Source organism: Pseudomonas sp. FP1154 (assembly GCF_030687245.1).
GTDB lineage: Bacteria > Pseudomonadota > Gammaproteobacteria > Pseudomonadales > Pseudomonadaceae > Aquipseudomonas > Aquipseudomonas rhizophila.
Genome location: NZ_CP117465.1, coordinates 5,590,687 through 5,703,833, shown reverse-complemented (window position 1 = coordinate 5,703,833; position 113,147 = coordinate 5,590,687). Strand labels below are relative to the sequence as shown.

Below are 113,147 nucleotides of genomic sequence, written 5' to 3'. Positions count from 1 at the left end.
CCTGGACCATGATGTTCTGCTTCAGGCCCATGAACGCTTCGATCACCGACTCGGCGGCCGTCGCGGTTTCACACAGCACTACGCCGATACCCTGGGTGCCTTCCAGCACCTTGATGACCAGTGGCGCGCCGTTGACCATGGCAATCAGGTCGGGAATGTCGTCGGGAGAGTGGGCAAAACCGGTCACCGGCAAGCCGATCCCACGGCGCGACAACAATTGCAGCGAGCGCAACTTGTCCCGGGAGCGGGCGATGGCCACGGACTCATTGAGGGGAAATACTCCCATCATTTCGAACTGGCGCAACACGGCGCAACCATAGAACGTTACCGACGCACCGATGCGCGGGATCACCGCATCGAACCCTTCCAGCGGCTTGCCACGGTAGTGGATCTGCGGCTTGTGGCTGGCAATGTTCATGTAGGCGCGCAGGGTATCGATCACCACCATTTCATGGCCACGTTCGGTCCCGGCTTCAACCAGGCGACGAGTGGAATACAGACGCGGATTACGCGACAGCACAGCGATCTTCATGCAACACCTGTGGCAGAGGTAGTGGACACCGGGAACACCGGCTTGTCTTGAACGTATTTGATGCCCGGATTGACCACCAACTGGCCGTCGATCAAGGCTTTGGAACCCAATAACAGGCGATATCGCATGGACTTGCGGCAGGCAAGCGTGAACTCGACTCGCCAGATCCGATCCCCCAGTGCCAGCGTCGTGCTGATCACGTAGCGAACCTGGGCGTGGCCGTTGGAGCTTTTTATCGTTTTGCGCGCCACCAATGGGGCTTCGCAGCGACGATGGCGCAACTGCACCACCGTTCCCAGATGCGCGGTGAAGCGCACCCATTTTTCACCGTCGCGCTCGAACGGCTCGATGTCGGTGGCGTGCAGGCTGGAGGTGCTGGCGCCGGTGTCGATTTTTGCCCGCAGGCCCGCGACACCCAGATCCGGGAGCGCCACCCACTCGCGTAGACCGACAACGGTCAGATGGTCAAAAGTCTTCAATAAAAAAACCTGCGATCAGTACATCGGATCGTGGAGCCCGCGAATCGCGGTATTCACGCAGAATAATCACAAAATGGCGACAGTTATCTACACACCTGTTTCCGCTCGTAACCGATACCGGCCCGCATCGTGCCGCAAGTCAGTTCGGCCGACATTCTATCTGTCGGACCGAATTCGTGCGCTCGACAAAAACGGTAGTACAGTTCTGACTATTGGCTGAAAGAGGAATTGCAGTGGCACAAAAAAAGGAAGAAGACGACAAGGTCCGTCTCGATAAATGGTTGTGGGCAGCGCGATTCTATAAAACCCGCGCCCTGGCCAAGACCGCCATCGAAAGCGGCAAGGTCCATCACCGGGGCGAACGTTGCAAGCCGGGCAAGGAGCCTCGCATCGGCGACGAATATGTCATTCGCACCGGGTTCGACGAAAAAACCGTGGTTGTCCAAGCCCTGTCGATCGTGCGCCGCGGCGCGCCGGAAGCGCAGGCGCTGTATCGCGAGACCGAAGCCAGTATCGCCCGGCGCGAAACCGCAGCCGCCCAGCGCAAGGCCGGCGCCTTGGGGGTCAGCACCGATGGCAAGCCCAGCAAGAAGCAGCGTCGGGATCTGTTCAAGTTTCATGGCAGCAATAGCGAATAAAAGATCGGCAATTTAAGGCCGCAGTGCCTGTGGCTCGGATGCGCAGTCAGCCCCATCCCGTCCGACAAACCCTGGCCTTGCTTGGAACCCACCCGGAATGTCCATAAAATGCCCTTCATCCTTTGTCATCACCTCAGATACCAGACCCTATGACTGATTTGCCGGATACCGACTACACCCAACGCTTCATCTTCGATGACAGCGACACTCGTGGCGAACTGGTGGCGTTGGAGCGTAGCTACGCCGAAGTTCTTGCCAAGCATCCCTATCCGGAACCGGTCGCCCAACTGCTCGGTGAACTGATGGCGGCTGCGGCGCTGCTGGTCGGCACCTTGAAATTCGATGGCTTGCTGATTCTCCAGGCCCGTTCCGAAGGCCCGGTGCCATTGTTGATGATCGAATGCTCCAGCGAACGCGAGATCCGTGGCCTGGCCCGTTATCACGCCGAGCAGATCGCCCCCGACGCGACCCTGGCCGACATGATGCCCGATGGCGTGCTGGCGCTGACGGTCGATCCAACCCACGGCAAGCGCTACCAGGGTATTGTCGATCTCGATGGCACGTCTCTGGCTGAATGCTTCACCAACTACTTCGTCATGTCGCAACAGACCAACACTCGCTTCTGGCTCTATGCCGACGGGCGGCGTGCCCGTGGTTTGCTGCTGCAGCAGTTGCCCGCCGATCGCCTTCGCGACCAGCAAGAACGTGACGCCAGCTGGCAGCACATCACCGCTCTGGCCAGCACCCTGAGCGCCGATGAGCTACTGAGCCTGGACAACGAAACCGTGTTGCATCGTCTCTACCATCAAGAGCAGGTCCGCCTGTTCGACGTTCAGCCGTTGCGCTTCCAATGCAGCTGCTCTCGTGAACGTTCCGGCAATGCGCTGGTCAGTCTGGGTCTGGAAGATGCGCAGCAATTGGTGATCGAGCATGGTGGCGCCATCGAGATCGATTGCCAGTTTTGCAACGAGCGCTACCTGTTCGACGCTGCGGACATCGCCCAATTGTTCGCCGGTGCGGGTGTCGACACACCGTCAGATACTCGTCACTAAAACGGTTCAGCGCAGGTAAATCTCCTGGCAAACGCCGGATTTACGCCGTACTGACGGGAGGGCCCTACTTTTTTTGGGCTTTTCTGGCATAATCCGGCCCACTTTTTTCGGGTAGTAGTGCGCGACTTCCTACTACAAAACGTTTGGAGCACTCGGCCACAGGCCGACGGGGAATCTCATGACGCAAGCCAATAACGCCGTGTACACCGATCTGAGTGTCGATGATCTGGTCAAAGAAGCCCTCAGTCGCGGTGAAGGCGAGCTTGCCGATACTGGCGCGCTGGTTGTTCGCACCGGTCATCGTACCGGTCGTTCACCGGTTGACCGTTTCATCGTTGAAGAGCCGACCACCCAGGACGCCATTGCCTGGGGCCCGATCAACCGCAAGTTCCCGGCCGACAAGTTCGACGCCCTGTGGGACCGCGTAGCAGCCTATCTGGGCGAGCGTGAGCGTTTTGTCTCCCATGTTCATGTAGGTTCCGACCCTGCGCACTACCTGCCGGTCAAGATGACCACCGAGACTGCCTGGCACAACCTGTTCGGTCGCTGCCTGTTCATCAACCCCGAGCAGTACAACGCCGGTGGCAAGGATGAATGGCAGATCCTCAACGCGCCGAACTTCGTCTGCGAGCCTGAGCGCGACGGCACCAATTCCGACGGCACCGTGATCATCAACTTCGCGGCCAGGAAAGTACTGATCGCCGGCATGCGTTACGCCGGTGAAATGAAGAAAGCGCTGTTCTCCGTCCAGAACTTCCTGCTGCCAGCGGTTGACGTACTGCCTATGCACTGCGCCGCCAACATGGGCGAAGAGGGCGATGTCACCCTGTTCTTCGGTCTGTCGGGCACGGGCAAAACCACGCTGTCCGCCGATGAAAGCCGTTACCTGATCGGTGATGACGAGCACGGCTGGGGTGTTGGCGTGGTCTTCAACATTGAAGGCGGTTGCTATGCCAAGTGCATCGACCTGTCCGAGAAGAACGAGCCGGTTATCTGGAAAGCCATCCAGCACGGCGCCGTACTGGAAAACGTCGTTCTGGACCCGGTCACCAAGAAAGCCGATTACGCCGACGACAGCCTGACCCAGAACAGCCGCGCCGCGTACCCGCGTGAACTGATCGAAAAACGCGCACCGAAAAACCTCGGTGGCGAGCCAAACGCAGTGATCTTCCTGACTTGCGACCTGACCGGCGTACTGCCGCCGGTGTCGATCCTCAGTGAAGAACAAGCGGCCTACCACTTCCTGTCCGGTTACACCGCACTGGTGGGCTCGACTGAAATGGGTTCGGGCAGCGGCATCAAATCGACGTTCTCCACCTGCTTCGGCGCTCCATTCTTCCCACGTCCTGCCGGTGAATACGCTGAGCTACTGATCAAGCGTATCCGCGGCTTCGGCTCCAAGGTCTACCTGGTCAACACCGGCTGGACCGGCGGTGGCTACGGCGTCGGCAAGCGCTTCAACATCCCGACCACCCGTGCGGTGATCGCGGCAATTCAGAGCGGCGCGCTGATCGGTGCTGAAACCGAGCACCTGGACATCATCAACCTGGACGTGCCGCTGGCCGTTCCGGGCGTTGAGACTGGCCTGTTGAACCCACGCAACACCTGGACCGACAAGGCTGCGTACGACGAAGCCGCCAAGGCATTGGCCGGCTTGTTCATCGAGAACTTCAAGAAGTTTGAAGTGAGCGACGCGATCAAGGCCGCTGGGCCGCAGCTGTAAGGCTTGGTTCGCGAATGAAAAAAACCGCCCTTTTCAGGGCGGTTTTTTTATGGACGGCTTTTGAGGGGGCGGATGCAATGCTGTGCTGCTCCCGGCTCGAAAGCAGCCATTATTCCACCTGGAATCACGGTAAACAGCCAGAATAATGCCACTTAATGCGTGCCGTTCGGCTACACCCCTTCCACTTCCTGCGTCTCCCAGCGCTGAGCCTTGATTGCCTTGTAGAGCATCCCAATGGTCAGTGGCACCTTGCTGCCACGGCCCTTGGCCCTGCGCTTTTGAAACACATCAAATCCTTCCGGCTGAAAGTAGCGGTACGCGTCGTAGTCAATGAGGTCGAGGGCGAACCGCTCCTCCAATGCTTCCATCAGATGCCGAGCGTCCGCGCCGTCACAGCCCAAGTCGAGATTGATGGCGGTGTCCAGACGGATTGTCTTGCGCTCCGGCAGGCCGATTTCTTCATGGAGCAGTTCCATGAGCTGGCGCATGGCGTGGTCGTCAGGAAAATCTGGGGCGAGGTACATGAAAAAATGTCCGGGCTGAGGGTGGCGTCTGTATAGGTGGAAAGTTTAGGGCGAAATCTTTGCCCGTTGGAAAAAGAAGAAATATCCCACGACCGTCTCGGAACTGTCCGGGAGGCTTCGACAGCCGCGAGCGGTAGCGGCTCTTGGTTCAGTCAGCCAGCGGTCCTGGGGCGCGTCGTGAGGCCGCCTCAAGGTCCATCAACCCTCTGCCGTAGGCTTCGCTGTTGGCGTAGATGCCAGTGCGGTTGGCTGTCGCCAGCAGATGTTCGCGCACTTGCTGTGCGTTGAGCTGCGGGTAGAGGCTTTGCAGCGCAGCCAGTGCGCCACTGACCAACGCGGCGGCCGGGGATGTGCCGGCGGTTTGCACGTAACGGCCATCCTTGCCCACGGTAAGCAGGCCTGCCTGTGGACCTGCGTCGCCGCCGGGTACGGCGATGCACCAGGCGGCTGCGACGCCGCAATAGTTGGATTTTCCATTGATGGTGCTGCCATCGTTTTTCAACGCCACGACCGCGATCCAGCCTTTCTCCAGTTCCGGCAATGCTGCCGGTAACCCAGGTTCGGCCAAGGGCTCGCGCTTGAGCTCATTGCCGGTCGGGAAGACAAATACGGCGCCGTCTTCCACCAGTTTTCGGGCAGCGGTCAGGGAGTCGGGCATCACCTGGTTGTAACGTGCTTCAGTGATTTCGGTGGCGGGGATGGCGTTGGCCCACGAGTTATTGAACAGGCGCGCGCCCTTGTCGAAACCGCTTTGCCAGGACTGTGCGATTTCGCTGTCGAAAAAAAACGGTTCGTTGTCGTCGCCGAAACGGAAGGGGATCAACCTGGCCTCAAACGCGATGCCATGCATGCCCTGATCGTCCTTGTTGGCGGCGAGGATACCGGCCATTTGCGTGCCGTGCCCGACCCGGTCAAGGGTACCGGGACGGTTTTCGACATGGTCGAATCCGGGGTCACCCAGCCTGCCCTCGAACTCCGTCAGCCTGCTGTTCAGTCCAGAGTCGATCAGCGCCACGGTCACGTTCCGGCCGGTGCCACCCCGGGCATACAGAGCTGAGGCTCTGACGATGGCCAGACCTTGCTGGGCGCGGTATTCCGGTGTTTCGAACACGGTGGTTCGCATGTCGGGTTGTGCTGGAATGGTCAAGCAACCGGCCAGCAGTGAGGCCGACGTTAGCGCCAGGGTGCGTAGCGCGGAAAATGGATGTGACATGGTTCAGTCCTTGAGCGGAGTCTTGAGCGCCAGGCTTCCAGGCCTGTAACGCATGAGTGGATGGCGCACCTTACCTTGCAAGCGAAACGGGAACGAGGCATCAAAGTGCCTGGATTTGTATCGCCTCGTGGCAAAGCACAAAGGCGCTGAGGCTGTATCATCCGGTATCGTTTTTCCCCCAAACCTTTTCTCGACTCCCTGCGCCGTCCGGCTAGGCTTTTGGCATCGCAGCAGTCAAGGAGTGACCGCCTATGCACAGCACCCTGGAACAGGTTTTCGGTTATCCGCAGTTTCGCCCCGGTCAGGAAGCTGCCGTCAGCGCAGTACTTGCCGGTCGGTCGGCAGCGGCCATTTTTCCTACCGGCTCGGGCAAGTCCCTGTGCTATCAATTGCCGGCCCTGCTATTACCGCATCTGACCCTGGTGGTCTCGCCGCTGCTGGCACTGATGCAGGACCAACTGGCGTTCCTGCATCGCCATGGCATTGCGGCGGCGAGTATCGATTCAGTCCAGCGTCGTGACGAAGCCAGCGAGGTCATGGCACGGGCCCGTTCGGGCGAGTTGAAGATTCTGATGATTTCGGTGGAGCGGCTGAAGAACGAGCGCTTTCGCAATTTCCTGCAGCAGGTACCGATCTCGTTGCTGGTGGTAGATGAGGCCCACTGCATCTCCGAATGGGGGCATAACTTTCGTCCCGACTACCTCAAGCTCCCTGACTACCAGCGTCAGTTCGACATTCCCCAGGTGTTGCTGTTGACGGCCACCGCAACGCCCAAAGTCATCGCGGACATGCAGGCGAAGTTCGCCATCGCCCCCGACGATGTGGTCACCACCGGCTTCTATCGACCTAACCTCAACCTGCTGGTGGAACCGGTGCGCGGCGCGGATAAGCGGCGGCGACTGGTGCAATGGCTGGGCGAGCGAGCCGGACAGCCGAGCATCGTCTATGTCACCTTGCAGCGAACCGCCGAGCAGATTGCCGAGCACCTGAGCCAGCATGGGATTGAGGCCCAGGCTTATCACGCCGGCTTACCTCATGAACAACGCGAAGCCATCCAGCGCCGGTTCATGGGCGGGCAGTGCAATTGCATCGTTGCGACCATCGCCTTCGGTATGGGTATCGACAAGAGTGATATCCGCAACGTGGCGCATTTCGACCTGCCTAAATCCATCGAGAACTACAGCCAGGAGATCGGCCGGGCGGGGCGTGACGGGTTGCCGTCCGATTGTCTGGTCCTGGCCAACCGTGACAGCCTCAACGTGCTGGAAAACTTTGTTTATGGTGATACGCCGGAGCTGGCGGGTATTCGGTGCGTGCTTGATGAGTTGAAGGCCGCAGCGGCCGATGGCCAATGGGAGTTTTTGCTGGGGCCGCTGGCGGACAAGAGCAACATCCGGCAACTGCCGCTCAAGACGCTGCTGGTGCAATTGGAACTGCGCCGGCTGATCGCGCCGCGTTATGCCTATTTCGCGGAGTATCGCTTCAAGTTTCTGATCGAGCCGCAGGCATTGCTCGAGCACTTCGAAGGGGAGCGTCAGGCGTTTGTCTCGGCCATCATCCAGACCTCCAGCCGTGCTCGTACCTGGGCCACGGTGGATTTCGACGGGATGTACCAGCTGTATCACGCCGAGCGTAACCGCGTGGTCAAGGCGCTGGATTACTTTCAGGAAAAGGGCTGGATCGAGCTGGAAAGCAAACAGATGACCGAGGTGTATAACGTGCTTGAAGCAGGGTTCGACGTTCAGGCACTGAGTGCAGAGTTGCACGACTATTTCACCCGGCACGAGCGTGGGGAGATCGCGCGGATCCACGCGATGCTCGAACTGTTCGCCACCGATCATTGCCTCGGTTATCGGTTGGCCCAGTATTTCGGCGATGAAAGTGCACCGCAGCGCTGTGGTCATTGTTCGGTGTGCCATGGACACGTTGCCCGTCTGCCGGAGCCACCACCATCACCAGTACTGGTGGACAGAGACTTCAACGCACTGTGTGGCGACTTTATCAACAGGCACGAGCAGCATACCGGCAGTGCACCCTCTGCGGAGCGGGTGACCCGGTTCCTCTGCGGCATCAGCGTGCCGTTGTTCACCAAACTGAAGGCACGGACGATTCCAGGATATGCGCAGCTGGAGGATTACCCGTACGCCGAAGTTCGCCACTGGGTTCAAGCGGCTTTGTAATCCGCATCCATCCGATGAATGCCCGCCATCACACGAATAAATTTCAAAAATATTCTGCGGCTGACTAAGGTGAGGGCTGTCTTTGGATCGCCAACAAGAGAGCAAACATGAGCCAGACACCCTTCGATATTCAGCGCGCCGCCGTAGTCGGTGCAGGCACTATGGGGCGGGGCATCGTGATGTGCCTGGCCAACGCCGGCGTGACGGTGCAGTGGGTCGACAACAACCCGCAGATGCTGGAACAGGCGTTGGCTGCCGTGGCCGATACTTATGCCCACAACGTGCGCCAGGGCCGTATCGACCAGGGTGAGGCCGATGCCCGAATCGCCAGGGTGACGCGGGCAGATGACTACGCGGCGATCCGCAATGTGGATCTGGTCATCGAGGCGGTTTACGAGAACCTTGAGCTCAAGCAGAAGATCTTCCGCGAGCTGGACGGCTTGCTCAAGCCGCAAGCCATTCTGGCGAGCAACACCTCGGCGCTGGACATCGATGCGATTGCCGCCGTCACCCGCCGCCCCACCCAGGTGTTGGGTCTGCACTTCTTCAGTCCGGCGCACATCATGAAGTTGCTGGAAATCGTTCGTGGGGCGCAAACCTCCAAAGCGGTGCTGGACGCAGCCCTGGTATTGGGCAAGCGCATGGGCAAGGTCAGCGTGGTGTCGGGCAATTGCCACGGGTTCATCGGCAATCGGATGCTTCACCCCTATGTGCTGGAGGCGCGCAAGATGCTGCTGGAAGGGGCGTTTCCCCATCAGGTTGACGCGGCATTGCAGGGTTTCGGCTTCGCCATGGGGCCGTTTCGCATGTACGACGTCGTCGGCATCGACCTGGAGTGGCGCGCTCGGGAACTGGCGGGCAAAGGTCAGGATGCACCCGAGGTGCAAGTGGACAACCGTTTGTGCGAACTGGGTCGGTTCGGCCAGAAAAGCGGCAACGGGTACTATCACTACGAAGCCGGCAGTCGCCAGGCCGAGCATGATGTAGAGGTCGATGCGCTGGTGCAGCGAGTCAGTGAAACGTTGGGTTTTCAGCGTCGCGAGATCGGCCCCGAGGAAGTCCTCGAGCGTTGCTTGCTGGCGCTGGTCAATGAGGGCGCGAAAATCCTGCAGGAAGGTATTGCCGAGTCGGCTCATGACATCGACCTGGTGTATCTCAACGGCTACGGCTTCCCCGCGGACAAGGGCGGCCCGATGGCCTGGGCCGACCATCAGGGACTTGAAGACATCCATGCACGGCTGCTGGAACTCGAAACGAAGCAGGGGGCCCACTGGAAGCCCGCGCGTCTGATCGGGGAGCTGGCGGCCCAGGGCAAGGGATTCGCACAACACCAGGCCTCAAAATCCTGAACAACGCATGAACCATTGAGCAACCGTAAAGGACACCTGATGCCCCAACGTAGCGAATACCCGCACCTGCAACCGATCACCACACGCTGGCACGATAACGACGTGTACGGTCACGTCAACAACGTGACTTATTACAGTTTTTTCGACACGGCGGTGAACACTTATCTGATCGAGGTCGGCGGCCTCGATATCCACGATGGGGAGGTGGTGGGGTTCGTGGTGAGTTCGGCTTGCGACTACTTTGCCTCGATCGCCTTTCCCGACCGGATTGAAATCGGTCTGCGGGTGGGGAAGCTGGGCAGCAGTTCAGTGCAGTATGAGCTGGCGGTGTTCAAGGCGGGGGAGGAGGAGGCCTGCGCGGCGGGGCGCTTTGTGCATGTTTTTGTGGAGCGGTCTTCGAATCGGCCAGTGGCGATTCCGGATCGGTTGCGCGCCGCTTTGGAACGGCTGGTGATTTAAACGAAAAATCGCAGTCTCCTGTCAGACGCTTGAGAAGCGCTGACGAAGACTGCGATTTTCTATCGACTACTGGTTAGAGCCAGTGATCAATCGTCGTGATAGCGATGTTTGTGCTTGTGCTTGCGATGCCCGTAGGCATGGCCACGACCTGGATGGCCGTCACGGTAGTAGCGGCGATCACCACGGCGACCGTCATAACGACGATCGTCGTCATCGTCCTTGCCCATATAGTTGCCCAGTGCACCGCCAGCGCCGCCGCCTGCTGCTGCACCGATCAGGCTGCCGGTGGTGCCGCCTACGCTACGGCCGACCACGTTACCGCCGGCTGCGCCCAGCGCACCGCCAATCGCTGCTTCGCCGCGGCTGCGTTTGTCCGCACCGACCGCACTGCCACCCGCGCCACCCAAGGCTGCGCCGATGGTGGACCCGGTGTTGCCGCCCAAGGACTGGCCGACCACAGAACCCAGAACCCCGCCCAATGCGCCGCCCACGCCTGCTTCGGTGGTGCCACCGGCAGAGGCTGCGCCACTGATCAGGCCAAGGGACAACAAGAGAATCGAGGAGAACTTCATAGAGGAGCCTCAAAGGGATGACGGCGCGATCCTGAGGCTGGCTTCGCTTGGTTACAATCGAAATCCGACGAGTAACACGACTTGTGCACAATTCGATAAGTTATTGTTTTTTGGGCGGAACTTAATAGATTTTCGCCGGTCTTTAGCTACTTCGGATAGGCCGTTTTCTATGGAAAACGGCCTTTTTTGTGGGCGATTGAAAAGTAGGATTGTGGGAGCCAAGCCTTGCTCCCACACAACCTAATCGCCTGGCACGTTGTGTCAGGCCGACTTGGCCAGAATCAGCCCATTCTCGCTCGCCGCTTCCAGACGGATCGCCACGAATTTCGAAGTCGGGGTATGGCTGCCGTCGCCGGTGCTCTCCAACGGCACCAACGGATTCACTTCAGGGTAATAGGCGGCGGCCTGTCCGGCGGGAATGTCAAATGCCAACAGGGTAAAGCCTTTGACCCGTCGCTCGCGGCCGTCATCCCAGAGCGAGACGATGTCGGCCTTCTGCCCAGGTTTGAAGCCCAGTCGAATGATGTCCGCTTCGTTGACGAACAACACGTCACGCTGGCCCTTCACGCCGCGATAGCGGTCATCGAGGCCATAGATGGTGGTGTTGTACTGATCGTGGGAGCGCATGGACTGCATGATCAGGTCAGGCAACTGCCCGGTGGCGCGAGTGCGCTCATGCACCAGGTCGGTCGGCAGCCGGTTGGGCTTGAAGTTGGCGCGGCCTGAGGCGGTGTTCCAGCGACGTGCACCGGCGCTGTTGCCCAGATAGAAGCCGCCGGGGTTCTGGAGCTTTTCGTTGAAGTCTTTGAACCCCGGGATGGTATCGGCGATCAGGTCGCGGATGCGGTTGTAGTCCGCCACCAGCCAGTTCCAGTCCACCGGATGGTGGCCCAGTGTGGCGGCGGCGATGCCGGCAATGATCCAGGGCTCGGAACGCATCTGGTTCGACAGCGGCTGCAATTGGCCATTGGATGCATGGACCATGCTGAAGGAGTCTTCCACGGTCACCGCTTGTGCGCCTTCGACTTGCAGGTCGATGTCGGTACGGCCCAGGCACGGTAGGATCAGCGCCTCTTTTCCATGAGCCAGATGGCTGCGGTTGAGCTTGGTGCTGATCTGCACAGTCAGGTCGCAGTTGCCCAAGGCCTGGAACGTCCGATCACTGTCCGGGGTGGCCTGGGCGAAGTTGCCGCCCAGAGCGATGAAGACCTTCGCCCGGCCGTCAGCCATGGCGTGGATCGCTTCGACCACGTTGTGGCCATTCTCGCGCGGCACCTTGAACTGGAAGCGACGCTCCAGCGAGTCAAGGAACGCCGCCGGCGGACGCTCGTTGATGCCCATGGTCCGGTCGCCCTGCACGTTACTGTGGCCGCGAACCGGGCACAGACCGGCGCCCGGCCGGCCGATGTTGCCGCGCAGCAGCATCAGGTTGGCGATTTCCTGGATGGTCGCCACCGAATGGCGATGTTGGGTGATGCCCATCGCCCAGCACATGATCACGTTCTTGCTGATGGCGTACATGCGCGCCGCTTGTTCGATCTCGACCAGGGTCAAGCCCGACTGCTCAACGATCTGCTCCCATGGCGTGTCATCGACCACGGCCAGGTAATCCAGTACGTCGATGCTGTGTTCGTTCAGGAACGCGTGGTCGAACACTGCAGCAGCGCCGGTGTTTTGCGCCTCACGTTCCCATTGCAGCAGGAACTTGGCCATGCCCCGCAGCACGGCCATGTCGCCACCCAGGGCCGGACGGAAATAGGCGGAGTTGGTCGGTTTGTCCCCGTTGGTAAGCATCTCGATCGGGTTTTGTGGGTGCTGGAAACGCTCCAGGCCACGCTCCTTGAGCGGGTTGATGCACACCACTTGGGCGCCGCGTTTCACTGCTTCGCGCAGCGGTTCGAGCATGCGTGGATGGTTGGTGCCCGGGTTCTGGCCCCAGACGAAAATCGCGTCGGCGTGTTCGAAATCGTCGAAAGTCACGGTGCCTTTGCCTACGCCGACACTCTGAGACAGCGCCACGCCACTGGCTTCATGGCACATGTTCGAGCAGTCGGGAAAGTTGTTGGTGCCGTAGGCGCGCACGAACAACTGATAGAGGTAGGCTGCTTCGTTGCTGGCCCGGCCCGAGGTATAGAACTCAGCCTGGTTCGGGCTGGAGAGCCCCTGCAAGTGTTTGCCGATCAGGGCAAATGCCGCTTCCCAACTGATGGGTTTGTAGCGGTCGGTTTCGGCGTCGTAGCTCAGTGGCTCGGTCAGGCGCCCCTGGTATTCCAGCCAATAGTCGCTCTGCTCCAGCAGCGACGTCACACTGTGTTTGGCGAAGAATGCGCCATCGACACGGCGCTTGGTCGCTTCCCAGTTCACCGCTTTGGCGCCGTTCTCGCAGAACTTGACCATGCCGCTTTCCGGCGAGTCGCCCCAGGCACAGCCTGGGCAGTCAAAGCCGCCGTTCTGGTTGGTCTTGAGCATCATGCGCAGGTTCTTCAGCGCATTGTCGCTGGTCAGCCAGGCCTGGGCGACGCTGATCAGCGCGCCCCAACCACCGGCCGGACCCTTGTAGGGCTTGTAGCGCGGTACGGGTTTCTGATCGGCTTGTTGATGATTGCTCACGCTTGATTCTCCATCGCAGGGCTATAGACCCGCGGCGCACTTTTCTGCGGCAGGTGGATGAGATTGAGGTTGTGCTGGCGGGCCCACTGCACGGCAAGGCCGGTGGGTGACGACAGGCTGACCAGGGTCTGGATGCCGGCGCGCAACACTTTCTGGATCAATTCGAGGCTGCAACGACTGGTGACGATCGCCACGCCTCCGTTCACCGGGATCTGTTGCCGGATCAGCGCGCCGATCAGTTTGTCGAGCGCGTTGTGCCGGCCGATATCTTCGCGTCCCAGCAGCAATTGGCCTTGGGCGTTCATGAACAGCGCCGCGTGGACCGCGCCGCAATGCTGGCCCAGGGGCTGGAACTGGCCGATGCGTTGACGCAGGCCTTCGAGCCACTGGGCCGGTGGCAGTGGCGTGCCGGGCAGTGCCTTGAGGTTCGGTAATGCCTGCTCCACCGCTTCCACCCCGCAAAGCCCGCAGCCGCTGGTGCCGGCCAGTTGTCGGCGTTGTTGCTTGAGGTTCCAGAAGGCGCGGTTGGCGATGGTTACCTGGGCGTATTGCGCAGAACCGTCGCCGCTCAGTTGCACGTCATAGATGTCCGCAGGGTATTCAATGATGCCGCTGCCTAGGCTGAAGCCGACGATGAAGTCTTCAAGGTCAGACGGCGTGACCAGCATGACAGCCTGACTGATGCCGTTATAGGCGATCGCCAGCGCCACTTCCTCGGCCAGCGCGGTGCTGTCCGATTGGGAATGGTCCAGGTTGCAGTAGCGATAGCTCTGGCTGGCGGCTGGCGCGGGTATTTTCTCCGCAGGCGCAGAACAGACCGGAGGCTTGTCGTTCATAGGCATCACTGACAGTGGGAATAGTGATAAGACTAAATGCGGCAATCTGCCACGTCTAATCGCTATTACTGATCTATCAATAGATGACGTCGATCAAGATGTCGTTGATGATTTCTGATAGAGGGCGAAGCAAGCTTCCGCCAAAGCCGAGCGTGGAGCGCCGCGGCGCATGATCAGACCCAGCGGGACCAGAGTTTGCGCGTCTTCGATGGGCTGGATGCGCAAGTCTCGGGTCAGCATACCCAGGCCACTGTTCATCGGCATCACGGCGCAACACAGTCCGCCGTGTACGGCTTGTAACAATTGATGCACCGCGTCGGTTTGCAGCAGAGGGCGGGGTGTGAGGCCCCGACTGTGGAAGTTGTGGTCGATGGACTGACGAAAATGCATGCCGCTGGTGAGCATGCCCAGGGGCAACTCGATCAGCGCTTCCCAGCTCAGCGGCTGCTCGCCGAAATAGAAGTATCGCTGGTCAAAGAGCAAGCCCATGCGCGTATGGTTGAAGGGCAGGGCGTCGAAGCGCTCGGTGTCCAGGCGCTCCAGATAGGAAATGCCCAGGTCGATGCGGTTGTTCGCCAGTTGTTCGAGGATGCGTTCGGAGCTTAAGGATGACAATTCGAAATGCAGGTTAGGGTGCTCGCTGTGCAGCCGCTGCATCATCGACAACGGATCGAAGTCCGACAATGGCACCACTCCCAGGCGCAGGGTACCCACCAGGTTGCCACGGCAGGCCGCCGCTTCGGCCTGTAGACCGTCATAGGCCGCCATGACCGTGCGTGCCCAGGCCAACACCCGCTCCCCGGGAGCGGTGAAACCTTCAAAGCGCTGGCCTCGATTGACCAGTGGCAGGCCCAGCTCTTCTTCAAGGCTGCGCAGGCGCATTGACAGGGTCGGTTGGGTGATGTGGCAGCGCGCGGCCGCCTGGCCGAAGTGGCGGGTTTCGTCGAGCGCGATGAGAAATTTCAGCTGCTTGATGTCCATCTTCGTTCCAGGGCGCGGGAAGGTTGGGATTCTAGCGCTTTGTGCGCGGCAGGGTCATTGGTCGGCTGGGAACCGGGTTCGTTTGGCTTGGTCTAGGCTTTTGCGTCTGGACACTTAAACCTATGGAGAGAACACGATGAGCCTTTTCAGTTTTTTGAAAGATGCCGGTGAGAAAATTCTTGATGCACTGACGCCCGACAAGGCACAGGCCAACAGCGAAGCGCTGACCAATCACGTAAAGGAGGCGCTGACAGGCATTGATACTTCAAAGATCCAGGTGAAAGTCGAGGGCGAAAAAGTCATTGCCTCGGGTGAAGCCGCGACCCAGGAAGAGAAAGAAAAGATTTTGTTGGCGCTGGGCAACGTGCACGGTATCAGTGAAGTCGATGACCAAATCACCGTGACGGGTCCTGTGGCCACTGAGGCCAAGTTCGTTACCGTCGTAAAAGGTGACACCCTGAGCGCCATTTCCAAGCGTGTTTATGGTGATGCGAACAAGTACAACAAGATTTTTGAAGCCAACAAACCGATGCTGTCGCATCCGGACAAGATCTATCCGGGGCAGGTGCTGCGCATTCCCGAATAAAGCTTGAGGACCGCATTGTCTTCATCGCGAGCAGGCTCGCTCCCACACTGGATCTGTGGCGAACAAGGAACCTTGTGAGAGCGAGCCTGCTCGCGATGCAAACGGCCGGCTATCAAAGCCCGGCAATCAAATCCCGATAATCCCCCAACGCCTCGAACTCCCCCGTATCCTTCGGCCCTTTGCGGCTGTCCGGTACGCTGACCGCCAGCAGGTGTGCCACGCCGAATTCCCGGGCGCTGCGCAGCACTGGCAAGGTGTCGTCGATAAACAGGCTGCGGGCCGGGTCGAAGTTCAGATCGGCTTGCAGGGCATCCCAGAACTGCGGGCTTTCCTTGGGAAAACCGTAGTCGTGAGAGCTGATCAAACGTTCGAAGTAAGGGGCCAGTTCGATGCGTTCCAGCTTCAGGGACAATGAGTCGCGATGGGCGTTGGTGATCATTACCACCCGTTTACCCGCCCGCTGGATCGCCGCCAGGAACGTGTCGGCGTCCGGGCGCAGGGCAATCAGGTGCGCGGTTTCCAGCTTCAGTTCGCGCACCGGCAGTTTCAGCTCGGTGCTCCAGAAGTCCAGGCAATACCACTGCAATTGGCCGGCGTTGCGCTCGAACAGCGGCTGCAACTCCAGCTCCGCCATGGCCCGGCTCACGCCATGCAGTTCGGCGTAGCGTTGGGGCAAGTGTTCCATCCAGAAATGGTTGTCGTAATGCAGGTCCAGCAGGGTGCCGTCCATGTCCAGCAGCACCGTATCGATCTCGTGCCAGGGCAGCAAGGCCATAAAACTTCTCCAGCGGTAATCGGATATCCGACACAAACAATCAGAATAGGCCGGGTATAGTAGCCCGCTATCGCCCAGGGAGCCGTTTATGCGCCAGAAACCCACCATACTCGATCGACGGATCGTCGCCACCAGCCGCCTGTTTTGCGTGGAAGAACTGAAACTGCGGTTTTCCAACGGCGTGGAGCGCACCTATGAGCGTTTGGCGGGCAAGGGCGCAGGTTACGGCGCGGTAATGATCGTGGCGATGCTCGACGCCGATCACGCCGTGTTGGTGGAAGAATACTGCGGCGGCACCGATGCCTACGAATTGTCCCTGCCCAAGGGTTTGATTGAGCCGGGTGAAGACGTGTTGGCGGCGGCTGAGCGGGAGCTTAAAGAAGAGGCCGGTTTTGGTGCGCGTCAATTGGAGCACCTGACTGAACTGTCCCTGTCCCCCGGCTACATGAGCCAGAAGATCCAAGTGGTGCTGGCGACCGATCTCTATGAAGAGCGGCTGGAAGGCGACGAGCCTGAGCCGATGCGCGTGGACAAGGTCAACCTGCGTGAGTTGTCGGCCTTGGCGCAAAACCCTCAATTCACGGAGGGCCGTGCCTTGGCGGCGCTGTACCTGGCCCGTGACCTGTTGACCCAGCGCGGAGCGTTCCTGTCATGAATTTCCCCCACCCTCTAATGGCCCCTGTGGTCGAGCTGGCGCTCAAGGCCGGTGAGGCGATCCTGCCGTTCTGGCGAGCCAATGTGCAGGTCAACCATAAGGCCGACGCATCGCCGGTGACCGCCGCGGACATGGCCGCTCACGATGTGATCGTGGCCGGGCTGACCGCGTTGGCGCCGGATATTGCAATCCTCTCCGAAGAGGACGCCAATATTGCGCAAAGCGTGCGCGCCGGCTGGCAACGCTGGTGGCTGGTGGACCCGCTGGACGGCACCAAGGAGTTCATTTCCGGCAGCGAAGAGTTCACCGTCAATATCGCACTGGTCGAGCAGGGGCGGGTGGTGTTTGGCGTAGTGTCGATGCCCACCAATGGTCGCTTTTACGTCGGTGGCGCGGGGTTCGGCGCCTGGCGTGGCGACAAGGGGGGCGAGCCGTTGCCGATCGAAGTGCGTAACGTGCCGGCGCCGGGGGATGCTTTTACGGTGGTCGCCAGCCGTCGCCATACCAGCCCGGAGCAAGAGCGTCTCTTGGGCGGCTTGAGCGAGAGCCTGGGTGAGTTGCAACTGACCAGCATCGGCAGTTCGTTGAAATTCTGCCTGCTGGCCGAGGGCGCGGCGGATTGCTATCCGCGACTGGCGCCGACGTCCCAGTGGGACACCGCCGCCGCCCAAGGCGTGCTGGAGGGTGCGGGCGGCGAGGTGCTGGACCTACGCGGCGAGCCGTTCTGCTATCCGCCGCGGGAGTCGCTGTTGAATGAATCCTTCCTGGCGTTGCCGGCAAAGGCGGCGTGGCGTGGGAAACTGCTGGAACTTGCCCGCTCCTGAATCGACTGCCCCTTGCTGGACCTGGGACAGTTGTTGTGGCGAGGGAGCTTGCTCCCCCTGGGCTGCGAAGCGGCCCCAATGCGTCTGCTGCGCAGCCGAGCGGGAGCAAGCTCCCTCGCCACAGGGTTTTTTTTGATGCTCGGGGGTCAGCGGTGCAACACGTACTGCCCCACAAATTGCACCGCTGGTGCTTCGCTCCCGGCATTTATCACCTGGGTCTGCAAGGTCAGTCGTGCGCGTCCGTAGCGCCGGTAGGTGGCCAGGAAGCGTTTCCAGACGTTTTCTTCGGGAGCCTGGCAAATGACTGTGGCGTCCCTCGTGACTGGCAGTGGATAGCTGATCTGCCCTTCCTGAATGACGATATGCCCGTCCTCAATGCCCTCTTCGCGCAGGGCCAGGTGCAGCCAGCCCCAGCCACCCAGCACCGCGCCGCAGTACAGGCTGCCGCCGAACATGGTGCTCTTGTGGTTGACGTTGGCCTCCAGCGGTAAAAACAGGCGCAGTTGCCGGGCCTGCCAGTCGAGCACCTTCAGGCCCATGTCCCGCGTCAACGGGATGTCGTGGTGCAGGATCGATTCCAGGTAGCGGCTGTCGCGGTTCATGCAGGGCCTCTTTTGAAAGGGAAGATGGCAATCACTCAAGCAGACTCAATCGGACTCATCGGCATGGCCCTGGCTATCGCCGAAGTTCAGCCCATGCTTGCGTAACTTGTCGTGCAAGGTCTTGCGCGGAATGCCCAGGGCTTCGGCGAGGCTGCGCACCGAGCTGTGAGGGCGGGCCAGTTCGGCGGCGATCAGGGTTTTCTCGAAGTTCTCCACCTGCTCGCTCAAGCCGCCGCTGATCACTTCGACCGGGGCACCGGGGCTACCGTCGGGCGCGCTGTTGTCCAGGGCCAGTTCCAGACCCAGGGCAAAACGCTCGGCGGCGTTCTGCAATTCTCGCACGTTGCCCGGCCAGCTATGGCGCAGCAGCAATGCCCGTTGGGCCGGTTGCAACTCGTGGGGCGGCAGGCCGTGACGGGCGCTGGCTTCGTCGGCGAAATGCTGGAACAGCATCAGGGCATCCTCACCGCGTTCACGCAGCGGGGGGATACGCAACGGCGCGACGTTCAGGCGGTAATACAGGTCGGCGCGAAAACGACCCTGATCAGCGGCCTGACGCAGGTCTTCCTTGGTGGCGGCGATGACGCGGATGTCCAGCGGGATCTGTTGATTGCCCCCCAGTCGTTCCACTACCCGCTCTTGCAGCAGCCGCAGCAGTTTGACCTGAACGTCCAGGCTCATGCTTTCGATTTCATCGAGAAACAGCGTACCGCCGTTGGCGAACTCGAACTTGCCGATGCGGCGCTTCTGCGCGCCGGTGAAAGCGCCGGGCTCATGACCGAACAGCTCGCTCTCCACCACCGACTCGGCCAGGGCTCCGGCGTTGATCGCGACGAAGGGGCCGTTGCGCCGGCCCGACAGATCGTGCAGGGCTCGGGCGACTACCTCCTTGCCGGCCCCGGTTTCTCCGAGGATCAGCACATCGGCGCGGGTCGCCGCTAACGCACCGATCTGCTCGCGCAGGCGCAGTATCGAGGGCGATTGGCCGACGAGCCGGGCGCTGAGTTCATGGCGGTCGCTCAGGGCCAGGCGCAGGCTGCGGTTGTCCATTACCAGGCGCCGCAAGGCCAGGGCCCGGCGCACGCTGTCGAGCAGGTGATCGCTGGGGAAAGGTTTCTCAAGGAAGTCATAGGCTCCGGCGCGCATGGCCTGGACTGCCAGCGGCACGTCGCCATGGCCGGTGATCAGCAACACCGGCAGCTCCGGGTCCTGGGCATGGAGTTCGCTCAGCAACTCAAGGCCGTCGATGCCCGGCATGCGAATGTCACTGACCACCACACCCGGCCAGTCGCGAGACAGTTGCCCGGCCACGCCTTTGGCCTCGGCCAGGGACAGGACCTTCAGGCCGGCCAGGTCGAGGGTCTGGCTCAAGGCCTGACGCAAGTGGGGATCGTCGTCGATCAACACCACCTCAATCCGGTTATCGATGGTCATACGCTACGGTCCTCGGACGGTTGCAGGCTCACACCGGGCGCGCCAGCGCGCAACTTCAGGGTAATCAGGGCGCCGCCTTCCTTGTGATTGGCGAACGACAGTTCACCGCCGAAGGCGCGCATCAGGGTGTCGCAAATCGCCAGCCCCAGGCCAAGGCCCTGGGTGCGGGTCTTGGTGGTGTAGAAGGGCTCGCCCGCGCGACCAAGGGCTTCCATGCAAAACCCCGGGCCGTTATCGCGGATGTACAGGTTGACGCCGGTTTCGGTGGCTTCGGCACTGAGCCAGAGTTTGCGCGGCGGGCCTTTTTCAGTCAGGGCGTCGAGAGCGTTGGCCAGCAGGTTGCCGAGCACCTGGCGCAAGCGCGTTTCCCCGGCCTCGACCCACAAAGTGGCGGCCGGCAGGTCGCGGATCAGTTCCACTTCCATGCTGCGCCGGCGCTTGGCGAGCAGTGCCAGGGCATCGTCCAGCGCCGGTTGCAGGGCGACACTTTCCGGGGCGTGACGGTCGCGGCGGGCGAAGGCGCGCAAGTGGGCAATGATCGAGGCCATGCGAGCGGTCAGCTCACTGATCAGCTTGAGGTTGCCTCGGGCGTCCTCGGTACGCTGGTGATCGAGCAATATTTCGGCGTTTTCGGCATAGCTGCGGATCGCCGCCAGCGGCTGGTTGAGTTCGTGGCTGATGCTGGCCGACATGGTGCCCAGGGCTGACAGCTTGCCGGCTTGCACCAGGTCATCCTGGGCGCGGACCAGTTCCTGCTGGGCCTGCTCGCGTTCCAGCACCTCTTGCTTGAGTCGCCGGTTCAGGCCTTCCAGGTCACTGGTGCGCTCGGCTACCCGGCCTTCCAGCTCCTGACGGGCCTTGCCTTCGAAGGCGATGCGGTCCAGGTAATGCCGCCGGCGCTGCATCATCAACCCGAGCAACAGCATCAGGACCAGCAAGGCCGCACCGCCGATGACCACCACGGTGCGCACCTGACGGTCGATCAGGGTACGCGGGGCGAGAATGCTCACGCTCCAGCGGGTCTCCTCAATGGACTGGGTCTGGATCAGCCAGGCGTTCGCATCCAGGTTCAGCGGCTTGGGGTCGCGGGTCGGGTAGGGCTGTACGGCGCTGATGGACTGGCGCTCTTCGTCACTTAAGGGGCGGGTCGCGCGAAATCGCCATTCTTGTCGCGAAGTGAGGATCACCACGCCGTTGTGGTCGGTCACCAGCAGTTGTTCGGGGGTTTTGCCCCAGAGGCTTTCGGTGTGGTCCAGATCCACCTTGACCACCAGTACGCCGATCACTTTTTCCCGGTCGCGCACGGCAGCGGCGAAGAAGTAACCGCGCTTGGCCGAGGTGGTGCCCAAGCCGAAGAAGCGTCCCAGCCGCCCGGCCATTGCTTCGATGTAATACGGCCGGAAGGCAAAATTGCGTCCGACGAAACTGTCGTGTTTATCCCAGTTCGATGCCGCGAGGGTCTTGCCGGTGGGGTCCATCAGGTACATGACTTCTGCGCCGGTCTGGGCGCTGATGTTTTTCAGCAGTCGATTGGCATTGCCCTGGATGATGCCGTCGTCCGGTGCCAGTAAAGTGGCGCGCAGGGCCGGCAGCTCACCGAGAATCTGTGGCAGCACTTCATAGCGGTGCAGGGTGCCCAACAGGTTGGCGACGTAGAGATCGAGGGTCTGGCGGTTCTGCCCAGCCAGTTCACTGCGGTAGTAACGCTCGGCCAGATGTTCCAGCGGCCACAGCAACGGCGCCAGGCACAGCGCAAGCAAGGCCAGGCTGCGCCAGCGGGGTCTGCGGGGAAGAGTGGAATTCATGAGCATCAGGCGCCTGTGGGGACAGGCGCATTATGCCTAGTGTCCGGCGGCAAGGCACTGGTGCAGCGCGCTTTGCCAGTCTGGCTGACTTACACCCCATTGCTGAAGCAGGCGTGTGCAATCCAGACGCGAGTTCAGCGGGCGTGGGGCCGGGGTCGGGTAAGCACTGGAGGGGATGGGCTCAAGCACCGCGCAGGGTTTGTGCTGCTCGATCAGGTGCTCGCCGATGGCCTGGGCAAAGCCGAACCAGGACGTTTCACCCTGCGCCGTCAGGTGGTAAGTCCCCCAGGCGCCGCACCGGCCGGCCTGCCAACGTTCAATCAAGTGGGCGGTGCTGTCGGCGATAGTCCCGGCCCAGGTCGGTGCGCCGATCTGATCGTCCACCACCCGCAGGTGCGATTTTTCCTGCAGCAGGCGTTGCATGGTCAACAGGAAGTTGCGGCCTTCGTTGGAGTACACCCAACTGGTGCGCAAAATCAGGTGCTGCCCGGCGACGTGGCGAATGGCGTCCTCGCCGGCCAGCTTGCTGCGCCCATAGACACTCAGCGGGTTGGGCGAGTCGGTCTCGGTGTAGGGCTCAGGCTTGCGGCCATCGAAGACGTAATCGGTGGAGTAGTGGATCAGCGGGACACCCAACTCGACCGCCACTTGAGCCAGGACGCCCGGCGCCGTGGCATTGATGGCGAAGGTCCGTTCCGGTTCGCTCTCGGCCTGGTCGACGGCGGTGTGGGCGGCGGCGTTGATGATCAGGTCAGGCCGCAGGGCAGTGATGGGCGAACGAAGGTGATCGGGGCGCGCCAGGTCGAGTTGGTCGCTGCCGCGCACGATCAACTCAGCCATGCCGGCCAGGCGCGACTGGAGTGCTCGGGAGACCTGGCCGTTCTGGCCGATGATCAGGATGCGCAAGGAGGTACTCATGGGAACAGGTCGGCCTCGTGCAGAGCCTTGCCGGCCTGGTCCTTGGGTGAGAGGATCGGCGCACTCTCCAGTTCCCAGTCGATGGCCAGGTCCGGGTCGTCCCAGCGAATGCAGCGCTCGGCAGAGGGCGCGTAGTAGTCGGTGGTCTTGTAGAGGAAATCAGCGCAATCGCTGAGCACGACGAAGCCATGGGCGAAGCCTGGCGGGACCCACAGTTGCCGATGGTTCTGCGCTGACAGGCGTACGCCCACCCATTGCCCGAAAGTGGCCGAACTGCGGCGAATGTCCACCGCCACGTCGAGCACTTCCCCGGCAATGACCCGCACCAGTTTTCCCTGGGCCTGTTCGATCTGATAATGCAGGCCGCGCAACACGCCCCTGGCCGAGCGCGAGTGGTTATCCTGGACGAACTGCAACGCGCAGCCGGTGGCCTCGGCGAACGCCCGAGCGTTGAAACTCTCATAGAAAAAGCCGCGATCATCACCGAAAACCTTCGGTTCGATGATCAGGACTTCAGGCAGGCGGGTGGCGATGACGTTCAACGTGTCTCTCCAGCGATCTGGAACAGGTATTGGCCGTAGCCGGTCTTGCCAAAGTACTGGGCGCGCTCAAGGATGTGCTCGCGGCTGACCCAGCCCTGTTGGTAGGCAATTTCTTCCAGGCAAGCGACTTTCAAACCTTGGCGGTGCTCGATGGTTTGCACATATTGCGAAGCCTCCAGCAGGCTGTCGTGGGTGCCGGTGTCCAGCCAGGCGAAACCACGGCCGAAACGCTCGACGTGCAGGTCGCCGCGGTGCAGGTAGGCGTTGTTGACGTCGGTGATTTCCAGTTCGCCTCGTTTGGACGGTTTGATGGTCTTGGCGATCTGGATCACGTCGTTATCGTAGAAATACAGGCCGGTTACCGCGTAGCTGGATTTGGGCGCGGTAGGTTTTTCTTCAATGGAAATGGCCCGCCCTTGAGCATCGAAATCGATCACGCCAAAACGCTCAGGGTCTTTGACCCAGTAACCGAATACCGTTGCGCCCGTCTGCCGGGTGGCGGCCGTCTGCAGTTGTTCGCCGAAATGCTGCCCGTGAAAAATGTTGTCGCCCAGGATCAGGCACACCGGATCGTTGCCGATAAATTGCTCGCCGATCAGAAACGCCTGGGCCAGGCCATCGGGCGATGGCTGCTCGGCGTAGTGAAATTGCACGCCAAATTGACTGCCGTCGCCCAACAGATTGCGGTATTGCGGCAAGTCCTGAGGGGTAGAAATCACCAGGATGTCCTTGATGCCGGCGAGCATCAGCACCGAAATCGGGTAATAGATCATCGGCTTGTCGTAAACCGGTAGTAACTGCTTGGAAACCCCAAGGGTAATCGGGTGCAGTCGGGTGCCGGAGCCGCCGGCCAGAACAATGCCTTTCATCATGCAATCGCATCCTTGTTGTCGAGCGAGCCCAGGCGCTCGCCCTGATAGCTACCGTCCTGGACACGTCTGCACCACAGCAGGTTTTCGAGGTACCACTGCACGGTTTTACGCAGGCCGGTCTCGAAGGTTTCCCGGGGCGTCCAGCCCAGTTCACGCTCGATCTTGCCGGCATCGATGGCGTAGCGCAGGTCGTGGCCGGGGCGGTCTTTGACGAAGGTGATCAGGTCGGCATAGTGCTCCACGCCGTCGGGCTTGTGGGGCGCCAGTTCTTCGAGCAGGGCGCAGATGCCGCGCACCACGTCGATGTTCTTCTGTTCATTATGGCCGCCGATGTTGTAGGTCTCGCCCACGGCACCTTCGGTCACGACCTTGAGCAGCGCCCGGGCATGGTCTTCGACGTACAGCCAGTCGCGCACTTGCTGGCCGTCGCCGTATACCGGCAACGGCTTGCCGGCCAGGGCATTGAGGATCACCAGCGGAATCAGCTTCTCGGGAAAGTGAAACGGCCCATAGTTGTTGGAGCAGTTGGTCAGCAGCACGGGCAAGCCGTAAGTGCGTTGCCAGGCGCGTACCAGATGGTCGGAAGCCGCCTTGCTCGCCGAGTACGGCGAGCTGGGGGCGTAGGCGGTGGTTTCGGTGAACAAATCATCCACGCCGTGCAGGTCGCCATACACTTCGTCGGTGGAAATGTGATGGAAACGAAACGCGCGCTTCTGCGGCTCGGCCAGGGTCTGCCAATAGGCGCGGGTGGCTTCCAGCAGGCTGTAGGTGCCCACGATATTGGTCTGGATGAAGTCCGCCGGGCCGTCGATGGAACGGTCGACGTGGGACTCGGCCGCCAGATGCATGATGGCCTCAGGCTTGAACCTTGCCAGTATCGCACTGACCGTCGGTTGATCGACGATATCGGCCTGGACGAACTCGTAGCGGCTGTCGTGCTCGATGCTGCTCAGCGATTCGAGATTGCCGGCATAGGTCAGCTTGTCGAGGTTCAGGACCTGATGTCCGGTATCCAGGATCAAGTGCCGTATAAGCGCCGAGCCGATAAAACCGGCACCGCCAGTGATGAGAATGCGCATCCGATCAAGCCTTTTTCCGTGGAACAACAAAGCATTGGAGCATAGCTTGTCGGCATGGCGAGGGCGGTGCAAGCAGGATATTTCCGGGCACGCTCACGCGCTTGGCAATTCACCTGCGGCAAAGGGGTTGCTTATCCCCCGACTCAATGGCGAGATAGACATCCGATAAAACCACCTCAGGGGTCGTTGTATGCCACTCGCTACGTTGGTTCACCGTGCCAGTTTGCCAAGCCCACAGATCAGTGCCGAACAGGCGCTGGTGCTGCTGCGCTCGAATTACGGACTCAGCGGTGACCTGCGACCCTTGGGCAGCCAGCAGGACCTCAACTATCGCGTCGACAGCGAGCGCGGACGGTTTGTGCTGAAGATTTGCCATGGTGACTATGCCGTCCAGGAACTCCAGGCCCAGCATGCCGCCCTCAAGCACCTGGCCGAGCACGGCGCGGTAAAAGTGCCGCGGGTGATCGCCGCCAATAATGGCCAGGATCTGTTGACCCTGGAGCTCGCAGGGCAAGCGGTTCATGTACGACTGCTGGAGTACATCGACGGCCAGTCGCTCACCCAGCTTAACCATTGGGGACCTGAACTGGTCACGGGGCTGGGGCGCTTGTGCGCACAAATCGACCTGGCGCTGGCCACGTTCGATCACCCTGGCCTGGAGCGCACCCTGCAATGGGACGCCCGCCACGCCAATGCACTGGTCGGCCATCTGCTGCCCGTCATCGACGATGATCAAGAACGCAACCTGATCGCCGAGGCGGCGCAACAGGCCGAACGCCGCTTGCAGCCGCTCAAGGCCAGCCTGCCGGTGCAGGCGATCCACATGGACATCACCGATGACAACGTGGTCTGGCAGCGCGATGCCCAGCGCCAATGGCAATTGCAGGGCGTCATCGACTTCGGCGACCTGATCCGCACCTGGCGCGTTACCGATCTGTCGGTGACCTGTGCAGCCTTGTTGCACCATGCCGACGGCGATCCGTTTTTCATCCTGCCGGCGATCAAGGCTTACAACGCGCTCAACCCGCTGCAATATGAGGAGCTGCTGGCGCTTTGGCCGCTGATCGTTGCCCGCGCTGCCGTGCTGGTGCTCAGCGGTGAACAGCAGGTATCCATTGACCCGGAAAATCAATACAGCCGCGACAACCTGGACCATGAGTGGGAGATTTTCCGGATTGCTCAGTCGGTCCCGTTCGAACTGATGGAAGCGGCGATCCTCACGTCCGTGGGCCACCATCTGCCACCCGTTGCCAGTGAAGGCTTTGTGCCGCTGTTGCCGACCTTGGTGGGCCGCGAGTTCGCCCTGATCGACCTGGGTGTCCTGAGCCCGCATTTCGAAGCCGGTAACTGGGAGCAGGAGGGGATCGACCAGCGTCTGCTGAGCGAAGCCGCCGCGGTCCATGGATTGGCCGCCAGCCGCTACGGGCAGTACCGATTGTCTCGGACCCGGCCGGACAGCGCCGTTGAACCGGATACTTATCCATTACACGTAGAGTTGCAGGTGCCGCGGGGCACGCCGCTGGAATCGCCGTTCGCCGGGGTGGTGCACAAAGCCGCCGACGGCATGTTGCAACTGGACAGCGTGCAACTGAGCATTCGGCTGTGGGGCGTGACATCGCCGCTGCATTCCGGGGCTGCGCTGGTCAAGGGCCAGGTCTTGGGCGAAGTCGATGGACCGTTGCGGGTGCAGTTGTGTCGTGGCGCTCAGCTCAATCCGCCGTTGTTCTGCACGCCATCCAGGGCGCCGGCCTGGCAGGCGCTCTGCCCCTCACCAGCGGTGCTGCTGGGACTGGCCTGTGATGCCGAGCCAGAGATCGACCCCCAACAGTTGCTGGCCCGTCGCGATGCGAGCTTTGCCCGTTCGCAGAAGCACTATTACGTTGATCCGCCGCGCATTGAGCGCGGCTGGCGCAATCACCTGATCGACATGCAGGGCCGCTCCTACCTGGACATGCTCAACAACGTCGCGGTACTGGGGCACGGGCATCCGCGCATGGCCGCGGTGGCCGCCCGGCAGTGGTCGCTGCTCAACACCAACTCCCGCTTTCACTATGCCGCGATTGCCGAATTTTCCGAGCGCTTGCTGGCGCTGGCGCCGCCCGGCATGGATCGGGTATTTCTGGTCAACAGTGGCACCGAGGCCAACGACCTGGCGATCCGCCTGGCCTGGGCCTACAGCGGCGGCCGGGACATGCTCAGTGTGCTGGAGGCCTATCACGGCTGGTCGGTAGCGGCCGATGCGGTCTCGACGTCCATTGCCGACAACCCTCAGGCCCTGAGCAGTCGCCCGGATTGGGTGCATCCGGTGACCGCGCCAAACACTTATCGCGGTGAATTCCGCGGCCCCAACAGCGCGCCGGACTACCTGCGCAGCGTCGAGCACAACCTGGCAAAAATCGCCGAACACAAGCGCCAGCTCGCCGGCTTCATCTGCGAACCGGTGTACGGCAATGCTGGCGGGATCGCACTGCCGCCGGGGTATCTGAAGCAGGTCTACGCGCTGGTGCGCGAGCGCGGCGGCGTCTGCATCGCTGACGAAGTGCAAGTCGGCTACGGGCGCATGGGAGAATTTTTCTGGGGCTTCGAAGAACAGGATGTAGTACCGGACATCATCACCATGGCCAAGGGCATGGGTAACGGCCAGCCGCTGGGAGCGGTCATCACCCGCCGGGAAATCGCCGAGGCGCTGGAAGCAGAAGGGTATTTTTTCTCGTCAGCCGGCGGCAGCCCGGTCAGTTGCCAGATCGGCATGGCCGTGCTGGACGTCATGGAAGAAGAAAAACTGTGGGAAAACGCCCGGGCAGTGGGTGGGCATTTCAAGGCCCGCCTGCAAGCTTTGATCGACCGATATCCGTTGGTCGGTGCGGTGCATGGCTCCGGTTTTTACCTGGGCGTGGAACTGATCCGCAACCTCGACACCCTCGAGCCGGCCACCGAAGAAACCACGGCGCTGTGCAATCGCCTGCGGGAGCTGGGTATTTTCATGCAACCGACCGGCGACTACCTGAACATCCTCAAGATCAAACCGCCGATGGTCACCACCCGCCAGAGCGTGGATTTCTTTGTCGATATGTTGGCGAAGGTGTTGGACGAGGGGCTTTGACTAACTGAGGCAAACGCTTTCCCTGTGGGAGCAGGCTCGCTCCCACAAGGTTTTGCGTGGTTGATAGTTCGATTTTTGTCGGTATTTTTTGCGACTGGCGTGTGGTTTTAAATCTGTATCGCTTCTAAAGTCGATTTTTATCGGTTATAAAGTCGGCACCACACATGCTCTGGAGCTCCCTTCATGAGTCGTATCGTCACCGTTGCCGCCACCCAGATGGCCTGTTCCTGGGATCTGGAGGCCAATATCGAGATCGCTGAACAGCAGGTTCGCGAGGCCGCCGCCAAAGGGGCGCAGATCATCTTGCTCCAGGAGTTGTTCGAGACGCCGTACTTTTGCCAGAAGCCCAACCCGGACTACCTGCAATTGGCGACTCCGGTCGAAGATAACGTCGCCATCAGGCATTTTCAGAAAGTTGCCAGGGAGCTTCAGGTCGTCTTGCCCATCAGCTTTTTTGAACGGGCCGGTCGTGCGCGTTTCAACAGTATTGCGATCATTGATGCCGACGGCTGTAACCTGGGGGTATACCGCAAGAGTCACATCCCGGACGGTCCTGGCTACCATGAGAAGTACTATTTCAACCCTGGCGATACCGGTTTCAAGGTCTGGAATACCCGCTACGCCAGGATCGGCGTGGGCATCTGCTGGGACCAGTGGTTTCCCGAGTGCGCCCGCAGCATGGCGCTGCAAGGTGCGGAAATCCTGTTTTACCCGACCGCCATTGGCAGCGAGCCGCACGACAAGAGCATTTCGTCCCGCGATCACTGGCAGCGCGTGCAACAAGGCCATGCCGGCGCGAACGTAATGCCGCTGGTGGCCAGCAACCGCATCGGCAACGAAGAGCAGGATGGCTACGACATCACGTTCTACGGCTCCTCGTTCATCGCCAATCAGTTCGGTGAAAAGGTCCAGGAATTGAACGAAACCGAAGAAGGCGTGCTGGTGCACAGCTTTGACCTGGACGAGCTGGAACACATTCGCAGTGCCTGGGGCACTTTCCGTGATCGTCGTGCGGACCTGTACGGCTCGATCAAAACCCTCGATGGCTCACTGGAGTCCTGATTTATGACAACGCTGCACAGCACTCCCCGCGCGGATGGTTTCCACATGCCTGCCGAGTGGGCACCCCAGACACAGGTCTGGATGGTCTGGCCCGAGCGCCCTGACAACTGGCGCCTGGGCGGCAAGCCCGCGCAGGCCGCTCATGTGGCGGTCGCCAAAGCCATCGCCCGCTTCGAACCGGTAACCGTGGCGGTGTCCGCGAACCAATACGAAAATGCCCGGGCGCATCTCGACGTGCCGAATATCCGCGTGGTGGAAATGTCCAGCGACGATGCCTGGGTCCGGGACACTGGCCCGACGTTTGTCATCAATGATAGTGGCGAAGTGCGCGGCGTCGACTGGGATTTCAACGCCTGGGGTGGGTTTGACGGTGGCCTGTATGCGCCGTGGAACCGGGATTCGCAAGTGGCCAGCAAGATTCTCGAGATCGAACGTAGCCCGCGTTACCGCACCGAAGGCTTCGTGCTTGAGGGCGGCTCAATCCACGTCGATGGCGAGGGCACCCTGATCACCACCGAGGAATGCCTGCTCAACCGCAATCGCAACCCGCACTTGAGTCGCGAAGACATCGAGGCGGTGCTCAGCGCGCAGTTGGCGGTGGACAAGATCATCTGGCTGCCGGACGGCCTGTTCAACGACGAAACCGACGGGCATGTGGATAACTTCTGCTGCTACGTGCGCCCTGGCGAAGTATTGCTGGCCTGGACCGATGACCCGCAGGACCCGAACTACGCCCGCTGCCATGCCGCGATGGACGTCCTGCAAAACAGCACTGACGCCAAGGGACGCCCGTTCACAGTGCACAAAATGCCAATTCCGGGGCCGTTGTATGCCACTGAAGAGGAATGCGCCGGCGTGGACGCGGTGCAGGGTTCCCAGGAGCGCAATCCGACCGTGCGGTTGGCCGGTTCCTACGTGAATTTCCTGATCGTCAACGGCGGCATCATCGCACCGAGTTTCGACGATCCACTGGATGGCCCGGCGAAGGCGCTTCTGCAAGGGCTTTTTCCAGAGCACGAAGTGGTCATGGTGCCGGGGCGCGAACTGTTACTGGGGGGCGGAAACATCCACTGCCTTACCCAACAACAGCCTGCGCCGCGCACAAAATGAGTGGTGATGTAACAGCCAGGTAATAGCGCTGGCGGCAGCTCTGCGCCGGGCTTTTTGGATCCATTTTGCTTTGGCCCGCGGCCTGATTGGGGATGCGGGCTTTTTTATGTCTGCAGATCGGCAGTGCAGGCACATTGGCATAGCTCTTGTATCTGTATCCCGGCAGTTCTGGGGAGCGGAGCTGAGTTGTTTTGTCATAAACCTTGGATAAATTGGCCGCTCATCAACCAGGAGAGGGCGCTGGAATGAATATGATAAGCGAGCGCACATACCATCCCTTGGCCGTTGTCAATGGTGAGTCGCTTAAAGCTTTGGCACAGTGGTTGAAGTCCAACGGAACGCGTCAGACCAGAGAACCCGATCCGCGTCGGATGATCATGGAACGCTACCCGGATGGCCTGTTCAGCGAGGCTGAGCTGGAAGCACTGTGGGACGTGATGCAAGGATAGAATTCGACGGATTGAGAAAAGGCGCTGGCCAGGATGGCAGCGCTTTTTTTGTGGCTGATGGTTCTGTGTTGAACACTGAGCCCATTTGAAGGTTGTTTTTAGAAGTTTTTCGCCTGATTACAGACGATTCACGAAATTGACACATCATTGAAGGCGGGACTAGGATTCGTCCACGCCTGTGGCTAACAGCCATGACTCTTAAATAATAAAAAGGCCCGCCACGATCATTCGTGGGCGGGCCTTTTCATTATTTTCAGGAGCAAGAGTCCGAAAAAGAGCGCAAAAGCGCCGTTTCGGCTGCCGTCGCAGTGCGTATCAACCCGTATAAGGAAAATAATCATGTTGAACAAGCGCATTGCTCTGATCGCACTGGGGATTTTAAACACGACATATGCCATGGCCAGCGACCAGGCTGAGTCCAAGGGGTTCGTTGAGGACAGCAGCCTGAACGTGCTGTTACGCAACGCCTATATCAATCGCGACTACAAAAACGGTAATGAAGACAAAGCCGAATGGGGGCAGGCCGCCATCGGAACGTTCTCGTCCGGCTTTACCCAAGGCACTGTCGGTGTAGGGGTGGACGCCTTCGGACTGTACGCGCTGCGTCTGGATGGCGGCAAAGGTCGCAGCGGTGCGGGCGGCATCGACTTCTTCAAGCAAGGCGACAGCGGCAACGCGGCCGATGACCTGTCCAAGTTTGGTGCGGCGGTCAAATTCCGTGTTTCCAATACCGTGTTGGCCTACGGTGACCAGATGCCGGCGTTGCCGGTGCTGAGCTACGACAACTCGCGCCTGCTGCCGGAAAGCTACACCGGCACGCTGATCACCTCCAAAGAGATCAAGGGCCTGGAGCTGAACGCTGGACGTTTCACCGCCGAGTCGCGCAAAAGCGCCGAGGGTCGTGACAGCGGTGGCCTGAAGTCGATCAACGTATTGGGCGGCAGCTATCAGTTCACCGAGCAGTTCAAGGCCTCGCTCTACGCCTCGGATGTCGAGGACGTGTTGAAGAAGCAGTACGTGAACGCCAACTACGTATTCCCGCTGGCCAAGGATCAATCCCTGACCCTGGACTTCAACGGCTATCGCACCAAGCTGGACAACAGCTATGTTCGCGAAAACAACGTTACCGGCGACGACAACAAGATCTGGAGCCTGGCCGCCACCTTCGCCACCGGCCCGCACAGTTTCACCCTCGCTCACCAGCGCAGCACTGGTGACAGCAACCTGGGCTACGCCTATGGCGGTTATCAGCGCGGGCAGAATCGTGTAGGGGACGGCGGCAATACGATCTACCTGGCCAACTCCTACTGGTCCGACTTCAATGCTGAAGACGAGCGCAGCTGGCAACTGGGTTATGGCCTGGATTTCACCACGTTCGGGGTTCCCGGTCTGACGTATAACGTGGCTTATGTGCGTGGCGATAACATCACCACCTCCACCAGCGAAGGTGGCACCGAGCGCGAGATCTTCAACCAGTTCAAGTACGTGGTCCAGAACGGTCCCGCCAAAGACCTGAGCGTGCGGTTGCGCAGTTCCTTCCTGCGTGTTTCGCAGAAATCCAGCGAGTACAACGTCAGCGGCAATGAGCTGCGGGTGTTCGTGGATTATCCGATCAGCGTCTTCTGATGCCTGATCACGTTACAAGCGTCTGATGAAAAACCCCGAGCGCAAACTCGGGGTTTTTTCTTTGGACGGCAAAAAAAACGTTGGAACAGTCTGTTTTCCCGAGAAAAAGTCGTACTAATGAAACATTGTCCACCGTTTCAAGCATGGCTTGAAATGCCTCAAATACTTTCTCATGGACGTAAATCCTGTACCTACTAGATTAGGCTGCTCAATGCAGTGGAGACCTATGAAAAATGATCGTTCTGAACAGGGAAGTAGGCGAAGCGCTGAGGCGTGACAAATACGTCAACGTCCGCGGTGGAGACTTCAATCTCTACGGTCATTTCGGCGACTTTGTCCGGCTGACCAAGAGCTGGGAAAACATGGAGCCCGACAGCTACTACGGCCAGGCCGAGTCAGGCATGCGTTTTCGCCGCTATAGCGACTTCGAATACAACCCCAGGACCCGCGACCTTACGCAGCTCGAGCATCGGGCCTACATTCAGTCCAAGGCCAACAACAGCTATGTCGGTGGACTGGAGCGGCACTTCCAGGACTTTTCCAACGAAGTGATCAACTCACCGGTGATGCGCAGTCTGATCGACACGGACTTTGAGGTGTACAAGAACGTCCTTCCTCAGGAGCTGCACGAGGAAATCTGGCAGTGCCAGATCCACCAGATCCGTATCGAGATCAAGCCGGGCAAGCAACTGGAAATCACCCCTGAAGGGATCCATTGCGATGGGTATCCGTTCAGCGGCGTGCACTTCTGGGGCCGTCATAATGTGGCCGGCGCAGAGAGTCGTCTGTACACCGCCCAGGAAGAACAACTGGCGGCGATTACCTACGAGGACATTCTCGACACCACGTTTTTCCTCGACCGCGACATGCGCCATTACGTCACCCCGGCCCGGAACGTCCACAGCCATGAAATGGCTTTCAGGCAGATCCTGGCGATTTCCTTCTCGCGGCCCGGGACCGCTTTCGACATTGTTCGCTGAACAGCTCGAACCCATGGACGATCTGGAGCAACAGGTTCTGTTGCGCCGGGCAATGGTCAGGGACGCCGAACGACTGGAGCAGTTTTTTCGCGGTTTCGACGAAGTGTCGTTCTGCGAGTGGCAGGATGCCCGATTCTTGCGCGGGGTATTGTTGCAGGACACCACCACCGCGTACCTGGCCGTCGATGTCAGCGGTGAAGTGGTGGGGGCGGTGATTGGCGGCATGCTCGGCACCCGTGGCACCATCAATCACCTGGCCGTCAGCCCGGGGCATCGAACCCGAGGCTTGGGCCAGCGTCTGGTGGAGGCGGCATCGGCCGACATGAAACGGGTCGGCGTACTGCGCATGTTCCTGTTCGTCGACGATGCTAATCTGGCCGGCAAGCGGTTTTGGGCAGCCCAAGGCTTTTGTGAGCCTCGGGGTGAAATCACTTTCGAGAGGGATCTATGAGCAAGACTTCCAGCCAGCCGCTGGTGGTCGAACCACAAGCCTCGCGTACCTTTGCTGAAGCCAGTCCGGTGGTAGCGGGTTATTTTACGGTTTCGTTTGTGTTCGGTCTGATGGCGGTCAACGCCGGGTTGCCCTTGTGGCTGCCGGTGGCGATGTGCCTGTTCGTTTATGCGGGCGCTTCGCAATTTGCGGCGCTGGCGTTGATTTCCAGTGGAGCATCGCTGACCACCATCGTGCTCACCACCTTCCTGATCAACGCGCGACACATGCTGATGTCGGTCTACATGGCCAAGGCATTGCGTGCGCTGGGGCTCAGTCGTTTCGAGCGCTGGTGCTACGCGGCGGGGCTCACTGACGAGTCGTTCGCTTTCCACAGCGTCAAGCTCGGCACCGGTGCGCCGGTCAGCGTGCGTTACCTGATCGGCTTCAACCTCTTTTGCCACACATCCTGGGTGCTGGGTGGCCTGTTGGGAGCGGTGTGTGCGCAATACGCGGCGCACCTGATCAAATACCAGCTCGACTACGCCTTGACCGCGATGATGCTCTACGTGCTGGTTTCGCTGTGCAATACCCGTAACAAACTGATCGCTGCCCTGGCGGCGGTCGTCTGCATGGGCGGGCTGAGCCTGCTGGGCAGCTCGCCGTTCAATGTCTTCATTGCCACGTTCGTTGGCTGCGGGGTGGGCGTATGCCTGACCAAACGTTCCTGATCCTGGTCGTGGCCCTGATGATGGCGGTGACCTTTCTGCCACGGGCCCTGCCGCTGCAGGTCAATACTGAAAACTGGCCACCGTTCGTCGCCCGCGCCCTGGAATACCTGCCGGTGGCGATCGTCGCTGCCATCAGCCTCACCCCGTTGTTGATCAAGGATCAGCAGATACAACTCGACCGCCCGGAATTCTATGCCGCGATTCCGACGCTGTTATGTGCGTATTTCAGCCGCAACCTGTTTCTCAGTGTGGCGGTGGGCACGGCGGCGTACATCGCGCTCGGTTCGTTCCTTTAGCGTCAGGTCCACAACATCGTGCAACGCCTGGCCGGACAACTCTGGATTATTCACCGCCAGGCGGACCTCGAGGAAATCCTCGAAGTCCGGGAAAATCGTCAAGTCGTTACGCAGCGCCGCTTCCCGGGACACCAGCCCCAGGCCATCGAGTTGGGTAATCAACGACAATGTCAGCGTTTCACTGCAGGAATACACCATCCGCTGACTCGAGCCGTACTCGCCCAGGCCGGCATCCAGGAAGCGAAGGAAGCTGTGGGAATACGGACATTCCTCGGCCGGACGCACCTGAAACTTATCGCCGAGCAAACCGAGGGAGTCGTCCTCTTCGCCGCAATGGGCGCCGACCACCTGCACCTGGACGTCCGGCATTGTGATGCTGGAGAAGCCGCTCTGCTGCGGACCGATCAGGATCGCCAGGTCAAAATCTTCGTTCTTGAGCTTGCTCAGGTTCTCCATCGACTCGGCGTAGCTGAACTCCAACTGATACTGGGGAAACACGGCGATCAGCCGATCGATCATCCGCCGGTTGAACTCCGCCGGCAGCGTGGTATTGAGCGCCACTCTCAGCGTGCGCTGCCGAGGCGTCTTCAGCGCCGCGACCTTCTCTTCCAACTGCCGCGTGGCAACCAGCACCTGATCCATGAACGGCGTCAGTTCCGAGCCTTGGCTCGTCAACGTCAGGCCCTTGTTCGACCGCCGGAACAACCGGAAGCCGAACTGCTCCTCAACTTTGTTCAACTGTGCCGCCAATGCCTGCACCGTGAGGCACGAATGTTCCGCCGCCGCCGACAAGGAGCCGGTCTGCACGATGCGCATGAGGTTGCGTAAGGTTCTGCTATCCATGAGGTAATGCCCTCTGCTTAAGTGGGCTCGCTATTGTTGTGCACCTGGCCCGGTCAGGCAGTGCATGCCGGCTATCATCATGTACCTTGCCACGGTTGTCGCGGTTTTGTGGCGAAAAGCTCCGGCAGACGATGGTTGGAGCTTATGCGGGATTTGGGTTTTTTGCCTGATCAACGGTAATCGGGGCGGTCAGCGAGTCCGTAAGTGGCTGGAGCAGAGAAAATTCCTGCACACAGCTTGCTGAATGGTTCAGGTAGAGGGTGGTAAAAATCCGTTTGCGAATAAAAAATAATAATTTATCCGTATTTGTACTACTCTCTAGGTGTCACCCCCTAGCAATGGAGCCCAAATTTTATGGCAACCTCCTCCATCACCCTCAACGCGCAGCAACAATTGGACTCCCCGGACGCGGGTCGGGTCGCGTTGAAGTTTTTCTTCAATCTCATGGCGTTGTGGGGCTGCAGTGTCGAGCAGCAGCGCACATTGCTGGGCAAGGTAGGCAACACGACTTTCTATAAGTACAAGCAATTACCGGAAAACGTCAGGCTGCCTCACGACACACTGGAGCGCATTTCCTACCTCATGGGTATTCACAAGGCGCTGAGCATCATCTTCAGCAACAGCCGGGACCGCGCTTACCAGTGGGTCAACAGCCCTAATACCGCTGCGCCCTTCAACGGCCAGTCGGCACTGGCCTACATGCTTGCCGGGCGGGTGGTGGACATTGCCGACGTGCGGCGTTACCTCGACGGAGTGCGCGGTTGATGACGCCACCACTGGCGGACCCGCAATGGAAGCGTGCCTACCGGATCGTCAACAGCAGCTTCCCGCCGATTGCGCTATTCGAAGACGTGCTCGATCCCGAGGATCTGCCCACCGCGTATGCCCTGGAAGCACTGACCAACGACCGGCTCATGGAAGAAGCCGGGGTGCTGTCCCGGGTACGCCCCGAGGACCGCATTTCCGGGCCCGGTTCCTCGCCAGTGATGGCCGCGTTTACCCATATCGGCAAAAGCAGCCGCTTCAGCGACGGCACCTTCGGTGTCTACTACGCCGCCAGCAGCCAGGAAGCGGCCATTGCCGAGACCTGCTACCACCAGGCGCGATTCCTCGGAGCGACCAACGAGCCGGATCTGGAATTGACCATGCGCACTTACGTCAACAAGGTCATCAAGCCGCTGCACGACATCCGCCAGGACTACCCGCACCTGCACGACCCGGACCCCACCGCCTACGGTCCGTCCCAGGTGTTCGCCCGGCAACTGCGCGAAACCTTGTCCTGGGGCTTGCTGTACAACAGCGTCCGCCTGCCCGGCCACGAATGCGTGGCGGCGTTTCGCCCACCGGCGGTTTCGATTCCGGTGCAGGGCAAGCATATCCGTTACGTCTGGAGCGCCCAGAAGCGGGAGATTTCGTTTGTGTTTGAGGTGAGCGAGGTGTGAGTCAGGTCTTTAGGGTGTTTTGGCTGGGCAATAATTATTGCCCAGCCAAAATTTTCAATAATTCGCGAGTATTGAAAGCACAGGCTGCTACACAGCCGAGCGGGAGCAAGCGGCCTCGCCACAAAAGTGGGTCCGGCCGACTGATCAAATCTTGAACTGCTGCACCGAAGACTGCATCGACCCCGCCGCATCGTTCAATTGATCCGCTGTTTGCGTCAGGTTGTGAATCGAGCGGGTGTTCTCGCGGGACTGCGCGGCAATCGACTCCACCCTCTGAGCCATTTCATCGCTGGCCTTCGATTGTTCGGCAATGGTCTGGGAAATTTCCTCCACCACTTCTGCCGCATGCCGGGCGCCGGTGCGGATTTCGCTGATGGACACCCCGGCCTGCTGGGCCAGTGAGACGCCTTCGTCCACGCGGCTGACGCAAGCCTGCATGTTCGCCACCGCATCCCGGGCGCTGGTCTGGATGCGCTCGATCATTGCGGTGATTTCCTGAGTGGACTGGGTGGTGCGCGCTGCCAGGTTACGCACCTCATCGGCCACCACCGCAAAGCCGCGCCCCGCCTCACCGGCGCGGGCGGCTTCGATGGCGGCGTTGAGGGCCAGCAGGTTGGTTTGCTCAGCGATGCTCTTGATCACCTGAATGATGGAATGAATGTCTTCGGACGACGCATCCAGCGCGGTGATCTTGCTGGACGACTGATTGACCACCTCGGCGATCCGGCTCATGCCCTCTACCACCCCAAGAATCACTTGCCCGCCGCTGCTGGCCAGTTGTTCGGACTGCGCTGAAATCGTCCGGGCGCTGTCGGCGTGCTGATGGATCTGGCTGATGTTCGCCATCATCTGCTCCATGCTCGCCGCCATGCTGGTGGCGCTCTGAGCCTGCTGATCGGCGCTGGACACAATCTGCCGCGCCGTATCGCCCAATACGCGCGACGTGCCATGCAACTCGTCACTCTGGCTGCGGATCGTGGCGATCATTTGCCGCAGATTGACCTGCATCTGCTCGATCACACCCTGCAACTGACCCAGCTCATCCTTGCTTTGAGCCCCCATCGAGCGCTGCAAATCCCCTTGGGAAATAGCCTGGGTATTGAGGATGATCTTGTTCAGCGGCGTAAGCACCGCCTTGAGCAGGCTCCAGGACAACAGCGCCAACGCCACGCAGGTGGCCAGCAATGTGAAAACCAGCCAGCGCTGCGACGTTTGAATGCTGTGGTCCTGTTGCTCGCGGGTGGCATGGGCCTGGCTCTCGATCAACTCACTCACCGCCTCGTTACGCTCCTCCAGCGCCGAAAACGCCCCGTCGAACTCCGTCCGCAGCGCCCGGCCATCCTGGGCACCCTCCAACGCCTTAGCGATCACCTGCTGAGCCGATGCAATATAGGTTTCCACTTGCGGCTTCAGCTCGGTAATAGCCTGAGCGATCGCTTGCGGCAACTGGGCCTCGGCATTCTCGGCGATGACCTTGCGCATCCGTTGCGCATGCTCATCGAACGCCTCCCTCACCTCCTTGGCTCCCGCGGCATCCCCCGGCGCCACCAGCAAAGCGGCCAACACATCGCCACGAATGGCGTCGTGCATCATGTCCGCCTCCATGTGCTTGCGCATGGCCGAAATACTGGTCTCGCTACGCGCCAGGGCGCTGGTCATGCTGATATAGCCCCACAACCCGATACCGCCGAGCACGAGGGCAAAGAAAAGGCTGATCAACCCCGAGCCTATGATCTTGGTCCTGATCTTCATCGCCTACTACTCCAGAGGGGGCGGGATTTCAGGGAAAGTGTAGTTGAGGGCCGGCGGAGCGCTCGGAGGTTCGCTTTGATTGCTTCGGGCGCTCACGCCCGCTTGCCGATAACGCCAACGACCTGCGGGCCCGAAGACAAGCGATGGGAGCGATTGCACAATGGATGATCAATGCCAGCAGGTGTTTCTCGACGCCGGGCATCGAAATACCCCGTATGAATAAGGAGATCCTGATGGCCACTGCACATGTTTTCATCGCCACCAGCCTGGATGGCTTCATCGCCAGGCCCGACGGTGACATCGACTGGCTTTTACAGTGCGATGATCAAACCGAGGACCATGGCTACTCAGACTTCATCGCTGACAAGGACGTGATCGTGATGGGGCGCGGAACCTATGAGAAGGTCCGGACCTTCGACACCTGGTTCTACGAGCGCCCCGTGGTGGTGCTGTCTGAAAGCCTGTTGGATGCGCCAGTGCCCGAAGCGCTGAAGGGCAAGCTCCGGTTCTCTAGCCTCGCGCCCAAGGACGTGATGGAGGAACTGACGAGACAAGGCGTACGTCGGGTCTATGTCGATGGCGGACAGGTGGTGCAGTCATTCCTGCGCGATGGTTTAATCACCGACATGGTGATTACCACTGTACCTGTGCTGATCGGCTCCGGAAGGCCATTGTTCGGGGCTCTTGGGCAGGACGTAGATCTGAAACTGGTATCCAGCCGCTGGTTTGCTTCGGGGTTGGTGCAGTCTACCTATCGCTTGGCGACATGATGCGCTTGCGTGGGTATTAGGCCCGCAGCGCCAGAGCGTTCTCGTAGGAAAACGGGGGACAGACCATGGTTGATTTAGTGTCCGCCTACTCATTGCAGCCGGTAATCGTGCTCTGTCCGTAGCCCCCGTGGCGAGGGAGCTTGCTCCCGCTGGGCTGCGAAGCTGCCCTTCTTTAATCCGCTCCTGCAAATACAATTCAATGCTGCCCCCTTGGAGCAGCATTGCCCCCGCGGCTCTTAAGCCGGATGACTCCCCGGCGCCTCCAGCACCTTCACCACGTCATCGATGACGGCTTTGCTCATATCCTGCAAATAACACGACGCCCAGGCGTACCGATCCGTGCTGTGAATCATCGCCGCGTCCTCGGCCAAGAGCTTGGCAACGTGGAGCAGGTCGGAGGCGTGGGATAAGGCTTCGCCGATGGGAATGCCGCTGTTGATGCGGAAGAGGGGGCGATCGGAGTGGTAGGAGAAGGGGGTTAGGCCTGGGGTTTTGAGGTCTCTGGGGTGGGTCATTGTGCGCCTCCGGTTGTCAGTCGGCGGCAAGTAGCGGTTGGTGAAGCGCACGTACAAAAAAGCGGCAAATCCATGGCATACATCGATGGAGCTCCCATATCAAGTGAGAGCTGCCACGTTCGTTCTCAGGCGAATGGGTGGCAGCCGTGCGCAGGCTGAGAAACCGGAGATACAGGAACCCGGCAGACCCGAAGGTCTCCCACGCACAGCCGCCATTGCACGAAATACGGACATAAAAAAGCGCCGCAAAACGTGGTAGGGCGCTGTAGCGCCTGCATCTTACTCGGGTTCTCAGGCCCGGTCGCTGAAATTGGCAGCGACAGTTGGAGGGTAGCGGTTGATTGGATAGGGGACAATCGTGGCGCCATGCTGGCGGGGCTAGGAATTGTGTGTCTGGGATTAACGCATCTGGGGCGGACGGAGCGAGCTTGCGCATGTATGGCAGAGTGCTAGCTTTACTGGCGTTGCCGTAAACGATCACGCTTAGCGCTGAGCCAACACTCTCCAAGGAAAGCTCGTAATGGACCTACATAACGAATTCGAAAACAGCAAATTCTTCCACCGCGCCCGTATTGATCGACGCGCTGCTGACGCATTGGTCGGGCTGGCTGCCGGGATTGCTGCTGATGGTGTTGTGAATACCACTGAAGCGGTGTTCCTGAAGCAATGGTTAGAAAGCAATCTGGCGCACCTGAACGATCCGGTGATCAATCTGCTGTATTCGCGTTTGGCGTGCATGCTTCGAGATGATGTTCTGGACCCGGATGAGTCTCTTGAGCTGCTTAATATCCTGCATGGTTTTTCTGGACTGGACATAGAGAGGCCAAAGGCCGGCGATGCTGTTGCCGTTGCGCCTATGGATCTTCCATTCAACACGCCGGCTCCTGAATTGGTTTGGGACGGCCGGATGTTTGTGTTTACGGGGGTCATGGCCTTTGGGCCGCGCAAAGATTGCCAGGCGTTAGTCGAGGAACGGGGTGGTTTGATTGTGGGCGGTGTGAGTAAGAAGGTGCATTACCTGGTGGTCGGTAGCGTGGGTAATGAGCAGTGGCGTCACAGTACCTACGGAACGAAGATCATGAAGGCAGTGGAGTTGCGGGAGGCGGGCGCTTCGATCGCCATTGTGGGTGAGGATCATTGGCTAAAGGTGTTGTTTGGTTGAGTTGGTTCGGTCGTGGTGCTTTAGGACGGACAGCTCCCAACCTGGCCAGCTAAGTGTCCGTGATGGCCTCATCGCGAGCAGGCTCGCTCCCACAGTATTCAGTGTGTGGATTGAAAGTGGACGTGCAGAAACAACAAAGCCCTCGCATTTCTGCGAGGGCTTCGTTTTTGTATGGTGCGGCACCAGGAGTAAAACACAATGCGCAGAACCCTTTAAAATAAAGGATCAAGCGTGTTCAGAATAAAAAGAAGGTACTCGAATAGGTCCTGGGTCCCTCCGTCGTGCGAGGGGCGCCTGCCTGGAAGCTCAGGCCGCGATGATCTGAAATTCCGTGGCCTTGGCAATCGGCCTGACGTGATTATTCTCGCGCTTCATTTCAACCAGCCCGTAACCAGACATGGTTTTTAGCGTCCGCGACAGGTTGCTTACCTTTCGCCCAGTAGCCTCGGCCAACGAGGTCAGAGATTCTGGCTGAGTTTCTTTGATGAGCTTGAGCAGCGCCCGGTTTTCGTCACTCAGCACCTCGGCCAGCGACTTCATGGACGGGAACCAAATTTTGGGCTCGGTTGCCTTGGGCTTGTACTCGCCACAGGCAATCGCCAATACACGGGCACGCATCTGCGCTTGCGACATGATGCCAATCTTTAATGTTTTCATTTCTTCACCTGCTCCAACACACGGTCAACGTCTGCGAAAAAATCCCGTAGCAACTGCTGAGCGTCTTTGAATTCATAGGGCACGCCCTTATCCGTGCTCGACCGATGCTTATGGTCGTAGGGTAGGACCTGGCCCGCATATTTGAACTTGGCGGGCTTCACCAAGTGGGCATTGTCATAACCAAGCACCCTGGTTCCACCTCGATCATGCAGGGTGAGCGAGTATTTAATCCCATGCGGGATATGCTCAGAAGGCTCAACCTGGTAGGCCTCAATCTTGGCCCAGTAGCCACCCTCCTGAGCCAAAATTTCTTGGTGCAGGCTCAGTAATGTGTCGAGCCCATAGTCCCTTTGCATGTCACAAACCTTATCATCTGTTGATAAAACGTCAAGGTAGGAAGCAGGTTCACTCAGTCCTCTCGTCGCAACCCTCTAGGCTGCCCACGCAGCCTGCCTTGCGGAATCCCTGCATTGGCAGCGCAGGTGCCCCAGGAAGGTAAAACGGGAACAGATCACGCTTAATTTGGCGTCTGCATATTCATTTCAGCTAGGAATCGTGGCCTGTCCCCGAATTTGTCCGGGATTGGGTGGCGGCCATGCACGGGTAGGAAAACCGAGAATCAAGGCACCCGGCACACCCGAAGGTGTCCCGCGCACAGCCGCCATAACGCATATCGCAGACACAAAAAAAGCGCCTGCAATAGTAAGCGAGGCGCAGCTGATACGCCTTGATTTACTTCGGGTTTCCTACGCCCAGTCGCTGAATTGGCAGCGATAGTTGGAGGGTAGCGGTCGATTGGATAGGGGACAATCGTGGCGCCATGCTGGCGGTGCTAGAAATTATGTGTCTGGGATTAACGAATCTGGGGCGGACGGGGCGAGCTTGCGCATGTATGGCAGAGTGTCGGTGGCGGTGATGGCCTCATCGCGAGCAGGCTCGCTCCCACAGAGTTCAGTATCTGGACAGAAAGTGGACGTGCAGAAACAACAAAGCCCTCGCATTTCTGCGAGGGCTTCGTTTTGTATGGTGCCGGCACCAGGAGTCGAACCCGGGACCTACTGATTACAAGTCAGTTGCTCTACCAACTGAGCTATACCGGCGTGTGGGCGACGATTATAGCGATTGGGTGCGTTCTGTAAACCCCTGAATTCTGACTATTTTTGCAGGGCCTCGGCTCAGGCGCGGCGCACGAGGTTGCGCACTTTCTGCAAGGTTCGCCAAGTACGGCTGTTTTGCAGGGCATGGAGTTGGGCTTCGGCCCGTTCGGCGCGTTGCAGGGCGGCGGTGAGTTGTTGGTCGGGTTCGTTCAGGGGGTGGCTGAATTTGTGGCCTTTGCAGAATTGGAACCCGTCGAGGTTGCACGGGGGGATGTCGAAAGCGGGTTTGAGCGCCAGGTGTTCTTCGGCGAGGTAAAAGGTGTTGAGGCCGTCGAACAGGATGGAGTGATAGCCGGCTTCGGTGACGAGGGTTTCCCAGGTCTGGTCGCGGGCCCATGGGGTTTCGATGAGGATGATCCAGGGGCGCCAGCGGGTGAAGTCCATGCCGCGCAGCACGGTTTCTTCGTGGCCTTCGACGTCGATTTTCAGAAAGTGGATGGGGCGGTCCTGGGCGTATTGCTCGCAGATCGAAGTCAGGGTGCGGGACTGGACGGTCTGCTTGCTTACCTTCATGCCCGCGTCGCGGTGCTGTTGGGCGACGCTGGCTTCGACGGTGGACAGACCCGTGTCGGCGATGGTGTAGAAGGTCAGGCTGGCGGCGTTTTCGCCGGCTACGCATTGCAGGTTGATGTCGTTTGGCCGTTCTTGGCAGAGAGCGTCGTAGTAGGCCTGCACCGGTTCGATGTTGATCCCGCGCCAGCCGTGATCGTAGAACGCCCGGGTCACGGAATCATCTGTTGGATGATTGGCGCCTACGTCCAAATAAAAGCCGTTTTCCACCGATTGGAGGGCGCGCCACAGGCGTATGTCTTCGAAGTTCTGTGCGTAGGAAATGAACGTCACGGCCAGTCCTTGTGTGTGTCGGCATTGTGTCAATCACGATACGAAAGGCTGTTGTACTGCACAGGCGCGATGGGCGCAATTGCTGGCGTGTGGGAGCACTGAGTTCGGCGGTTATGTCGTTTTGCTTGAACGCTTATGCACAACGGGCGGGGTGGGGCGACTGCCATCTTGCGATTTTGTGACAGCTTTCTCGTTTGCTCGCAAATGCCTGTTTTAATGGTTTTTTATCCATATGAACAAAAAATGACCAGCCTCGCTTCCAGCAGAAAATCGCGGATTAATTGGATCCAAGACAATTTCATCAACAGAGTTATCCACAGGCTGTTTAGTGTCAGCGACGTTCGGCCAGCAGCATCAGATTTCGTGGCGTGAGGGGCGTTTCGCAGAAGGTGCCGAGGCGGACGTGGTAGTTTTCCTGGCTGAGGAAAAGCGCCCGATCCAGCACCAGCCACAGCTCAAGAGGCCGCCGGAAAAGGCCGCGGACCAATTCCAGGTTGCGCACTTGGGCCAGACGTTGATGGCCGGCCGCTTCCAGTGCTGACCAGTCAGGCGAGCCGACTGTGGATAAGTCTTTCAGGGCTGCCAGATCGGTGCAGTACTCGATGAAGGATTTTTCCAGCCAGGCGCTGGGGAGCGAGGGGGTGGGCAGATAGTCGTCGCGGCCCCGGATCTGTCGTTGCAGCAGGTCAAAGCTCAGGCGCCGAGCCATGGAGTGGTCCCGTTGCCGCCGGATGCGGGCGCCGGCGGTGACCGTTTCGGTCAGTGGCAGGCTGAGATCATCGAGCGTTAGCTGTAGGACCGAACCCTTGGCGGCGTCGGACAGCGGTTGATAACGTTCAGCACTGATGCGGTTGTAGCAGCACGGGGCGATTGCCAGTTGAGTGCAGCCAGCGGCGCTCGCCAATTGCATCAGGCGCACATGCAGGTCGCCGCAGGCGTGCAGGGCTACTGGCGTGTGTTCAGGGTGGATCGCCAGGCCTGCCTCTGCCGCCAGCACGTCTTGCTGCAAGTGCGTGGCGGGCAGACGGTGGCGTTGGCTCAGTTGCTGGCCGCTGGCGACCAGGGCTGGGTCGTATTCCAGGCAAGTCAGTTGTTGTTCAGCCTGCAGCAAGCGTCGGCCAAGATGACCTTTGCCGGCGCACCAATCGAGCCAGTGGGTCGGTTTGGTAGCGAAGTGCAGGCGGCTGGCGAAGGCTTCGATTTGCTGCCATTTGCGCCCTGGCACGTCGACGCTGAGGCGATGGGCGGCGGTTTCGAGCTCTTTGCCCGGCAGTTCTGCGGCGACGCTCAAGGCATGGGAAGTGGCCGCCAGTTCTGGAAATGGCGCGGGTGCATGTTGAATCAGCCAGGGTTGGTGATGGTCGTTTTCTGCGTCTTCCAGCGAACGCTTGCGTAGCCATTGGGCCAGCTCAGGGTAGGACCCTTCCCATGGCAGTTGCAGATGGGTGAACGGACGCGGTTTCCACAATGCCTGGTGCGTTGTGAGAAAAGCATCCAGCGCGGTGAAACGGGCGAGTAACGCCTCGCCCGTCAACACGCCGCTGTCAGCGTCCTTGGCAGGCATCGACGCGCAACCAGCGCTCCAGCTGTTTGAAGCCCTGCACCAGCACGAACGCCATCAGCAGGTAGAACATGCCGGCCGCGAAGAAGATTTCCACCGGCAGGTAGGTCCGAGCAATGATGGTCCGGGCCATACCGGTCAGCTCCAGCAGGGTCACGGTGCTCGCCAGGGCGCTGGCCTTGAGCATCAGGATCACTTCGTTGCTGTAGGCCGGCAGACCGATGCGCGCGGCGCGAGGCAGGATGATGTAGAACAACGCCTTGGGTCGGGACATGCCCAGGGCTCGCGCGGCTTCGATTTCACCACGAGGGATGGCCTGGATCGCGCCGCGCAGGATCTCGGCGATGTAGGCGGCGGTGTGCAGGGTCATGGTGGCCGTGGCGCACCAAAACGGATCCCGCAGATAGGGCCACAGCGAACTGCTGCGCACGGCGTCGAACTGCGCCAGACCGTAGTAGACCAGGAACAGCTGAACCAATAACGGCGTGCCACGGAAAAAGAAAATGTAGGCGTAGGGTAACGCCCGCACGTACCACAGGCGTGAGGAGCGGGCGATGCCCAGCGGAATCGCCAGCAGCAGACCGGCGATCACGGCGATGGCGACCAGCTCCAGGGTCAGTGTCGCGCCTTGGGCCAGTTTCGGCAGCCACTTGATGATGACTTCCCAGTTCATTGGGTGCTCCTGGCAAAGCCGCGGGCGGCACGTCGTTCCAGAAAATGCATGCCGATCATGGCCAGCACGGTAAGGCCCAGGTACATGAACGCGGCCACCATATAGAAGGTGAACGGTTGCTTGGACACGGTCACGCCGATTTGCGCGTGCCGCATGATCTCTTCCAGGCCGATCACCGACACCAGCGCGGTGTCTTTCATCAGGATCATGAACAGGTTGCCCAGCCCGGGCAGGGCGATGCGCCACATCTGCGGCATGATCAGCCGAGTGAAGATCCGCCACTTGGACAACCCCAGCGCCACGCCAGCTTCGCGATGGCCCTTGGGAATGGCCAGGATCGCGCCGCGAAATACTTCCGTGGCGTAGGCGCCAAAGCACAGGCCCAGGGCGATGACGCCAGCGGCGAAGGCGTTGAGGGAAAGGTCCGGGTTACCGAAGTATTCGCCCAGGGCACGCATGAGATTGACGGTGCCGAAGTAGATCAGCAGCACCCAGAGCAATTCGGGGATGCCGCGAACCAGTGTCGAATAAGTGCCGCCCAGCCATTGCAGCGGCTTGTACGGGGAAGTCTTGGCCAAGGCGCCGAGCAAGCCGAGCACCAGCCCCAGGCAGAGGGCCGAGAGCGCCAGTTTGACGGTCATCAGCGCGCCAGCGGCGAGCGCCGGGCCGAATCCGTAGAGATCGATCATCATGGGTGTGTGTTCATATCGCGGCAGGCTTTGCTAAGGGCCGGCGTCGCAATGAAGCGGCGCCGGCCAGGCACGTCAGTATCAATAGATGCTGAACGGGAAGTACTTGTCGTTGATCTTTTTATAGGTGCCGTCGGCAACGATTTCCTTGAGCGCGGCGTTCAGCTTGTTGCGCAGTTCGTCGTCACCCTTGCGCACCGCGATACCGATCTTGTCGCTTTCCACCACCGGGTCGCCTTTGAATTCGAAGGCGGCGCCGTCTTTGCTCTTGAGCCATTCGTATTGCACGTATTTGTCCGCCAGGATGGCGTCAACGCGGCCCGAGAGCAGGTCCAGGTAAGCGTTTTCCTGGGTATCGTAGAGCGTGACCTTTACGTTGTAGTCATCTTCCATGTTGCGGTCTTCCAGCCAGGTGCCGGCCAGCGTGGCGCGTTGTGCGCCAATGGTCTTGCCGCTCAGGTAGGCCTTGTCGGTCTTGAAGTCTTCGGTGGCCTTCGGTGCGATGAATTGCAGCTTGTTGGAGTAGTACGGTTCGGTGAAGTCCACGGCCTGCTTGCGTTCCTCGGTAATCGACAGTGAGGAGATCAGGAAGTCGAACTTCTTGGCGTTCAGGGCCGGAATGATGCCGTCCCAGTCGGAGGTCACCACGCTGCATTCGACTTTCATCTTGGCGCACAGGGCGTCGCCAATGTCCTTGTCGAAGCCGACCACGTTGCCACTGGCATCTTTGTTATTGAACGGCGGGTAGGCCGCTTCGATGCCCATCTTCAGTGTTTCCGCGGCCATGGCGCTGGCCGAGAAGACCAGACTGGCGGCAGCGGCCAGGAGAAATTTCTTGTAGGTCTGCATATGTACTGCTCCGTTAGCGGTTGCTGGACATGAATTGTTTGCAGCGCGCCGAAAGCGGGTTTTCGAAGACCTGCTGTGGCGATCCTTGCTCCTCGACCAGGCCTTGATGAAGGAACACCACTTCGCTGGAAACCTGACGGGCGAAGCCCATTTCGTGAGTCACCAGCAGCATGGTGCGGCCTTCTTCGGCCAGGGCGCGGATCACACTAAGTACTTCCTGGACCATTTCCGGGTCAAGGGCAGAGGTGGGTTCGTCGAACAGAATCACTTTAGGCTGCATCGCCAGCGTGCGGGCGATGGCGGCGCGCTGCTGCTGACCACCGGAAAGCTCGGCAGGGTAGGCATGACGCTTGTCGGCGATGCCGACCTTGGCCAGTAGGGCTTCAGCCACTTCCACGGCCTCGGCCTTGCTCTGGCCGAGCACCCGGCGCGGGGCTTCGATGATGTTGTCGAGCACGCTCATGTGCGGCCAGAGGTTAAAGTTTTGAAACACAAAACCGATTTCGCTGCGCATGCGGTTGATCTGTTTGCCATCGGCGGCCACCAGTTCACCGTTTTTCGCGGCCTTGAGCTTGAGTTCTTCGCCGGCCACCAGGATCTGGCCCTGGTTGGGATTTTCCAGCAGGTTGATGCAGCGCAGGAATGTGGACTTGCCGGAACCGGAGGAACCCAGGATCGAGATCACATCGCCGTCGCGGGCGGTCAGCGAGACGCCTTTGAGCACCTCCAGCTTTCCGTAGCGTTTGTGCAGGTTGCGGATTTCAAGCGCTGGCGTGGCCTGGGCCATGTGCGGTCCTCATGGTGTGTGCTCCCTTGCTGTTGGCGGCCTTCCTGGCGAGGCGGCCAAGCTAGCATAGCGTCCGAATGGCAGCCAACAGCGCTACGGGTGGTAAACCGCGAATGTGCGGCAGGTTGTCGCATCGGCGCAGCAGACTGTCGCGCCATCAACAACCGAACGGCCGTTCGAACTCTGTTTACCGGTAAAAATCCCGGGGAGTCGCGTAAAAAAAGGCGCGATGGTGCCAGCTTTGGCTGGGGGTTGGAAGGGTTAATCGGATGAGTGTTGCCGTTGTGCGTTTTTATCGTCCATAGGAAGTTTTAGCTGGCTGTCCTCTTCTCCGTGAGGCTGATCGCGTTCTATTCGCTGGCGGGCTCTTCCATCAACTGACGATAACGATCCAGCGCCTCGCTGAAGTCCTTGATGAACTCCGGGGTGCTGAGCCAGCGCTGGGCCGTCTCGCGATCCATGTCGTCGGCCCACATGCGGTAGTCGACCAGCATGTCCGCGGCCAGGTTGGTGGCGGCCATGCTTTCGTTCTCGGCGTTTTTCAGGTCCAGCAGGCCGGGGCGTTCGCTGATCATCACGCTCAGGGACGCGAGCAGCGTGTCGAGCATTTCGCTACGGCTGATGGCCTCGGCTTCGCGTAGCTTGGCGAACAGCTCGAGCACGTAGACCGGTGGCTGGGCGGTGGCGTGGGCCGGGTCGCCATACATGGGGATGGATTTACGTCCGCTCATGCGGATTTGCTTGGCTTTGTCTTTGGCACGCTTGGCGCGTTTTTGCTGTTTGTTCAGTGAGGCCATTGGGCTTCGGTTTCCAGTTTGTTAGGGGGCGATGCCCGGCTCAGTTGATTTTCGGCACGGTAAAGCTGAATTCGCTGCCCTTGCCTGGCTGGCTTTCGGCGTGCAGTTTACCGCCATGGGCCTGGACAATCCCCTTGGAAATATACAAACCCAGTCCGGTGCCGTTCGGGTTGCCTTCCTTGACTGTCCAGTAGCGGTCAAACACGTGAGGCAACTGCTCCGGTTTGATTCCTTCGCCGGTATCACGAACGCTGAACACGATCTCGTCACCCACCGACATCGCGCTGATGCCCACGCTGCCTTGCTGGGGGGTGAACTTGATGGCGTTTCCGATCAGGTTCGACAGCACCTGGAACAACCGCTCGGGGTCGGCATTGATCTTGAGATTGGGTTCGGCGTGGAACGAAATATCGATGGCCTTGGCGGTTGCCAGCGGAGTCAGCAGCGAGCAGGCGTCTTCGAATATCTGGCTGACGTCCAGCGGCTGGGGATGGATGGTGTAGCGCCCGGCGTCGATGCGCGAAGTGTCCAGCAGGTCTTCGAGCAGAACGTTCATGCGGCTGGCGGCCTGTTGCATGGTGTCGATGGCTGAAGCAATTCGCTTGGAGCTATGGGAGCCGTCGGAGCTGAAGGACTTTTGCATCATGCCGCAGAGCATGGATATGACCGTCATCGGGTTGCGCAGGTCATGGGACACCACCGCCACCAGCTCATCACGCGCCTGCACCGCCTGACGCTCCTTGTGGACTTGCCGGGCCAGATCGTTTTCCAGCGCTGAGCGGCGCAGGTCGTTGGCGGCAAACAGATCGCCGTGGGTCCATTTGGTACTGATGCCGGCCATTTCGACTTTCCAGATTTCGAAAGACGTTCGCGGTCGCAGGCGCAAACCTGTCTCGCTGCTTTCCAGGTCCAGGGGTTTTTGCGGGTCGCCGCTCCACTGGATGGTTTGCTTCACCTCGGGGCGGAACCACAGCACGCCATTTTCCACAGGCTTGGGCAGGTGGATCGCCAGCACACCGCTCGCCACGTCCTGATAGGCCTGGGCTGGAGCGAAAACGCTGCTCAGGTTGTGGTGGGAGAAAACGGGCTGGTCGGTCTCCAGCATCCATTTATGCAGCTCGCGGATCTGCTCCGCTTCCGGGCACTGGCCATGGCGGTGCAGCTTGTTGTCCTCGAGGATCGCGACGCCGGTGGCGCCGGTCAGGTCCATCAGCCTTTGGGGTTCGCGGGACAAGCCGTCAAAGACATTGTCGCTGGACTCGGCCATGGCCGTGGCGAGAACCTTGAGGTCCTCAAGCTTGGCATCCCGTTGACGGGTCAGATCCAGTGCTTCCATGGCGCTGATCTGCAGCGACAGCACTTGGCCGATGGTCTGGCAGGCCATGCGCATTTCATGGGGCACGAGCAGGGGTTGACGGTTGCCGCAACTGATCAGGCCCCACAGTCGGTCGCCTTCCATCAGGGAAATGCTCATGGACGACAGCACACCCATGTTTTTCATGTATTGGCGGTGGATCGGCGAGACGCTACGCAGGGTGGAAAAGCTCAGGTCCAGGGGTGTCTGAGTGTCGGGACGCAACTGCGGGACCAGCGGTACCGGCGTGTAGTCAGCGTTGGGGATGATCCGCAGCCAGTTGGTGCGATACAGCTCCCGGGCCTGTTCAGGGATATCCGATGCCGGAAAAAACAGGCCTTTGTAGAGCTCCATCGACGGCGCGCTGGCCTCGGCGATCACCTGGCCATGGCCTTCTTCTTCGAAGCGATAGATCAGCACCCGGTCGTAACCGGTCATGGCCTGAATTTCCCGAACGCTGATTTCGTACAGAGCCTGGAGGCTTTTCGCGCTTTGCAGGCGTTGCAGCATGCGCCCCAGGTTGGCTTCGCCGCTGACACCTTCGGGACGGTAGTCGCTCAGGTGCTGTTCCAGTTCGACGATCAGGGCGCCTTGATGGCGGTGGACCAGGGCGTCAAAACGCAACTGGTTCACGACAATCCCCACGGGCGCGTTGTCCCCGTCCGCATCGGCGCGACAGGCCTTGAGGACGGCTTGGGCCTGCTGCTGCCCGAACAGTGCGTCCAGCGTCTGGCCGGGGAGACCGTGAGAATCGTGCCCCATCAATTGCAATACGTTGGCGCTGACCTGTCGGATGACGAAGTCGGGTTCGGACAGCATCAGTAGCACGCCATGAGGCTGGATGGCCCCGGGGAAGCGAATCGGTTCGTCTGCACAATTGGCCAGCAGTTCTTCGAAGGCTTCCTGGTTTTCCGGGGTCATAACAATACCTTTTGGCTGTCCAGCCAGTGTTCAAAATGAGTAAACGTCGCTTTGGCGGCACGTGTGACTTCGAGCGTTTGGGCGTCGCCAAGGTTCCTGTCGCCCAAATACTGAAGGAAGTCCTTCCAACGCCGACCGGTGAGTTCGCCATACACATTGAGAAACGCCGCGCCGCTGGAGGCATCAAGGCCGAGCTGTTCGGCGACTCTGCGCCGCAGGATCTGCCCCCCGAGGGTTGCACCTTCCAGCACATAGGAAACCCCCAGGGCGGCGGCACGGGAATCGATCTGCGGCAGATCCCGGCAGGTGGGCAGTGCCTCGATAGCGTGGTCATCCAGGCCCAGTGCCGTGAGATCCGCCCGCAGTACGGGAAGCTTGATCCGCAGGGATTGGTCCAACCCCGTCGGTGTCAGCGTCAGGACATGAAGTCGCTGTTCCAGCGGTTTATAAAAACCGTAGTAGGCGGCCATCAGGCGCCGGTACAGGTCGAGGTCCAACTGTTCGGAGAAAAACGGCAAGCGTTTTTCCAGGGCGACGTGCAGCTCAGCGGTTTCGGTCCGCAATGCCTGAATCAGAGAAGGGGGAGGCGCGGCCGGTGACATGCGGGATAGAGCTCGTTGACTGGAGCGTTGCTGGAAAAAAAGCGCATCAATCTTACACAGATTTTTCGGCCAGAGCGGCCATCAGCCGTTGGCTTTCAGTTCGCCCGTCGTCAGGCTTGGTTGTCGAGCCTCAAGGCTTGTTCCAGGTCGGTCTCCAGCAAAGCGCCGGCATTGGGCATTCCGAGGAACTCCAAAACTACGGGATCCCTGACGATGTCCCTCGGGCTGAGATTGAGCCTTTCAATATGGCTGGTCGCTTCCTGTTTCACCGCCGGGCGGTCTTGGCTGGCCAGCGGACGTTCGTAGTAGAGGGTGCCGATCTGACGTTCCAGGGCGCGGGTGGACCAGTTTTGGATGGCTACCTCGTTCATGTACCAATGGCGGGCGTTTGGGGCTTCTACCCGCAGAAGTGTGCGGTAATGGGTCCAGCTCAATTCGGAACGCACTGCGTTCCAAATTGGAAACGATTGATAAAAGTCCCGCATGTGGCGCAGGTTGCGTTCATCAAAGCCTTTCCCAAACGGGAGGACCAAAAGGATGCTCTGGACGACGTTTCGATGATGCAGGGCGAGTCTGATTAGGTGGGAGGAAAGCCGTCCGATTCTTGCAGGACGGGTTTGACGCCGCCTGATCTTGGCTGACCCTGGCTTGTAGGAGCTATCCCGGGATGGCGTCATCCACTGCCGACGTCCTCATAATGAGGACGATCATCAGATCGGATCTTGGGCTAGCGCCTTGGACGCGGCGACATAATCGGCCTGGAACTGCTCACTCTCCACCCAATCCAGCGCGGTCTGCTCATCGACGCCTTTGGTCAGGCGACGGTATTCGATCAATGCAGTAATGATGAAGTCGGTCGCTTCGTCCTCACCTTCCTGTTCCAGCACCAGCGTCAACAATGGATAGGCCAGGAACGCTTCGCACATCGCCTTCTGGCTGACCTTTTCAGCTGAGCTCATGATTTGGAACAGCTCCGTCAGGTCCACGGATTCCAGATCGATGCGCTCATCGTTCGGGTCCAGGAAATCGTTCGGCGCAGCAGCACGCTGAATGCGGTTCTTCTTGGCTTTCGCCTTGGCGCGCTGGTTTCGTTTCTGCTGTTTGTTTGCCGATGACATGGGGGGGCAGACTCCTGGCATGAAAATAAGGCGATCTATCCTACAGCTTCAGGGCAACCACTTCGAATCTCAATCCACCACAAACAATGTGGCACCCAATGAGGTTGAAGAGCTCGACGCGCCGTCACAGCTCCCGTAAATCCCAGGCAATAAAAAACCCCGATCAATTTCTTGATCGGGGTTTTCGGTATTTGGTGCCCAGAGACGGAATCGAACCGCCGACACGGGGATTTTCAATCCCCTGCTCTACCGACTGAGCTATCTGGGCAACGGGGCGCATTAAACGGGTTTTTCAGGGGGTCGTCAAGCACGTTATCAAAAAATATTTAATTATTACCGTCGCTTACGATCCGCCCCGGTTCTGGGTGGCCTATTCGGACGGCGGCACGTAGCCTTCGGCCTTGGCGTATTCTTCGCCGGAAAAGAACTTTTCCATTTCGCCTTGAAGGTATTTGCGGTCTTCGGCGTTCATCATGTTCAGGCGTTTTTCGTTGATCAGCAGGGTCTGGTGTTTTTGCCAGTCCGCCCAGGCCTTGGCCGAGACATTGTCGTAGATGTCTTGCCCTTTGACGCCCGGGAACGGCGCGCGCTCCAGGCCTTCGAGTTGTTCTTTGTACTTGCGGCACATGATGGTGCGGGTCATTGCAACTCTCCTGCGTTCAATACGGCGGCCGCGCGTTCGAGCAAGGTCTTGACCGGGGCGGCAAGGCCCAGGCGCGGCGGGGTGGCGAGGTTATACCAGAGCCAGTCGGCCTCGGCCACGTGATGGCCGGTTTCCCGGACCCGGACCAGCCAGGGTTCGATCGCCAACTGGAAGTGGCTGAAAGTGTGCACCAGGCTTGGCATCTGCTGATGATTGCCCAGCTCCAGCGAGTGTTGCAGGGCCAGGTGTTGCAGGTCGTCGAGGTCGTCGAGTTCCGGCAGGCTCCATAAACCGCCCCACAGGCCCGTGGAGGGGCGACGATAAAGCAGAATCGCGCCTTCGCGGTTGGCCAGCATCGGCATCAAGGTGCGTTTTTTGGGCACATCCTTGCGTGGCTTGGGGATCGGGTAGCGGGTCTCCAGGCCGAGCATGTGGGCTTGGCAGCCTTTTTTAAGCGGGCAAAGCAGGCAGCTGGGTTTGCTGCGGGTACAGAGCGTGGCGCCCAGGTCCATCATCGCCTGGGTGTAGGCGTTGACCCGGTCTTGAGGCGTGAAGCGCTCGGCAGTCGCCCACAGTTGCTTCGCGACCTTCGGTTCGCCCGGGTAACCTTCCTGGGCGGTGAAGCGCGCCAGCACCCGCTTGACGTTGCCATCGAGGATCGGTGCCCGCAGGCCCATGCTGATGCTGGCGATGGCGCCGGCTGTGGACAGGCCGATCCCCGGTAATTCGGTGAGTTTTTCCACGTCGCGGGGGAATTCACCGCCATATTGGTCGACTACGATCTTCGCGGTTTTCTGCAGATTACGGGCGCGGGTGTAGTAGCCCAGGCCGGTCCACAGGTGCAGCACTTCGTCTTCCGGCGCGGCGGCCAGGGCTTGCACGGTGGGCAGCGAGGCCATGAACCGGTCGAAATAATTGAGCACGGTGCTGACCTGGGTCTGCTGCAGCATGATTTCCGAGACCCACACCCGATACGCCGTGATGTCTTGCTGCCAAGGCAAGTCGTGGCGCCCGTGGCGGTCGAACCAGTCCAGTACGGCGCTGGAAAACTGCTCGGCTGTCATCGCTTGAACAACCCCTTGAGCGCGTCCTTCAGCTCGGGGCTGACCTTGTCGCCGAGCTTCTCGTCGATCTTCTCATTGAGCTTGTCACCGAGGCGGTCGCCGGCCAGTTTCGCGGCGACTTTGCCCAATCCTTCGTTGTCCAGCCGGCATGCCTTCGCGCCCAGCTCCAGCGGACCGCGGCAGCGTAACGGCCATTCGACATCGACGTAACGTTCGTTGACCTGGCAAGCCGGGTCGGGCATGTCGCTCTTGTCGCCTTCGATGATGATGCCGACGCGGTAGTCCATGCCCAGCACACGCAGGTCGATATCGCCGTTGCCGTTGACGGTCATGCCAGGGATGCGGACCTTCAGGTCCGGGTTGCTGGCCACGCCGCTGCGGAAGGTGAGATTGCCGTTGAGTTGCTCGAACGGGGTGTCCTTGCCCCGGGGCTCGCCACTGAGGGTTTTACGATTGAGGGTGGCGATGCCCCTGCACAACTGCTGCTCGAGGTTGGCATTGAGCAGGACGCCGTCGTTGATGACGAACCCGGCAGTACCGTTGAGGCTGTCGATCAGGGCCTTTTGGCTGTTGCCACTGGCGGTCACGGCGCTGTTGAGTGTCACCAGGCCTTTGACGGGCGGATTCTTGCCCTGGCTTTCGATGATTTTCTCGGCCGGTACCCGGTTGATGCGGGTTTGCAGGCTCAACTGCGGCGTTGGCTGGCGCACGTCCAGCGTGCCTTTGACTTCGAAGTTGCCGTTGTACAAATCGCCCCGCAGGTTTTCCAGGGTCAGCAGGCCGCCCTGGCCGGTGGCCTTGAGCGCGGCATTCTGGATCGGCAGTTTATCGAGGGTCAGTTGGCCGAAGGTCAGGTCGGCATCCAGGTCCAGTTTGCCCAGGCGTTCGACCGGAAACAGCCGGTCGTTGCTCCAGGCGCCCTGGGTGGGCGCGCTCGGCAACGGTGTGCTGCCGGCGCCCGCCATGGCACTGGCTTCGGTGTTGCTGACCTCCGCCTCTCGGGCCGCCTTGGAACTGTCGGCCTCGGCGGATTTTGGCGGCAGGTAGCGGTCAACGTTGAAGGTATCGGCCTTGAGCTGCGCACGCAGTGACTGCTTGGCAAAGTCTTCCACGGCGATACGACCGCTGAAGGTGCTGTCGTCGATTTTCAGATTGATACTATTGAATTCGGCGCTGGTCGGCGTGGCCGCAATACGGGTGACCAGTTCGACTTTGCTCAAGCTGCCTTCGGCCATGGCTGGCAGTTTCTGACCGACGCCGTCGACGAATTTCGCCAGGTCGAATTGGGCGATCGACATGCCGCCGCTCAGTTGCGGGGTCTTGTCCAGATCATTGACCTTCAGTTCGCCCAACGCCCGCAGTTGATTGATGGAAAGCTTGATGCCGGTCCATTCGGCGACGTTCGCCGCTTTATCCAGGAGTAGCTGCCCGTGTGCCGCGAACGTCACGGTCTTGCCTTGCAAAGGGTCGCCCGTGGCTTCGCCGGACAGCTTCAGGTCTTCGAACTTGTAGCGCTGCAAGGCGCGCTCGAAGCGCAGCTCGCCCGTGACCTCGGTGCGCACCCGCACGGCTGGCTGGTTGCTGGCCAGGAATGCGGTGAGAGTGACCGGAATGTTGGTGGAATCATGGATCGGGCCAGTGCTCAGTTGGATGCTTTCGGCGGTGAACTGCCGGCCGGCCTGCTCGTCGGTGTATTCGACCCGGGCGTTGTTCACGGTCAGGCTGTCGATGTCCAGGCGGGTTGGCTGGGCCGGTTTCTGCGCCGGGGCGCTGTCCCCAGGGGCAGGCTGTTCGGCCGGTGCCGGGGCGTTTGCCGTGGTTTTGGAGGCGGCGGGTGCCTTGCCGATGTCTTCCCAATTGCCGTGGCCGTTCTTGTCACGGTTGAGTCGCAGGTTCAGGCCTTCGACGCGCACGTCGCTCATCTGCACTTCGCGGCGCAGCAGTGGAATCACGCGCACGGAAAGGCCGAGCATCTGCAGGTCGGCGAACGGTTGTGTCGGGTTTGCCAGGGTGGCGACACTGGCTTCGTGCAATTCCAGACCCAGCCACGGGAAAAGGCTCCAGCCGATGTCGCCATTGAGGGTCAGCTCAATGTGGGCCTTGTCGCGGGCTATCTGGCGGATCTCTTCTTTATAGTCGTTGGGATCGAAGAGGTGGGTCAGGGCAAAGCCCAAGGCCACAATGACCAGCAACAGCCCGAGAAGTACCAGACCCAGGATTTTGCCGAACGCTTTCATGGGCGAGTCCTTGTAGGTTGAGTTCAAAATTTAGCCTGGGAGTATAACGCCCTGACCTAGTGGCGCGTTGGGTGATCGTTCTTTCTGACAGGCCTGTGGGCCATGGAACCGTGGCGAGGGCCGCGCTGAGCTCCCGGATCTAGGCCTGCTCCAGTGCCAGTTTCAATTTGGCCGCCAGCGCCTGGGCTTCCAGATGACCGGATGGGGCCAAGAGCTTCAGTTCGGCACCGTGTTGCGTAGCCATTTTCCGTGCTTCGCTGACCAATCGTTCCGCCACCCCACGACGACGGGTGACGTTTCGCACGCACATTTGGGACAAGTGCCAGACGTCCTGGTGCCGTTGCAGCCGTGCGGCACCGAGCAACCGGTCATTGAAGCGGGCTGCGATCAATGCGCCGTCCTCCAGGCATTTGTGTATCAATTGTGTGCCGTCAGTGAACGGCTCGAACAGCCAGGCCGGGGCATCCTGGTAGATTTTGTGCAGGTCCTGCCGGTCCCGACAGGTGGCGTCATTCAACTGCTCGACAACGATGGGCATATAAATTCCTGAAAAATAAACGATTCACGCCCTACAGAAAACGTGCAATGGCGCGATAAGACAGAAGATGTAAAAAAGGTGATAGCACTTTGGCTTTTCTGTCATAAGCAAATGGTAACCTTTACCCGTTCGCCCGTCCTTCTGCGACTCAATGTCGCACCAAAATGAAGCTTCACCAGAAAATACAGTCGCGCTTTGCGTGCAATAAGGCTGAGGGTGATGCATGGCTGGCGAGCCATACCAATAACTGGGGGATACATAATGAGCACGAGCATCACGGCGGACGGCTTTGCCGCCCAGCCTGCGTTCCTCTCCAAGGAACGCATTATCGCCAAGCCCGGATTCAACCGGTGGCTGGTTCCACCGGCCGCACTGGCCATCCACCTTTGCATCGGCATGGCCTACGGCTTTTCGGTGTTCTGGTTGCCGTTGTCCAAGGCACTGGGCGTCACCAAGCCTGTAGCCTGTGCACCGGACATGAGCTTCATCGCACAAGTCTTTTCATCCCAATGTGACTGGCCGATCTCGATGCTCGGCTGGATCTACACCCTGTTCTTCATCTTCCTGGGTTGCTCGGCAGCCATCTGGGGCGGCTGGCTGGAACACGCCGGGCCGCGTAAGGCTGGCGTTGTATCGGCCTTGTGCTGGTGCGGCGGTCTGCTGATTTCCGCGCTGGGTATCTACACTCACCAGATATGGCTGATGTGGGTCGGCTCCGGGGTAATCGGTGGTATCGGCTTGGGGCTAGGCTACATCTCCCCGGTTTCGACGCTGATCAAGTGGTTCCCGGACAAGCGTGGCATGGCCACCGGCATGGCGATCATGGGCTTCGGCGGCGGCGCGATGGTAGGTGCACCGCTGGCTGCAGCGCTGATGAGCCATTTCTCTTCGCCGACTGAAGTGGGCGTATGGCAAAGCTTCCTGGTCATGGCCGCGATCTACTTCGTGTTCATGGTCGGTGGCGCCCTGTCGTACCGCGTCCCGCCGACCGGCTGGAAGCCTGAAGGCTGGACCCCGGCACCGAAGAAAGCTGCGAACGCGATGATCACCCATCGTCACGTTCACGTGAACGTGGCCTGGAAAACCCCGCAGTTCCGTCTGGTATGGCTGGTGCTGTGCCTGAACGTATCTGCCGGTATCGGCATCATCGGCATGGCATCGCCACTGTTGCAGGAAGTGTTCGGCGGCAAGTTGCTTGGCACCGACCTGCCTTTCGGTCAACTGGACGCCGTGCAACTGGGTCAAATCGCTGCCATCGCGGCCGGTTTCACCGGTTTGTTGAGCCTGTTCAACATTGGTGGACGGTTCTTCTGGGCATCCTGCTCGGATTACCTGGGTCGCAAGAACACCTACTTCGTGTTCTTCGCCCTGGGCTTTGCCCTGTACGCGCTGATCCCGAACCTGGGCCATCTGGGCAGCGTCGCGCTGTTCGTGGCGGCGTTCTGCATCATCCTGTCGATGTACGGCGGCGGTTTTGCCACCGTGCCGGCCTACCTGGCGGACCTGTTCGGTACGCAAATGGTCGGCGCGATCCACGGTCGGCTGTTGACCGCTTGGGCCGCAGCAGGCGTGCTGGGTCCGGTACTGGTGAACTACCTGCGTGAATATCAGCTGAGCATCGGCGTTGAACGCGCTGCGGCCTATGACATCACCTTGTACATCCTCGCCGGCCTGCTGGTACTGGGCTTCCTGTGCAACCTGATGGTCCGTCCGGTCGCCGACAAGTACTTCATGACCGACGCCGAACTGGCCGCCGAACAGGCGCTGGGCCATGACAAGGGCGCTGACAGCACCACTTCGCTGGAGTGGAAAGCCGCGCCGGGCACCAAGCCTTTGGCGATCGCCGCCTGGTTGGTGGTGGGCATTCCGTTGGCGTGGGGTGTCTGGGTAACCCTGCAGAAGACGGCGGTGTTGTTCCAGTAATGCGCTAGCCCGAACCCGCTGGGGTGAGGGCGAATCTTGTGGGAGCGAGCCTGCTCGCGATGAGGGAGGGTCAGCCAGCATCATTGTCGGCTGATCCACCGCTATCGCGAGCAGGCTCGCTCCCACATTTGTTTTGGGTGATGGCCACAATTGCTTGTACGGACATGTCTATCGCCGACAACCCGTCAGGGATATCACCTCCCGTGTTTCTGTTTGCCGCTCGCGCCCCTATAATGGCTGCCTTTTTCGCCCAATGATTTTGCGGAGCTGGTGATGGCCGAACGTAAGGCGTCTGTCGAGCGCGACACTCTGGAAACCCAGATCAAAGCCTCGATCAACCTGGATGGCACCGGAAAGGCCCGGTTTGATATCGGCGTGCCTTTTCTTGAGCACATGCTGGACCAGATCGCCCGTCATGGGCTGATCGACCTGGATATCGTCAGCAAGGGCGACCTGCACATCGACGACCACCACACGGTGGAAGACGTCGGTATCACCCTGGGGCAGGCCTTCACCAAAGCCATCGGCGACAAGAAAGGCATCCGTCGCTACGGCCACGCCTACGTGCCGCTCGATGAGGCGCTGTCGCGTGTGGTCATCGACTTCTCCGGTCGTCCGGGCCTGCAAATGCATGTGCCATACACCCGTGCCACCGTTGGCGGCTTCGACGTGGACCTGTTCCAGGAATTTTTCCAGGGCTTCGTCAACCACGCCAATGTGACCCTGCACATCGACAACCTGCGCGGGCACAACACCCACCACCAGATCGAAACCGTGTTCAAGGCTTTCGGCCGCGCGCTGCGCATGGCCGTGGAGCTCGATGACCGCATGGCCGGGCAAATGCCCTCCACCAAGGGCGTCCTGTAATGCAGACGGTCGCGGTTATCGATTACGGCATGGGCAACCTGCACTCGGTGGCCAAGGCCCTCGAGCACGTGGGCGCCGGCAAGGTACTGATCACCAGCGATGCCGACGTGATTCGCGAAGCCGACCGGGTGGTCTTTCCCGGTGTTGGTGCGATTCGTGACTGCATGGCCGAGATCCGTCGCCTGGGCTTCGATTCGCTTGTGCATGAAGTCAGTCAGGATCGTCCGTTCCTTGGCATTTGCGTGGGCATGCAGGCCTTGCTCGAGAGCAGCGAGGAGAACGACGGCGTCGATTGCATCGCGATGTTTCCAGGCCAGGTGAAGTTTTTCGGCAAGGATCTGCACGAAGACGGCGAGCACCTGAAAGTCCCGCACATGGGCTGGAACGAGGTGAAGCAGACGGTGGATCACCCGCTGTGGCACAACATTCCGGACCTGGCGCGCTTCTACTTCGTGCACAGCTACTACATCGCGGCCGGTAACGCCCGGCAGGTGGTGGGCGGCGGTCACTATGGCGTCGACTTCGCCGCGGCCCTGGCCGACGGTTCGCGCTTCGCCGTGCAGTTCCACCCGGAGAAGAGCCATACCCATGGCCTGCAGTTGCTGCAGAACTTCGCGGCGTGGGACGGGCGCTGGTAATGGCCCGCAAGAAACCGCCGATCCTCACCCTCACGCCCGAGCAGGAAAGTGAGGCGAACCTCAAGATCCAACGGTTCATGGAGGATCGTTTTGAACTGGACCTGGGTTCGTTCGAAGCGGCGGAAATTCTTGAGCTGTTTACCCGCGAAATTGCTCCGCACTATTACAACAGGGCGATTTTCGATGTGCAGACACACCTTAAAGAAAGGTTCGAAAGCATCGAAAGCGACTTGTGGGCGCTCGAGAAAAACTGATTTCCGAGCCAAGCTGAACATTCGAATTTGAAGGTTTGCCAGATGCTGATTATCCCCGCTATCGATCTCAAGGACGGCGCTTGCGTACGTCTGCGTCAGGGCCGGATGGAAGACTCCACGGTGTTCTCCGATGACCCGGTGAGCATGGCCGCCAAGTGGGTGGAGGGCGGCTGCCGTCGCCTGCATCTGGTTGACCTGAACGGTGCCTTCGAAGGGCAGCCGGTGAACGGCGAAGTGGTCACGGCCATTGCCAAGCGCTACCCGAACCTGCCGATCCAGATCGGCGGCGGTATCCGCTCGCTGGAAACCATCGAACACTACGTCAAGGCTGGCGTGAGCTATGTGATCATCGGCACCAAGGCGGTGAAAGACCCGGCGTTTGTCGCTGAGGCTTGCCGCGCCTTCCCGGGCAAGGTCATCGTTGGCCTGGATGCCAAGGACGGTTTCGTCGCCACTGACGGTTGGGCTGAAGTCAGCACCGTGCAGGTGATAGACCTGGCCAAGCGTTTCGAGGCCGATGGGGTGTCTGCCATCGTCTACACCGACATCGCCAAAGACGGCATGATGCAGGGCTGCAACGTTCCGTTCACCGCCGCCCTGGCCGCCGCCACGAAGATTCCGGTGATCGCCTCCGGCGGCATCCATAACCTGGGCGACATCAAGGCGCTGCTCGACGCCAAGGCGCCTGGCATCATCGGCGCGATCACCGGTCGCGCGATCTACGAAGGCACGCTGGATGTCGCTGAGGCCCAGGCCTTCTGCGATTCCTACAAAGGCTGAGGACTGACCATGGCGCTGGCCAAACGCATCATCCCTTGCCTGGACGTGGACAACGGCCGGGTGGTCAAGGGCGTCAAGTTCGAGAACATCCGCGACGCCGGCGACCCGGTGGAAATCGCCCGTCGCTATGACGAGCAGGGCGCGGACGAGATTACCTTCCTCGACATCACGGCCAGCGTCGACGGCCGCGATACCACGCTGCATACCGTCGAGCGCATGGCCAGCCAGGTGTTCATCCCGCTGACCGTGGGCGGTGGCGTGCGCACCGTGCAGGACATCCGCAACCTGCTCAACGCCGGTGCGGACAAGGTGTCGATCAACACCGCCGCGGTGTTCAACCCGGAATTCGTCGGCGAAGCGGCCCAGCGTTTTGGTTCGCAGTGCATTGTCGTGGCCATCGATGCCAAGAAAGTGTCCGGCCCGGGCGAAACCCCGCGCTGGGAGATCTTCACCCACGGTGGGCGCAAACCCACCGGCCTGGACGCCGTGGAATGGGCGAAGAAGATGGAAGGCCTGGGGGCCGGTGAGATCTTGCTGACCAGCATGGACCAGGACGGCATGAAAAACGGTTTCGACCTGGGCGTCACCCGCGCCATCAGCGATGCCTTGGGCATTCCGGTCATCGCCTCCGGCGGCGTCGGCAACCTGCAGCACCTGGCCGATGGCATCCTTGAAGGCCATGCCAGTGCGGTACTGGCGGCGAGCATTTTCCACTTCGGCGAATACACCGTGCCGGAAGCCAAGGCTTACATGGCGCAGCGCGGAATCGTCATTCGATAAGCGGGCACAACCGAGCCCCGATGCTCACCTCAGGGGGCGACGGGGGGTGTGTTCTGCGCCCCTGTCGCAGGGCTCAGTACGTCAATCCTCGGCTCGGATGCCTGGCCTGATTTGTCGTAGGCGATTGTGCAGAATTTCAGCGGCAGTTCTGCATCTGGAAACCAGAAATCCATGTAGGTGTGGGTCAGATACTGCTCATCCCTTGAGCAATCTGTGGTGTCCAGCGGGCCAAATTTGACGGCGTAGGTCCGGTACTCGCTACCGCGTGCCAGCTCCACGCCGACTCCGCTGCTGATCGACAAATCGGGCTGCGCCGTTGGCGTGTCATCAAGGACTTCCACCACAAGGGACAGCCCATTCTTGATGAGTCCGACCTGCGCTCCTTGAGTCGCGGAATCAACGCCAAGAATGCAAAGGAAATAGAAACCGGGCTGGGCGCCGATCTCGCTGTTGATAAACGCGTCGTTAGAACTTATTGCGTCGCTGTAGTAATGGCCACTTTCGCAGTCCTTCGCAGTGCGCACGGTCTTGTGGCGATAAAAAGCGGTGCTGATGGAGAAATGGTAATCCCATGTCGGAATTTCCATCGTCCCGTCATCCCGTTTTTTGAGCCTCTTGTACCTTGCGGGCTCGTTGGCATCAGCACTCACGGTAAACGCTGGATAAAGCGGACAAGAGGAAGTTGCCTCATTGGCAATGTGGCCTTGTACAAAGCATCCGTTGAGAAAGATCGTCGGGTTCCCATAAACGTTTTTGGGAATGGCCTTATAGACATCCCCAACCCGCGTACAGGGTGCATGTTCGTCGCATGGAGCGAAACCGGCCGCCAGGTTACCGGTGCCTATTACGCCTATTATCTCGTTGGAGTGACGATCAAGAATCGGCCCCCCTGAACTGCCGCCGGCTATATCCTGACAGCGCGTCATCACGTTGTTTCGCCATACCCATGGGCCTTCCACTATTTCCCGAGCAGGCTGCAAAGTGCAGGCAGCCATGCGCAATGTGGCTTTGTCGAAACCCTGCGGGGCACTCACGATCAGCACATCAGTCCCGTCGGCAGGCTTTTGTCGGGCCAGCTCCAGGGGCTGTATACCTTCCTCAATGAGTTTCTGAAGGCTGACGTCCAATTCTATGATCGCCAGATCAACGCCTTGCATACTGCGCCATGCCACCTTTTTCAGCGCGTAGGTTTTGAATAACTCGGTGTCGGCGAAGTAATCGAACTGCATGACCCCGCTGACCGGTTTATCCGTCACGATGTTGCCGTTGCCTTTTTCGATACAGTGTCCTGAAGTGAGTACATAGGCGGGTGTTGGTTGGGGTACCGATGCATCCTGAGTGTCGAGGAGCGTCGCGGTACAAGAGCCGTCGATAAACAGGCGTCCGACGCCCCGCCAGTGGTTGTGTGATCCATCCGCGTTTTCAAGAACCTTTGAGGCCGTAAAATTTTGCATGCCTTCGCCAAAGTCCTGGCTGTGGGCGATACCCTGCAAACTCAGCGAGCAGAGCAGGCCGGTCAGCAGAAAGGAGATCGATTTCATCGAGTAGTACCTTTGGTTAGTTGAATGAAAACCGGCAGTGGCCGGTGTTCTCCAATTAATCAGGTAGGGGCTGACGGTTGGCGGTAAATAGTTACCTCAACGGTGAGAGTGCTGTTTTATATTTTGAGTCGTTGAGCCGCCTGGGCAGCAAAGGGCTGTGGACATGCTCGCAGGCCCGAGGCACTCTTGGGCACGCCATGGATTCGGGTAGCAGACATGTTCAGACGCATTCTTTTGGTTATTGCCAGTGCCTCTTTGTTGTTCGCCAACGGGGCGCAGGCTCAAGATCGCCGTGACGTCGGCCTGGTGTTGCTGACGGAAAACTTCCCGCCCTACAACATGGCCAAGAATGGCAAAAACTTCGCTCAGGACGAGAACATCAATGGCATCGCGGTGGATATTGTCCGCGAGATATTCAAACGTGCCGATATCAGCTACAGCCTGACACTGCGTTTCCCGTGGGAGCGAATTTATAAACTGGCCCTGGATAATCCCGGGTACGGCGTGTTTGTCACGGCGCGATTGCCCGAGCGTGAAAAACTCTTCAAATGGGTCGGCCCGATTGGCCCGGACGACTGGATCATGCTCGCCAAGGCTGACAGCAAGATTTCCCTGGACTCGTTGGAGCAGGCGCGTCAATACAGGATCGGGGCTTACAAGGGTGACGCGATTGCCGAGACCTTGGCCAAGCAAGGGCTGAACCCGATTGTCGTGTTGCGCGATCAGGACAACGCCAGGAAGCTGGTCAATGGTCAAATCGATCTGTGGGCCACCGGGGATCCGGCCGGGCGCTATCTGGCGCGTGAGGAAGGGGTGAGCGATCTCAAGACCGTGCTACGGTTCAACAGTGCCGAGTTGTACCTGGCGTTGAACAAAAACGTGCCCGACGACGTGGTCGCCCGCCTTCAAGCGGCCCTGGATGAACTGCGCAAGGAAGGTGCGGTGGACGCGATCATGGCGCGGTATCTCTGAAGACTGCGCCACCGCCATCGCGAGCAGGCTCGCTCCCACAGGGTGTCGGGTTGTTCGCCAGTCATGTGCCCACCGCAGATCCAGTGTGGGAGCGAGCCTGCTCGCGATAGCGGCGGCGCGGTTTAACCGCTACCGATAAACCCCATCTTTGCCATGCCCAGCCATCGCCCGATTGCTGCGCAAGCTGATCATCGACTTGATGTCGATCCATTCGATGCCCTGGGCCTTGAGCCTGGGCAGTTCGCGTTCGAGCACGGCCAGGGTCTGCGGATAGGGATGGCCAATCATCACCGCAGAACCCTGCTGGCGAGCCAGCTCTATGGCGACCTGAAGCTGATGGGCGATGGCCGCTTCGGTGCGCTCATCGTCCAGGAACACATCACGTGACACGCTGGCGAGGCCGATTTTTTGCGCCTCGGCGGCGGCGACTGTCTGGGCGCTGGTGCGGCTGTCGACAAAGAACTTGTGTCGCTGCTGCAAGTTCGCCATCAACCACGCCATGGCCCGCGGCTGGGAAGTCATGCGGCTGCCCATGTGGTTATTGATCCCGCTGGTGAAGGGCACGGCGGCGAATGCGGCGTCGAGGCGTTTTCCCAACTCTTCAAGGGGCAGTTCCGGATGCCAGGCGAACGGCCCGGTGGCCGGGTCCATGGGCATGTGCAGCATGACGACCTTGCCGGCGCGATGGGCTTCGCGGGCGAGTTCGGCAGCGTGTGGCGTGTCGGGCATGATCGCCGCAGTGACCGGGCCGGGCAGGGCCAGCACGCGGCGATCCCGAGGCAGGTTCTGCCCCAGGTCATCGATGATCAGGCTCAGGTAGGCCTTGTGCGGTGCCGGTGCCGGTGTGGCGGGCGCGGCAAAGGCCGCGCCAGCCAGGCAGCACACCAGGCCCAGGATGAAGCGCAGGCCCATCTCAGCGGCCGGAGGTGATGTTCAGTCCTTTGAGCAGGCTCAGGGCCTGAGCCAACTGATAATCATCATCCTGCGGCATGGGCTTGGCCTTGGCGCCGGAACCGGTCGGTTTGTCGGCGCCGCCGTTGCCATTGCCCAAGTGACCCTGCAAGTCAGCTTCCTTGAAGTACTCGCTGTCCTGCTCGCTGGTGATCTTGGCCTTGCGCACCTCGATGTCCGGGACGATGCCCTGGGCCTGGATGGATCGGCCGTTAGGGGTGTAGTACAGCGCAGTAGTGATCTTCAGGGCGCGGTCATTGTTGAGCGGCAAGACGGTCTGCACCGAGCCTTTGCCAAAACTGGTGGTGCCCATGACGACACCGCGTTTCTGGTCCTGCAGGGCGCCGGCGACGATTTCCGATGCCGAAGCGCTGCCACCGTTGATCAGTACCACCAGCGGCACGGCTTCGCTCAGGTCGTTGCCGGTGGCCGAAAAGCGCAGCTCGGAATTGGCGATGCGGCCCTTGGTGTAGACGATCAGGCCCTTGGTGATGAAATGGTCCACCACCTCCACGGCCGATTGCAGCACGCCGCCGGGGTTGTTACGCAGGTCCAGGACCATGCCGTTGAGCTTCTTGCCGTTGTCCTTGCGCAGCTTGGCCAGGGCCTTGGCGACTTCTTCGCCGGTCTTGACCTGGAACTGGGTGATGCGGATGTAGCCGTAGCCCGACTCCAGCAACTGGCTCTTCACGCTTTTGACCTGGATGATCGCGCGGGTCAGGGTCACGTCGAACGGCGTGCCGCCATCGCGCACCAGGGTCAGGGTAATCTTCTGGCCGATCTTGCCGCGCATCTTGTCCACGGCTTCGGTCATGCTCTGGCCGCGAGTCGGCTGGCCGTTGATCTTGACGATGAAGTCACCGGCCTGGATGCCGGCCTTGGAAGCAGGCGTGTCGTCGATGGGCGAAACCACTTTGACGAAGCCGTCTTCGCTGCCGACCTCGATGCCCAGGCCGCCGAACTCGCCGCTGGTGCTTTCCTGCAGCTCGGCGAAATCTTCCGGCCCCAGGTAGGCCGAGTGGGGGTCAAGGTTGCTGAGCATGCCCTTGATGGCGTTCTCCAGCAGCAGCTTGTCGTCCACCGGTTCCACGTAAGCGGCCTTGATCCGGTCCATGACTTCGGCAAAGGTGCGCAGTTCGTCCAGCGGCAGCGGGGCCTTGGTGGTCGCGGCCGTAGCGGCGGTCGACGAGGGGGCCGGTTCAGCGGCGAACGCCAGGGGCGCACCGATCACCAGGGCGATCGTCAGGGCCAGCGAGGTGAGGCGGGACAAATGCAGCATGTCGAACGAACTCCTGAGTTGGATGGGCGCGCTTATCCTTGCGCACGACACCATTGGGTCGGGTCACTGGGGCGACCCTGCTGACGAATAGCGAAATACAGCGCTGGCGTATCCTGCCCGCCACTGTTACCAACCGTAGAGATGGACTCGCCGGCCTTGACTACATCGCCGGCCGCCTTGAGCAGCGTCTGGTTATGGCCGTACAGGCTCAAATAGCCGTTACCATGATCCAGGATCACCAGCAGGCCGGCGCCGCGAAGCCAGTCGGCGAACACCACACGACCGCCATGCACGGCATGCACCTGGCTGCCGGCAGTGGCGCTGATCATCACGCCGTCCCATTTGGTGCGGGTATCATCGCCGCGGGTTTGGCCGAAGCGTGCAAGCAATCGACCATTGACCGGCCATGGAAGTTTGCCCCGTGCCGAAGCAAAGGCGCCGCCGAAGGTTTCACCCCCTGCCGAAACCAGGGGGCCAGGGCTTGATCGGGCAGGTTTGCTCGGTGCATCGCTGGCGTCGGCCTGGGCCTCACGCAAGCTCTTTTTTTCGGCTTCCTGCTGGGCGATCAGCGCCTTCTGGCGCGCTTCTTCCGCCTCTCGAGCCTGGCGTGCCAGGGTTTCTTCGATGGTCTTCAAGACTTTTGCCAGTTGAGCCTGGTCCTGCTCGCGAGCCTTGAGCTTGCTGTCGCGGGCCTTCACGTCCTCATTGAGCTTGGCCAGGGCGACCTGACGCTCCTTGCGAACCTTCTCGAGTTCTTCGCGCTGGGTGTCGAGGCTGCTTTTCTGCACCAGCAACTGGGCCTGCTGCAATTCAATCTCTTTTTCGACATTGGCCAGCTGGCGCAGGGTTTCGTTAAAGCTCTTGAGTTGCTCCAGGCGTGCCTGGCTCAGGTAATCGTAGTACGTGAGTGTGCGAGCGAATTTCTCGGGGTTCTGCTGGTTGAGCAACAGCTTGAGGTACTCCTGACGGCCGTTCTGGTAGGCCGCGCGGGCCTGGATGGCGATCAGCTTTTGCTGTTCAGTGCGCGCGCTCTGGAGTTTTTTTTTCTCCGTATCGAGTCGCTGCAACTCGGATTCACTTTTCTTCAGCTCTTGTTGCAGGGCGTCGACCTGCTTTTCCAGCTTGCCCATCTCGGTCTCGGTACCGCGCAGATCTTTCTGCACGCCGGACTTCTCTTCCTGCAACTTGCCCAGCAGCTTTTTCAGCTCGGCAATGTCCTGACGCGTGGCGTCCAACTGCTGTTGGGTTTGTGCGCGCTCGTCAGCGAAGGCCGGTTGGAGCAGGCAGGTCAGAGCGAGGGCTATCAGAACGCGAAGCATAGAGGCGGGCGACACCAGGGAAAGGGACGGCCTAGTATGCCCGCCCCACGCTGCAAAAAAAACGCCCATTTGGGGCTGTGTGATAACTGGCCCAAAAAACACCTTGAACCCTGTGGGAGCGAGCCTGCTCGCGATGAGGCCATAACATCCAACATAGATGTTGACTGTAATACCGCTATCGCGAGCAGGCTCGCTCCCACATTGGTAAGTGTTGGGTCAGACCAGGATCGACGTCCCGGTCATCTCCGCCGGCTTCTCCATCCCCAGCAACATCAGCATCGTCGGCGCCACGTCAGCCAGTACGCCGCCATCGCGGACCTTGAAGTCACGCTTGCCGACATAGATGAATGGCACCGGCTCGGTGGTGTGGGCGGTGTGGGCCTGGCCGGTGGACTCGTCGGACATCTGCTCGACATTCCCATGGTCGGCGGTGATCAGCGCTTCACCGCCGACTTTTTCCAGCGCCTCGACGATGCGCCCGACGCAGGTGTCCAGGCATTCCACCGCTTTGACCGCGGCGTCGAACACCCCGCTGTGGCCGACCATGTCGCCGTTGGCGTAGTTGACCACGATCACGTCGTAGCGCTGGTGCTCGATGGCATCGACGATGCGGTCGGTGACCTCCGGTGCGCTCATCTCCGGTTGCAGGTCATAGGTGGCGACTTTCGGCGACGGGATCAGGATGCGTTCTTCGCCGGGGAAGGGCTCTTCACGGCCACCGGAGAAGAAGAACGTCACGTGGGCATACTTCTCGGTTTCAGCGATGCGCAGTTGGGTCTTGCCGTTCTTCGCCAGGTAGTCGCCCAGCACGTTTTCCAGGCTGCCGGCGGCGAAGGCCGACGGCGCGGGGATGCTGGCGGCGTATTGGGTCAGCATCACGAAGCCGGCCAGTTTCGGCTGGCGGGCGCGTTCGAACTCCTTGAAATCGTCTTCGACAAACACGCGGGTCAGCTCGCGGGCACGGTCGGCGCGGAAGTTCATGAACACCACGGCGTCGCCGTCCTCGACTTTGACCGGCTCGCCGATGGTGGTGGCCTTGACGAATTCGTCGCTTTCACCCCGCTCGTAGGCGGCTTGCAGGCCTTCCTGGGCGGTGGCGGCGTTGAACTCGGCGTTGCCGTCGACGATCAGGTTGTAGGCCTGGGACACCCGGTCCCAGCGGTTATCGCGGTCCATGGCGTAGTAACGGCCGACGATGCTGGCGATACGGCCCTTGCCGAGAGCCTGGAAGGTGCTGTCGAGCAGTTCGATCGACGAAGTGGCGCTTTTTGGTGGCGTGTCGCGGCCATCGAGGAACGCGTGCAGGTAGATTTTTTCGGCACCGCGCTTGAAGGCCAGTTCAGCCATGGCGATCAGATGGTCCTGGTGGCTGTGCACGCCGCCATCGGACAGCAGGCCCATGAAGTGCACGGCTTTGCCAGCAGCCACGGCTTTATCCACAGCAGCGCAGATGGTCGGGTTTTCAAAGAACTCGCCGTCGCGGATCGCTTTGGTCACGCGGGTGAAGTCCTGATACACCACGCGGCCCGCGCCGAGGTTCATGTGGCCGACTTCGGAGTTGCCCATCTGTCCGTCGGGCAGGCCGACGTCCATGCCGCTGCCGGAGATCAGGCCGTTCGGCACGGTGGCCCACAGACGGTCCAGCACAGGCTTGCGGGCCGCGTACACGGCATTGGATTCGTGGCTGTCACTGTGACCGAAGCCGTCGAGAATCATCAGGACCAAAGGTTTAGGCGTGGTAGTCATGGAATCCACTCGTGGCTGATTAAAAGAAGGCGATGGAAAAGGGACGGGCAGTTTAAAGGTAAGTTCCGGTGCCGTCACCGCCGGGCGGGGTTTGGCCGGCCTTGTGTGCTGTGTATACTGGCCGACATTTTAACGCCCTGGAACCTCCTTCGATGGTTGCTCACCTGATTGAATTTGCCACTAACCACTACCTTCTCGTCGGTATCTTCGTCGTACTGCTGGCGTTGCTGGTTGCCCATACGATGCAGGGCGGCGGTCGCAGTCTCAGTACTGGCGAGCTGACGGCACTGGTCAACAAGGACGCCGGCGTGGTGGTAGACATCCGCCCGAGCAAGGATTTCGCCGCTGGTCACATTGTCGGCGCGGTGAACATTCCCCAGGACAAACTGATCGCTCGTATCGGTGAACTGGAAAAACACAAGGCCAAGACGCTGATCCTGGTGGATGCTCAGGGCCAGCACGCAGGCACTCATGCCCGCGAGCTGATGAAGTCCGGCTTTACCGCCGCCAAACTGTCCGGTGGCGTTGCAAGCTGGAAAGCCGACAATCTGCCCCTGGTGAAGTGATATGACCCACGTTGTTGTCTATTCCAGCGATTACTGCCCCTATTGCTCCCGAGCCAAGTTCCTGCTCAAGAACAAAGGTGTGGCTTTCGAAGAGATCAAGGTCGACGGCAAGCCGCAACTGCGCGCCGAAATGACTCAAAAGGCCGGACGTACCTCCGTGCCGCAGATCTGGATCGGCAGCACCCACGTGGGCGGTTGCGATGATCTGTTTGCCCTGGATCGCGCCGGCAAGCTCGATGCGATGCTCAAGGCCTGAATTCCCCACTAAGAACCTGAAAGTAAGAAGGATCTGCGATGACTGACCAACAGAACACAGCTGCCAGCGAAGAAGAAACCGCACCGCAATTCTCCTTGCAGCGTATTTATGTGCGTGACCTGTCCTTCGAAGCCCCGAAAAGCCCGGCGATCTTTCGCCAGCAGTGGGAGCCGAGCGTAGGCCTGGACCTGAACACTCGCCAGAAAGCCCTGGAAGATGATTTCCACGAAGTGGTGCTGACCCTGTCGGTGACCGTGAAGAACGGTGACGAAGTCGCATTCATTGCCGAAGTGCAGCAAGCCGGGATCTTCCTGATCAAGAACCTGGATGCCGCTTCGATGAGCCACACCCTGGGTGCCTTCTGCCCCAACATCCTGTTCCCGTACGCCCGCGAAACCCTGGACAGCCTGGTGACCCGCGGTTCGTTCCCGGCCCTGATGCTGGCCCCGGTGAACTTCGATGCCCTGTACGCGCAAGAACTGCAGCGCATGCAGCAAGAAGGCGCCGCGACCGTTCAGTAAGCGGTATCGCGGCTGTAGCACAAGGTATAAACCTGTGGGAGCGAGCCTGCTCGCGATAGCGTCATGTCAGTCAGTATTGAGTTGACTGGTACAGCGCTATCGCGAGCAGGCTCGCTCCCACAGAAGTTTCTGGCCAGGGTTACCGGAAACCGTTCTGCCGCCAGGCCTCGTAAACGGCCACTGCCACGGTGTTGGACAGGTTCAGGCTGCGACAGCCTTCGCGCATCGGCAGGCGCAGACGCTGGTCGGCGGGCAGGGCGTCCAGTACCTCGGCCGGCAGGCCACGGCTTTCCGGGCCGAACAGGAACGCATCGCCCGCGACGAAGCTGGCATCATGGAATGGCCGCGAACCCTTGGTGGTGAAGGCAAACAAGCGCGGATGCCCCAGGCTCTCCAGACAGCTGGCGAGGTCGGCGTGGCGCTGCAGGGTGGCATACTCGTGGTAATCGAGACCGGCACGGCGCAGGCGCTTGTCGTCCATCTCGAAGCCCAGTGGTTCGATCAGATGCAGGTGGCAGCCGCTGTTGGCGCACAGCCTGATGACGTTGCCGGTGTTCGGCGGAATTTCCGGTTGAAAAAGGATGACGTGAAACATGCACGGCTCCGCAGATAAAGATGAGCGGCATTCTACGCCGCAAACCGATCAGCGTTCGAAGCTATTACCTCGAGTGATGGGGTCTTTGGCGATCTTCGGTCTGATGGTCGGCCTGATGATCGGTCGCCTGACCACGCCCGAGCCGAGCGTGCTGCAACAGGTCGAAGTGATCGACGGGACGCTGGTGGCCTGGTTCAACAACGAGCCCAAGCTGCACGGGGAAATCATCGACGGCTCAGTGGCGCTGTTGCTCCAGGCAGAGGGCCGTCCGCAGAAGGGCCAGCTCAAACTCAATGGCAAGGACGTGAACTGGCGGGTGCGTTTGAGTGACAAAGGGTTGTTGCTGACGCTGGTGGCGGCGCGTCCATTGCGGGGGGAGTGGGCCGGCAGCGAGGTCGATGACCGCTGGCGGCTGGAGATCCGTCTCCAGGAGCAGTAAAAGAGGGAATCCCCGGCCTGCCTGTACCAAGGTCCCCAAACGGGAGGGGCTTGCGTTAAACGCGCAGCCCCGGGTGTAAAGAAGGGAAACCTTGACCTGCCTGTATCAAGGCCCCCAAAACAGTGGGCTCGATGAGCCCGATGTAAAATGGGGAATCCCCGGCCTGCCTGTACCAAGGTCCCCGAAACTGGGTAGTGATTGAGTTATTGCAGGGGGCGTGCCAGTTTTAAATGGCTTGTCACAAAAAATCTGCTGATGATGCGCAAAGCCCCGTATTTCGGGGCTTTTGCTTTTGTTTGTGCGGTTTCTTCGAGTTGGGCTGATTGGTTTTGACGGGGGGGCGCATGTGCCATTGCGGTTCTCAGTGCATCGATGCGGTGCATCAAGCCTTCAAAAACATCGCGAGCAGGCTCGCTCCCACAAGATAGTCGCGACACCGCAAACCTTTGTGGGAGCGAGCCTGCTCGCGATTGGCCTTCAAGATCAGTGAAGGGCTAAAGGCTGCTCAGCCCTCATCCCCCTCATCATCATCCCCGCCATCAACCTTCATCCCCAATTCCTTGATCTTGCGGGTCAAGGTATTGCGGCCCCAGCCCAGCAGCACCGCGGCGTCGCGACGGCGGCCGGCGGTGTGCTTGAGGGCGGTCTCGATCATGATGCGTTCGAAACTCGGTACGGCGCTGTCCAGCAGGTTCGATTGGCCGCGGGCCAGGGCCTGGTCGGCCCACTGGCGCAGGGCCTGTTCCCAGTTGGTCACCGGGGCCGAGTCCTGCGGCAGGCTGAGCAGCTCCGGTGGAAGATCGCTGATGTGCACTTCGCGACCGGACGCCATCACCGTGATCCAGCGGCAGGTGTTCTCCAGCTGGCGCACGTTGCCGGGCCACGGCAGGTTCTTGAGGTATTCCTCGGTTTCGCTCTTGAGCAGTTTGGGCTCTACCGCCAGCTCCTGGGCCGCGCGGCTGAGGAAGTGCCGGGCCAGGGTCGGGATGTCTTCGCGACGGTCCGCCAGGCGCGGGATATGAATGCGGATCACATTCAGGCGATGGAACAAGTCTTCGCGGAATTTGCCCGCGTGGACCAGGGTTTCCAGGTTCTGGTGGGTCGCGGCGATGATGCGTACATCGACCTTGACCGGTGTATGGCCGCCCACCCGATAGAACTCGCCGTCCGCCAGCACGCGCAACAGCCGGGTCTGGGTGTCAGCCGGCATGTCGCCGATTTCGTCGAGGAACAAGGTGCCGCCGTCGGCTTGTTCGAAGCGCCCGCGCCGCAGGTTGGCTGCGCCGGTGAACGCGCCTTTCTCGTGACCGAACAGCTCGGACTCCATCAGGTCCTTGGGGATCGCCGCCATGTTCAGCGCAATGAACGGTGAGGCCGCCCGTGGACTGTGGCGGTGCAGGGCATGGGCGACCAGTTCTTTACCGGTGCCCGATTCGCCGTTGATCAGCACGGTAATGTTGGAGTGGCTCAAGCGCCCAATGGCGCGAAACACTTCCTGCATTGCCGGCGCTTCACCGATGATTTCCGGGGTGCGTGCCAGCGCTGGCACCTCTTCCATACCCTGTTGCTCCTGGGCGTGCTGGTTGGCGCGCTTGACCAGTGACACGGCCTCATCGACGTCGAAGGGCTTGGGCAGGTATTCGAAGGCGCCGCCCTGGTAGGACGCCACAGCGCTGTCCAGGTCCGAATGGGCGGTCATGATGATCACCGGCAGCCGTGGGTGCTGCTCGCGAATCCGCGCCAGCAGGTCCAGACCGCTAGCGCCGGGCATGCGGATGTCGGAGATGATGACGTCCGGTTGCTGACGGGCCAGGCGGCTCATCACTCCGTCGGCGCTGTCGAAGCTCTGGGTGGTCATGCCTTCCTGTTGCAAGGCTTTTTCCAGGACCCAACGGATAGAACGGTCGTCATCGACGATCCACACGGTTTCACTACGGCTCATGTCGATGTGGCTCCTTGTTCCAGTGGCAGGAAGATCGAAAAGGTGGTGTGGCCGGGATGGCTCTCACATTCGATCAAGCCCTGATGCTGACTGATGATGTTTTGGGTAATGGACAGGCCCAGCCCGGTACCGTCAGGGCGGCCGCTGACCATGGGAAAGAAGATGGTTTCCTGCAACTCCGCGGGAATGCCCGGGCCGTTGTCGATGATTTCGATCTTGGTCACCAGGCGATGACGCACATGGCCGATGGTGAACTGGCGCATGGCGCGGGTGCGCAGGCTGATGCGGCCCAGGCGCAGCTCGTTCTGGCTGCTGATGGCCTGCATGGCGTTGCGCACGATGTTCAGCACCGCCTGGATCATCTGCTCGCGATCGATCAAAACATCGGGAATGCTCGGGTCGTAGTCGCGCACCAAGGTGATGCACCCCTGGCTCTCGGCTTCCACCAGGCTGCTGACGCGCTCCAGCACTTCGTGAACGTTGCACATTGCCAGGGACGGCAGCTTGTTGGAGCCGAGCATGCGATCCACCAGATTGCGCAAGCGGTCGGCTTCTTCAATGATGACGTTGGTGTAGTCCTTGAGACTTTCTTCGGGTAGCTCCCGGGCCAACAGTTGCGCCGCGCCGCGAATCCCGCCGAGGGGGTTCTTGATCTCATGGGCCAGGCCGCGCACCAGCATCTTGCTGGTTTCCTGCTTGGACAACTGAGCCTCTTCCTTGGTGATGCGCAGCAGGCGATCACGGGGATGCACCTCCAGCAGCAACAGCGTGGCACCGTTGTTCAGGATCGGTGTTACCGCGTAATCCACGGTCAGTGTCTGGCCAGTCAGGGCGGTGAGCATCGCTTCGCGCTTGGTGAACGGGTGCGCCTGTTCCACTGCCTGGCGCAAGGAGTTGAGCGCCTCGGCCGATTCGGTGAACAGCTCGCTGATGAACTGCCCGTGGCTGCGCTGGCCGCTGACGGCCAGCAGCATCTCTGCCGCCGGGTTCATGTACTCGAGCCGCAGTTCGGCATCGAGCAGGATGGTTGCGGTGGTGAGGTTATCGAGTAGCAAGCGGTGTAGTGCGTCGCTAATGGTCATCAGGACCTCTTTTGGAGCGTAAGCAAGCACGCGTATGACGCGCCGATACAAGGAAAATGCAAAAACCAAACCAAGGCTCCGAAAAGAAGCGTTTAGAGCCTCAAACGAACCTTTTTCGCCCGATTGCGTGGCGTTCTGCCAGCTTTTTCGGGTACTTTCGAACCAAAATGGGCTGGAATTTGAGTAGGGTGCAGACACTTGCACCAATATAGTGCGCCATCCAGGCGGGCGTTAGAAGAACGGCAGGATGCTGCTTTGCTCTTCTGCGGGCTTGTCGGTGAGGGGGCATTCGGGACGCTGGCCGTAGTCGGCGGTGGCGCAGGGTTTGATGCGGCGTTTCTGCGCCGGGAAATGCGCTGCATGTGGAAGGGCTGGTTGGCGGTACGTTCGACGATGCGGCCCTGCTCATCGAGAATCTCTACCGCCAGATGATGGCTGCCCCGATCAATGTTGCTCAGCGCGAACACTGGGCTGGGTCCAGGTTCGCCTGTGGGGTTGCCATCCAGTAGCAGTCGGTAGCGGTGGCCTTTTTGCAAACCGGGTTCGCTGGTGACCGTGACGATCAGTTCCCCCGCTGTGCTGCGTATCGTGGCATCCGGTTCAGGGATCAACAGTCGCAGCATTTCGTAACGGAACATGGGATCGGGCTTTTTTTCAGGCGCCGACGCCGAGGCTGCGCCGGAGGGCGGTGTTGCCATCCGGTTGGCGGGCGGCAGTTGGACTTTCTGGGCGTTGCCGGGACGCGGTTGATCGGTGAAGACGCGATTGCCCTGGGCATCGATGTAGGTATAGACCTGCGCTGCCCCCAGCCCCGGCAGCACGGCCAGGCACAGCACGAGCAGCCAGCGGATCATGGGCGGTGCACCCGTTGCACGGTGAAGATGACGGTTTCGCTCTGTTGCACAAGATGTTCGCCGTCGATGACCTGTACCGCCAGGCTGTGCTCGCCCCGGTCGATATTCACCAATTGCAGGCGCGGCACGTTGCTCGGCTGGCCATAGGGCTGGCCGTCCAGCAACAACCTGAACAGATGGGGGCTTTGCAGACGCGGCCGAGCCAGGACGCCAACGGTGAAGGTGCCGTTGTTGGCGCGCAGGGCCTCTTCGCTGGGGATGTCTGTCAGCTCCAGAGTTTCGTAGGCGTTGCCTGGCTCGTCCCGGTTCGCGGCGGGCGCAGCAGCGTTCGGGTTGGTCGGGGGCTGGGGTTCGACACTGTTGAGTGGCGGCAGCTCCACTGCCTGGGCCGGTATGCCATCGGGCGGCTGGTTGCTATAGGCGGTGTTACCGTCGGCGTCGGTGTATTTGTAGATCTGTGCGGCGGCTGGCAGCGCCAACAGCAACAACAGCATTCCTGGAAAGCCACGACCCATAAAATCAACCGAAAACCGAAAGTGTTGGATTGCAGCATAGGTCAGGGGAGGCGGTTGGCCCAAGTTGTTGCACGCCATCCCTTGTGGGGGCGGTGTTCACAGCCTCCAGGTTCGACACTGGACCTCTGTGGGGGCGAGCCTGCTCGCGATGGCGGAGTGTCAGTCACGCAAGTGGTAGATGGGCTGGCCTCATCGCGAGCAGGCTCGCTCCCACAGGGGAAAGATGTGTGGGCTCAGGATTTTGTGAGGACGCACAGCTCTGCGGTCGCCCGAACCAGCGCCATTTGCCGCAACGGATCGTTACTGACGGTATGGGTGGCCTGGGCCAGCCATTGCGGGCATTGCGGGTCGGTGCGGTAGGGGCTGAAGTCGGCCAGTTGTTGCAGCAGGCGTTTTTGCAGTTGATCCAGCTGCGGGCGGATCTGCCCAACCAGGTCCGGGCGCGGTGCGTCCGGGGCTTTGCCTTGCAGTTGCCAGTCGGACAGATGCGCGTATTGCACCAGTTTGTTGGCTTCTATTTGTGCGGCGAAAAACGCCTCTACCGCTTCACTGCTCAGTTTGTAAGCTGGTGCCTGGGCGACGGCAGCGGCGATCACCTCGCGTTCGCGCTGGCGATCTTCCACCGGTTTGCGGCTGTCCCACTTGCTCAGGGCGACCTGATCGGCAATGGCCAGGCGCTCGCCTATGGTGCCGAGCAGTGGGGCGAGGGTGGTGGGTGCGGTGGCGGCCTGGGCGGCGGTGCCCAACAACGCGGCAGACAGAGCAAGGCAGAATGAAACGCGCGAAGTCATGGGTGATCTCGTCTTCGAATAGTGGAGGGCGCAGACAATCATGCACGTAACCTGCGCCCATAAAAAAGGCCTCCCGAAGGAGGCCTCTTTTTATTCACGCCGCGTGGGGCGACGCTACCGGATCAGCAGCTGTAGTACAGCTCATATTCCAGTGGGTGTACGAAGGTGCGAACCTTGATTTCTTCTTCGCTTTTCAGTGCGATGTAAGCGTCGATGAAGTCATCGCTGAATACGCCGCCCTTGGTCAGGAACGCACGGCCCTTGTCCAGCTCTTCCAGGGCTTCTTTCAGGCTGCCACAAACCTGTGGGATTTCCTTGGCCTCTTCAGGCGGCAGGTCATACAGGTTTTTGTCGGCGGCATCGCCAGGGTGGATCTTGTTCTGGATACCGTCCAGACCGGCCATCATCAGTGCAGCGAAGGCCAGGTACGGGTTGGCAGCCGGATCCGGGAAGCGGGCTTCGATACGGCGAGCCTTAGGGCTGTTGACGTAAGGAATACGGATCGAGGCGGAACGGTTACGAGCCGAGTAGGCCAGCATGACCGGTGCTTCGAAGCCTGGTACCAGACGCTTGTAGGAGTTGGTCGACGGGTTGGTGAAGCCGTTCAGGGCCTTACCGTGCTTGATGATACCGCCGATGAAGTACAGAGCGGTGTCCGACAGGCCGGCATAACCTTCGCCAGCGAAGGTGTTCTTGCCGTCTTTGGAGATCGACATGTGCACGTGCATGCCCGAACCGTTGTCGCCGTACAGAGGCTTCGGCATGAAGGTCGCGGTGCGGCCGTATGCATCAGCAACGTTGTGTACGCAGTACTTCAGGGTCTGGACTTCGTCAGCTTTCTTGACCAGCGTGTTGAATTTCACGCCGATTTCGTTCTGGCCGGCAGTCGCCACTTCGTGGTGGTGAACTTCGACGGTCTGGCCCATCTCTTCCAGTGCGTTGCACATGGAGGTACGGATCTCGTGGTCGAAGTCGAACGGTGGAACCGGGAAGTAGCCGCCCTTGATACCAGGACGGTGGCCTTTGTTACCGCCTTCCACGTCCTGGTCGGACATCCACGAACCTTGTTCGGAGAAGATCTTGAACATGGAGCCGGAGATGTCGGACTTGAACTTGACCGAGTCGAAGATGAAGAACTCAGGCTCAGGGCCGAAGAAAGCGGTGTCGCCGATACCGGTGGACTTCAGGTATTCCTCGGCACGGTGGGCGATGGCGCGTGGGTCGCGGTCATAGCCTTGCATGGTCGAAGGTTCGATGATGTCGCAGACCAGGATCAGGGTCGGCTCTTCGGTGAACGGGTCCAGGACGGCAGTTTCGTCGTCCGGCATCAGGATCATGTCGGAGGCTTCGATGCCTTTCCAGCCAGAGATGGAGGAACCGTCGAACATCTTTCCGATTTCAAAGAATTCGTCGTCCAGCGCATCACGGGCCGGCATGGTCACGTGATGTTGAGTGCCTTTGGTGTCAGTGAAGCGCAGATCAATCCACTTGACGTCATGATCTTTGATGAGTTGAACCGACTTCGACATATGTCCTCCGGGTGGCTTCGGGCGGGTAATGGTGTGCCCTTAGATATGGGTGATGCCGGCGCGAATACTCTGCCAAGGCAACCTGCCTCACAAGGGAGCAATTTGCATGCCAGTGCCCCAGCATGGGTTTTTTGCACCAAATCCACGCTTTTATAGCCTGTATTCGCGGATTGTCGAACAATTGCGCACTGCAATGTGGCGTAACTTACGAGAGATGACCTGTTTTGGTGCGTTGAAAACCAAGTGCACATTAACTGGTTAAACCTTGAGCAATTTCCGCTATAATCCGCGCCCCCCTTTTTCGGCTGGCCGTTCGCGCGCTGTTTTCATGAAACTAATCGTAAAAGTCTTCCCCGAGATCACCATCAAGAGCCGCCCGGTACGGATGCGTTTCATCCGCCAGTTGGCCAAGAACATCCGTGCCGTGCTCCGCGATCTGGACCCGGCTGTGGTGGTGAACGGCGTGTGGGACAACCTCGAACTGGAAACCCGCGTCAGCGAACCCAAGATTCTCAAGGAAATGACCGAGCGCCTGAGCTGCATGCCGGGCATCGCGCATTTCCTGCAGGTCGACGAATACCCGCTGGGGGATTTCGACGACATCCTCGCCAAGTGCAAGCTGCATTATGGTGATGCCCTGGCCGGCAAGATTTTCTCGGTGCGCTGCAAGCGCGCCGGCAAACACCCGTTCAGCTCGATGGACGTGGAGAGATACGTCGGCAGCCAGTTGCGCAAGCAGTGTGGCGCCGCCGGAATTTCATTGAAAGACCCGCAAATTGAAGTGCGCATCGAAATTCGCGACCAGCGGTTGTTCGTGATCCACAGTCAGCACGACAGCATTGGCGGGTATCCGCTGGGTTCGCTGGAACAGACCCTGGTGCTGATGTCCGGCGGCTTCGATTCCACGGTCGCGGCCTACCAGATCATGCGTCGCGGGCTGATGAGCCATTTCTGCTTCTTCAATCTTGGCGGGCGCGCCCATGAACTGGGCGTAATGGAAGTGGCGCACTTCATCTGGAAGAAGTATGGCAGCTCCCAACGCGTGTTATTTGTGAGCGTACCGTTCGAGGAAGTCCTGGGCGAGATTCTCGGCAAAGTCGATAACAGTCATATGGGCGTCATTTTGAAGCGTATGATGTTGCGTGCCGCATCCAGCATCGCCGATCGGCTGCACATCGATGCGCTGGTCACCGGCGAGGCGATCTCCCAGGTGTCGAGCCAGACGCTGCCGAACCTGTCAGTGATCGACTGCGTCACCGAAAAGCTGGTGCTGCGCCCGCTGATCGCCAGCCACAAGCAGGACATCATCGACACGGCCAACGAGATCGGCACCGCCGATTTTGCCCGGCACATGCCGGAATACTGCGGGGTCATCTCGGTCAATCCGAAGACTGCGGCCAAGCGCGGGCGTGTGGAGCATGAAGAGAAAGAATTCGACATGGCGGTGCTCGAGCGTGCGCTCGAAAACGCCAGGCTGGTGCCAATCGATCGGGTGATCGATGAATTGGGCCAGGACATACAGATTGAAGAAGTCGGCGAAGCGCTGGCCGGTCAGATCATCATCGACATCCGTCACCCGGACGACGCTGAAGACGACCCGCTGAGTATCGCCGGTATCGAGGTACAAACGATGCCGTTCTATGCAGTGAACGCGCGTTTCAAGGAACTGGACCCTACTCGCCAGTACCTGTTGTATTGCGACAAAGGCGTGATGAGTCGCCTGCATGCCCACCATTTGCTCAGTGAGGGGCATGCCAATGTGCGCGTTTATCGACCGAGCTAAGTGCCCGGGGCTGTTTGCCTGTGGCCTGCGTCACCGGCCCCCCGACGCCGCCGACAGGCTGTAACGGCTTTGTCGGACTCAACGTAAATCGCTGCCACGACCTGTCAGCACACCGAATCCTCTGATCGAGATACACAAGTGATCGAAAATCTACGCAACATCGCCATCATTGCTCACGTTGACCATGGTAAGACCACCCTGGTAGACAAACTCTTGCGTCAATCCGGCACTCTGGAGCGCAACGAGCTCAACGACGAGCGCGTGATGGACTCCAACGACCAGGAAAAAGAGCGCGGTATTACCATCCTGGCGAAAAACACCGCCATCAACTGGAATGGCTACCACATCAACATCGTGGACACCCCGGGCCACGCCGACTTCGGTGGTGAAGTAGAGCGCGTAATGTCGATGGTCGACTCCGTGCTGCTGCTGGTCGATGCCCAGGACGGCCCTATGCCGCAAACCCGTTTCGTGACCAAGAAGGCTTTCGAAGCCGGCCTGCGTCCGATCGTGGTCATCAACAAGGTTGACCGTCCAGGCGCGCGTCCGGACTGGGTTCTGGACCAGATTTTCGACCTGTTCGACAACCTGGGCGCCACCGAAGAACAGCTGGACTTCAAAGTCGTCTACGCCTCGGCCCTGAACGGTATTGCCGGTCTGGACCACACCAACATGGCCGAAGACATGACCCCGCTGTACCAGTCGATTGTCGACGACGTACCTGCGCCGAAAGTCGACCGTGACGGTCCGTTCCAGATGCAAATCTCGGCCCTGGACTACAACAGCTTCCTGGGTGTGATCGGTGTTGGCCGTATCGCCCGTGGTCGCATCAAGCCGAACACGCCGGTCGTGGCTATCGACGCCGACGGCAAGAAGCGCAACGGTCGTATTCTCAAGCTGATGGGTCACCACGGCCTGCACCGTATCGACGTTGAAGAAGCAGCTGCCGGCGACATCGTCTGCATCAGCGGCTTCGAGCAACTGTTCATCTCCGACACTCTGTGCGACCCACTGAACGTCGAAGCGATGAAGCCGTTGACCGTCGATGAGCCAACCGTTTCCATGACCTTCCAGGTCAACGACTCGCCATTCTGCGGTAAAGAAGGCAAGTTCGTGACCAGCCGTAACATCAAGGAGCGTCTGGACAAGGAGCTGCTCTACAACGTGGCACTGCGCGTTGAAGAAGGCGACTCGGCCGACAAGTTCAAGGTTTCCGGCCGTGGTGAGCTGCACCTCTCGGTTCTGATCGAAACCATGCGTCGCGAAGGCTTCGAAATGGGCGTAGGTCGTCCTGAAGTGATCATCCGTATGGTTGATGGCGTCAAGCACGAACCGTACGAAAACGTGACCATCGACCTGCCGGAAGAATCCCAGGGCGCGATCATGGAACAAATGGGCCTGCGCAAAGGCGACCTGACCAACATGGTTCCGGATGGCAAGGGCCGTGTGCGCCTTGAGTACAACATCCCGGCCCGTGGCCTGATCGGTTTCCGTAACGAGTTCCTGACCCTGACCTCCGGTGGCGGCATCCTGACTTCGATCTTCGATCGTTATGACGTGATGAAGTCCGGCGACATGTCCGGCCGTCAGAACGGTGTTCTGGTATCGGTTGCGACCGGCAAGGCACTGACCTACTCGCTGGAAACCCTGCAAGCGCGCGGCAAGCTGTTCGTCGAGCACGGCCAGGACATCTACGAAGGTCAAATCGTCGGCCTCAACAGCCGTGACAACGACCTGGGCGTGAACCCGACCAAAGGCAAGAAGCTCGACAACATGCGCGCTTCGGGTAAAGACGAAACCATCGCATTGGTTCCGCCGGTCAAGTTCACTCTGGAGCAAGCGCTGGAGTTCGTGCAGGAAGACGAACTGTGCGAAGTGACGCCTAAGTCGATTCGCCTGCGTAAGAAGATTCTTGGCGAAAGCGAGCGTACCCGCGCTGCCAAGAAAAGCGGTAACTGAGTTTCGACGTAGTTAATGGCTGAAAAAAACGCCCCTGATTGTGAGATCAGGGGCGTTTTTTTATGCCCGGAATTTGTGCGTCGCTTCTTAGGGCCCTATCGCGAGCAGGCTCGCTCCCACAGTGGATTTTCAGCGGATACAGATGTTGTGTCCGGCATCAATCCAGTGTGGGAGCGAGCCTGCTCGCGATGACAGTGGTTCAGGCACCGCTGAACCATCTGTAGATCAGAACTTGTCCAACGTCCGCGGATTACGCTCGCGCTCCACTTCCTTGGGCTTGTAGGCGCAATACCCCGGGCGCGGCCCGACCCGCGGATGGTTGCGGCAGGTATCCGGGCGCTTCTCATAAATGGTGCACAACCGGCTCTTGCGATCCAGATAAAGGCAATCGTTGTTGCTCATGCGCTGGAGCGTGAAGATTTCGGATTTCTGGTTATAGCGCTCGACGATCCCTTCCTTTTGCAGGCGCTTGGCGATGTTTTTCGGCGGGTCGCCCAGTTCGAATTCGTCGACGATACCGATCCGGATCAGGTCCTTGATCTTGACCTCCACCGGCAGTGTGCAGCAGCTCGACACGCAGGAACCGCACATTGGCGCGGAGTACTTGGCCCAGGTATCGATTCGGTCGATCTCCGCGGCGGCGATCAGGTTGGGCTTCATCATCAAGGTTTACCAGCATGCATCAGGGCGCGCGATCATACCGGGACTGGTGAAATTTTGAACGACCATCTGCCGGTTTTTTTTCGAGCCCGGTAAAACTCTCCCAGGACCGGCACGGCCCCTGCATTCATTCGCCCATACGGCAATTCCCTGGCGGCGATTCTCCGTCGCCATGGAAAAACCAACGAACCTGCGCCTGTAGTGCCTGTCAGACCGTCTAGGCTCAGACAATTTCATGCTCGTTCGAGGTCTCATCAATGACTCAAGAACCACTTGTTCGCGAAGCCGAAGTGGCTGCATTTCGCGATGCCGTGTTGACCAAACTCACTTACGCCGTCGGCAAGGACCCGGATCATGCGTTTGATCACGACTGGTTCGAAGCCATTGCACTGGCCGCCCGCGACCATATGGTCGAGCACTGGATGGACCACACGCGGCAGATTTACCGCAAGGGCCAGAAGCGCGTTTATTACCTCTCCCTGGAATTTCTCATCGGCCGCTTGCTCTATGACAGCCTGAGCAACCTCGGCCTGCTGGACACTGCGCGCGAAGCCTTGACCGAACTGGGCGTGGATCTGGAGCGCATTCGCCTGCTCGAACCCGATGCGGCGTTGGGCAACGGCGGCCTCGGCCGGTTGGCGGCATGTTTCATGGAAAGCATGTCCACCTTGGGCATTGCCGGCCATGGCTACGGCATTCGTTACGAGCACGGCCTGTTTCGCCAGGCCATCGTTGATGGCTGGCAGCAGGAGCAAACCGAACACTGGCTGGATTTCGGCAACCCTTGGGAGTTCGAGCGGCCGGAAGTGGTTTACCCGATCGGCTTCGGCGGCAGCGTCGAGACCGTGACCGACGCCTCCGGCAATACCAAGCAAGTCTGGTCTCCGGGCGAAACCGTGCGAGCCATCGCCTATGACACCCCCGTGGTGGGTTGGCGCGGTGCCAGCGTCAACACCCTGCGTCTGTGGCGCGCCCGTGCCATGGAAGAGCTGCACCTGGAACGCTTCAACGCCGGCGACCATTTGGGTGCCGTGGCGGAAGTGGCCCGGGCCGAGAGTATCTCCCGCGTGCTGTACCCGGCCGACAGCACCGAGGCGGGCCAGGAATTGCGCCTGCGCCAGGAGTATTTCTTCGTCGCCGCCTCGCTGCAGGATTTGTTGCGCCGTCATCGCAACATGCACACCTCGGTATTGACCTTGGGCGATCACGCGGCGATCCAGCTCAACGACACTCACCCGTCGATCGCCGTGGCCGAATTGATGCGCCAATTGGTGGACGTCTACGACGTGGCCTGGGACGCCGCCTGGCAGATCACCCAGGACACGCTCTCCTACACCAACCACACGCTGCTGCCCGAAGCCCTGGAAACCTGGCCAGTGGGGCTGATGGAGCGCATGTTGCCCCGGCACATGCAGATCATTTACCTGATCAACGCCCAGCACATCGATGCTCTGCGGTCCAAGGGGGTGCACGATTTCGACGTGCTGCGCGCGGTGTCGCTGATCGAAGAAGACAATGGCCGCCGGGTGCGCATGGGCAACCTCGCCTTTCTCGGTTCACACAGCGTCAACGGTGTGTCCGGATTGCACACGCAACTGATGCGCAGCACGGTGTTCTCCGAACTGCACAAGCTCTATCCCGAGCGGATCAACAACAAAACCAACGGCATCACGTTCCGCCGCTGGCTGTTTCAGGCCAACGCTGAACTGACTTCGATGATGGTCGATGCCCTGGGCCCGAGTGTGCTCGACAACCCCGAGGAGCGCCTGATCGAGCTGGAGCCGTTCGCGGATCAACCGGCGTTCCGCAAACAGTTCGCCGAACAGCGCCTGCACAGCAAAAAGGCCTTGGCGCATCTGATTCACGAGCGTTTGGGGGTTGCCGTGAACCCGGCGGCGATGTTCGACGTGCAAGTCAAACGGATCCATGAATACAAGCGCCAGTTGCTCAACCTGATGCACACGGTGGCGCTGTACCAGGCGATCCGCGCCGAACCGGAAGTGGACTGGGTGCCACGGGTGAAAATCTTCGCTGGCAAGGCCGCCGCCAGTTATCACCAGGCCAAGTTGATCATCAAGCTGACCAACGATATCGCCCGTGTGGTGAACAACGACCCGACCGTGCGCGGCCTGCTCAAAGTGGTGTTCCTGCCCAACTACAACGTCAGCCTGGCCGAGAGCATCATCCCGGCGGCGGACCTTTCCGAGCAGATATCCACGGCCGGTTTTGAAGCGTCAGGCACCAGTAACATGAAGTTCGGTCTTAACGGTGCGCTGACTATCGGCACCATGGACGGCGCCAACGTGGAGATGCATGAGCGCGTGGGCGGTGAGCACATGTTCATTTTCGGCCTGACGGCCGAGCAGGTGGAGGCCCGCAAGCAGAACGGCGAGTTCAGTGCCGCGCCGGACATTGCCGCGTCCCATCGCCTCAACGATGTGTTGCAGGCTATTCGCGGCGGGGTGTTTTCGCCGGACGATCCGATGCGCTACACCGGGCTTGTCGATTCGCTGGTGGATTACGATCGCTTTCTGGTCTGCGCCGACTTCGACTCTTACTGGGATGCCCAGGCCAGGGTCGAAGAACGTTGGCACGACGCCCAGCACTGGTGGCGTTCGGCGGTGCTCAACACCGCGCGCATGGGCTGGTTTTCCTCCGACCGGACCATTCGGGAATACGCCACCGACATCTGGAAAGCCCTGGAGTAGCAGTTGCAGGAAATGTGAGCGAAGCCCAACGGTGGTTGGGCTTGGTCGATATACTAAGCGCCAGTTTCGCCGGGCTGTGTGGCCGGTTTAGTGCTTGAGGCGCCAGCAATCCATTGTGGGAGCGAGCCTGCTCGCGATAACGGTGTGTCAGCCAACCTGTTTGGTAACTGACGGACCGCTATCGCGAGCAGGCTCGCTCCCACAAGGTTTGTGTGGTTCCACTAGACTGAACCAGGCACCGCTTCACCCCGGTTACGCCCGCAAAGGGCCGCTTAGGGATATCGACCATGCAATGGATTTTGATGCTGTTGGGCCTGGCATTTGGCTGGGTGGTGGATGAGTCGTTCGCCGATGCGCTGATAGGCGCGTTGCTGGGCCTTGGCATCGCTCAGGGGATTGGTCTGCGTCGCCTCGGTGCCCACGCCGCCGAACAGCAGAACCAGTTGCAAACGGCCCAGCGCACCTTGAGCGCACTGGAGCAGCGGCTGATCGCGCTTGAACGCAGCACGGTCGCAGCCTCCGAACCGCCGCCATCGCCCGAGATCGTCGTGGCCCAGGCACCGGAATCCGAAATCCCACCTGAGCCGGAGCTGGTCTGGGAACTGCCGCCTGACCTTGAAGCCCTTCCGGCGATGACCACACAAGCCAGTCAGCCGTTGCCCGACGACGTATGGACGTCTGCGCCGGCCGCCCCCAAACCGGTCCAGCCGGAACCGGCTGCCCCTCGTGGTCCGAATCTGTTCGAGCGTGCCGTCGCGGGGGCGCGTAACTGGCTGTTTGGCGGTAATACCGTATTGCGGGTCGGGGTGGTGCTGTTGTTCCTCGGCCTGGCGTTTCTGCTGCGCTATGCCACTGAAGGCATGGTCGTGCCCATCGAGTTGCGTTATGCCGGCGTCGCGGCCAGTGCGTTGGGCCTGTTAGGCCTGGGCTGGTGGCTGCGCCAGCGCAACAGCAACTACGCGCTGATGTTGCAGGGCACCGGGATCGCCGTGCTGTACCTGACCGTGTTCGCCGCCATGCGCCTGCATCCGCTGCTCGACTCGAAAGCGGCCTTGGGCTTGCTGGTGGCGGTCACGGTGTTCTCGGCGATTCTGGCGGTCACCCAAAATGCCCTCGGCCTGGCTGCGGTGGCAGCGTTGGGCGGGTTTGCCGCGCCGATTCTGACGTCCACCGGCAGCGGTAACCATGTCGCGCTGTTCAGCTACTTCATCCTGCTCAATGCCGGCATTCTGGCGATTGCCTGGTTCAAGGCCTGGCGCCTGCTCAACCTGATTGGTTTTGTCGGCACCTTCGGCATCGGTTTCGCCTGGGGCTTGCGCTCTTATGGGCCGGAACTGCTCTGGAGCACCGAGCCGTTCCTGATTGTTTTCTTCCTGATGTACCTGGCGATCGGCTTGTTGTTTACCCGACGCAAGCTGCTGGAAATGGGCGACGGGCCCGAGGACGAAGGCCGCGATGCGCTATTGCGCTGGTCGGCCCGCAAGGGCGACTACGTGGACGGCACCCTGTTGTTCGGCCCGCCCCTGGTGGGGTTCGGTCTGCAGTTCGCGCTGGTGCAGCATCTGGAGTTCGCCGCAGCGTTCAGCGCCCTGGCCCTGGGCATCATCTACATGGGACTGGCGCGGGTATTGATGGGGGGGCGCGCCGTCCTGTTGGCCGAAACCTGCCTGGCCTTGGGGGTGATTTTTGCCAGCCTGGCGATTCCCCTGGGCCTCGATGCTCGGTGGACCGCGGCGGCATGGGCCGTGGAAGGGGCGGGGATTTTCTGGCTGGGCCTGCGTCAGCAGCGGCCTTTGGCTCGGGCTTTTGCCTTGCTGCTGCAACTGGGCTCGGCGCTGGCTTTTGTCAGCGAGTTGCGTCAGGGCGACAGCAGCCTGATCGATGGCGCCCCGCTGGGGGCGTTGATGCTGGGTGGCGCCTTGCTGTTCAGTTTCTACCAGTTGCGCAAGACCGCGCCTGAGCACGCCACACGCTGGGAGCGCCAAGGCCTGCCGGTGCTGGCAGTGCTGGGCTTGAGTTTTCTCTATCTGCTGGCGCCGTTGTTCTTCTTCACTCACGGCACTGCCATCGCCTGGGCCTTGGCCGGTCTGGCGACGCTGTTCGCGGGCCTGCGCCTGCAATCGCGCAGCTTCCTGTTTACCGCGTTCGCAGTACAACTGCTGGGTGGCGCGTTGTTTCTGTTGCGTTTGCAGGGGGCCGAAGGGGATTCGACCGCCGTGTTCAGCGCTGGCTGGAGCGGTTTGCTCAGCGCCTCCCTGATCGGCCTGGCGCTGATTGGCGGCATGCTGTTGGCGGCACGCGATGACATGGTGCGCAACGATGTTCGATTGCTACGCGGGCTGTCGGTGGTGCTGCTGGCTGGGTTGGTGCTGATCAACCTTGCCGTGCTCTTCGTCCTGCCCTGGCAAACGGCGAGCGGTGTATGGGCGGCCAGCGGCCTGCTGATCATCTGGCTGAGCCTGTACCTGAAGCAGCGCGTGAGTTTCGTGTTTGGCCTGTTGTTGCAGTTGATCGGCGGCGCGGCGTTTCTTGCCGCCGGGTCGGCGCTGCTCGGGCCGCTGAGTGCCGAGGATCTGCGGCCCCTGGCCCACAGCGGGTTCTGGACGCCGCTGGTGCTGGGACTGGCGGCACTGGTGGGCGCATGGCGATTGCAGCGCGGCCATCCGTCGGCGGTGTTCCAGGCCTTGAGCTTGCAGCGGTTGTCCGAGTTGCTGCTGGTCTGGGGCGCAGGCTGGTGGGCACTGGCGTGGGGCAGCGAAGTGCTGCGCTTTGCACCGCAGCACCTGCAAGGTCATTTGATGCTGATCGTCGCGGCAATCAGTGTAGCGCTGTGGGCATTGCTGGCGCTGCGTTTGAAATGGCCGGCGATGGGGTTGCTATGCACCTTGCTGATACCTGTGGCCGGCTGTGTGCTGGTCGCGACCGGGCACAGCCGTTATCACCCGGCGGCGGATTTCGGCTGGCTGGCCTGGTTGGCCGTGTTCGCCGTGCATTTGCTTTCCCTGAAACGTCTGGCACCGCTGCTACCGGCCCGGGCGCGCAGCACCGCCCATGTGCTCGGTTGCTGGCTGCTGATCGGTGTGCTGGCGCTGGAGGTGCGCTACGGCCTGCTGCTGTTGTCCGAGCAGTACAACGCCTGGCGCTGGCTGGGTTGGGCGATTCTGCCGAGCCTGTACCTGGTGCTGATGGCCGCGCCGCGGGCCTGGCCGTGGCCGGTCTCGGCCCATTCGCGCGAATATCGTATGTACGCGGCGGCACCCCTGGCCCTGTTGATGCTGGGCTGGTTCTGGCTGGCCAACACCTTCAGCGACGGCAGCGCCGAGCCGTTGCCCTATGTGCCGCTGCTCAACCCGTTGGAGCTGGGCTTGCTGTTCGCCTTGTTTGGCGTCTACGCGTGGGCCCGCAGCGCGGTGGCGCAACTGGCAATCCGGTGGGGTCATGCCGGACACGTCGCCCAGTTGATCGCCGGCGTGTCGCTGTTCGCGTTCTTCACCGCCGTGGTGATGCGCAGTGCCCACCATTGGATCGGCGTGCCGTTCGAGCTGGATGCGTTGCTCGAATCCATGTTTGTGCAGGCCGGGCTGTCCATCGTCTGGACCCTGATTGCCCTGGGCCTGATGATCGGCGGGCATCTGCGCCATCGTCGTGAGGTCTGGCTGATCGGTGCGGCGTTGATCGCCGTGGTGGTGGCCAAGCTGTTCTTTGTCGAATTGAGCAACCGTGGCGGTCTGGCGCGGATCGTGTCGTTTATCGGCGTGGGTGTATTGCTGTTGGTGGTGGGCTACTTCGCGCCGCTGCCGCCAAAACGCCCGGAAGGGGGCTCGCGGACCGAGCCGCCAATACCTGTCAGTGAGGGAGTGTCGTCTTGAGTCACAAGTTGAGTCGCATCGGGTTGGGCGTGGTGGGGTTGTGGGTGGCCTTGTCGGTGACGGCCCAGGAACAGCCGGCGGACTTTGCCCATCAGGTGCCATTGGCCTTGAGCGGCGAGGGACCCTGGTATCGCCTGGCGTTGCCCCTGGAGATTCAGTTGCAAGCGCGCCAGACCGATCTGAGCGACCTGCGGGTGTTCAACGCCGCCGGGCAGGCACAGGCCTACGCATTGGTTCGCGAGACGGCCCGGAGCCGGGAAAACAGCACCACCGACGTGAAGTGGTTCCCGTTGTACAACGCCGCCGATGACAACGAGCGCGCGCCCAGCGTACGGGTGCAATCGAGCGCCAACGGCACGCTGGTGCAGGTGCAACCGTCCAGCCGGCTCGAGGCGGGGGAGGAGGAACTGCGCGGCTGGCTGCTGGATGCCAGTGCGATCAAGGCGCCCTTGCAACAGTTGATCCTCGACTGGACCAGCGAGCGCGACGGCTTCCAGCGCTTCACCATCGAAGCCAGTGACGACCTGCAACACTGGCAGGCGTGGGGCGAAGGCCAGGTGGCGCGGCTGACCTTTGCTGATGAGCGGGTGGAGCAGCATGAGGTCAGCTTGCCAGGACAGCCGGCGCGTTATCTGCGGTTGTTATGGGAATCGCCATCATCGGCGCCGGTGTTGACCTCGGCCCAGTTGCAGAGCGGCAGTCGCGAGAGCCTGCCGTTGCCGTTGGTCTGGTCGCAGCCTTTGGCCGGTAGCACCACGAAGGCTGGGCAATACACCTGGCAGTTGCCCATGGGGTTGAATGTCGAACAGGTGCAGGTCGAACTGAGCCAGGCCAACAGCCTGGCACCGGTGACCCTGGCCGGACGGCGTGAAAGCAGCCAGCCGTGGCAATCGCTGGGCAGCGGCTTGCTGTATCGCCTGACCCAGAACGGCCAGGATGTGCTGCAAAACCAACTGCAGCTGTCGGGGCAGACCGTGCAGCAATTGAAGCTGACGGTGGACGAGCGAGGCGGCGGCCTCGGTGCCCAAGCGCCAGCCTTGCGTTTTGCCGTGCGCCCGACCCAGGTGGTGTTCCTGGCGCGTGGCGAGGGGCCCTACAGCCTGGCGCTGGGCAATGCGACGGCGAAAGCGGCCAGCCTGCCACTGGCCACGCTGGTGCCCGATTACAAACCGTCACGCCTGGCGACCCTGGGTACGGCGACGCTGAGCGGTGCGGCCACCTCGACACCGGTTACTGCCGCCACGCCTGCGACCGTCGAGACCAACTGGAAGAAAATCGGCTTGTGGGCGGTGTTGCTGATCAGCGTACTGGTCCTCGCGGCGATGGCATTGAGCTTGCTGCGTAAGCCGCCGGTCAAAAACTGAGGTGCTGCGCACCCATCGCGAGCAGGCTCGCTCCCACACTGGATTTATGTCGTATACAAAAACTGTGTCCGCAGAAGATCAAATGTGGGAGCGAGCCTGCTCGCGATAGCGTCCTCTCGACAACAGAAATACCCAAGCGAGGCGCGACCCCGTGAACTCAATCCTCCATTCCCCGTCTCATAGGAGGAATTAAGTCCCGACTCGCGCTAAACTGCGCAGGTTTTTCCGCCCCCTATTCTTCGGAGCCGTCCATGTCCCGCGTTACCTTGAGTCGCTATTTGATTGAGCAGACCCGCAGCAACAACACCCCTGCCGATCTGCGCTTTTTGATCGAAGTGGTGGCGCGTGCATGCAAGGAGATCAGCCACGCCGTATCCAAAGGCGCCCTGGGTGGTGTCCTGGGCAGCATGGGCACCGAAAACGTGCAGGGCGAAGTGCAGAAGAAGCTCGACGTGCTCTCTAACGAAATCCTGCTTGAAGCCAACGAATGGGGCGGCCACCTGGCCGGCATGGCGTCCGAGGAAATGGACAACGCCTACCAGATCCCAGGCAAATACCCCAAGGGTGCTTACCTGCTGGTGTTCGACCCACTGGACGGTTCGTCGAACATCGATATCAACGCGCCAGTGGGCACCATCTTCTCGGTATTGCGTTGCCCGAACGAATACCTGAGCCAGAATGAAGCCTTGAATGAAAAGGCTTTCCTGCAGCCAGGCACCGAACAGGTCGCCGCCGGTTATGCCATCTATGGCCCGCAGACCATGCTGGTGCTGACCCTGGGCGACGGCGTCAAAGGCTTCACGCTGGACCGTGAGATGGGCAGCTTCGTTCTGACCCACGAAGACATCACCATTCCTGAAACCACCCAGGAATTCGCCATCAACATGTCCAATCAGCGTCACTGGGAAGCCCCGGTACAACGCTACGTGGGCGAATTGCTGGCCGGTGAAGAAGGTCCGCTGAAAAAGAACTACAACATGCGCTGGGTCGCCGCGATGGTCGCGGACGTACACCGCATCCTGACCCGTGGCGGTCTGTTCATGTACCCGCGCGACAGCCGCGAGCCGTCCAAGCCGGGCAAACTGCGTCTGATGTACGAAGCCAACCCGATGTCGTTCCTGGTGGAACAGGCTGGCGGTGCGTCCACTGACGGTCACCAGCGTATTCTCGACATCCAGCCCGAAGGCCTGCACCAGCGTGTGGCGGTGTTCCTTGGCTCGAAGGAAGAAGTCGCCCGCGCCACGGCCTACCACAAGGAATAAATCATGGCCCAGCCCTGGCAGCCGTTGCTCGATTGGTGGTTTGGCTCAGCCAAATCGCCGGACGAAATAGCCGCTGACAAGGGCAAGCTGTGGTTCGGCAAACGGCATGATCGCCAAGCGCACGAGCGCTTCGGCGATCAGGTCGAGCAGGCACTGGCCGGCGGATTGACCGACTGGGCGCAACGCCCCGAAGGCTGGCTGGCTCTGGTGCTGCTGCTTGATCAGCTCCCGCGGATGATCTTTCGCGATTCCCCCAAGGCTTTTTCCGGTGACCTGCGTGCCCAAGCGCTGGTGGCCCAAGGCATGGCGGCGGGTTTCGACCGGCAACTCGAACCTATCCAGCGGGTGTTCATCTACCTGGTGCTCGAACATTGCGAAAACCTGGCGGTGCAGAATGAAGCGGTGTCCCGTTTCATCGAACTGACCCGCGAGCAGCCCGAGGCGGATCGGGCGGTGTTCGAAGACAACCTGGATTACGCCGAGCGGCATCAGAAGATCATTGCGCAGTTTGGACGTTTCCCCCATCGCAATGCGGTGTTGGGGCGTGAGTCCACGGCTGATGAAATCGAGTTTTTGAACAGGCCTGGGTCCAGGTTCTAGATTGCGTTGCGGCTACTATCGCCATCGCGAGCAGGCTCGCTCCCACAGTTGATCTTTGGTGATCGCGGATTTTGTGTCCGACAGAGATCGGTGTGGGAGCGAGCCTGCTCGCGATGGGCCCGCCCGGGCACTAGATTCGGAAACTACCCACCAACTGCTTCAACCGCGCCGCTTGCTGTTCAAGGTCGGCACAGGCCCGCAATGTCGCTTGCAGGTTTTCCACGCCTTCCTGGTTCAGCGTGTTGATTTCGGTGATGTCGACGTTGATCGATTCCACCACGGCGGTCTGCTCTTCTGTGGCGGTGGCCACGGACTGGTTCATGCCGTCGATTTCACCGATGCGCTGGGTCACGCTGCCCAGGCGTTCGCCGGCCTGGTTGGCGATGCCGACGCTGCTTTCGCTCTGGCGCTGGCTGTCGGTCATGGTCAGGACCGCTTCCCGGGCGCCGACTTGCAGCTCCTCGATCATCTTCTGCACCTGCTGCGCCGAATCCTGGGTGCGATGAGCCAGGTTGCGCACTTCATCGGCCACCACCGCGAAGCCGCGACCGGCTTCACCGGCCCGGGCGGCTTCGATGGCGGCGTTCAGGGCGAGCAGGTTGGTCTGCTGGGAAATGCTGGTAATCACCTCAAGGATCTGGCCGATGTTCACCGTATTGTTGTTCAGGGTTTCGATGTTGCCGCACGAATCGCTGATCTTGGCGGACAACTGCTGCATGGCGGTGATGGTTTTATCCACCACGTGTTGACCGTCTTCGGCCAGGCTGCGGGCATCGCTGGAATGTTGCGAGGCGAGGGCGGCGTTCTGGGCGATTTCCTGGGCGGCGGCACCGAGCTGGTTGATCGCCGCGGCCACGCTGCTGGTGCGTGAAGCCTGCTGATCGGAATTGACCATCGACGAGTTGGACGCGCTGACCACACGCAGCGCGACTTCGTTGACCAGACCGGTGGCCGAGGCCACTTCGCGGATCGACGTGTGAATACGCTCCACGAAACGGTTGAACGACGTGCCCAGAGCGCCGAATTCGTCCTGGCCATGGATGGTCAGGCGGCGGGTCAGGTCGCCTTCGCCTTCGGCGATGTCATGCATGGCGCGGCCCATGGTCAGCAGCGGTTGCATCAGCACGCGGATCAGCATGCCCAGCAGGGCGATGATGAATACCACGGCAATCACCATGGCGATCAGCGCCGAGGTACGGAACTCGCTGAGCATCGCCAGGGCAGTGTTCTTGTCGAGCACCAGCGCCACGTACCAATCGGCCCCCGGTACGCCGTTGACCCGCGTGAAGGAGAGGTATTGAGTCTTGCCGTCGAGCTCGACCTCCTTCATCCCCGGGCTGACGTGCAGTGCACCGTCAGGGTAGGCCTCGGCCAGGGTCTTGAGTACGCGCTTGCTGTCGGGGTGGATGAGGATCTTGCCGTCGGCGCTGACGATGAACGCATGGCCGTGGCCGCCGAAATTCAGCGAGTTGATGATGGCGCTGACGCTGGACAGGTCGATGTCCGCACCGGCCACGCCGATCATCTGGTTCTGATGTTGTACCGGGGTGGCGACGGTTATTACCAGTTTGCCCGACGAGGCGGCGATGTAGGGTTCGGTGACGATGGTTTGTTGGGCGCTGTTGGCGGCCTTGTACCAGCCACGGGCGCGGGGATCGTAGTCGGCCGCACGATTGCCGGCCGGTACCGAGAACATCACGCCGTCGGTGCCACCGAAATAGCTGAGCTGGAAGTTGCCGGTGTAGGCCGGTAGGCCCACGGCGCGCTTGAGACTATCGGCACTGCTGCCGTCCACGGCAATCTGCTGGGCCAACGATTGCAGCAATTGGGTGCGGCCTTCGACCCAGGTTTGAATGTTGCGGCTGGTCAGGCTGCCGAGCTCCTGCATGGAGGTCTCGGTGCTGGCTTGCAAGCCCTGGCGCTGACGGTAGTCGTTGAACAGGATGAAGCAGGCGAATGCAACGGCTACCACGAGCGCAGCAGCCAGCAGGATTTTGTGGCTGAATTTCATGTTTCTGGTCATTAAGAACGCTACCGCAGAGGAGCTGGTCAGGAAGGGGCGTCAATTTGCCATAACACCTGGCATCGCGCTGCTCTTTTTATCGGCTCCAAAGCGCTTTGAATCAGGCGCGTGCAGGCTAATCCCGACGAAATACACGACGGCGTCACAAACGGGTTGATTCATCCATGAAACACCGGCCCAAAGCCCAACAAATACTGGGTCTGTCGGGGAACCAGATAGGGGTTTTCTCTTCTAAGGTTCTGGTTGGCACCCTGCCACCCCCTTCCGTTCCAGGAGTTACACCATGTCGCTGCGATCTATCGCCCTGTTGTCCTTGTGCGTCTTGTTGACGGCATGCAGCAAGGTCAACCAGGAAAACTATTCGAAACTGTCTGCCGGCATGCCCAAGGCCGAAGTCGAAGCGTTGTTGGGGAAACCGACCGATTGTTCGGGCGCGCTCGGCATGTCCAGTTGCACCTGGGGCGACCAGAAGAGCTTTATCAGCGTGCAGTACGCCGGTGACAAAGTGTTGATGTTTTCCGGCCAAGGCCTGAAGTAAACCGGGGCCACCGGCCCGCGGGAGAAAAATAATGATGCGGTTATTGTTAGTGCTTTTTGCCGGCCTGGTATTGGCTGGCTGTGCCACTTCTGGCGAAGACCCGTTGGCGCCAAAGACTGTCAACAGCGTCGACCTCAAGCGTTACCAAGGGACCTGGTACGAGTTGGCCCGTCTACCGATGTACTTCCAGCGCAACTGCGCGCAATCGGAAGCCCACTACACCCTCAAGCCTGACGGCAATGTGGATGTGTTCAACCGCTGCCTGACCTCGGACTGGCAGTGGGAAGAAGCCAGGGGCACTGCAACGCCTCAAGTGCCGGGCAAGACCGACAAGCTCTGGGTCGAGTTTGATAACTGGTTTTCGCGGATCGTGCCGGGTGTGGCGAAGGGGCAATACTGGGTCCTGTATGTCAGCGATGATTACAAGACCGCCATCGTCGGTGACCCGAGTCGTCGCTACATGTGGTTGCTGTCCCGAACCCCGACGGTCAATGGCGTTGTGCGCGAAGAACTGCTGAGTAAGGCGCGCCAGCAGGGTTACGACACAACACGGTTGATCTGGCGTGCCTCGGATCGGCAGATGGCCAAGACTTCGGATTGATAGTCACCGATCAAATGTGGGAGCGAGCCTGCTCGCGATGAGGTCGTCACATTCAACACAGATGTTGACTGATAGACCGCCATCGCGAGCAGGCTCGCTCCCACAGTTTTGTGGTCAACCCAACAGTTCGCGCAAGACTTGAGTAAACGCCCGCGCACTGTCCTCCTCCCCGGCATGATGCCCGTCACGCACGACCCATTGCCCGCCAACCATCACATCCCGCACCTGACGATCTGCGCCGGCAAACAGCCAGCGATTGAGAATCCCATCGCCGTTGGCGCTGGCCAGGTACGGATCGTTGCCATCGAGCACCAGCCAGTCGGCGCGCTTGCCAACTTCGAGGGCGCCGACCGGTTGTCCCAACGCCTGGGCACCCCCTTGCAGCGCGGCATCGAACAAGGTGCGCCCGACCATCGGTTGATCGGCCCGATACAAGCGGTTGCGCCGTTGATCTCGCAGGCGCTGGCCGTATTCCAGCCAACGCAGCTCTTCCACCACGCTCAACGACACATGGCTGTCGGAACCGATCCCAAGACGTCCGCCCTGGGCGAGGAAATCCACGGCCGGGAAAATCCCGTCACCCAGGTTGGCTTCGGTGGTCAGGCACAGGCCGGCAATCGCCTGGCTCCTGGCCATGAGGCTGACTTCGTGAGCATTGGCGTGGGTGGCGTGGACCAGGCACCAGCGCTGATCCACCTCGGTGTTTTCGTACAGCCATTGCAGCGGTCGGGCGCCACTCCAGCTCAGGCAGTCGTCGACTTCCTTTTGCTGCTCGGCAATGTGGATGTGCACCGGGCAATGGCGGTCGCTGGCGGCCAGCACTTCCTGGATTTGCCCGGGGGTCACGGCGCGCAGCGAGTGGAAACACAAACCCAGCGCCTGGGCTGGTTGCCCGGCCAGGATCGGCTGCAAGCGTGACTGAAGTTTCAAGTAGTTTTCGGTGCTGTTGATGAATCGACGTTGCCCGTCATTGGGGGCCTGGCCACCGAAACCGGAATGGCTGTAGAGCACCGGCAGCAGGGTCAGGCCGATGCCGGCGGCGCTGGCGGCCTGGCTGATGCGCAGGGCCAGTTCCGCCGGGTCGGCGTAAGGCGTGCCGTCGGTGTCGTGGTGTACATAATGGAATTCGGCGACCGAGGTGTAACCGGCCTTGAGCATTTCGATGTACAGCTGTCGGGCGATGATGCCGAGCTGATCGGGGCTGATTTTTCCGACGAGGCGGTACATCAGGTCGCGCCAGGTCCAGAAACTGTCGTTGGGGTTGCCCGCCACTTCCGCCAGCCCGGCCATGGCCCGCTGGAAGGCGTGGGAGTGCAGGTTCGGCATGCCAGGCAACAGTGGCCCGCCCAGCCGTTCGGCGCCGTTTGCCTGGGAATCGGCCTGGATATGAGTCAAGACGCCGCTGGCGTCGACTTCAAAACGTACATCATGGGCCCATCCACTAGGCAGCAGCGCGCGTTCGGCAAAGAAGGCGGACATGGTTCAACCTCATCGTGCGTAATTTGTATATACATATACAGACGTTTGCCTGCCCGGTAAACTCCGGCAAGCTAGCACCCTTCTTTTGCAGAACAAGGAACCGCCGTGCCGACTCCGCCTGCCAAACCGCCGCTGGCCGCAAACATGGGCGACAGTCCGGCGCCCTTGTACGCCCGCGTCAAACAGATGATCACCCAGCAGATCGACAGTGGAAACTGGCCGCCGCATTACCGCGTGCCATCGGAAAGCGAACTGGTCAGCCAACTGGGTTTCAGCCGCATGACCATCAACCGTGCCCTGCGTGAGATGACCGCCGACGGCCTGTTGGTGCGCATGCAGGGCGTCGGCACCTTCGTGGCCGAGCCCAAGAGCCAGTCGGCGTTGTTCGAAGTGCATAACATTGCCGACGAGATCGCCTCCCGAGGCCATCGCCATACGTGCAAGGTCATCACACTGGAGGAAGAGGCCGCCGGTTCCGAGCGCGCCCTGGCCCTGGACATGCGCGAAGGCCAGAAGGTATTCCATTCGCTGATTGTTCATTTCGAAAACGACATCCCCGTGCAAATCGAGGACCGTTTCGTCAATGCCCTGGTGGCCCCGGACTACCTCAAGCAGGACTTCACCCTGCAAACGCCCTACGCCTACCTCAATCAGGTTGCGCCGCTGACCGAAGGCGAGCACGTGGTTGAAGCGATTCTCGCTGAGGCGAGCGAGTGCAAGCTGCTGCAGATCGAACGGGGCGAGCCATGCCTGTTGATTCGCCGCCGCACCTGGTCGGGGCGTCAGCCGGTAACCGCCGCGCGCCTGATTCACCCCGGTTCCCGTCATCGTCTGGAAGGACGCTTTCATAAATGATCAAGCAGATGAAAGTTCTGCGCGCCGCCGATTATCCACGCATGCCATGGAAAAACGGCGGCGGCAGCACCGAAGAAATTACCCGTGATGCGGGTACCGGCCTGGACGGTTTCGGCTGGCGCCTGTCGATTGCCGATATTGCTGAGTCGGGTGGCTTTTCCAGCTTCGCCGGTTACGAGCGGGTCATCAGTGTCTTGCAGGGTGACGGCATGACGCTGAACGTCGATGGTCAGGTTACGCGGGCTTTGCATCCGCTGGACCCTTTTGCATTCAACGGCGAGAGCCATGTGCACTGTACGTTGCTGGGCGGGCCGATTCGTGATTTCAACCTGATCTACGCGCCACTGCGTTACCGCGCGCGGTTGCAGTGGATGGGCGGCCAGCAGCGGTTTTTCAGTGAGGCGGGGACGGTGTTGGTGTTCAGTGCGGCTCCGACGCTGAGGGTCAAGATTGATACGGCTGTCGAGGCACTGGGGCTTTATGACTGCCTGCAACTGAGCGGTAACACCGGATTGCTGGAGATATCAACTGCTGGCCAGTGCTGTGTGATCGAGCTGACTGCTCACTGACCTCAGACGTGTAGGCCATTGTGGCGAGGGAGCTTGCTCCCGCTCGACTGCGCAGCAGTCGCAAAAAATATAGGGCTGCTTCGCACCCCAGCGGGAGCAAGCCCCCTCGCCACAAAAAGCCTGATCGTTGTTCCTTCTTCTCGCACCAACTTGTTACCGAATGCCCCAGCGTGGCGCAACGCCACGCTTTATTGGCCCTTCCTTCCAGTACCAAAAATCCCCTTCAGAAATTTCATTTTCCGCTAGAGCCCTTTAATTACGGGACTCACAACCATGCTCGTCGTTTTCCTTGGGCGCGCATTCATCAAGTTGGCCGCCTGATTGCATATGCTTGTACATACAAGTAAAGACGTATGCGTATGAGTCACCATTGCTCAACGTAACGTGCCTGGAAATCGCGCCCATTGCCTGGGCTGGTCTGGATTGATCGCTGAGGAGTTCTTGCTGTGACCGACGCTACCCGCAAACCCGAAAAATACCGTGACGTTGAAATCCGTGCCCCACGCGGTAACACCCTGACCGCCAAGAGCTGGCTGACCGAAGCGCCGCTGCGCATGTTGATGAACAACCTCGACCCCGAAGTGGCCGAGAACCCCAAGGAACTGGTGGTTTACGGTGGCATCGGCCGTGCGGCGCGTAACTGGGAGTGCTACGACAAGATCGTCGAAAGCCTGACCAACCTCAACGACGACGAAACCCTGCTGGTGCAATCCGGCAAGCCGGTGGGCGTGTTCAAAACCCACAGCAACGCTCCTCGCGTGTTGATCGCCAACTCCAACCTGGTGCCGCACTGGGCCAGTTGGGAACACTTCAACGAACTGGACGCCAAGGGCCTGGCCATGTACGGCCAGATGACCGCCGGCAGCTGGATCTACATCGGCAGCCAGGGCATTGTCCAAGGCACCTACGAGACCTTCGTCGAGGCCGGTCGCCAGCATTACGACGCCAACCTCAAGGGGCGCTGGGTCCTCACGGCCGGCCTGGGCGGCATGGGCGGTGCGCAGCCGTTGGCCGCGACCCTGGCCGGTGCTTGCTCGCTGAACATCGAATGCCAGCAGGTGAGCATCGATTTCCGCCTCAAGACTCGTTATGTCGACGAACAGGCCACTGATCTGGACGACGCCCTGGCCCGTATCGAGAAATACACCGCAGAAGGCAAGGCGATCTCCATCGCGCTCTGTGGCAACGCCGCCGAAATCCTGCCGGAAATGGTCCGTCGCGGTGTGCGCCCGGACATGGTTACCGACCAGACCAGCGCCCACGACCCGCTCAACGGTTACCTGCCGGCCGGCTGGACCTGGGACGAGTACCGCGCCCGCGCCAAGACTGAGCCTGCTGCCGTGGTCAAAGCGGCCAAGCAATCGATGGCCGTCCACGTCAAAGCCATGCTGGCCTTCCAGAAAATGGGCGTGCCGACCTTCGACTACGGCAACAACATCCGTCAGATGGCCCAGGAAGAGGGCGTCGAAAATGCCTTCGATTTCCCAGGGTTCGTGCCGGCGTATATCCGTCCGCTGTTCTGCCGTGGCATCGGTCCGTTCCGCTGGGCTGCGCTGTCGGGCGACCCGCAGGACATCTACAAGACCGACGCCAAGGTCAAGGAACTGATCCCCGACGACGCCCATCTGCACAACTGGCTGGACATGGCCCGCGAGCGCATCAGCTTCCAGGGTCTGCCGGCGCGTATCTGCTGGGTCGGCCTGGGCCAGCGTGCCAAGCTGGGCCTGGCGTTCAACGAAATGGTGCGCAGCGGCGAATTGTCGGCCCCTATCGTGATCGGCCGCGACCACCTGGACTCCGGTTCCGTGGCCAGCCCCAACCGCGAAACCGAAGCCATGCAGGACGGTTCCGATGCCGTGTCCGATTGGCCGTTGCTCAACGCCTTGCTCAACACCGCCAGCGGCGCGACCTGGGTGTCGCTGCACCATGGCGGCGGCGTCGGCATGGGCTTCTCCCAGCATTCGGGCATGGTCATTGTCTGCGACGGCACCGACGAAGCGGCCGAGCGAATTGCCCGCGTGCTGCACAACGATCCGGGTACTGGGGTGATGCGCCATGCTGATGCTGGCTACCAGATCGCGATTGATTGCGCCAAGGAACAGGGGCTGAACCTGCCGATGATCACCGGCAAGTAACCCCGGAGCCCATGTGGGAGCGAGCTTGCTCGCGATGTGGCCGGCACATTCAACACTTGTGTTGGCTGATAGGCCGCCATCGCGAGCAGGCTCGCTCCCACAAAAAAGCAACGCTCGAACTAGGACAATCCACAGAGGTTGAACCATGGCCGTCACCCGCACACGCGCAAGCAGCAAGCCGTTGATCGAGAGGCGTTCGATCGACTACATACCGGAAGCGGAGAGACACGGCCGATTGTTGAGCCAGTTCACCCTCTGGATGGGTGCCAACCTGCAAATCACTGCCATTGTCACCGGCGCATTGGCGGTGGTGCTGGGTGGTGATGTGTTCTGGTCGTTGATCGGTTTGCTGATCGGCCAACTGCTCGGCGGTGGCGTCATGGCGTTGCATGCCGCGCAAGGGCCCAAGCTTGGCCTGCCGCAGATGATCTCCAGCCGGGTGCAGTTCGGTGTGTACGGCGCGGCCATCCCGATCGTGCTGGTGTGCCTGATGTACCTGGGTTTCACCGCAACCGGAACCGTGCTTTCCGGCCAGGCGCTGGGCCAGTTGTTTGGTGTCAGCGACAGTGTCGGCATCCTCATTTTCGCCAGTACCATCGTGCTGGTCACGGTACTCGGTTATCGGGTGATTCACTTCATTGGCCGTGTCGCCAGCGTCATTGGTGTGATCGCCTTTGTTTACCTGTTCGCTCGCCTGATGAGCCAGACGGACGTTGGCGCACTCCTGCAAATCCGCCATTTCAGCTGGAGCAGTTTCCTGCTTGCGGTGTCGCTCGCGGCTTCCTGGCAGATCGCCTTCGGCCCCTACGTGGCGGACTATTCGCGTTACCTGCCGAGCAAGACTTCCTCGGTGAAAACCTTTTTTGCCGCAGGCGCAGGTTCAGTCATCGGCGCGCAGGTGGCGATGATCCTTGGCGTGTTTGCCGCCGCCTCGGCCAATGGGCAGTTCGCGGGTCACGAAGTGGCCTACATCGTTGGCCTGGGTGGTACCGGTGCCACCGCTGCGCTGCTGTACTTCAGCATCGCTTTTGGCAAGGTCACTATCTCCACGCTGAACTCCTACGGCAGCTTCATGTGCATTGCGACCATCATCAGTGGTTTTCGGGGTCACCTGAACGTCACGCGCTTGCAGCGTCTAGGCTTCGTGCTGGTCATCGTCGGCGCGGCGACCCTGATCGCGCTGCTCGGTCAGCACTCGTTCCTCGGTGCGTTCAAGTCTTTCATCCTGTTCTTGCTGGCGTTCTTTACGCCTTGGAGCGCGATCAATCTGGTGGACTACTACTGCATCACTCGCGAGCGCTATGACGTGCCGGCGCTGGCCGACCCGAACGGTCGCTACGGTCGTTGGAATGCCCTTGGTATCAGCGTCTATGTCTTCGGTGTACTGGTTCAACTGCCGTTCATCGCCACCAAGTTCTATACCGGTCCGCTGGTGGAAGCGATGGGGGGTGTGGATATTTCCTGGATCATCGGCCTGGTGGTTCCGGCGGTGCTGTATTACCTCGCCGCCAGGAAGTGGCACAGCGCTGTACCCGATCAATTGATCCTGCCGGTCGAGCAGGACGCGGTTGACGCACAACCGAGCAGGGCGGGTCGCATCCAAGCGGCCTGATGGGATGTTGACAGGGCTGGATGCCTCTTGACTGCCGTAAGCCAATTCACTGATTAGGAGCGTCACATAATGAAATCGAACAAGACCCTGCTGACCACATTGCTTTGCATGGGCCTGCTGGCCAGTGCCGGCGCCACGCAAGCGGCGGGTTGGTGCGAGTCGGGCAAGCCGGTGAAATTCGCCGGTCTGAACTGGGAAAGCGGCATGTTGCTGACCGACGTCATGCAAGTGGTGCTGGAAAAAGGCTACGGCTGCAAGACCGACAGTCTGCCAGGCAACTCCATCACCATGGAGAACGCCTTGAGCAGCAACGACATTCAGGTGTTCGCCGAAGAATGGGTCGGTCGCAGTGAAGTCTGGAACAAGGCCGAGAAGGCCGGCAAGGTCGTCGGCGTCGGCGCCCCGGTGGTGGGTGCCATCGAAGGCTGGTACGTGCCGCGCTATGTGATCGAGGGTGACGCCAAGCGTAAGCTTGAAGCCAAGGCGCCGGGCCTGAAGAACATCGCCGACCTGGGCCAGTACGCCGCTGTGTTCAAGGACCAGGAAGAGCCATCCAAGGGCCGCTTCTATAACTGCCCGGCCGGCTGGACCTGTGAGCTGGACAACAGCGAAATGCTGAAAAGCTATGGCCTGGAAAAAACCTACACCAACTTCCGCCCCGGCACCGGTCCGGCCCTGGATGCGGCGGTGCTGTCGAGCTACAAGCGCGGCGAGCCGATCCTGTTCTACTACTGGTCGCCAACCCCGCTCATGGGTCAGGTGGACCTGGTGAAACTGGAAGAAAAACCGGGCGTGGACAAAAGCGTGACCATCAAAGTCGGCCTGTCCAAGACCTTCCACGACGAAGCACCTGAACTGGTGGCGGTGCTGGAAAAGGTCAATCTGCCCATCGATATCCTGAACCAGAACCTCGGGCGCATGGCCAAGGAGCGGATCGAGTCGCCGAAACTGGCGAAGATCTTCCTGAAGGAACATCCTGAAGTCTGGCACGCCTGGGTCAGTGAAGACGCGGCCAAGAAAATCGACGCGGCTCTGTAGGTCGAATACACCCGGCCAACCCTAGGGCTGGCCGGGACGTTCACTGCATCCACTTGATCGAGAGTCTCTTATGTTTCCCGAAAGCTTTACCTTCTCCATCGCCGACTGGGTCAACAGTTGGGTCGACTCCCTGGTGACCAACTACGGCGATGTGTTCCGGCACATTTCCGACACCTTGCTGTGGGCCATCGTCAACCTCGAAGGCCTGCTGCGCATGGCACCCTGGTGGTTGATGCTGGCCATCGTCGGCGGCATTGCCTGGCACGCCACCCGCAAGGTCGCGACTACGGCGGTGATTGTCGGCCTGCTGTTCCTGGTGGGCGCGGTGGGCCTGTGGGACAAACTGATGCAGACCCTCGCCCTGATGCTGGTGGCGACATTTATTTCGGTGTTGATCGGCATTCCGCTGGGCATCCTCTCGGCCCGCAGCAATCGCCTGCGTTCGGTGTTGATGCCGTTGTTGGACATCATGCAAACCATGCCGAGCTTCGTGTACCTGATTCCGGTATTGATGCTGTTTGGCCTGGGCAAGGTCCCGGCGATTTTCGCCACGGTGATCTACGCCGCGCCGCCATTGATTCGTCTGACCGACCTGGGCATTCGCCAGGTGGACGGCGAAGTGATGGAAGCCATCAATGCCTTCGGCGCCAACCGTTGGCAACAGCTGTTCGGCGTGCAACTGCCCCTGGCCCTGCCAAGCATCATGGCCGGGATCAACCAGACCACCATGATGGCCCTGTCGATGGTCGTCATCGCTTCGATGATCGGCGCCCGTGGCCTGGGCGAAGATGTCCTGGTGGGCATCCAGACCCTCAACGTCGGACGCGGCCTGGAAGCCGGGCTGGCGATCGTGATTCTCGCCGTGGTCATCGACCGCATTACCCAGGCCTATGGTCGTCCTCGGCATGAGGTGAGCAAATGAACAACGCAGCCATCAGCAAGATCGAAGTCAAGAACGTCTTCAAGATTTTCGGCAATCGTTCCAAAGAGGCTTTGGAGCTGATCCGCCAGAACAAGACCAAGGACCAGGTGCTGGCCGAAACCGGTTGCGTGGTCGGTGTGAACGACTTGTCGTTGAGCATTGGCACCGGTGAGATCTTCGTGATCATGGGGCTTTCCGGCTCCGGCAAGTCCACTTTAGTGCGCCACTTCAACCGGCTGATCGATCCTACCAGCGGCGCGATCCTGGTGGACGGCGAAGACATTCTGCAACTGGACATGGAAGCCCTGCGCGAATTTCGCCGGCACAAGATCAGCATGGTGTTCCAGAGCTTCGGCCTGTTGCCCCACAAGAGCGTGCTGGACAACGTCGCCTATGGCTTGAAAGTGCGTGGCGAGAGCAAGCAGGTCTGCACTGAGCGGGCACTGCACTGGATCAACACCGTGGGCCTGAAGGGCTACGAGAACAAATACCCGCACCAGCTCTCCGGCGGCATGCGCCAGCGCGTGGGCTTGGCCCGTGCCTTGGCGGCGGATACCGACATCATCCTGATGGACGAAGCCTTCAGCGCCCTCGACCCGCTGATCCGCGCGGAAATGCAGGACCAGTTGCTGGAACTGCAAAAGACCCTGCACAAGACCATCGTGTTCATCACCCACGACCTCGACGAAGCCGTGCGCATCGGCAACCGCATCGCGATTCTCAAGGATGGCAAGCTGATCCAGGTCGGCACACCCCGAGAGATCCTGCACTCGCCTGCGGATGAGTATGTTGATCGGTTTGTGCAGCGCAGGGCTGCGGTGGTTTGAGGTATTTGTGGTGGCTGGGCTGCTCCCATCGCGAGCAGGCTCGCTCCCACAATGGGGTCTTTTTTGTTCACCCCATTTTGTGTCCAAAGCAAATCCCTGTGGGAGCGAGCCTGCTCGCGATGGCGCCGGTAAAGCTGCATCAATGTTCAGGTTATAAGCATGAGGTTGAAGATGTCCCAGGCTGAAAAAATCGTAATCGCCGACGCGCCGTTGCGTTGGCAGGATGTGGTCGCGGTCGCCCGCTTCGGTGCCGAGCTTGAGCTGTCGGCCCAGGCCTGGGCGCGGATCGACAATGCCCAGGCCATCGTCCAGCGCATCGTCGAAAGCGGCGAGCGCGCTTATGGCGTCAACACCGGCCTGGGTGCCCTGTGCAATGTCTCGCTCAAGGACGAACAGCTCAGCCAATTGTCGCGCAACACACTGCTCAGCCATGCCTGTGGCGTTGGCGCGCCGCTGGCCGATGAACAGACCCGGGCGATTGTCTGCGCGGCCATCCTCAACTACAGCCAGGGCAAGTCCGGCATTCATCGCCGGGTGGTCGAAGCCCTGCTGGCGCTGCTCAATCGCGGCATCACCCCGCAAGTGCCGTCCCAGGGTTCGGTGGGCTACCTGACCCACATGGCCCATATAAGCATCGCGTTGTTGGGCGTTGGCAATGTCAGCTATCGCGGGCAAATCGTCTCGGCGCAACAGGCTCTGGCCGCAGAGGGCTTGCAACCGGTGCAACTGGGGGCCAAGGACGGTTTGTGCCTGGTCAACGGCACGCCGTGCATGACCGGCCTCAGTTGCCTGGCCCTGGCCGATGCGACGCGGCTGCTGCAATGGGCCGACGTGATCGGCGCCATGAGCTTCGAGGCCCAGCGCGGGCAGATCGCGGCGTTCGATGCCCAGATCATCGCCCTCAAGCCGCACCCTGGCATGCAACAGGTCGGCGTCAACTTGCGGGCACTGCTGGACGGCAGCGAAGTCATCGCTTCGAGCCTGGGCATTCGCACCCAGGATGCGTTGAGTATCCGCTCGATTCCTCAGGTCCACGGTGCCGCTCGCGACCAACTGGCGCATGCCCGGCAACAGATCGAAACCGAACTCAACGCCACCACCGATAACCCGCTGTTGTTGGGCACGCCGGAGAGCTTCCGGGTCATGTCCCAGGCCAACCCCCACGGTCAGTCGGTGGCTTTGGCGGCGGATCTGCTGGCGATTGCCATGGCCGAAATCGGCTCCATCGCCGAACGTCGTCTCGACCGTTTGATCAACCCCCACGTCAGCGGCCTGCCGGCCTTTCTGGTGGCCAACCCCGGGGTGAATTCGGGGATGATGATCGTGCAATACGTCGCCGCGTCGCTGTGTGCGGAAAATCGCCAGCTGGCCCAGCCGGCGGTGCTCGACAACTTTGTCACCTCGGGCTTGCAGGAAGATCACCTGAGCATGGGCACCAACGCCGCCCTGAAGCTGCACCGGGCGTTGGAAAACTGCACGCAGATCCTCGCCATCGAATACCTGCTGGCCGCCCAGGCTTTTGAGTTTCTCAAGACGCAACGCTTCGGTGCCGGCACTGACGTTGCCTGGAAACTGCTGCGTGAGCATGTGCCGGCCTACGACCAGGACCGCTGGCTGGCGCCGGACATCGCCAGCGCTGCCGCGCTGCTTAAAGATCCAGCCGTGTTGCACAACGCTTTACCGAATTTGAATTGATCAAAAAACCGCCAGCGTGCCAAGGCATCCACCGCCCAAAAGGCGAGGGTGACGGATAACGGAACATTCCGGAGCGACTGGCGGGTGAAAACAAAACTCTCAAAAGGAGCAATACATGACTGCCTTAAACCTGATTCCCGGCCAATTGAGCCTGGCTCAATTGCGTGACATTTATCAGCAACCCGTGACCCTGAGCCTCGACGCCAGCGCGTCGGCGCAGATCGAAGCCAGCGTCGCCTGCGTGGAGCAGATTCTCGCCGAGAATCGCACGGCCTACGGCATCAACACCGGTTTTGGTTTGCTGGCCTCGACCCGCATCGCCAGTGAAGACCTGGAAAACCTGCAACGCTCTCTGGTGTTGTCCCATGCCGCTGGCGTGGGCGAGCCGATCAGCGATGCGCTGGTGCGGTTGGTCATGGTGCTCAAGGTCAATAGTCTGAGCCGGGGTTTTTCCGGCATCCGTCGGCAGGTGATCGATGCGCTGATTGCGCTGATCAATGCCGAGGTCTATCCACACATTCCGTTGAAAGGCTCGGTCGGCGCTTCGGGTGATCTGGCGCCGCTGGCCCACATGTCCCTGGTGCTGTTGGGCGAAGGCAAGGCCCGTTACAAAGGTGAATGGTTGCCGGCTGTCGAAGCGCTGAAAGTGGCCGGCCTTGCGCCTCTGACCCTGGCTGCAAAAGAAGGACTGGCGCTGCTCAACGGCACCCAGGTGTCCACGGCGTTTGCCTTGCGTGGCCTGTTCGAAGGCGAAGACCTGTTCGCCGGCGCTCTGGCTCTGGGCAGCTTGACGGTAGAAGCGGTGCTCGGTTCGCGTTCGCCATTCGATGCGCGTATTCACGCCGCGCGCGGCCAGAAAGGCCAGATCGATGCCGCCGCTGCTTATCGCGATCTGCTGGGCGAGCGCAGCGAAGTCTCCGCTTCCCACCAGAATTGCGACAAGGTCCAGGACCCGTATTCCCTGCGCTGCCAGCCACAAGTGATGGGCGCCTGTCTGACCCAGTTCCGCCAGGCCGCTGAGGTGCTGGTGATCGAAGCCAACGCCGTATCGGATAACCCGCTGGTGTTCGCCGCCGAGGGCGACGTGATTTCCGGTGGCAACTTCCACGCCGAGCCGGTGGCAATGGCCGCTGACAACATGGCCCTGGCAATCGCCGAAATCGGTTCGCTGAGTGAGCGGCGTATTTCGCTGATGATGGACAAGCACATGTCGCAACTACCGCCGTTTCTGGTGGCCAATGGCGGGGTGAACTCCGGCTTCATGATCGCCCAGGTCACCGCTGCTGCCCTGGCCAGCGAAAACAAGGCGTTGTCCCATCCGCATTCGGTGGACAGCCTGCCGACTTCGGCCAACCAGGAAGACCATGTGTCCATGGCCCCCGCCGCCGGTAAGCGGCTGTGGGAAATGGCCGAGAACACCCGGGGGATTCTGGCGGTGGAATGGCTGGCGGCGTGCCAGGGGCTGGATCTGCGCGGCGGTTTGAAGACCTCTGCCAAGCTGGAGCAGGCCCGCGCCCTCTTGCGCGCAGAAGTGCCGTTCTATGAGAAAGACCGGTTCTTCGCGCCGGACATCAATGCGGCGAGCGAATTATTGGCCAGTCGTTGCCTGAATGAACTGGTCACGGCGCAGTTGTTGCCGAGCCTGTAAGGACCTCATCGCGAGCAAGCTCGCTCCCACAGGGGGTGGTGTAGAGCCCCGGTACACCAGAAGTCCTTGTGGGAGCGAGCCTGCTCGCGATTCGATCTTCAATAATTCGAGGAAACCGGGATGAAAACCCTCTGGCAAAACTGCCACGCCGCCACCATGGCCCAGGGCGTCTACTCGATCATCGAAGACGCCGCCATTGTCACCCAGGGCGAGCACATTCAATGGATCGGCCCGCGCGCCGAGCTGCCGGTCGGTGACTATCCGGCCGTCAACGACCTCAAGGGCGCCTGGGTCACTCCTGGGCTGATCGACTGTCACACCCACACGGTGTTCGGCGGCAACCGCAGCGGTGAATTCGAACAGCGCCTGCAGGGCGTCAGCTACGCCGAGATCGCAGCGGCCGGCGGGGGCATCGCCAGCACCGTGCGCGCTACCCGGGCCGCCAGCGAAGATGAACTGTTCAACAGCGCCGCCAAACGCCTGAAAAGCCTGATGCGCGATGGCGTGACCACGGTGGAAATCAAATCCGGCTACGGCCTGGACCTGGCCAGCGAACGCAAGATCCTGCGGGTCATCCGTCGCCTGGGTGAACAGCTGCCGGTCAGCGTGCGCAGCACGTGCCTGGCGGCCCACGCCTTGCCACCGGAATACGCTGATCGCGCCGATGACTACATCGAGCACATTTGCACCGAAATGCTCCCGGCCCTCGCCGCCGAAGGGTTGGTGGATGCGGTGGATGCATTTTGCGAGTACCTGGCGTTTTCCCCGGCGCAGGTCGAACGGGTGTTTATCACCGCCCAACAACTGGGCCTGCCGGTGAAGCTGCACGCTGAACAATTGTCGTCGCTGCACGGTTCAAGCCTGGCGGCCCGTTATCAGGCGCTGTCGGCCGATCATCTGGAATTCATGACCGAGGACGACGCCAGGGCCATGGCCGAATCCGGCACGGTGGCGGTGCTGCTGCCGGGGGCATTTTATTTCCTGCGCGAAACCCAGCTGCCGCCCATGGATGCCCTGCGCAAGCACGGCGTGAAGATCGCCGTGGCCAGCGACCTCAACCCCGGCACCTCGCCGGCGCTGTCGTTGCGCTTGATGTTGAACATGGCCTGCACCTGCTTTCGCATGACCCCTGAGGAGGCTCTGGCGGGGGCGACGATTCATGCGGCCCAGGCCTTGGGCATGGCTGCCACTCACGGTTCGCTGGAAGTCGGCAAAGTCGCGGACTTTGTCGCCTGGCACATCGACCGCCCGGCCGACCTGTCGTACTGGCTGGGTGGCGATCTGGAAAAACGCGTCGTGCGTCACGGCGTGGAAATCGATTAAGGAGAACGGTTGTGGAGAAGGTCCTGAATTTCAAGCAAGGGCGCGTGCCGCTGTTGATCAGCATGCCCCACGCCGGCCTGCGCCTGACCCCGGCGGTGAAGGCTGGTTTGATCCCTGAGGCCCAGAGCTTGCCGGACACCGACTGGCATATTCCCAAGCTTTACGAGTTCGCCGCCGAACTGGGCGCCAGCACCCTGGCCGCTGAATATTCACGGTTCGTGATCGATCTGAACCGCCCCGACGATGACAAACCGATGTACGTTGGTGCCACCACCGGTTTGTATCCTTCGATCCTGTTCGATGGCGTACCGTTGTTTCGCCAGGGGCTGGAGCCGTCCGGCGCGGAGCGGGCGACTTATCTGCAACAGATCTGGGTGCCTTACCACCAGACCCTGCGGCAGGAACTGGCGCGGCTCAAGGCCGAATTCGGCTATGCCTTGCTGTTCGACGCCCACTCGATCCGTTCGGTGATCCCACACCTGTTCGACGGTAAGTTGCCGGACTTCAACCTCGGCACCTTCAACGGCGCCAGTTGCGCCCCGGCGCTGGCCCACCAGCTCGAAGCCATCTGCGCTCGCCACGGCGAATTTACCCACGTGCTCAACGGACGTTTCAAGGGCGGACACATCACCCGGCACTACGGCAACCCGGCCGAGGACATCCACGCGGTGCAACTGGAACTGTGCCAGAGCACCTACATGGAAGAGTTCGAGCCGTTCAACTACCGTGCGGATCTGGCGGAACCGACCCAGGTGGTGCTCAGGGAGTTGCTGGAAGGCTTGCTGGCGTGGGGGCAGCAGGCCTACAAGAAATAATGCCTGTTTCCTGGGGCTAGGGGGGGTGTGGGAGCAAGCCTTGCTCCCTCAGATAGATGTGGCCTTGAGCCTCGCAGGGGAACGGTCGCCACCGTGCAAAACCGGGTCGCCACAGTTCATCTTCAGCCCCTCGACGCTGCGTAATGTTCCGGTCACGGTGCACCAAGACACCGACCTACAATAATCGCTGCCGCACGAGACCTTCCCGATGAAAAGACTGTTCAAACGCTGTCTGTCGATCCTCTGCGGTACCGCCATCCTGAGCAGCGGGGCAATGGCCGCCGAGCCGGCGTCCTGCCAGACGGTGCGCATGGGCGTGGTCAACTGGACCGACGTGATCGCCACCAGTGGCATGGCCGATGTGTTGCTCACCGGTCTGGGTTATGAAAGCAAACAGACCAGCGCCGTGCAGCAGATCATCTTCGCTGGCATTCGTGACAAGCGCCTCGATATCTTCCTGGGCTACTGGAAACCGGCGATGGACAACAACATCGCTCCGTTCCTGGCGGCCAACCAGGTGAGAGTCCTGGACCAGCCAAGCCTTGCCGATGCCCAAGCCACGCTGGCGGTGCCGGACTACGTGGCCGCAGCGGGCCTCAAGACTTTCGCCGACATCGCCCGGTTCAAGGAGCAGCTCGGCGGAAAAATCTACGGCATCGAGCCGGGCAGCGGCGCCAACACCACCATCAAGACCATGATTGAAACCAATCACTTTGGCCTC

At 60.5% G+C, this 113,147-nt stretch carries 103 protein-coding genes, 2 tRNA genes and 2 pseudogenes (2 of these 107 only partly in view); 54 read left to right on the top strand and 53 right to left on the bottom strand.

Annotated features, from left to right (window positions below):
* Together rimK and PSH91_RS25555 are read right to left on the bottom strand one after the other, a co-directional pair.
* Positions 1-532 carry the 5' portion of a 30S ribosomal protein S6--L-glutamate ligase gene (gene rimK, locus PSH91_RS25560; protein WP_047226843.1) on the bottom strand. It extends 374 nt beyond the left edge of the window, so the window shows 532 of its 906 coding nt (coding positions 1-532); the start codon lies at positions 530-532; its stop codon lies beyond the left edge, outside the window.
* Complete coding sequence (locus PSH91_RS25555; protein ID WP_230682611.1) at positions 529-951, bottom strand: ATP-dependent zinc protease; 423 nt, start codon at positions 949-951, stop codon at positions 529-531. Before PSH91_RS25555 ends, rimK begins: the two co-directional genes overlap by 4 nt.
* A 293-nt stretch (positions 952-1,244) precedes the next feature.
* Here PSH91_RS25555 and PSH91_RS25550 point away from each other — a divergent pair, with 293 nt between their 5' ends.
* The 3 genes from PSH91_RS25550 (at position 1,245) to PSH91_RS25540 (ending at position 4,424) form a co-directional block, all read left to right on the top strand.
* A complete protein-coding gene (locus PSH91_RS25550) occupies positions 1,245-1,649 on the top strand; it encodes an RNA-binding S4 domain-containing protein (protein ID WP_047226844.1) in 405 nt (134 codons plus the stop codon).
* 149 nt (positions 1,650-1,798) lie between these two features.
* On the top strand, positions 1,799-2,701 hold the full coding sequence (gene hslO / locus PSH91_RS25545) for an Hsp33 family molecular chaperone HslO (RefSeq protein ID WP_076383277.1): 903 nt from the start codon (positions 1,799-1,801) through the stop codon (positions 2,699-2,701).
* Between the two features lie 178 nt (positions 2,702-2,879).
* Positions 2,880-4,424, top strand: a complete 1,545-nt coding sequence (locus tag PSH91_RS25540) for a phosphoenolpyruvate carboxykinase (protein WP_047226846.1) — start codon at positions 2,880-2,882, stop codon at positions 4,422-4,424.
* Positions 4,425-4,594: 170 nt separating this feature from the next.
* Here the strand turns inward: PSH91_RS25540 and PSH91_RS25535 are convergent, their stop codons facing one another.
* Both PSH91_RS25535 and PSH91_RS25530 read right to left on the bottom strand, forming a co-directional pair.
* Positions 4,595-4,948, bottom strand: a complete 354-nt coding sequence (locus PSH91_RS25535) for a DUF1493 family protein (protein WP_047226847.1) — start codon at positions 4,946-4,948, stop codon at positions 4,595-4,597.
* A gap of 148 nt (positions 4,949-5,096) precedes the next feature.
* Positions 5,097-6,161, bottom strand: a complete 1,065-nt coding sequence (locus PSH91_RS25530) for a S8 family peptidase (RefSeq protein WP_076383278.1) — start codon at positions 6,159-6,161, stop codon at positions 5,097-5,099.
* Between the two features lie 251 nt (positions 6,162-6,412).
* On the opposite strand from PSH91_RS25530, the gene PSH91_RS25525 reads away from it, so the two are divergent.
* The 3 genes from PSH91_RS25525 (at position 6,413) to PSH91_RS25515 (ending at position 10,149) form a co-directional block, all read left to right on the top strand.
* Positions 6,413-8,341, top strand: coding sequence for an ATP-dependent DNA helicase RecQ (locus PSH91_RS25525; protein ID WP_305466928.1), 1,929 nt, complete (start codon positions 6,413-6,415; stop codon positions 8,339-8,341).
* Between the two features lie 107 nt (positions 8,342-8,448).
* The gene (locus tag PSH91_RS25520; RefSeq protein WP_305466927.1) at positions 8,449-9,690 is read left to right on the top strand and encodes a 3-hydroxyacyl-CoA dehydrogenase; all 1,242 of its coding nucleotides are present in this window, start codon (positions 8,449-8,451) and stop codon (positions 9,688-9,690) included.
* Positions 9,691-9,729: 39 nt separating this feature from the next.
* Positions 9,730-10,149, top strand: a complete 420-nt coding sequence (locus tag PSH91_RS25515) for a thioesterase family protein (RefSeq protein ID WP_047226851.1) — start codon at positions 9,730-9,732, stop codon at positions 10,147-10,149.
* An 86-nt stretch (positions 10,150-10,235) separates the two neighbouring features.
* On the opposite strand, the gene PSH91_RS25510 is transcribed toward PSH91_RS25515, so the two are convergent.
* From PSH91_RS25510 to PSH91_RS25495, 4 genes are all read right to left on the bottom strand, one after another.
* Positions 10,236-10,721 carry a glycine zipper domain-containing protein gene (locus tag PSH91_RS25510; RefSeq protein ID WP_047226852.1) on the bottom strand — a complete coding sequence of 162 codons (486 nt, stop codon included), beginning with the start codon at positions 10,719-10,721 and terminating at the stop codon, positions 10,236-10,238.
* Between the two features lie 261 nt (positions 10,722-10,982).
* Positions 10,983-13,331, bottom strand: a complete 2,349-nt coding sequence (locus PSH91_RS25505) for an FdhF/YdeP family oxidoreductase (RefSeq protein ID WP_047226853.1) — start codon at positions 13,329-13,331, stop codon at positions 10,983-10,985.
* Complete coding sequence (fdhD, locus tag PSH91_RS25500) at positions 13,328-14,167, bottom strand: formate dehydrogenase accessory sulfurtransferase FdhD (protein WP_047226854.1); 840 nt, start codon at positions 14,165-14,167, stop codon at positions 13,328-13,330. The genes PSH91_RS25505 and fdhD overlap by 4 nt, the downstream gene beginning before the upstream one ends.
* A gap of 93 nt (positions 14,168-14,260) precedes the next feature.
* Entirely contained in the window at positions 14,261-15,148 is an 888-nt protein-coding gene (locus tag PSH91_RS25495) for a LysR family transcriptional regulator (RefSeq protein WP_047226855.1), read from the bottom strand.
* 136 nt (positions 15,149-15,284) lie between these two features.
* Between PSH91_RS25495 and lysM the strand changes: the two genes are divergently transcribed.
* Positions 15,285-15,734 (top strand): peptidoglycan-binding protein LysM, encoded by a 450-nt coding sequence (gene lysM, locus PSH91_RS25490; protein WP_047226856.1) that lies wholly within the window; start codon positions 15,285-15,287, stop codon positions 15,732-15,734.
* Between the two features lie 112 nt (positions 15,735-15,846).
* Here lysM and yrfG read toward each other — a convergent pair whose 3' ends face one another.
* The gene (yrfG, locus tag PSH91_RS25485; RefSeq protein ID WP_047226857.1) at positions 15,847-16,509 is read right to left on the bottom strand and encodes a GMP/IMP nucleotidase; all 663 of its coding nucleotides are present in this window, start codon (positions 16,507-16,509) and stop codon (positions 15,847-15,849) included.
* Positions 16,510-16,597: 88 nt separating this feature from the next.
* On the opposite strand from yrfG, the gene nudE reads away from it, so the two are divergent.
* Together nudE and cysQ are read left to right on the top strand one after the other, a co-directional pair.
* Positions 16,598-17,164: an ADP compounds hydrolase NudE gene (gene nudE, locus PSH91_RS25480; RefSeq protein WP_160894030.1), complete on the top strand. Its 567-nt coding sequence runs from the start codon at positions 16,598-16,600 to the stop codon at positions 17,162-17,164.
* Complete coding sequence (cysQ, locus tag PSH91_RS25475; protein WP_107323082.1) at positions 17,161-17,988, top strand: 3'(2'),5'-bisphosphate nucleotidase CysQ; 828 nt, start codon at positions 17,161-17,163, stop codon at positions 17,986-17,988. The genes nudE and cysQ overlap by 4 nt, the downstream gene beginning before the upstream one ends.
* A 146-nt stretch (positions 17,989-18,134) precedes the next feature.
* On the opposite strand, the gene PSH91_RS25470 is transcribed toward cysQ, so the two are convergent.
* From PSH91_RS25470 to rfbB, 7 genes are read right to left on the bottom strand one after another with little or no spacing between them, the layout of a single operon-like run.
* Positions 18,135-18,590: a YiiD C-terminal domain-containing protein gene (locus tag PSH91_RS25470; RefSeq protein ID WP_173406436.1), complete on the bottom strand. Its 456-nt coding sequence runs from the start codon at positions 18,588-18,590 to the stop codon at positions 18,135-18,137.
* Positions 18,591-18,635: 45 nt separating this feature from the next.
* Entirely contained in the window at positions 18,636-20,024 is a 1,389-nt protein-coding gene (locus PSH91_RS25465) for a sigma-54 dependent transcriptional regulator (RefSeq protein WP_305466926.1), read from the bottom strand.
* Complete coding sequence (locus PSH91_RS25460; RefSeq protein WP_305466925.1) at positions 20,021-21,829, bottom strand: ATP-binding protein; 1,809 nt, start codon at positions 21,827-21,829, stop codon at positions 20,021-20,023. The genes PSH91_RS25465 and PSH91_RS25460 overlap by 4 nt, the downstream gene beginning before the upstream one ends.
* Before the next feature lie 36 nt (positions 21,830-21,865).
* A complete protein-coding gene (rfbD, locus tag PSH91_RS25455; protein ID WP_305466924.1) occupies positions 21,866-22,747 on the bottom strand; it encodes a dTDP-4-dehydrorhamnose reductase in 882 nt (293 codons plus the stop codon).
* Entirely contained in the window at positions 22,744-23,289 is a 546-nt protein-coding gene (rfbC, locus tag PSH91_RS25450) for a dTDP-4-dehydrorhamnose 3,5-epimerase (RefSeq protein ID WP_047226863.1), read from the bottom strand. Before rfbC ends, rfbD begins: the two co-directional genes overlap by 4 nt.
* Positions 23,286-24,161, bottom strand: coding sequence for a glucose-1-phosphate thymidylyltransferase RfbA (gene rfbA / locus PSH91_RS25445; RefSeq protein WP_047226864.1), 876 nt, complete (start codon positions 24,159-24,161; stop codon positions 23,286-23,288). The genes rfbC and rfbA overlap by 4 nt, the downstream gene beginning before the upstream one ends.
* Positions 24,158-25,240 (bottom strand): dTDP-glucose 4,6-dehydratase, encoded by a 1,083-nt coding sequence (gene rfbB, locus PSH91_RS25440; RefSeq protein ID WP_305466923.1) that lies wholly within the window; start codon positions 25,238-25,240, stop codon positions 24,158-24,160. Before rfbB ends, rfbA begins: the two co-directional genes overlap by 4 nt.
* A gap of 190 nt (positions 25,241-25,430) precedes the next feature.
* Here rfbB and PSH91_RS25435 point away from each other — a divergent pair, with 190 nt between their 5' ends.
* The 9 genes from PSH91_RS25435 to PSH91_RS25395 all read left to right on the top strand — a co-directional run bounded on the left by PSH91_RS25435 (position 25,431) and on the right by PSH91_RS25395 (position 35,027).
* Positions 25,431-28,343, top strand: a complete 2,913-nt coding sequence (locus PSH91_RS25435) for an aminotransferase (RefSeq protein WP_305466922.1) — start codon at positions 25,431-25,433, stop codon at positions 28,341-28,343.
* A gap of 183 nt (positions 28,344-28,526) precedes the next feature.
* Entirely contained in the window at positions 28,527-29,405 is an 879-nt protein-coding gene (gene aguB, locus PSH91_RS25430; protein WP_305466921.1) for an N-carbamoylputrescine amidase, read from the top strand.
* A gap of 3 nt (positions 29,406-29,408) precedes the next feature.
* Complete coding sequence (gene aguA, locus PSH91_RS25425; RefSeq protein ID WP_047226868.1) at positions 29,409-30,515, top strand: agmatine deiminase; 1,107 nt, start codon at positions 29,409-29,411, stop codon at positions 30,513-30,515.
* 245 nt (positions 30,516-30,760) lie between these two features.
* On the top strand, positions 30,761-30,964 hold the full coding sequence (locus PSH91_RS25420; protein ID WP_047226869.1) for a hypothetical protein: 204 nt from the start codon (positions 30,761-30,763) through the stop codon (positions 30,962-30,964).
* 339 nt (positions 30,965-31,303) lie between these two features.
* A complete protein-coding gene (locus PSH91_RS25415) occupies positions 31,304-32,590 on the top strand; it encodes an OprD family porin (protein WP_047226870.1) in 1,287 nt (428 codons plus the stop codon).
* A 233-nt stretch (positions 32,591-32,823) separates the two neighbouring features.
* Entirely contained in the window at positions 32,824-33,570 is a 747-nt protein-coding gene (locus PSH91_RS25410) for a 2OG-Fe dioxygenase family protein (RefSeq protein ID WP_047226871.1), read from the top strand.
* A 13-nt stretch (positions 33,571-33,583) separates the two neighbouring features.
* Complete coding sequence (locus PSH91_RS25405; RefSeq protein ID WP_171061302.1) at positions 33,584-34,021, top strand: GNAT family N-acetyltransferase; 438 nt, start codon at positions 33,584-33,586, stop codon at positions 34,019-34,021.
* Complete coding sequence (locus tag PSH91_RS25400) at positions 34,018-34,731, top strand: AzlC family ABC transporter permease (protein WP_047226872.1); 714 nt, start codon at positions 34,018-34,020, stop codon at positions 34,729-34,731. Before PSH91_RS25405 ends, PSH91_RS25400 begins: the two co-directional genes overlap by 4 nt.
* Positions 34,710-35,027: an AzlD domain-containing protein gene (locus tag PSH91_RS25395; protein WP_047226873.1), complete on the top strand. Its 318-nt coding sequence runs from the start codon at positions 34,710-34,712 to the stop codon at positions 35,025-35,027. The genes PSH91_RS25400 and PSH91_RS25395 overlap by 22 nt, the downstream gene beginning before the upstream one ends.
* Here the strand turns inward: PSH91_RS25395 and PSH91_RS25390 are convergent.
* Positions 34,944-35,870 carry a LysR family transcriptional regulator gene (locus tag PSH91_RS25390; protein WP_047226874.1) on the bottom strand — a complete coding sequence of 309 codons (927 nt, stop codon included), beginning with the start codon at positions 35,868-35,870 and terminating at the stop codon, positions 34,944-34,946. The two genes, PSH91_RS25395 and PSH91_RS25390, sit on opposite strands and share 84 nt — an antisense overlap.
* A 354-nt stretch (positions 35,871-36,224) precedes the next feature.
* On the opposite strand from PSH91_RS25390, the gene PSH91_RS25385 reads away from it, so the two are divergent.
* On the top strand, positions 36,225-36,635 hold the full coding sequence (locus tag PSH91_RS25385; protein WP_047226875.1) for an MbcA/ParS/Xre antitoxin family protein: 411 nt from the start codon (positions 36,225-36,227) through the stop codon (positions 36,633-36,635).
* On the top strand, positions 36,635-37,312 hold the full coding sequence (locus PSH91_RS25380) for an RES family NAD+ phosphorylase (RefSeq protein WP_047226876.1): 678 nt from the start codon (positions 36,635-36,637) through the stop codon (positions 37,310-37,312). Before PSH91_RS25385 ends, PSH91_RS25380 begins: the two co-directional genes overlap by 1 nt.
* 144 nt (positions 37,313-37,456) lie before the next feature.
* Here PSH91_RS25380 and PSH91_RS25375 read toward each other — a convergent pair whose 3' ends face one another.
* The gene (locus PSH91_RS25375; protein WP_305466920.1) at positions 37,457-39,064 is read right to left on the bottom strand and encodes a methyl-accepting chemotaxis protein; all 1,608 of its coding nucleotides are present in this window, start codon (positions 39,062-39,064) and stop codon (positions 37,457-37,459) included.
* 233 nt (positions 39,065-39,297) lie between these two features.
* On the opposite strand from PSH91_RS25375, the gene PSH91_RS25370 reads away from it, so the two are divergent.
* A complete protein-coding gene (locus tag PSH91_RS25370) occupies positions 39,298-39,834 on the top strand; it encodes a dihydrofolate reductase family protein (protein WP_305468596.1) in 537 nt (178 codons plus the stop codon).
* Between the two features lie 236 nt (positions 39,835-40,070).
* Here PSH91_RS25370 and PSH91_RS25365 read toward each other — a convergent pair whose 3' ends face one another.
* The gene (locus tag PSH91_RS25365) at positions 40,071-40,349 is read right to left on the bottom strand and encodes a DUF3077 domain-containing protein (protein ID WP_305466919.1); all 279 of its coding nucleotides are present in this window, start codon (positions 40,347-40,349) and stop codon (positions 40,071-40,073) included.
* 520 nt (positions 40,350-40,869) lie between these two features.
* Here PSH91_RS25365 and PSH91_RS25360 point away from each other — a divergent pair.
* Complete coding sequence (locus PSH91_RS25360) at positions 40,870-41,511, top strand: BRCT domain-containing protein (protein WP_305466918.1); 642 nt, start codon at positions 40,870-40,872, stop codon at positions 41,509-41,511.
* A gap of 306 nt (positions 41,512-41,817) precedes the next feature.
* On the opposite strand, the gene PSH91_RS25355 is transcribed toward PSH91_RS25360, so the two are convergent.
* The 19 genes and pseudogenes from PSH91_RS25355 to panM form a co-directional block, all read right to left on the bottom strand.
* Positions 41,818-42,168: a transcriptional regulator gene (locus PSH91_RS25355; RefSeq protein ID WP_047226881.1), complete on the bottom strand. Its 351-nt coding sequence runs from the start codon at positions 42,166-42,168 to the stop codon at positions 41,818-41,820.
* Positions 42,165-42,524 carry a DUF6516 family protein gene (locus tag PSH91_RS25350; RefSeq protein ID WP_047226882.1) on the bottom strand — a complete coding sequence of 120 codons (360 nt, stop codon included), beginning with the start codon at positions 42,522-42,524 and terminating at the stop codon, positions 42,165-42,167. Before PSH91_RS25350 ends, PSH91_RS25355 begins: the two co-directional genes overlap by 4 nt.
* Positions 42,525-43,192: 668 nt before the next feature.
* A tRNA-Thr gene (locus PSH91_RS25345) sits at positions 43,193-43,268 on the bottom strand.
* A gap of 75 nt (positions 43,269-43,343) precedes the next feature.
* Positions 43,344-44,168 (bottom strand): FkbM family methyltransferase, encoded by an 825-nt coding sequence (locus PSH91_RS25340; RefSeq protein WP_305466917.1) that lies wholly within the window; start codon positions 44,166-44,168, stop codon positions 43,344-43,346.
* 331 nt (positions 44,169-44,499) lie between these two features.
* Complete coding sequence (locus PSH91_RS25335; RefSeq protein WP_305466916.1) at positions 44,500-45,732, bottom strand: methyltransferase; 1,233 nt, start codon at positions 45,730-45,732, stop codon at positions 44,500-44,502.
* Positions 45,713-46,402 carry an ABC transporter permease gene (locus tag PSH91_RS25330; protein ID WP_047226885.1) on the bottom strand — a complete coding sequence of 230 codons (690 nt, stop codon included), beginning with the start codon at positions 46,400-46,402 and terminating at the stop codon, positions 45,713-45,715. Before PSH91_RS25330 ends, PSH91_RS25335 begins: the two co-directional genes overlap by 20 nt.
* Positions 46,399-47,094 (bottom strand): ABC transporter permease, encoded by a 696-nt coding sequence (locus PSH91_RS25325; RefSeq protein WP_076383342.1) that lies wholly within the window; start codon positions 47,092-47,094, stop codon positions 46,399-46,401. Before PSH91_RS25325 ends, PSH91_RS25330 begins: the two co-directional genes overlap by 4 nt.
* A gap of 78 nt (positions 47,095-47,172) precedes the next feature.
* Entirely contained in the window at positions 47,173-47,940 is a 768-nt protein-coding gene (locus PSH91_RS25320) for an ABC transporter substrate-binding protein (protein WP_047226887.1), read from the bottom strand.
* A 13-nt stretch (positions 47,941-47,953) separates the two neighbouring features.
* On the bottom strand, positions 47,954-48,727 hold the full coding sequence (locus tag PSH91_RS25315; RefSeq protein WP_047226888.1) for an ABC transporter ATP-binding protein: 774 nt from the start codon (positions 48,725-48,727) through the stop codon (positions 47,954-47,956).
* A 350-nt stretch (positions 48,728-49,077) separates the two neighbouring features.
* Positions 49,078-49,524 (bottom strand): hypothetical protein, encoded by a 447-nt coding sequence (locus tag PSH91_RS25310; RefSeq protein ID WP_047226889.1) that lies wholly within the window; start codon positions 49,522-49,524, stop codon positions 49,078-49,080.
* A 40-nt stretch (positions 49,525-49,564) separates the two neighbouring features.
* Positions 49,565-51,799: an ATP-binding protein gene (locus PSH91_RS25305; protein ID WP_305466915.1), complete on the bottom strand. Its 2,235-nt coding sequence runs from the start codon at positions 51,797-51,799 to the stop codon at positions 49,565-49,567.
* On the bottom strand, positions 51,796-52,401 hold the full coding sequence (locus PSH91_RS25300; RefSeq protein WP_047226891.1) for a biliverdin-producing heme oxygenase: 606 nt from the start codon (positions 52,399-52,401) through the stop codon (positions 51,796-51,798). The genes PSH91_RS25305 and PSH91_RS25300 overlap by 4 nt, the downstream gene beginning before the upstream one ends.
* Before the next feature lie 131 nt (positions 52,402-52,532).
* Positions 52,533-52,931: pseudogene (locus PSH91_RS25295) on the bottom strand (DUF1016 N-terminal domain-containing protein); the annotation flags it as partial.
* Between the two features lie 180 nt (positions 52,932-53,111).
* A complete protein-coding gene (locus PSH91_RS25290; protein ID WP_047226892.1) occupies positions 53,112-53,519 on the bottom strand; it encodes a hypothetical protein in 408 nt (135 codons plus the stop codon).
* 192 nt (positions 53,520-53,711) lie between these two features.
* Positions 53,712-53,787: transfer RNA gene (locus tag PSH91_RS25285), tRNA-Phe, on the bottom strand.
* A 102-nt stretch (positions 53,788-53,889) separates the two neighbouring features.
* Positions 53,890-54,162 (bottom strand): oxidative damage protection protein, encoded by a 273-nt coding sequence (locus PSH91_RS25280; RefSeq protein WP_288911538.1) that lies wholly within the window; start codon positions 54,160-54,162, stop codon positions 53,890-53,892.
* Positions 54,159-55,226: an A/G-specific adenine glycosylase gene (gene mutY / locus PSH91_RS25275; RefSeq protein ID WP_047226894.1), complete on the bottom strand. Its 1,068-nt coding sequence runs from the start codon at positions 55,224-55,226 to the stop codon at positions 54,159-54,161. The genes PSH91_RS25280 and mutY overlap by 4 nt, the downstream gene beginning before the upstream one ends.
* On the bottom strand, positions 55,223-57,463 hold the full coding sequence (locus PSH91_RS25270) for an AsmA family protein (protein ID WP_076383346.1): 2,241 nt from the start codon (positions 57,461-57,463) through the stop codon (positions 55,223-55,225). The genes mutY and PSH91_RS25270 overlap by 4 nt, the downstream gene beginning before the upstream one ends.
* Before the next feature lie 139 nt (positions 57,464-57,602).
* Positions 57,603-58,001 (bottom strand): aspartate 1-decarboxylase autocleavage activator PanM, encoded by a 399-nt coding sequence (gene panM / locus PSH91_RS25265; RefSeq protein ID WP_047226896.1) that lies wholly within the window; start codon positions 57,999-58,001, stop codon positions 57,603-57,605.
* Between the two features lie 261 nt (positions 58,002-58,262).
* Between panM and PSH91_RS25260 the strand changes: the two genes are divergently transcribed.
* The 6 genes from PSH91_RS25260 to hisF all read left to right on the top strand — a co-directional run bounded on the left by PSH91_RS25260 (position 58,263) and on the right by hisF (position 63,243).
* The gene (locus PSH91_RS25260) at positions 58,263-59,924 is read left to right on the top strand and encodes an OFA family MFS transporter (RefSeq protein WP_305466914.1); all 1,662 of its coding nucleotides are present in this window, start codon (positions 58,263-58,265) and stop codon (positions 59,922-59,924) included.
* 273 nt (positions 59,925-60,197) lie between these two features.
* Positions 60,198-60,791, top strand: a complete 594-nt coding sequence (gene hisB, locus PSH91_RS25255; protein ID WP_003186751.1) for an imidazoleglycerol-phosphate dehydratase HisB — start codon at positions 60,198-60,200, stop codon at positions 60,789-60,791.
* Entirely contained in the window at positions 60,791-61,429 is a 639-nt protein-coding gene (gene hisH / locus PSH91_RS25250; RefSeq protein WP_047226898.1) for an imidazole glycerol phosphate synthase subunit HisH, read from the top strand. Before hisB ends, hisH begins: the two co-directional genes overlap by 1 nt.
* On the top strand, positions 61,429-61,683 hold the full coding sequence (locus PSH91_RS25245; protein ID WP_047226899.1) for a DUF2164 domain-containing protein: 255 nt from the start codon (positions 61,429-61,431) through the stop codon (positions 61,681-61,683). Before hisH ends, PSH91_RS25245 begins: the two co-directional genes overlap by 1 nt.
* Before the next feature lie 42 nt (positions 61,684-61,725).
* Entirely contained in the window at positions 61,726-62,463 is a 738-nt protein-coding gene (gene hisA / locus PSH91_RS25240; RefSeq protein WP_047226900.1) for a 1-(5-phosphoribosyl)-5-[(5-phosphoribosylamino)methylideneamino]imidazole-4-carboxamide isomerase, read from the top strand.
* Between the two features lie 9 nt (positions 62,464-62,472).
* Positions 62,473-63,243, top strand: a complete 771-nt coding sequence (gene hisF, locus PSH91_RS25235; RefSeq protein ID WP_047226901.1) for an imidazole glycerol phosphate synthase subunit HisF — start codon at positions 62,473-62,475, stop codon at positions 63,241-63,243.
* A 29-nt stretch (positions 63,244-63,272) separates the two neighbouring features.
* Here the strand turns inward: hisF and PSH91_RS25230 are convergent, their stop codons facing one another.
* Positions 63,273-64,784, bottom strand: coding sequence for a serine protease (locus PSH91_RS25230; RefSeq protein ID WP_160894008.1), 1,512 nt, complete (start codon positions 64,782-64,784; stop codon positions 63,273-63,275).
* Positions 64,785-65,000: 216 nt separating this feature from the next.
* On the opposite strand from PSH91_RS25230, the gene PSH91_RS25225 reads away from it, so the two are divergent.
* The gene (locus tag PSH91_RS25225) at positions 65,001-65,756 is read left to right on the top strand and encodes an ABC transporter substrate-binding protein (RefSeq protein WP_305466913.1); all 756 of its coding nucleotides are present in this window, start codon (positions 65,001-65,003) and stop codon (positions 65,754-65,756) included.
* Between the two features lie 129 nt (positions 65,757-65,885).
* Here PSH91_RS25225 and PSH91_RS25220 read toward each other — a convergent pair whose 3' ends face one another.
* The 4 genes from PSH91_RS25220 to gpmI form a co-directional block, all read right to left on the bottom strand.
* Positions 65,886-66,668: a divergent polysaccharide deacetylase family protein gene (locus PSH91_RS25220; RefSeq protein ID WP_076383351.1), complete on the bottom strand. Its 783-nt coding sequence runs from the start codon at positions 66,666-66,668 to the stop codon at positions 65,886-65,888.
* 1 nt (position 66,669) lies between these two features.
* The gene (locus PSH91_RS25215) at positions 66,670-67,986 is read right to left on the bottom strand and encodes a S41 family peptidase (protein ID WP_047226905.1); all 1,317 of its coding nucleotides are present in this window, start codon (positions 67,984-67,986) and stop codon (positions 66,670-66,672) included.
* A 32-nt stretch (positions 67,987-68,018) separates the two neighbouring features.
* The gene (locus PSH91_RS25210) at positions 68,019-69,305 is read right to left on the bottom strand and encodes a murein hydrolase activator EnvC (RefSeq protein WP_305466912.1); all 1,287 of its coding nucleotides are present in this window, start codon (positions 69,303-69,305) and stop codon (positions 68,019-68,021) included.
* Between the two features lie 216 nt (positions 69,306-69,521).
* The gene (gpmI, locus tag PSH91_RS25205; protein ID WP_076383352.1) at positions 69,522-71,051 is read right to left on the bottom strand and encodes a 2,3-bisphosphoglycerate-independent phosphoglycerate mutase; all 1,530 of its coding nucleotides are present in this window, start codon (positions 71,049-71,051) and stop codon (positions 69,522-69,524) included.
* Between the two features lie 152 nt (positions 71,052-71,203).
* On the opposite strand from gpmI, the gene PSH91_RS25200 reads away from it, so the two are divergent.
* The 3 genes from PSH91_RS25200 to secB are packed head-to-tail and all read left to right on the top strand — an operon-like array spanning position 71,204 to position 72,394.
* Positions 71,204-71,617 carry a rhodanese-like domain-containing protein gene (locus tag PSH91_RS25200; protein ID WP_305466911.1) on the top strand — a complete coding sequence of 138 codons (414 nt, stop codon included), beginning with the start codon at positions 71,204-71,206 and terminating at the stop codon, positions 71,615-71,617.
* Between the two features lies 1 nt (position 71,618).
* The gene (gene grxC, locus PSH91_RS25195; RefSeq protein WP_047226909.1) at positions 71,619-71,873 is read left to right on the top strand and encodes a glutaredoxin 3; all 255 of its coding nucleotides are present in this window, start codon (positions 71,619-71,621) and stop codon (positions 71,871-71,873) included.
* 38 nt (positions 71,874-71,911) lie between these two features.
* Positions 71,912-72,394 (top strand): protein-export chaperone SecB, encoded by a 483-nt coding sequence (gene secB / locus PSH91_RS25190; RefSeq protein WP_047226910.1) that lies wholly within the window; start codon positions 71,912-71,914, stop codon positions 72,392-72,394.
* Between the two features lie 139 nt (positions 72,395-72,533).
* Here the strand turns inward: secB and trmL are convergent, their stop codons facing one another.
* Positions 72,534-72,989 carry a tRNA (uridine(34)/cytosine(34)/5-carboxymethylaminomethyluridine(34)-2'-O)-methyltransferase TrmL gene (gene trmL / locus PSH91_RS25185; protein WP_047226911.1) on the bottom strand — a complete coding sequence of 152 codons (456 nt, stop codon included), beginning with the start codon at positions 72,987-72,989 and terminating at the stop codon, positions 72,534-72,536.
* On the opposite strand from trmL, the gene PSH91_RS25180 reads away from it, so the two are divergent.
* On the top strand, positions 72,988-73,428 hold the full coding sequence (locus tag PSH91_RS25180; protein ID WP_076383353.1) for a hypothetical protein: 441 nt from the start codon (positions 72,988-72,990) through the stop codon (positions 73,426-73,428). The two genes, trmL and PSH91_RS25180, sit on opposite strands and share 2 nt — an antisense overlap.
* Before the next feature lie 505 nt (positions 73,429-73,933).
* Here the strand turns inward: PSH91_RS25180 and ntrC are convergent.
* The 6 genes and pseudogenes from ntrC to glnA form a co-directional block, all read right to left on the bottom strand.
* The gene (gene ntrC, locus PSH91_RS25175) at positions 73,934-75,370 is read right to left on the bottom strand and encodes a nitrogen regulation protein NR(I) (RefSeq protein WP_047226913.1); all 1,437 of its coding nucleotides are present in this window, start codon (positions 75,368-75,370) and stop codon (positions 73,934-73,936) included.
* Positions 75,367-76,452 (bottom strand): nitrogen regulation protein NR(II), encoded by a 1,086-nt coding sequence (gene glnL / locus PSH91_RS25170; RefSeq protein WP_047226914.1) that lies wholly within the window; start codon positions 76,450-76,452, stop codon positions 75,367-75,369. The genes ntrC and glnL overlap by 4 nt, the downstream gene beginning before the upstream one ends.
* 231 nt (positions 76,453-76,683) lie before the next feature.
* Positions 76,684-77,306: pseudogene (locus tag PSH91_RS25165) on the bottom strand (DUF4124 domain-containing protein).
* A complete protein-coding gene (locus tag PSH91_RS25160; RefSeq protein ID WP_047226964.1) occupies positions 77,303-77,821 on the bottom strand; it encodes a DUF4124 domain-containing protein in 519 nt (172 codons plus the stop codon). The pseudogene PSH91_RS25165 and the gene PSH91_RS25160 overlap by 4 nt, the downstream one beginning before the upstream one ends.
* A 233-nt stretch (positions 77,822-78,054) precedes the next feature.
* Complete coding sequence (locus tag PSH91_RS25155; RefSeq protein WP_047226916.1) at positions 78,055-78,612, bottom strand: chorismate mutase; 558 nt, start codon at positions 78,610-78,612, stop codon at positions 78,055-78,057.
* A gap of 122 nt (positions 78,613-78,734) precedes the next feature.
* Entirely contained in the window at positions 78,735-80,141 is a 1,407-nt protein-coding gene (gene glnA / locus PSH91_RS25150; RefSeq protein WP_014336114.1) for a type I glutamate--ammonia ligase, read from the bottom strand.
* A gap of 328 nt (positions 80,142-80,469) precedes the next feature.
* Between glnA and thiI the strand changes: the two genes are divergently transcribed.
* Both thiI and typA read left to right on the top strand, forming a co-directional pair.
* Complete coding sequence (gene thiI / locus PSH91_RS25145) at positions 80,470-81,924, top strand: tRNA uracil 4-sulfurtransferase ThiI (protein ID WP_047226917.1); 1,455 nt, start codon at positions 80,470-80,472, stop codon at positions 81,922-81,924.
* A gap of 138 nt (positions 81,925-82,062) precedes the next feature.
* The gene (typA, locus tag PSH91_RS25140) at positions 82,063-83,883 is read left to right on the top strand and encodes a translational GTPase TypA (protein ID WP_047226918.1); all 1,821 of its coding nucleotides are present in this window, start codon (positions 82,063-82,065) and stop codon (positions 83,881-83,883) included.
* Between the two features lie 225 nt (positions 83,884-84,108).
* On the opposite strand, the gene PSH91_RS25135 is transcribed toward typA, so the two are convergent.
* Entirely contained in the window at positions 84,109-84,546 is a 438-nt protein-coding gene (locus PSH91_RS25135; protein WP_047226919.1) for a YkgJ family cysteine cluster protein, read from the bottom strand.
* Positions 84,547-84,800: 254 nt separating this feature from the next.
* On the opposite strand from PSH91_RS25135, the gene PSH91_RS25130 reads away from it, so the two are divergent.
* From PSH91_RS25130 to PSH91_RS25110, 5 genes are all read left to right on the top strand, one after another.
* Complete coding sequence (locus PSH91_RS25130) at positions 84,801-87,251, top strand: glycogen/starch/alpha-glucan phosphorylase (protein WP_076383354.1); 2,451 nt, start codon at positions 84,801-84,803, stop codon at positions 87,249-87,251.
* A gap of 287 nt (positions 87,252-87,538) precedes the next feature.
* Positions 87,539-91,120, top strand: a complete 3,582-nt coding sequence (locus tag PSH91_RS25125) for a DUF2339 domain-containing protein (RefSeq protein WP_305466910.1) — start codon at positions 87,539-87,541, stop codon at positions 91,118-91,120.
* Entirely contained in the window at positions 91,117-92,484 is a 1,368-nt protein-coding gene (locus PSH91_RS25120) for a DUF3999 domain-containing protein (protein WP_173406455.1), read from the top strand. Before PSH91_RS25125 ends, PSH91_RS25120 begins: the two co-directional genes overlap by 4 nt.
* A gap of 251 nt (positions 92,485-92,735) precedes the next feature.
* Complete coding sequence (locus PSH91_RS25115) at positions 92,736-93,746, top strand: class 1 fructose-bisphosphatase (RefSeq protein WP_047226923.1); 1,011 nt, start codon at positions 92,736-92,738, stop codon at positions 93,744-93,746.
* A 3-nt stretch (positions 93,747-93,749) separates the two neighbouring features.
* Entirely contained in the window at positions 93,750-94,346 is a 597-nt protein-coding gene (locus tag PSH91_RS25110) for a DUF924 family protein (protein WP_160893996.1), read from the top strand.
* A 130-nt stretch (positions 94,347-94,476) separates the two neighbouring features.
* Here PSH91_RS25110 and PSH91_RS25105 read toward each other — a convergent pair whose 3' ends face one another.
* Positions 94,477-96,369 (bottom strand): methyl-accepting chemotaxis protein, encoded by a 1,893-nt coding sequence (locus tag PSH91_RS25105; protein ID WP_197685214.1) that lies wholly within the window; start codon positions 96,367-96,369, stop codon positions 94,477-94,479.
* Between the two features lie 283 nt (positions 96,370-96,652).
* Here PSH91_RS25105 and PSH91_RS25100 point away from each other — a divergent pair, with 283 nt between their 5' ends.
* Positions 96,653-96,907 carry a lipoprotein gene (locus PSH91_RS25100; protein ID WP_047226926.1) on the top strand — a complete coding sequence of 85 codons (255 nt, stop codon included), beginning with the start codon at positions 96,653-96,655 and terminating at the stop codon, positions 96,905-96,907.
* A gap of 31 nt (positions 96,908-96,938) precedes the next feature.
* Positions 96,939-97,508 (top strand): lipocalin family protein, encoded by a 570-nt coding sequence (locus PSH91_RS25095; RefSeq protein WP_047226927.1) that lies wholly within the window; start codon positions 96,939-96,941, stop codon positions 97,506-97,508.
* Positions 97,509-97,622: 114 nt separating this feature from the next.
* Here PSH91_RS25095 and PSH91_RS25090 read toward each other — a convergent pair whose 3' ends face one another.
* Positions 97,623-98,987 (bottom strand): formimidoylglutamate deiminase, encoded by a 1,365-nt coding sequence (locus tag PSH91_RS25090; protein ID WP_160893994.1) that lies wholly within the window; start codon positions 98,985-98,987, stop codon positions 97,623-97,625.
* A 144-nt stretch (positions 98,988-99,131) separates the two neighbouring features.
* Between PSH91_RS25090 and hutC the strand changes: the two genes are divergently transcribed.
* From hutC to PSH91_RS25030, 12 genes are all read left to right on the top strand, one after another.
* Positions 99,132-99,842 (top strand): histidine utilization repressor, encoded by a 711-nt coding sequence (gene hutC, locus PSH91_RS25085; RefSeq protein WP_171061303.1) that lies wholly within the window; start codon positions 99,132-99,134, stop codon positions 99,840-99,842.
* Positions 99,842-100,411 (top strand): HutD family protein, encoded by a 570-nt coding sequence (locus PSH91_RS25080; RefSeq protein ID WP_107323306.1) that lies wholly within the window; start codon positions 99,842-99,844, stop codon positions 100,409-100,411. Before hutC ends, PSH91_RS25080 begins: the two co-directional genes overlap by 1 nt.
* A 446-nt stretch (positions 100,412-100,857) precedes the next feature.
* Entirely contained in the window at positions 100,858-102,546 is a 1,689-nt protein-coding gene (gene hutU / locus PSH91_RS25075; protein WP_047226931.1) for a urocanate hydratase, read from the top strand.
* Between the two features lie 145 nt (positions 102,547-102,691).
* On the top strand, positions 102,692-104,158 hold the full coding sequence (locus PSH91_RS25070; RefSeq protein ID WP_076383360.1) for a cytosine permease: 1,467 nt from the start codon (positions 102,692-102,694) through the stop codon (positions 104,156-104,158).
* A 69-nt stretch (positions 104,159-104,227) separates the two neighbouring features.
* Positions 104,228-105,196: an ABC transporter substrate-binding protein gene (locus tag PSH91_RS25065; protein ID WP_047226933.1), complete on the top strand. Its 969-nt coding sequence runs from the start codon at positions 104,228-104,230 to the stop codon at positions 105,194-105,196.
* Between the two features lie 70 nt (positions 105,197-105,266).
* Positions 105,267-106,118 (top strand): proline/glycine betaine ABC transporter permease, encoded by an 852-nt coding sequence (locus PSH91_RS25060; RefSeq protein ID WP_047226934.1) that lies wholly within the window; start codon positions 105,267-105,269, stop codon positions 106,116-106,118.
* Entirely contained in the window at positions 106,115-106,945 is an 831-nt protein-coding gene (locus PSH91_RS25055; protein ID WP_052915294.1) for a glycine betaine/L-proline ABC transporter ATP-binding protein, read from the top strand. Before PSH91_RS25060 ends, PSH91_RS25055 begins: the two co-directional genes overlap by 4 nt.
* A 171-nt stretch (positions 106,946-107,116) precedes the next feature.
* Positions 107,117-108,640, top strand: a complete 1,524-nt coding sequence (hutH, locus tag PSH91_RS25050) for a histidine ammonia-lyase (protein WP_139048858.1) — start codon at positions 107,117-107,119, stop codon at positions 108,638-108,640.
* 115 nt (positions 108,641-108,755) lie between these two features.
* Positions 108,756-110,288: a histidine ammonia-lyase gene (hutH, locus tag PSH91_RS25045; protein WP_047226936.1), complete on the top strand. Its 1,533-nt coding sequence runs from the start codon at positions 108,756-108,758 to the stop codon at positions 110,286-110,288.
* Positions 110,289-110,408: 120 nt separating this feature from the next.
* On the top strand, positions 110,409-111,611 hold the full coding sequence (hutI, locus tag PSH91_RS25040) for an imidazolonepropionase (RefSeq protein ID WP_305466909.1): 1,203 nt from the start codon (positions 110,409-110,411) through the stop codon (positions 111,609-111,611).
* A gap of 11 nt (positions 111,612-111,622) precedes the next feature.
* Positions 111,623-112,426: an N-formylglutamate deformylase gene (hutG, locus tag PSH91_RS25035; RefSeq protein ID WP_188251790.1), complete on the top strand. Its 804-nt coding sequence runs from the start codon at positions 111,623-111,625 to the stop codon at positions 112,424-112,426.
* 208 nt (positions 112,427-112,634) lie between these two features.
* Positions 112,635-113,147 carry the 5' portion of a choline ABC transporter substrate-binding protein gene (locus tag PSH91_RS25030; protein WP_047226939.1) on the top strand. 435 nt of this gene lie beyond the right edge of the window, so the window shows 513 of its 948 coding nt (coding positions 1-513); its start codon is at positions 112,635-112,637; its stop codon lies beyond the right edge, outside the window.

What these genes read in the sequence shown, in the direction of transcription:
- hutI (WP_305466909.1), top strand. Translation starts at nt 110,409, where the DNA reads ATGAAAACCCTCTGGCAAAACTGCCACGCCGCCACCATGGCCCAGGGC.
- PSH91_RS25300 (WP_047226891.1), bottom strand. Translation starts at nt 52,401, where the DNA reads ATGTCACCGGCCGCGCCTCCCCCTTCTCTGATTCAGGCATTGCGGACC.
- PSH91_RS25180 (WP_076383353.1), top strand. Translation starts at nt 72,988, where the DNA reads ATGCACGGCTCCGCAGATAAAGATGAGCGGCATTCTACGCCGCAAACC.
- nudE (WP_160894030.1), top strand. Translation starts at nt 16,598, where the DNA reads ATGCGCCAGAAACCCACCATACTCGATCGACGGATCGTCGCCACCAGC.
- PSH91_RS25095 (WP_047226927.1), top strand. Translation starts at nt 96,939, where the DNA reads ATGATGCGGTTATTGTTAGTGCTTTTTGCCGGCCTGGTATTGGCTGGC.
- PSH91_RS25230 (WP_160894008.1), bottom strand. Translation starts at nt 64,784, where the DNA reads ATGAAATCGATCTCCTTTCTGCTGACCGGCCTGCTCTGCTCGCTGAGT.
- PSH91_RS25060 (WP_047226934.1), top strand. Translation starts at nt 105,267, where the DNA reads ATGTTTCCCGAAAGCTTTACCTTCTCCATCGCCGACTGGGTCAACAGT.
- PSH91_RS25360 (WP_305466918.1), top strand. Translation starts at nt 40,870, where the DNA reads ATGGACCTACATAACGAATTCGAAAACAGCAAATTCTTCCACCGCGCC.
- cysQ (WP_107323082.1), top strand. Translation starts at nt 17,161, where the DNA reads ATGAATTTCCCCCACCCTCTAATGGCCCCTGTGGTCGAGCTGGCGCTC.
- gpmI (WP_076383352.1), bottom strand. Translation starts at nt 71,051, where the DNA reads ATGACTACCACGCCTAAACCTTTGGTCCTGATGATTCTCGACGGCTTC.
- PSH91_RS25325 (WP_076383342.1), bottom strand. Translation starts at nt 47,094, where the DNA reads ATGATGATCGATCTCTACGGATTCGGCCCGGCGCTCGCCGCTGGCGCG.
- hutC (WP_171061303.1), top strand. Translation starts at nt 99,132, where the DNA reads ATGGGCGACAGTCCGGCGCCCTTGTACGCCCGCGTCAAACAGATGATC.
- PSH91_RS25420 (WP_047226869.1), top strand. Translation starts at nt 30,761, where the DNA reads ATGAATATGATAAGCGAGCGCACATACCATCCCTTGGCCGTTGTCAAT.
- PSH91_RS25380 (WP_047226876.1), top strand. Translation starts at nt 36,635, where the DNA reads ATGACGCCACCACTGGCGGACCCGCAATGGAAGCGTGCCTACCGGATC.
- PSH91_RS25365 (WP_305466919.1), bottom strand. Translation starts at nt 40,349, where the DNA reads ATGACCCACCCCAGAGACCTCAAAACCCCAGGCCTAACCCCCTTCTCC.
- PSH91_RS25215 (WP_047226905.1), bottom strand. Translation starts at nt 67,986, where the DNA reads ATGCTGCATTTGTCCCGCCTCACCTCGCTGGCCCTGACGATCGCCCTG.
- PSH91_RS25245 (WP_047226899.1), top strand. Translation starts at nt 61,429, where the DNA reads ATGGCCCGCAAGAAACCGCCGATCCTCACCCTCACGCCCGAGCAGGAA.
- PSH91_RS25370 (WP_305468596.1), top strand. Translation starts at nt 39,298, where the DNA reads ATGGCCACTGCACATGTTTTCATCGCCACCAGCCTGGATGGCTTCATC.
- thiI (WP_047226917.1), top strand. Translation starts at nt 80,470, where the DNA reads ATGAAACTAATCGTAAAAGTCTTCCCCGAGATCACCATCAAGAGCCGC.
- PSH91_RS25355 (WP_047226881.1), bottom strand. Translation starts at nt 42,168, where the DNA reads ATGAAAACATTAAAGATTGGCATCATGTCGCAAGCGCAGATGCGTGCC.
- PSH91_RS25400 (WP_047226872.1), top strand. Translation starts at nt 34,018, where the DNA reads ATGAGCAAGACTTCCAGCCAGCCGCTGGTGGTCGAACCACAAGCCTCG.
- PSH91_RS25375 (WP_305466920.1), bottom strand. Translation starts at nt 39,064, where the DNA reads ATGAAGATCAGGACCAAGATCATAGGCTCGGGGTTGATCAGCCTTTTC.
- PSH91_RS25135 (WP_047226919.1), bottom strand. Translation starts at nt 84,546, where the DNA reads ATGATGAAGCCCAACCTGATCGCCGCCGCGGAGATCGACCGAATCGAT.
- hisF (WP_047226901.1), top strand. Translation starts at nt 62,473, where the DNA reads ATGGCGCTGGCCAAACGCATCATCCCTTGCCTGGACGTGGACAACGGC.
- PSH91_RS25510 (WP_047226852.1), bottom strand. Translation starts at nt 10,721, where the DNA reads ATGAAGTTCTCCTCGATTCTCTTGTTGTCCCTTGGCCTGATCAGTGGC.
- PSH91_RS25320 (WP_047226887.1), bottom strand. Translation starts at nt 47,940, where the DNA reads ATGCAGACCTACAAGAAATTTCTCCTGGCCGCTGCCGCCAGTCTGGTC.
- PSH91_RS25105 (WP_197685214.1), bottom strand. Translation starts at nt 96,369, where the DNA reads ATGACCAGAAACATGAAATTCAGCCACAAAATCCTGCTGGCTGCTGCG.
- panM (WP_047226896.1), bottom strand. Translation starts at nt 58,001, where the DNA reads ATGCCCATCGTTGTCGAGCAGTTGAATGACGCCACCTGTCGGGACCGG.
- yrfG (WP_047226857.1), bottom strand. Translation starts at nt 16,509, where the DNA reads ATGGCCTTGCTGCCCTGGCACGAGATCGATACGGTGCTGCTGGACATG.
- PSH91_RS25390 (WP_047226874.1), bottom strand. Translation starts at nt 35,870, where the DNA reads ATGGATAGCAGAACCTTACGCAACCTCATGCGCATCGTGCAGACCGGC.
- PSH91_RS25055 (WP_052915294.1), top strand. Translation starts at nt 106,115, where the DNA reads ATGAACAACGCAGCCATCAGCAAGATCGAAGTCAAGAACGTCTTCAAG.
- PSH91_RS25415 (WP_047226870.1), top strand. Translation starts at nt 31,304, where the DNA reads ATGTTGAACAAGCGCATTGCTCTGATCGCACTGGGGATTTTAAACACG.
- PSH91_RS25110 (WP_160893996.1), top strand. Translation starts at nt 93,750, where the DNA reads ATGGCCCAGCCCTGGCAGCCGTTGCTCGATTGGTGGTTTGGCTCAGCC.
- mutY (WP_047226894.1), bottom strand. Translation starts at nt 55,226, where the DNA reads ATGACAGCCGAGCAGTTTTCCAGCGCCGTACTGGACTGGTTCGACCGC.
- PSH91_RS25070 (WP_076383360.1), top strand. Translation starts at nt 102,692, where the DNA reads ATGGCCGTCACCCGCACACGCGCAAGCAGCAAGCCGTTGATCGAGAGG.
- PSH91_RS25530 (WP_076383278.1), bottom strand. Translation starts at nt 6,161, where the DNA reads ATGTCACATCCATTTTCCGCGCTACGCACCCTGGCGCTAACGTCGGCC.
- rfbA (WP_047226864.1), bottom strand. Translation starts at nt 24,161, where the DNA reads ATGATGAAAGGCATTGTTCTGGCCGGCGGCTCCGGCACCCGACTGCAC.
- hisA (WP_047226900.1), top strand. Translation starts at nt 61,726, where the DNA reads ATGCTGATTATCCCCGCTATCGATCTCAAGGACGGCGCTTGCGTACGT.
- glnL (WP_047226914.1), bottom strand. Translation starts at nt 76,452, where the DNA reads ATGACCATTAGCGACGCACTACACCGCTTGCTACTCGATAACCTCACC.
- glnA (WP_014336114.1), bottom strand. Translation starts at nt 80,141, where the DNA reads ATGTCGAAGTCGGTTCAACTCATCAAAGATCATGACGTCAAGTGGATT.
- hisH (WP_047226898.1), top strand. Translation starts at nt 60,791, where the DNA reads ATGCAGACGGTCGCGGTTATCGATTACGGCATGGGCAACCTGCACTCG.
- PSH91_RS25155 (WP_047226916.1), bottom strand. Translation starts at nt 78,612, where the DNA reads ATGACTTCGCGCGTTTCATTCTGCCTTGCTCTGTCTGCCGCGTTGTTG.
- trmL (WP_047226911.1), bottom strand. Translation starts at nt 72,989, where the DNA reads ATGTTTCACGTCATCCTTTTTCAACCGGAAATTCCGCCGAACACCGGC.
- PSH91_RS25115 (WP_047226923.1), top strand. Translation starts at nt 92,736, where the DNA reads ATGTCCCGCGTTACCTTGAGTCGCTATTTGATTGAGCAGACCCGCAGC.
- grxC (WP_047226909.1), top strand. Translation starts at nt 71,619, where the DNA reads ATGACCCACGTTGTTGTCTATTCCAGCGATTACTGCCCCTATTGCTCC.
- PSH91_RS25225 (WP_305466913.1), top strand. Translation starts at nt 65,001, where the DNA reads ATGTTCAGACGCATTCTTTTGGTTATTGCCAGTGCCTCTTTGTTGTTC.
- PSH91_RS25335 (WP_305466916.1), bottom strand. Translation starts at nt 45,732, where the DNA reads ATGCCTGCCAAGGACGCTGACAGCGGCGTGTTGACGGGCGAGGCGTTA.
- PSH91_RS25470 (WP_173406436.1), bottom strand. Translation starts at nt 18,590, where the DNA reads ATGAACCGCGACAGCCGCTACCTGGAATCGATCCTGCACCACGACATC.
- secB (WP_047226910.1), top strand. Translation starts at nt 71,912, where the DNA reads ATGACTGACCAACAGAACACAGCTGCCAGCGAAGAAGAAACCGCACCG.
- PSH91_RS25540 (WP_047226846.1), top strand. Translation starts at nt 2,880, where the DNA reads ATGACGCAAGCCAATAACGCCGTGTACACCGATCTGAGTGTCGATGAT.
- hutH (WP_047226936.1), top strand. Translation starts at nt 108,756, where the DNA reads ATGACTGCCTTAAACCTGATTCCCGGCCAATTGAGCCTGGCTCAATTG.
- PSH91_RS25535 (WP_047226847.1), bottom strand. Translation starts at nt 4,948, where the DNA reads ATGTACCTCGCCCCAGATTTTCCTGACGACCACGCCATGCGCCAGCTC.
- PSH91_RS25315 (WP_047226888.1), bottom strand. Translation starts at nt 48,727, where the DNA reads ATGGCCCAGGCCACGCCAGCGCTTGAAATCCGCAACCTGCACAAACGC.
- PSH91_RS25350 (WP_047226882.1), bottom strand. Translation starts at nt 42,524, where the DNA reads ATGCAAAGGGACTATGGGCTCGACACATTACTGAGCCTGCACCAAGAA.
- PSH91_RS25310 (WP_047226889.1), bottom strand. Translation starts at nt 49,524, where the DNA reads ATGGCCTCACTGAACAAACAGCAAAAACGCGCCAAGCGTGCCAAAGAC.
- PSH91_RS25460 (WP_305466925.1), bottom strand. Translation starts at nt 21,829, where the DNA reads ATGAATTCCACTCTTCCCCGCAGACCCCGCTGGCGCAGCCTGGCCTTG.
- hutH (WP_139048858.1), top strand. Translation starts at nt 107,117, where the DNA reads ATGTCCCAGGCTGAAAAAATCGTAATCGCCGACGCGCCGTTGCGTTGG.
- PSH91_RS25305 (WP_305466915.1), bottom strand. Translation starts at nt 51,799, where the DNA reads ATGACCCCGGAAAACCAGGAAGCCTTCGAAGAACTGCTGGCCAATTGT.
- ntrC (WP_047226913.1), bottom strand. Translation starts at nt 75,370, where the DNA reads ATGAGCCGTAGTGAAACCGTGTGGATCGTCGATGACGACCGTTCTATC.
- PSH91_RS25290 (WP_047226892.1), bottom strand. Translation starts at nt 53,519, where the DNA reads ATGTCATCGGCAAACAAACAGCAGAAACGAAACCAGCGCGCCAAGGCG.
- hisB (WP_003186751.1), top strand. Translation starts at nt 60,198, where the DNA reads ATGGCCGAACGTAAGGCGTCTGTCGAGCGCGACACTCTGGAAACCCAG.
- PSH91_RS25385 (WP_047226875.1), top strand. Translation starts at nt 36,225, where the DNA reads ATGGCAACCTCCTCCATCACCCTCAACGCGCAGCAACAATTGGACTCC.
- lysM (WP_047226856.1), top strand. Translation starts at nt 15,285, where the DNA reads ATGAGCCTTTTCAGTTTTTTGAAAGATGCCGGTGAGAAAATTCTTGAT.
- PSH91_RS25210 (WP_305466912.1), bottom strand. Translation starts at nt 69,305, where the DNA reads ATGCTTCGCGTTCTGATAGCCCTCGCTCTGACCTGCCTGCTCCAACCG.
- PSH91_RS25125 (WP_305466910.1), top strand. Translation starts at nt 87,539, where the DNA reads ATGCAATGGATTTTGATGCTGTTGGGCCTGGCATTTGGCTGGGTGGTG.
- PSH91_RS25515 (WP_047226851.1), top strand. Translation starts at nt 9,730, where the DNA reads ATGCCCCAACGTAGCGAATACCCGCACCTGCAACCGATCACCACACGC.
- PSH91_RS25130 (WP_076383354.1), top strand. Translation starts at nt 84,801, where the DNA reads ATGACTCAAGAACCACTTGTTCGCGAAGCCGAAGTGGCTGCATTTCGC.
- hslO (WP_076383277.1), top strand. Translation starts at nt 1,799, where the DNA reads ATGACTGATTTGCCGGATACCGACTACACCCAACGCTTCATCTTCGAT.
- PSH91_RS25090 (WP_160893994.1), bottom strand. Translation starts at nt 98,987, where the DNA reads ATGTCCGCCTTCTTTGCCGAACGCGCGCTGCTGCCTAGTGGATGGGCC.
- PSH91_RS25435 (WP_305466922.1), top strand. Translation starts at nt 25,431, where the DNA reads ATGCCACTCGCTACGTTGGTTCACCGTGCCAGTTTGCCAAGCCCACAG.
- PSH91_RS25495 (WP_047226855.1), bottom strand. Translation starts at nt 15,148, where the DNA reads ATGGACATCAAGCAGCTGAAATTTCTCATCGCGCTCGACGAAACCCGC.
- PSH91_RS25260 (WP_305466914.1), top strand. Translation starts at nt 58,263, where the DNA reads ATGAGCACGAGCATCACGGCGGACGGCTTTGCCGCCCAGCCTGCGTTC.
- PSH91_RS25160 (WP_047226964.1), bottom strand. Translation starts at nt 77,821, where the DNA reads ATGGGTCGTGGCTTTCCAGGAATGCTGTTGTTGCTGTTGGCGCTGCCA.
- PSH91_RS25200 (WP_305466911.1), top strand. Translation starts at nt 71,204, where the DNA reads ATGGTTGCTCACCTGATTGAATTTGCCACTAACCACTACCTTCTCGTC.
- aguB (WP_305466921.1), top strand. Translation starts at nt 28,527, where the DNA reads ATGAGTCGTATCGTCACCGTTGCCGCCACCCAGATGGCCTGTTCCTGG.
- PSH91_RS25410 (WP_047226871.1), top strand. Translation starts at nt 32,824, where the DNA reads ATGATCGTTCTGAACAGGGAAGTAGGCGAAGCGCTGAGGCGTGACAAA.
- PSH91_RS25100 (WP_047226926.1), top strand. Translation starts at nt 96,653, where the DNA reads ATGTCGCTGCGATCTATCGCCCTGTTGTCCTTGTGCGTCTTGTTGACG.
- aguA (WP_047226868.1), top strand. Translation starts at nt 29,409, where the DNA reads ATGACAACGCTGCACAGCACTCCCCGCGCGGATGGTTTCCACATGCCT.
- PSH91_RS25065 (WP_047226933.1), top strand. Translation starts at nt 104,228, where the DNA reads ATGAAATCGAACAAGACCCTGCTGACCACATTGCTTTGCATGGGCCTG.
- PSH91_RS25220 (WP_076383351.1), bottom strand. Translation starts at nt 66,668, where the DNA reads ATGGGCCTGCGCTTCATCCTGGGCCTGGTGTGCTGCCTGGCTGGCGCG.
- PSH91_RS25465 (WP_305466926.1), bottom strand. Translation starts at nt 20,024, where the DNA reads ATGACCATCGATAACCGGATTGAGGTGGTGTTGATCGACGACGATCCC.
- PSH91_RS25395 (WP_047226873.1), top strand. Translation starts at nt 34,710, where the DNA reads ATGCCTGACCAAACGTTCCTGATCCTGGTCGTGGCCCTGATGATGGCG.
- rfbD (WP_305466924.1), bottom strand. Translation starts at nt 22,747, where the DNA reads ATGAGTACCTCCTTGCGCATCCTGATCATCGGCCAGAACGGCCAGGTC.
- PSH91_RS25520 (WP_305466927.1), top strand. Translation starts at nt 8,449, where the DNA reads ATGAGCCAGACACCCTTCGATATTCAGCGCGCCGCCGTAGTCGGTGCA.
- rfbB (WP_305466923.1), bottom strand. Translation starts at nt 25,240, where the DNA reads ATGCGCATTCTCATCACTGGCGGTGCCGGTTTTATCGGCTCGGCGCTT.
- fdhD (WP_047226854.1), bottom strand. Translation starts at nt 14,167, where the DNA reads ATGAACGACAAGCCTCCGGTCTGTTCTGCGCCTGCGGAGAAAATACCC.
- PSH91_RS25280 (WP_288911538.1), bottom strand. Translation starts at nt 54,162, where the DNA reads ATGACCCGCACCATCATGTGCCGCAAGTACAAAGAACAACTCGAAGGC.
- PSH91_RS25405 (WP_171061302.1), top strand. Translation starts at nt 33,584, where the DNA reads ATGGACGATCTGGAGCAACAGGTTCTGTTGCGCCGGGCAATGGTCAGG.
- PSH91_RS25270 (WP_076383346.1), bottom strand. Translation starts at nt 57,463, where the DNA reads ATGAAAGCGTTCGGCAAAATCCTGGGTCTGGTACTTCTCGGGCTGTTG.
- PSH91_RS25525 (WP_305466928.1), top strand. Translation starts at nt 6,413, where the DNA reads ATGCACAGCACCCTGGAACAGGTTTTCGGTTATCCGCAGTTTCGCCCC.
- PSH91_RS25330 (WP_047226885.1), bottom strand. Translation starts at nt 46,402, where the DNA reads ATGAACTGGGAAGTCATCATCAAGTGGCTGCCGAAACTGGCCCAAGGC.